The sequence below is a fragment of the Caulobacter sp. DWP3-1-3b2 genome (assembly GCF_049896325.1).
Classification (GTDB): Bacteria; Pseudomonadota; Alphaproteobacteria; order Caulobacterales; family Caulobacteraceae; genus Caulobacter.
The window spans coordinates 113,040-228,382 of record NZ_JAFCUB010000002.1 but is presented as its reverse complement, the minus strand read 5'-3'; the positions used below and the strand labels follow the sequence as shown (position 1 = coordinate 228,382).

Sequence of the window (115,343 nt, the reverse complement as noted above, 5' to 3'; positions counted from 1 at the left end):
GGACATGGTCGAGCAGGGTCCAGCCCAGACCCTTGCTCTTCAGGTCCGAGCGCACCGAAAGGACGACCTCGGCGCGCTCCGGATCGGCTCCGGTGGCGAGCATCGCCATAGCGATCACCGTCTGCCCGTCCTCAGCAAAGGCCAGGAAGGTGATCGTGCGGCAATAGTCCACCTGGGTCATCATCGCCAGGCGGCCATCATCGGCGGCGCACAGGCTGCTGAGGAACCGGAGCGCAGGTCCTCGGGCGTCAGATCGGCGAAGAACGTGGCGATCGCCGGCTCGTCGTCGGGGCGAACCGGGCGAACGTGGAGGGCCAGGCCAGAGCGGGTCTTCAGATCGGCTGCCCAGTCAATGGCGCCGGCGCGATGACCATGCGTGTGCCTTGGCTGGCGTGCGCCGTTATGACGATCCGGGCGTCGAGCGCCAGGACGCCTTGGGCGTCGACCAGCAGGGGGTTGATGTCGAGCTCCAGGATATCGGGCAGGTCGACGGCGATCGCCGACAGCGCCTCCAGCACGGCGATCAAGCCCGACACATCGGCGGGCAGCTCATCGCGATAGCCCGCCAGGAGCCGCGATATACGGGTCCGGTCGATCATGGCGCGCGCCAGGGCGTCATCGAGTGGCGGCAGGCCGAGCGCCTTGTCGTTCAGGACCTCGACGGCCTTGCCGCCAGCCCCGACCATGATCACGGGGCCGAAGGTGGCGTCGTCGGCGATCCCGACGATCATCTCGTGGCTTCCCGCGCGGACGACCATGGTTTCGACGGCGAAGCCCTTGATGTCGAACTCCGGATGCTCCCAGCCGATCCGCTCCGCCATGGCCCGTGCCGCCGCGACGGCCTCGTCGGCGTCGGCGAGGTCTAGAACCACGCCGCCGACGTCCGACTTGTGACTGATCCGTGGGGAGATGATCTTGACGGCGTAGGGCGCTTTGAGCCCTTCACAGGCCTGGCCGACATCGTCGGCGGTGGCGGCGAACCGGGTCGGGACCACGGGAACCCCGTAGGCTGCGAGCAGCGCCTTGGCCTCGACCTCGCTGAGCAGGGTGCGGCCTTCGACACGCGCCGAGGCGATCAACGCCTGGGCCGCAGTCTGGTCGCCGACCCCCTCGACACGACCGGTCGCAGCGTCCGTCAAGCTCGCGCGGGCGCGTTGCGCGGCGACGAGGTAGCCGAACCCGCGGATCGCGGCGTCCGGCGTGTCGGACAGCGGGATCCTGGCCGCCGCGAAGATCGGGCCGACGGCCTCTCGATTGGTGTCGCCTAACCAGCAGGCCAGGATCGGCTTGAGCGATCGGCGCGCCGGCGCCTGCGTAAGGCCGGCGATCAGGTCCCTGGCGATTTCGTCAGGGGAGGAGAGGGCGGTCGGGCAGTTGATCACCAGGACCGCATCGACCCCGGCGTCCTCAAGCACGATATCGAGCGCCGCGCGATAGCGGCCGGCATGGGCGTCGCCCATTACATCAATCGGATGGCCATGCGACCAGCCTTCGGGAAGCGCGAGGTCGAGTTTTGAAAGCGTCTCCGGAGACAGATCGGCCAGTCTCGCGCCGGTGGAGGTCATGGCGTCGAGCGCCAGGATGCCCGCCCCACCGCCGTTGGTGACGATCGCCAGGCGGGAACCGGGAATCGCCGATCGCGACGACAGGGCCGTGGCGGCGTCGAGCAGGCCGCTCAGCGTCTCGACCATGACGATGCCCGCGCGCTCGAACGCGACGGCATGGACGTCGTAAGCCCCGGCCAAGGCGCCGGTATGGGAAAGCGCCGCCTTGCCGGCGGCCGCGGTTCGTCCTGCCTTCAAGGCGATCACCGGCTTGATTCGCGTCGCCGCTCGCGCCGCCGACATGAACTTGGCGGTGTTGGTCACGCCCTCGACGTACATCAGGATGGCGTCGGTGTGCGGGTCGGCGGCGAACAGGTCGATGAGGTCGCCCAGGTCCGCCTCGGCCATGTCTCCCACCGAAACGATCCCCGAAAAGCCGATATCCCGCGTCGAGGCCCAATCGACGATGCCGCTGATCAGGGCCCCGCTCTGGGAGATCAAGGCTAGGCGTCCGGGCGCGGCCGCGCCGCGCGCGAAGGAGGCGTTGAGCCGCGCCGGCGGAACCAGGAGGCCCAGGCCGTTTGGGCCGATGATCCGCAAGCCCGACGGCTTGGCCGCCGCCAGCATCGCTGCGCGCAATCCATTGGCGTGAGTGATTCCCGAAGAAATCACGACCGCCACCTTCACGCCCCGCGCGCCAAGTTGAGCGATGACCTCAGGCACGGCAGGTCCTGGCGTGATCACCACGGCCAGATCGGGAACCGAGGCAAGACCCGCGATACTGGCCGACCACAGGGCGCCGGCAACTTTCACCCGACGTGGATTGACGATGTGAACGGCGCCGGCAAAGCCCCCCGCCATCAAGTTGGAGACCACAACCTGTCCCACCCCGCCTGGACGGTCCGACCCGCCGACAACGACCACGGAGTCCGGTGACAGCAGCTTGGAAAGGTTGTGCAGGGACATGGCGACCTCGGGCGGCGCACGCGGCGCGTGAAAGCCCAGGGACTTGGCTCAGGCGAGCGCGGTCCGGCTATCCGTAGAGTCCCTCAATCGACCGGCGAGGCCGGTTGTCGTTTGCGCCACGCTCACCAGACGGGCATGGTTGATATCTGGTGCGCGGTCCGGGGCGTCCTGTCCGCGTCGCGCTCCAGCGATGCCTGGCGGAGGGCCCATGCCAGACATCCGTCGCAGAACCCAGATCCTTGCGCAGGGCTACGGCGCCACGTTCGTTACGGTCCTGCTCGCGGCTCTGGTCGGTTGGGTTTTGCAAACCTGGTTCGGGCTTCGCTCGTCCTACCTCCTGTTCATGGTTCCGGTCGTCGCCGCCGCGGCGTTGGGCGGGGTCGGCGCCGGTGTATGCGCCGCTGTCCTGGGGTTGCTTGCGAGCTTGCTCATCAGTGGCGGCCTGTCGCCGCAAGGAGAAAGGTTGATCGAACCGATCAGCTTCGTGATCGCCGCCAGTGGCGTGATCTTTATCGGAAGCCGGATCGGGGGCTTCCGGCGGCGTGCCATCGCCAGCGAGCTGGGCGCCGAACACCGCGCCCAGGAAGCCGCCCGCGTGGCTCGCGAGCTCAATTTGCTAATCGACGGCGCAACGGAATACGCGATCTACATGCTCGATCCGCAAGGTCGCGTGATGATCTGGAACGCGGGCGCCGAGCGTCTAAAGGGGTGGGAGGAGGGCGAGGCCTTGGGCCTCGATCTGTCGACCTTTTATCCGGAGGACGCCCGGCAGGCCGGAAAGCCTCAAGCCGATCTGGCGCGCGCTCGGGCGCAAGGTAAGTTCGAGGAGGAAGATTGGCGGCTGCGCAAGGATGGGTCGGAGTTCCTGGCTCATGTCTCGATCACCGCGCTACTTGACGAGACCGGAGTCCTCCAGGGGTTCGCCAAAGTCCTGCGTGATATCACCGACCAGCGGGCCAGCGAGCAATCCTTGAGCGCGGGCGCCAACCATCTACGGTCCATCCTCGCGACCGTCCCGGACGCCATGATCGTCATCGACCAGAGTGGATCCATCCTGTCGTTCAGCGCCGCAGCGGAGCGTCTGTTTGGCAGTCCGGAAGCGCAGATGCTGGGCCTTAACATCCGATGTCTCATGCCGCAGCCGGATCGCGAGCGACATGACGGCTACCTTGAACGCTACGTCACGACCGGCGAGCGGCGTATCATCGGTATCGGTCGGGTGGTGGTCGGCATGCGGCGGGACGGATCCACCTTTCCCATGGAGTTGTCGGTCGGTGAGGCGGTCGGGGACGGGCAGAGGGTGTTCACCGGCTTCATCCGCGACCTCACCGAAAAACAGCGTACCCAAGCCCGACTAGAAGAGTTGCAGGCCGAACTCATCCATGTCGCCCGGGTCAGCGGCATGGGAGCCATGGCCTCGACCCTGGCCCACGAACTCAACCAGCCGATCACCGCCGTGACCAACTATGTCGAGGCGGTGCGTGATCTGCTCGCCACGCCTGATCTGAACGATATGCCGATGATCCGCGAAGCTTTGGCCGATGCCGCCGGCCAAGCCCTCCGGGCTGGCCACATCGTGAGACGTCTGCGTGATTTCGTCGCGAGAGGCGAGGTCGACAAGACTGCGGAAAATGTCGAGGCCCTGGTGCGTGAAGCCGCAGCCTTGGGCCTGATGGGCGCGCGAGAGAGTGACGTGGCCTTGGAGTTTTCCCTCGATCCGGCGATTGGCGCCGTCCTGGTGGATAAGGTGCAGATCCAGCAGGTACTGATCAATCTGGCGCGCAACGCCGCGGAAGCGATGGCGGATCGTCCCGATCGGCGACTGTGGCTGTGTAGTCGCCCGGACGGTGAGAACCTGGTGCGGATCACCGTCGCTGATAATGGACCTGGCGTCGCGCCGGCTGTCGCCGACGGACTGTTCACCGCCTTTGTCAGTACCAAGAGCGATGGCATGGGCCTGGGGCTGTCGATCTGTCGCACCATCGTCGAGGCCAATGGCGGCCGCATCTGGTTCGAGGCGCGTCCTGGCGGCGGCGCGCAGTTTCACTTCACGCTGGTCAGAGCAGAGCTGGAGCCTGGCGATGGCCGATAGGCGAATGATCCACATCGTCGATGACGACGAGGCAATCCGGCGCTCGGCCGGTTTCATGCTCAAGACATCGGGCTATGCGGTGACGACCTTCGCGTCGGGTGTCGCCTTCCTGAGCGCCGCCAAGACCGTCGAGCCGGGGTGCGTGCTTCTGGACGTCCGCATGCCGGACCTGGACGGCCTGGAGGTGCAACGCCAGTTGGCCGAACGGGGTGTCTCGATGCCGATCGTCGTGCTCACCGGCCATGGCGACGTGTCCATTGCCGTGCGGGCGATCAAGGCCGGCGCGGTCGACTTCATCGAAAAGCCGTTCGAGAAGATCGTCTTGTTGAGCGCCATCGTGGCGGCGTTCGAGCGGCTCGACGACGCCAACGGACGCTCGGCCCGCGCCACCGACGCCGCAGTGGCCATCGCGGCCTTGACGGGGCGCGAGCAGGACGTCCTCGGAGGCCTGGCTCAGGGCCTGCCCAACAAGACCATCGCCTTCGATCTTGGCATCTCGCCCAGGACGGTCGAGGTGCATCGCGCCAATCTGATGACCAAGCTGCAGGTCAACAGTCTGTCCGAAGCCCTGCGGATCGCTTTCGCAGCGGGGCTTCAGGATGGGCAGCCTAGGACCAATACGTAACGACGGCCCGGTAATGCCGTGCGACATGGTGCCCAAGCGTCACCTTTGTCAGGCCGCGTCCGACAGGCCCTAAAATGAACCGCGATTTGATCCCGTCCGAGCAAAGTCGCCCCCAGGTGTTGCTGGTCGAGGATGACCACGGGGTTCGACGCTCTCTTCAATTGCTCTTGCGCGGCCGGGGCCTGGATGTCCGCGCCTACGCCTCAGGGGCGGCGCTGCTCGCCGACCCTCGTGCGCTATCGGCCGCCTGTCTGGTGGCCGACTACAAGATGCCGGAGCTGAGCGGGTTCGACGTTCTGAGGGGACTGCTTGATCTGGGTTGGACGGGCCAGGCGCTGCTGATCACCGGTTTTCATACCGCCGAACTCGTGGCGCGCGCTCACCAGGCGGGGTTCAGCGGTGTGGTCGAAAAGCCGCTGGTGGACAGCGTTCTGGTCGAGGCCGTGGAGCGACTGACCCGGGTCCCCCTCGATCCGGCGACCTAAGTAATAGTCCCAAATGCGCTCGCCGCGCCGGGTCGATATCCAAGGTGTGGATACACGCCGACCGGCTCTTGCTTGGTCCTGCGCCTTTGGAGATACGCCATGGACAAGACCATGAAGGCCGCCTCCGTGCGGTCGTTCGGCCAGCCGCTGGTCATCGAGGAGGTGAAGATCCCCAATCCCGGCCGTGGCCAGGTCCTGGTGAAGATCGCCGCCTGCGGGGTTTGTCACACCGACCTTCACGCGGCGCATGGCGATTGGCCGATCAAGCCGTCTCCGCCATTCATCCCCGGTCACGAAGGGGTGGGAACCGTGGTGGCGGTCGGCGAGGGCGTCGAGCACGTTAAGGAAGGCGACAGGGTCGGCGTGCCCTGGCTGTTCTCGGCTTGCGGCCACTGCGTCCATTGCCTGGGTGGCTGGGAAACGCTCTGCGAGGCCCAGCAGAACACCGGATATTCGGTGAATGGCGCATTCGCCGAATATGTCGTCGCCGACGCCGACTATCTGGGTCACTTGCCCGACAACATCAGCTTTCTTGAGATCGCGCCGATCCTCTGCGCCGGCGTCACCGTATACAAGGGCCTAAAGGTCACCGACGCCAAGCCGGGCGACTGGGTGGCGATCTCCGGGATCGGCGGCCTGGGCCACATGGCGGTCCAGTACGCCAAGGCCATGGGCTTCAAGGTCGCGGCCGTCGATATCGACGACGACAAGCTGAACCTGGCCAAGAGCCTGGGCGCGTCTGTCACCGTCAACGCCCGCAACACCGATCCGGGTCCGTTCCTGCAAAAGGAGATCGGCGGCGCCCAAGGCGTCCTGGTCACGGCGGTGTCGCCCACGGCGTTCGCCCAGGCGATGGGTATGGTCCGGCGCGGCGGAACGGTGGCGCTGAACGGCCTGCCCCCCGGCGATTTTCCCCTGTCGATCTTCGACACCGTGCTGCGCGGGATTACCGTCCGCGGCTCGATCGTCGGCACCCGCCTGGACCTCCAGGAGGCGCTGGCCTTCGCCGCCGACGGCCGGGTGAAGGCCATCGTTCACGCCGAGGGGCTTTCGAACATCAACAGCATCTTTGATCGTATGAGCCGTGGCGAGATCGAGGGCCGGGTGGTGCTCGATTTCCAGGATAACGCCTGATGAAGACGTTCAATGTCGCGACGCTGGCCACCGGCGTTCTGCTGGCCAGTCTGGTCGGAGCCTGCACGTTGGCCGGGGCCCAACCTCAACGGCCGCCGACCGGGATGTCTGGCGGCCAACGGATCGCGGAACGTAACTGCGGCGGCTGTCACGCGGTGGCGGCGGGCGACAGCAAGCTCGCCGATGCGCCGCCGTTCCGCACGCTGCATGATCGCTATCCGCCTGGCGGCCTCGACGTGATCCTGCAAGAGGGCATGTTGCGTCCCAGCCGCATGCCCGAGGAAGGCTCACCGCCGTCTCACCCGCGCATGCCGATGGCCGATCTCGACGATGACGAGGTCGCTCAGCTCAAAGCCTATCTGAGAAACCTCGATCCGCGCCCGCTGGCCATCCAACCGCCAAGCCGCTGAAGCTCGACGCCGGGCCAAGGCTTGCTGCACCGCTCAAGCAACTGAAGCTAGGTGGAGCGCATTGGAGATTTCATGAATTCGCACCCGATCCCTTCGCCCTCGACCGCCGTCAAGGATCCGGTTTGTGGCATGAGCGTCGATCCGGAAACCGCGCGCCACCATGTCGAGGCCCAGGGAGCAACGGTCTATTTCTGTTCAGCCGGGTGCCTGGGCAAGTTTGTCGCCGATCCAGGAGCCTACCAAGCCAAGCCCGAGCCCCCTCGGGCCACCGCATCCGGCGGGGCGCTCTACACCTGCCCGATGCACCCGCAAATCCGCCAGGTCGGTCCCGGCGTCTGTCCAATCTGCGGCATGGCTCTGGAGCCCGTGACGGTGACGGTCGACAGCGGCCCCAACCCCGAACTGGCCGACATGACCCGACGCTTCTGGGTTGGCCTGGCGCTCGCCCTGCCGGTCTTTGTCCTGGAGATGGGCGCTCACGTGATGGGCCATGGCCGATGGGTTCCGGCTCAGATCTCCAGCTGGATCCAGTTCGCCCTCTCGACCCCGGTGGTGCTGTGGGCCGGCTGGCCGTTCTTCACGCGCGGCTGGACATCGTTGGTGACGCGCAAGTTCAACATGTTCACCCTGATCGCCATGGGCGTGGGCGTGGCCTATGGCTACAGCCTGTTTGGCCTGTTCGCGCCCGGACTGTTCCCGCCCGCCATCCGCGACGCCATGGGCGGCGTGCCGGTCTATTTCGAAGCCGCTGCGGTGATCACCGTCCTGGTGCTGTTGGGCCAAGTGCTGGAATTGCGGGCCCGCGAGCGGACGTCGGGCGCGATCAAGGCCTTGCTGGACCTCGCGCCCAAGACCGCTCGGCGGATCAAGGCCGACGGATCGGACGAAGAGGTGACGCTGGACCTGGTGGCTGTGGGCGATCGTCTGCGCGTGCGCCCCGGCGAGAAGGTCCCCGTGGATGGAGAATTGACCGAAGGCCGGGTGTCGATTGACGAGTCGCTGGTCACCGGCGAGTCCATGCCTGTCACCAAGGAAGCGGGAGCCAAGGTGATCGCCGGCTCGATCAACAAGACCGGGTCCTTCGTCATGCGGGCCGAAAAGGTCGGTGCCGAGACCCTGCTGTCGCGCATCGTCCAGATGGTGGCGGAGGCTCAACGCAGCCGCGCTCCAATCCAGCGCATGGCCGACCAGGTCTCGGCATTGTTCGTGCCGGCGGTGATCGGCGCGGCGCTTCTCGCCGCCGTCGTCTGGGCGCTCGTCGGACCCGAGCCGCGTCTGGCCTATGCGCTCGTGGCGGCGGTGTCGGTGATGATCATTGCCTGCCCCTGCGCGCTGGGACTGGCGACGCCGATGTCGATCATGGTCGGGGTCGGCCGCGGCGCCCAGGTCGGCGTCCTGATCAAGAATGCCGAGGCGCTGGAGCGCTTCGAGAAGATCGACACCCTGGTGATCGACAAGACCGGCACCTTGACCGAGGGGCGACCGGCGGTGACGGCGATCAAGCCGGCCGCCGGCTTCGACGAGGTCGAATTGCTGCGCCTCGCCGCCAGTCTGGAGCGCGGCAGCGAGCACCCCCTGGCCGACGCCGTTCTGCGGGCCGCCAAGGATCGCCAGCTGACCCTTTCCGAAGCCTCGGAATTTGACTCGCCCGTCGGCAAGGGGGTCGTCGGTGTGGTCGATGGCAAGCATGTGACCCTGGGCGGCGCCCGCTTGATGGCCGAACAGGGCGTGGATCTTTCGTCGCTGGAGGCCATGGCCGACGCCTTGCGCAAGGATGGCGCGACGACGATCTTCGCGACGATCGACGGCAAGCTGGCCGGTGTCCTGGGGATCGCCGATCCGATCAAGGCCACGACGGCCGAGGCCATCCGCGCCTTGAAGGCCGACGGTGTGCGGTTGGTGATGATGACGGGCGACAACCGCACGACCGCCCTGGCCGTGGCCGCCAAGCTGGGCATCGACGAGGTCGAGGCCGAGGTGCTGCCGGAAGACAAGGCCAAGGTCGTGCAGAAGCTGCGCGCGCAGGGTCGGTCGGTCGCCATGGCGGGCGATGGCGTCAATGACGCGCCCGCCCTGGCCGCCGCCGAGGTGGGCATCGCCATGGGCGCAGGCGCCGACGTCGCTATCGAGAGCGCTGGGGTGACCCTGCTGCAGGGCGACCTGCAGGGCATCGTCCGGGCCCGGCGGCTATCGCGGGCCGTGATGCGCAATATTCGCCAGAACCTGATCTTCGCCTTCGCTTACAATGTCGCTGGCATTCCGATCGCGGCGGGCGTTCTCTATCCGACCCTCGGATGGCTGCTCTCGCCGGCCGTCGCCGCCCTGGCCATGGCCTTGTCTTCGGTCAGCGTAATCGGCAACGCCCTGCGACTCCGCACAGTGAAGCTCTGGGCATAGCGGGGTTGGGGGCTAATCGTCTCTCGGAGTTGCCGCCGTTGCTTTGGCTACAAGACACTTGGGTCGACGTCAGCCATGGGGCTTAATCGGCTCAGCGCCCCGCGCCACCGGAAGAGCAAGCACGGCCGTGAGCGTCAAAAGGGCTATTAATGCCCACGCTTCGTTGATTGCGCGGACCAGCGCGAGTTGTTGCACCATTGGCGCCAGGATCGCCACGGTGTCCGCGTCGGCGGGTCCTGGTCCGCGGGCGAGGAACAGGTCCAGGGGTATGCCTACGGCCTTTGCGGTTTCGACGTCGCCGGCCTCCAGCCGTCCGGCGATTGCCCGGCCGAGGATCGGCGCTCGGCTGTAGATCACCGTGTCGATCAGCGCCAAGCCAATCGCGCCGCCGAGGTTGCGCATCAGGTTGAAGAGACCACTGGCGTCCGGAACCCGCGACGCTTCCAAGTGCCCCAGAGCCAGACGGGTGGGCGGCAGCAGGCAGAACATGATCGCCACGCCGCGCAACACCTGCGGCCAGAGCATCTGCGAAAAATCGGTGTCGGCGGTCTGGAAAGCGCTGAGGCCAAGGCCAACGGCGAAGAGAAGAAACCCCGCGCCTGATAGCAGCCGCGCATCGACGCGGCGTTCCAGCGCCACGGCGATCGGCGCGGTGATTAGTTGGGCCATGCCCGTCACCAACATGATCTTGCCGATTTCGAAGGCGTCATGGCCGCGCACGAAGGCCAGGAAGACAGGCATAAGATAGACCGAACCGAACAGCCCAATACCCAGGACAAAGCTCAAGAGGCAGCCGATGGCGAAGTTGCGATCCTTGAAGGTCCGCAGGCCCACGATGGGATGACCCGCCCTGAGGGTGCGCCGCGTGAAGAACCCAGACGCCACCAGGCTGAAGGTCAGGAGGCTCACCACCAGCGGCGAAATCCACCCACGCTGCGGCGCCGCCTTGAGCGCCAGCTCCAAGGCCGCCAAGGCCAGCGCCATCAGCACAAGTGACAGGATGTCCAGGCGCCGGGCCTCCCCCGCCACCGGTCGTTCCACCGGCAGCAGCCAGGCAGCCAGCAAGGCGCAGATCAATCCCGGCCCGACATTGACGAGAAAGAGCCACCGCCACGAAAAGGTGTCGGTGACCCAGCCACCGACGATCGGGCCAATCGTGGGAGCCAGGACGGCCAATACGCCGGCGATGGTCGTGGCCACGGCCTGCCGGCGTTCAGGAAAGAGCAGAAATACCGCCGAGAACACCGCCGGGATCAGCGTGCCACCTGAAAATCCCTGTAGCACCCGCCAGGCGACGAGAGGCACGAAGCCAGTACTCATGGCGCAGCCCAGAGAGGCCAAACTGAACACGCCGATGGCAAGGACGAAAAGCCAGCGCATGGTCAGCAGGCGCGTCAGGAACCCGGTCAGTGGAATCGCGATCACTTCGGCGATCAGATAGGCCGTCTGGATCCAACTCATCTGGTCGGGCGCGATCGCCAGGGCCTGCTGAATGGTCGGCATCGAGGTAGCGACGATCTGGATGTCCAGGATCGCCATGAACATGCCGAGGCACATGATGGCGAAGCCGGCCCAGACCCTGGCCGGCACGCGGTCGTGTTTGAAGATATGGGGCAAGGCGAGCGTCCCGCAGCCGTGCCGGCCCCCCGGCGAGGCCGTGACGCGACGCTTGGCAAATGCGTTGGCGATGGATGACGTTCCGTCGTCCGGCGGCCAATACCACATGGGCGGAACCTTGAGCGCCGTCGACTGGTTAAGCTGATGACCACAAACCGACCGCGCGTCCGCCGCCGCGAGCGCCTGGTCGGAGTTGCATCATGCCAGCCCCCGTCGCCTTGCTGTCGCTGTCGACCGCGTCGCCGCCCCATCAGATGCCGCAGGTCCAGGTGGCCGAGGTCGCCCGGAGGCTTTTCGAAGGAAAATTTCCGCAGTTTGACCGGATGGCCAAGGTGTTTGAGACCGCCGGGATCAGCACGCGCCAGTCGATCTTGCCGATTGAATGGTACCTGCAACCGCGTTCCTGGCCAGAGCGGACTGCGGCCTATCTGCACGGCGCCGTCGAACTCTTCGTCGAGGCAGCTCAGACCGCGCTCGATGAGGCCAGATTGAAGGGGGCCGATGTCGACATCATCGTCACCGTCTCCTCGACGGGCATCGCCACGCCAAGCCTTGAAGCCCGCGCCATGGCGCGCGTCGGTTTTCGGCCCGACGCGGCGCGCGTTCCGGTGTTCGGCTTGGGATGCGCGGGCGGGGCCACCGGCCTGGCGCTGGCGAGCCGCCTGGCCAAGGCCACGCCGGGGGCAGTCGTGCTCCTGGTGATCGTCGAGCTTTGCACCTTGGCCTTCCGGCTCGAGGACCTGTCCAAGGCCGACATCGTGGCCACGGCGCTGTTTGGCGATGGCGCGGCCGCCGCTGTCCTGCGCTGTGACGAAGGCGGCTTTGCTCATGTGGAGGGCATGGCCGAGCACACTTGGCCGGGTACCCTGGACATCATGGGCTGGCGCGTCGATCCCCAGGGGCTGGGCGTGATCTTCGCCCGCGCCATCCCGCCGTTTGCCCGCGCCAATCTGCGGCCGGCCATGATTGAAATGCTCGCAAGCCAGAGACTGGGTCTGGAAGACGTCGATCGTTTCATTTGCCACCCGGGCGGCATGAAGGTGATCGACGCTATGGAGATGGCCCTGTCGATGGAGCAGGGATGCCTGGATCACGAACGTGCGGTGCTTCGCGACCACGGCAACATGTCGGCTCCGACGGTCCTCTATGTTCTTGATCAAGCGCGCCGCGCCGGCCTCCCGGGCAGGTCGGTCGTGACCGCCTTGGGCCCGGGCTTCACATCAAGCACCGTCACCTTGAGATCTGCGGCATGACGCTGTCGATCATCGTTCTCGGCCTGGTGACAGTCCAAAGACTGGGCGAACTCGTGCTCGCCAATCATAACACCCGCCGTTTGCTGGCCCGAGGCGCGGTGGAGACGGGGGCAGAGCACTATCCGCTCATCGTCATCCTGCATGCGGCATGGCTGGCAGGACTGTGGCTGCTGGCCTGGAACCGGCCGACCAACCTATTGTTGCTGGCGATCTTCATCGCGCTGCAATTGGCGCGGGTCTGGGTGATCGCGACCTTGGGCGATCGCTGGACGACGCGGATCATCACCTTGCCCGGGGCGGATCTCGTGCGAAGGGGGCCATACCGCTTCGTGTCTCATCCAAACTACGTGGTGGTCGCAGCCGAGATCGCCGTCCTGCCCCTGACTTTCGGCTTGCTCGGCTTCGCCGTCCTGTTCTCGTTTTTGAACGCCGCTGTCCTGTGGATACGCATTCGCAGCGAGGGTCGCGCGCTCGCGTCGGCGACCCAGGACCGGCCGCGCTCATAGCCGCGCGCAGGTGGCGCGAAGATCTGAGTGTCCTAGCCGCCGTGCTTGCGGACATAGGCCTCGAGATCGGCCTTGGCCTTGGTATTCTCGTCCACCGTGGCTTGGGCCAGCCTGCGGGCTTCGGGATCATCGCCGGTCTTCAGCACGCTTTGGCTCATGTCGATGGCGCCTTGGTGGTGAGCGATCATCACCTTGGCCCAAAGGACATCGATGTCGGGCGCGCGTGCCGACATCATGCCGCGGCTCATGCGCATGCCGTCCGATTTCAGCGCTTCAGCGCCGGCCTTGTCGCGGGGTGATTTCATCTGTGGTTGAGCGCCAGGGGTTGCGTGGCTGCTCATGGATTGGGCCATGGCCCAGTCGCAGCTCGCACTCAGCAAGGCCGCCGTCCCTAAAACGCCTAAGATCGCTCGCATTTTTTTTAAAACCCTGAAACCCAAGGACTGGCCTGCCGGAAGCGGCATTGTCGTCGTTGGTAAGAATTTAGAGCGCCAAGCCGATATTTGTTGCTTCGGCGGAGGGATTATCTCGACCTCGTCCAAGCCGGCGCTTCGACACGGGAGCAGCCGGTCAATTGCGGCGCCCCATAGGGCGCGCGCAAAATCCGGCCCAGACATTCCTATGGCAAGCCCTGGTCCGAGGTGTTGCTGATCTCCAGTCCCTGGAACGCCATAGCGCCGATGGCCGCCATCAGACGATCTGGCGTCAAATCCTCTATTTCGGGCACCCATTTGGCCAGCCAGATCAGCATGCCAAGCATCAGATTGACCACCAGCTGCGCCTCGCAGCGCATGATCGAGCCGTCCTCCATGCCATCGGTCAGGAAGCGCTCCAGGTGGCCTTTCAGGAGATCACCCCACTGGGTGATCTCGCGACTCTGATCGTCGTCGAGATAGGAAAACTCCCCATAATAGAGCTGGGGGCCGTTGCGCGCCGAGTCGCACAAAAGGACGTTGAAAAAGAAGCGCAGTTTTGCCGCGCCCGACCCGCTGGTCTGATCAGCTGAGGCCAGCAGCGCGGCAAACCGTTCCAGGGATTGGCGATGGCAGGCGAAAACCAAAGCCTGCTTGTTGGGAAAATAATAATAAAGCGCGCCTTCGCCTAGATCGAGCGTCGCGGCGATCTCCGCCATCGTGGTGTTGGCGTAGCCCTTAACATTGATGATTTCGATCGCGGCTCGAAGGATCGCGTCGCGCTTCTTGGCCGACTTGCGGCTGTTGGCCAGAGTCCGGGGCTGATCGCGGGCAGCGGGCTTCAAGGCGCTGAGCTTGTTCACGGAAGGCTATCCATCGGCCTTGGTTTAGCGGCCCAGCGAGGCCTGATGCAAGCAAACTTAAATTTTGAGCTTGTGTTGAATTATTGAGGTCTGCTTTAAATTAAGCCTGGATCGAAGGGCGTAGCATAACGCCACGGTCCGGGAGGAAACCCACGGACGCCCGCCACTCGTCGCGCCGTCGTCCGCGCAAAAGCCGATCAAGGCTGCAATCGAGGGAGGACTACCGTGAAGAAGCTTCAGTTTCTGGGCGTTTCATTGGCCGCGCTGATGGCCGCCAATACGGCGTGGGCTCAAGCTCCGGCGCCCGCTGCGCAAGCTGCGCCGCCCGCCCCGTCTGCATCAACGGTTGAGGAGATCATCGTCACAGCGACCAAGCGCGAGCAGACCTTGCAGGACGTGCCAATCTCGGTGGCCGTGACCGGTCAGCAGACCATTGAGCGGGCCCAGGTGCGCGACCTGATTGACCTGCAGTCGGTCGTACCTTCGCTGAAGGTTTCTCAGCTCAACGCCGTAAGTCAGACCAACTTCATCATTCGCGGTTTTGGCAACGGCAACGGTAATGACGGCATCGAAAGCTCGGTCGGGGTTTTCATCGACGGCGTCTATCGCTCCCGCTCGGGCTCGGCCCTGGACGACCTGCCTGAGGTCGCGCGCATCGAGGTGCTGCGTGGCCCGCAATCGACGCTGTTTGGCAAGAACGTCTCGGCCGGCGCGATCAGCATCGTGACGAAGCAGCCTTCGTTCGACTTCGGAGGCAAGGCCGAGGTCAGCCTCGGCAATTACAGCCTTCGCCAGTTCAAGGGCACGATCACCGGGCCTATCGCCAAGGATCTGGCCCTGCGCGTTTCGGGCAGCGTCAACAAGCGCGATGGCTACTCGCATAATCTGACCACAGACAACGACGTCAACAATCGCGATCGCTGGTCATTGCGCGGCGATCTCTTGTGGGAGCCCACAGACCAAACCTCGGTGCGGATCATCGCCGACTACAACAAGATCCACGAGGTCTGTTGCGCGGTGTCGTCGATCTATAACGGTCCCGCCACCCAATTCGTCGGCGCGCCCGCACCGTTCGGCCTTGGCAAACCGGTTGGCGATCCCTCGAAGGTCTTTTCCCGCGATATCATCTTCAACACCGATCCGGACAATCGCCTGACCGGCAAAGGGATTTCGGGGCAGGTCGATCAGGATCTAGGCTTCGCCGCCCTGACCTCGATCACCGCTTATCGCAAACAGACCACCCAATCAGTACAAGACGTCGACTTCACCGGCGCTGATTTGGCCAACAAGGCAGACGGCAACGACATCAAGACCTTCACCCAGGAACTACGCCTGGCGTCCAAGGGCGACGGGCCGTTCAGCTGGCTGATCGGCGGGTTCTACCAACACGAAAAACTCCAAACCGGCCGGACGATCAACTATGGGCGCGACATTCGCGCCTATGGCGATGGTCTAAGCGGCCAGGCGCCCGCGAGCCTGATCGGCGCCCTGCCGCCGGCCCTGCGGCCGGCCCTGACCGGCCGTTCGAACCTCTACGCCCTGGAGTTCCTGCAAAGCCTGGTCACCCCTTCCATCGTGCCCGGCAAGACCTATTTCCAGGCCGGCCAAGGCGTCGACGATGACTATGCGATGAAGCAGACCTCGTACTCGATCTTCGGCCAAGCTGACTACAAGGTCACCGACAAGCTGACGATCACCGGCGGGTTGGCCTATCTGAACGACGACAAGCAGGCCACCTCGGGTGTGGTGCTGCGCGATCCGTTCTCGGCCCTCAATCTGAACGCCGTGCCGCAGTTCATCGCCCTGGGCCTGCCAGGTAATATCTACGCGCCCCTGGGCGGCCTGCAGTTCTACTACGGCAACACCCCCAACCACGGGCCGGTCAACTTCCCCAACGCCGCAGAGTCCGGCCAGTTGAAGGGCGACAAGGTCACCTACGCGGTTCGCGCCGCCTACGACTTTGGCTGGATCAACGCCTATCTCAGCTATTCCACGGGCTGGAAGGCGGGGGCGTTCAACCTGTCGTCCGACAGCCGACCACCGAACGCCAATGGCGTCGGCCGCACGGCGGCTCCCGAGAATGTCAGCGTTTACGAGGCGGGGCTGAAGGCCAAGTTCCAAGGCGGCTACCTCAACCTCGCGGTCTTCGACCAGTCGATCAAGGGCTTCCAGTCCAACGCCTATACCGGGATCGGCTACAGCCTGGTCAATGCCGGCGAGGAGTCGGTCAAGGGCTTCGAGGTCGATAGCGCCTGGCGGCCGACCAGTTGGCTGGCCCTGACCGGCTCGGTCACCTATCTCGACCCCACCTATGACAGTTTCACGGGCGCAGCTTGCGTCAACTATGACACCACCCGTTGTCCGGTGAACCCGGCGACGGGCCTGCGGCCCAACTTCCGCGACCTGACCGGCGATCGGCCGGCCGGCATCGCCAACTGGAGCTATTCGACCTCCGCGACGCTTTCGCACGACTTGGGCCGAGGCTTCAGCGGCTACCTGCGGGCCGAATATGACCACACCAGCAAGACCCAGCTGACGGAGACCACGCCGCCCAACCTATCGACCTGGGGCCAGAACCTCGTCAACGCCAGCCTGGGCGTGGTTCACGCCGACAGCCAGGTGGAAGTCATGCTCTGGGCGCGCAACCTGACCAAGGACGACAGTCTGATCGCGACGTTCCCGACGGTCGCCCAGGACGGCAGCTACAGCGGCTATCCCAATGCCCCACGCACCTATGGCGTGACGGTGCGCAAGACGTTCTGACCTACCTCGGAACGCACCTGCCGCCCGGCTCATCCTTCCCGAGCTGGGCGGCTATTTTTCCCATTCCTCGACGGAACCAAGATGTCTGAGCCCGACGAAACGCCCCAAGCCAACGCGCCGGATATGGCCGCCCTGCGAGAGCGCTATCGCCAGGAAAAAGATCGGCGGGCCAGTGCGGGCGACCGCCGCTACCTAGACCTCAGCAGCGACCTTCCGCACCTGTTGGCCGACCCCTACGCCGCGCCTGTTGCGCGCGACCCCGTCGATGACTCGGTCGATGTGCTGGTGGTCGGCGGCGGCTTCGGCGGCCTGCTTTCGGCCGCGCGCTTGAAAGAGGCGGGCGTCGCCTCGGTGCGGATTGTCGAGGTCGCCTCCGATGTCGGCGGGACCTGGTACTGGAACCGCTATCCCGGCGCGGCGTGCGATATCGAGTCCTACATCTACTTCCCGCTCTTGGAAGAGACCGGCTACATGCCCGCCGAGCGCTACTCCAAGGCGCCGGAAATCCGGGCCCATACACAGCGCATCGCCAAGCATTTCGGTCTCTACGACAATGCTCTGTTCTCTACCCAGGTCACGGCCCTGGACTGGGACGACCAGGCCGCGCACTGGGTCGTCGCCACCGATCGCGGCGACACGATCCGCGCCCGCTTCGTGGTCCTGGCCACCGGTCCCCTCAACAAGCCCAAGCTGGCGGCGATCCCCGGCGTCGAGACCTTCAAGGGCCACAGCTTCCACACCAGCCGCTGGGACTATGACTACACCGGCGGCAGCTCGACGACGCCGCTCGACAAGCTAGGCGACAAGCGCGTGGGGGTGATCGGCACCGGCGCGACGGCGATCCAGTGCGTGCCGCCCTTGGCCGCCAGCGCGCAACACCTCTACGTCTTCCAGCGCACGCCCTCGTCGGTCGATGCGCGCAACAACAGCCCAACCGATCCGGCTTGGGCCGCGAGCCTTCAGCCGGGCTGGCAACAGGCGCGGATGGAAAACTTCACGGCCCAGATGGCCGGTCACCTGGCCGACGAGGACATGGTCGCCGACGGCTGGACCGTCCTGGCCCGGGCAATCAAGAAAATGTTCGCGGAAGACCAGGGCGCCGACTTTGGCCAGCTGCTCGAGCGCGCCGACATGGAAAAGATGGTTCAGGTGCGCGCGCGTATCGAAGACCTGGTCGAGGATCCGGCCACCGCCGAGGCCCTGAAGCCGTGGTTCAGCCTGTTCTGCAAGCGGCCCTGTTTTCACGACGGCTATCTGGGCGTCTTCAACCAACCCAACGTCACCCTGGTCGACACCGCCGGACGCGGGGTCGAGAAGATCACCGAGACGGGCGTGGTCGTGGACGGCCAGGAATATCCGCTCGACTGCCTGGTGTTCGCCACCGGCTTCGAGGTTGGCGGCGATTTCGCCAAGCGCTCGGGTTTTGATCTGCGCGGCGTGGATGGCCAGTCCCTGTCGGACAAGTGGGCGCAGGGGCCGGCCACCTATCACGGCATGCACAGCCGCGGCTTTCCCAACTGCTTCATCATCAGCCAGGCCCAGTCGGGCATGTCGCCCAATTTCCCGCACATGCTCAGCGAGCAGGCCAAGCACCTGGCCCACATCATCGGCCATTGCGTCCAGACAGGCGTCGCCACCGTCGAGGCTTCGGCCCAGGCGCAGGACGACTGGGTCGATCAGATCGTTCAGACCAGCGCCGACCGCATCAGGAAGCTCGAGACCTGCACGCCCGGCTATTACAACAACGAAGGTCGCCCTTCGATGGAAACCGCCCGCGCTCTTCCGCACGGCGCGGGCCCGGTGATGTTCATCGACATGTTGCGCCAATGGCGTGAGAGCGGCGATTTCGCCGGCCTGGAATTCGACGGCGCCCCCGTGCGCGCCAAGGAAAGTGTCTGACCATGACCGAGCAAAGCGGCCGCAAGGCCATCTTCATCACCGGCGCGGCCTCAGGGATGGGCCGCGAAACCGCGCTGCTGTTCGCACGCCAGGGGTGGTTTGTCGGCGCCTATGACGTCAATGCCGAAGGGCTCGTCTCCCTGGAGGCGGAAATCGGCTCCGGCAACGGTCTGTGCTCGACCCTTGATGTCACCGATCCCGAGGCCTTCGCCACGGCGATGACACGGTTTGGCGAGGCCACGGGCGGGCGCCTGGACCTGATGTTCAACAATGCCGGCATCGCCGTGGCGGGCCTCTTTGACGAGGTCGCCTGGGAGGACATCGTCAAGGTCGTGCAGGTCAATCTGCTGGGGGTGATGATCGGCGTGCGCGCCGCCATTGGCCTGCTGAAGGTGACGCCCGGTTCGCTGTGCCTGACCACCTCCTCGTCATCGGCGATCTTCGGCACGGCCGGTATCGCCACCTATTCGGCCACCAAGCACGCCGTGCGCGGCCTGACCGAGGCGCTGTCCATCGAATTCATGCGCCACGGCGTTCGCGCCGCCGATCTCCTGCCGGGCCTGATCGACACTCCGATCCTGTCGGACACGATCAAGGCGATGGCCCCGCCCGACGGGATGTGGCGACTGACGCCGCCCTCCGACGTCGCCCAGACCGTCTGGTCCGCCTACCACGGCGACAAGCTGCACTGGTATGTGCCCGAAGAGCTCAAGGCCTTCGACATACAGGCCACCGCCGAGCCAGAGGTGGTGCGCCAGGAGCGCGCGGCCCTGGCGGCTTTCCGCGAGTAGAGAAAGGCAAACCGAATGTCGATCCTCGAAGCCTCCACGCCGATTCTGTCGCCTTTCGAGGGACAAGACCAGGCCATCGGCGACCTCCACGTCGCTTTCGACGCCCAGCCGGGTCTTCGCGGCCGATCGCTATCCGTCCCTGCAGGAGCGCAAGCGCCGCATCGAAGCGCTCATCGGCATGATGCTGGCGCATCGCGAGGCCATCAGCGGGCTTCCGATCGCGGCTTTATCCGCAGGCGGACGGGGAGGCGGGACTGACAGTATAGCGCGCACCTGTCTCTACCGCCATCAGCCGCACGCAAGGCGGCGGTGCATCTCGGCGATCAGAGCGAGAACACGCCAAAACATGCCCTTAGTTATGACGGCGATCTGAGGTTCGAATCGTGATCGTCGCACCTACGCTATGTTGCGCCTGGGTATCCCAGATCTGCCCCGGAACCGCCGAAGCTACGCCAGGAGCTGCCCACTACGCTGCGACACGGAGACTTGCTGGCCGTCAGAACTGGGACGTTTTCATCGTCTGAGAAGGGGCGAAAAAGTGGACTTGGCGCCGGTGCAAACCGACAAGCCCATCGACAAATCGCAAGATGCACTCTGGCAATGATCTGAGCGTGGACGAGCGGAGAGAGAAAGAAACGTAGACTCTTTTTCGATACACGGCGAACACTCCAATAGTCATCTGGACGGGAGGCCCGGCATGCCGACCTTAGAACCTGAAGTTAAAACGGTGGCTGTGACGATCGTCTCGGCAAGGTCACGTTAGTGCAACTTGAGCTACACAGCGGCGTTTCGCAAACGTGAAAGAGCACGCGGGCTACGACATGGATGCCGTCATCATAACCGGCGATCTCGATCGCCGGCCGTCCAGGGTGTCCGACTTCCAAGCTGAAAATCAGGCGCTCAACTCGCTCGCCGAAGCGATGAACAACAGCCCCGACACGGTGTTTCAACACCTGGTCGAGGTGGCGATGGAACTGACAGGTTCCGATTCCGCAGGGATCAGCCTGCTGGAGCCTGGTGGCGAGAACGGCGCCTTTCGCTGGGTCGCGACAGCCGGAGCCTGGTCGCCTTATCGTGACAAAACGATGCCGCGTGAGGCCAGCCCGTGTGGTGAAGTCATTGCGCGGGAAGCGGTCCTGCTGATGAAGAACCCCGCACGATTGTTCCCGGCGTTGCTACAGGCAGAACCCGGCATCAGTGAGGGGCTGTTCGCTCCGTTTTACATTAGCGGGGTTCCGGTCGGCACGGTATGGACAATTAAGCATAGCCCCAACAATCATTTTGAGGCTGAAGACGCTCGCATCATCAAGAGCCTGGCTCGTTTCGCCTCGGCCGCACATCAGACAGTGCAGGCTCTTCAGTTGGCAAAGTCCTCCGAGCAGCGGGCCGAGTTGCGTTTCCAGCAGCTAGTCACGCTGGCGGAAGTCAGCAGCGAGTTCTTTGGCACGTGCGACATGGAGTTCATGCCGATCTACGGCAACGCTGCGGCAATGCGAATGGTCGGACTAACCGATCTGGAACAGGTTCAGAGAACGCCGCTGCAGGAGTTTTTCTTTCCCGAAGATCTGGCCTTCATCACTGAAGAGTTCTTGCCGCGCGTGGTGCGTGAAGGTCAAGCCAAGGTCGAGATTCGTTTTCGCCATTTCGTCACAGGTGAGCCAGTCTGGGTCGATTACAGCCTTGTCGTCCTAAAGGACGAGACGGGGCGAGCGACTGGCTTGGGTACTGTCACTCACGACCTTACCGAACGCAAACGAGCCGAGGTCGCGCTTCGGGTCAGCGAGGCGCGGTTTCGTGCGCTTGCAACGGTCGGATCATCCTCAATCTATCGGATGAGTCCGGACTGGCGCGAGATGCGCCATCTCGACGGCGCCGCCTTTCTTGCTGACAGCGACGAGCCGACTGCCGACTGGGTTGATACCTACATTCCGTCCGATGAGCGTCCGCGCGTCCGCGAAGCGATTCATCGGGCGATCGGCGCCAAGGATGTCTTTGAGCTGGAGCACCGCGTGCTGCGCGCGGACGGTACGGTTGGTTGGACGTTTTCGCGCGCTATCCCGCTTTTCGACGACGTTGGGGAGATTTCCGAATGGTTCGGGGCGGCGACTGACGTAACCGCGCGCGTTAAGGCGGATCAGAGCTTCACACGGTTGTTCCGTGCATCACCAGCACCGTTCCTGGTCGTCAAGCCCGACGCGCCGCGCTTCACCATCGCCGAAGTCAACGACGCCTACCTGTCCGCTACCATGCGGACGCGCGACGAGGTGGTCGGGCGTGGGATCTTCGAGGCCTACCCCGATAATCCGTCCGACGAGACGACTGGAAGCGTGAGCACCTTGCGGGCCTCGCTTGAACATGTGCTCGCTTCACGGCAGCCAAACACACTGCCTGGCCTGAAGTACGACGTCGCGCGGTCAGATGGCACATTCGAGGAACGCTGGTGGAGCCCAGTCAACTCAGTGGTGCTCGATGACGACGGCGAGGTGGAGGCCCTTATCCACAATGCCAACGACGTGACCGAGGAGCGCCGGGCCGCAGTCCTGTTGCGCGAAAGCGAGGTGCGGCAGACGTTTCTGCTCCAGCTGAGCGACGCTCTTCGTCCGCTTTCCGACGCGGCTGAAATTCTCGCTACCACAACTCATCTGCTGGGCAAGCACATAGGCGCGGACCGAGTGATGTATGCTGAGGTCGATGGCGAACTCGGCGCGGAGACAGGGACCATACGCGGCCAATATGTCCGGCCATCGAGTGGGGGGACGCCGTCAGCCGCGCCCTTTCCGGAGCGCTTCGCATTCTGTCCATTTGGCACGCATACAATGGCCGCACGCCATCGTGGCGAAACGCTGGTCATTGCAAACATCGACACCAACCCTGGCTTCGCCGATTTGGAGCGAACGGCCTGGGCCGTCGCCGACGTGCGGGCCGCCGTAGTCGCGGCCTTGGCCAAGGGCGGCCGACTGGTGGCCGAATTTGGCGTGCACGCCACGGCGCCTCGCGATTGGACCAAGGCGGAGGTTTCGCTCGTTGAAGAAGTCGCCGAGCGTAGCTGGGCAGCGGTCGAGCGCGCCCGCGCCGAAGCAGCGCTGCGAGACAGCGAGGCCCGCTTCCGCGAGTTCAGCGAAGCTTCTACCAATATCCTCTGGATTCGGAATGCGGCGACGATGCGGATGGAGTTCGCTAGTCCGGCGTTCGATAGGATTTATGGAATTGCGGGTCCCGATCGGGGCGGCGACCCCGGTTTGCGGGCCTGGGCTCGGCTGATCGAGCCGAAAAGTCGCAAGACCGCGCTGGCTAACTTTCGGCGGGTTCGCGCCGGCGAGCGGATCGAGGCGGAGCTTCAAGCCAGACGGGCCACGGACGGCTCGCTGCGCTGGGTCCGTAACACCGACTTCCCGATGTTTGATGCGGCAGGGCGCGTAACGCGGATCGCGGGACTGGGTGAAGATATCACTGACCTGAAGGCGGCGGAACATGCGCTGGCAGACGCCGAAGCGCGCCAACGCACGTTGATGGAAGGCATTCCGCAACTTGTCTGGCGGTCACGCGACGAGGGGCTCTGGACCTGGGCAAGCCCGCAGTGGCTCGAATTTACGGGGCAGGGGCAGGAGGAGAGCCACGGAATGGGTTGGCTCGACACCGTTCACGTAGATGATCGCGCGGCGACCACGCTCGCCTGGGAACAGGCTCGGTCGCACGGGAGGCTGGACGTGGAATACCGCGTGCGGCGAGCGGCCGATGGGGCGTGGGTATGGCACCATACCCGCTCTGCCCCGGTGCTCGACGCCGAGGGACGGATCTTGGAATGGCTTGGCACTTGCACCGACGTTCAAGACTTGCGCGAGTTGCAGGAGCGACAAAAAGTGCTGGTCGGCGAGCTCCAGCACCGCACCCGCAACCTCATCGGGATCGTCAGATCGATTGCGGAAAAGACTGTGCGGGAGAGTGCCGACCTGGCGGATTTCCGCGCCCGGTTCACGGACCGGCTCGACAGCCTCGCGCGAGTACAAGGCTTGCTCTCACGCCTGAACGAGCATGATCGGGTCTCCTTCGACGAGCTGATCGAGGCCGAACTCTCAGCTATGGATGCGGCTGGAGAGCGGGTGACGCTGGTGGGGCCGGTAGGCGTTCGTCTGCGCTCCTCGACAGTTCAGACCTTGGCCATGGCTCTTCACGAGCTGGCTACCAATGCGGTCAAATACGGCGCCCTCGGCCAGGCCTCGGCTGGAGCGCGCTTGGCCATCACCTGGTCCTTGGAGCCCATCGGACCCAAGGACCAGCCGTGGCTTCACGTTGATTGGCGAGAGAGCGGTGTCCAGATGGCGTCGGATGGAGCGCCGCCGCGAGGCGGGGGCCATGGGAGGGAGCTGATCGAGCGCGCCTTGCCCTATCAACTCGGCGCGAAGACCAGCTACTCGCTTGGACCGGATGGCGTGCATTGCACGATCTCGATGCCGGTCTCGGCAGACGAACCGGTGGGAATGCAAGTATGACTGAGCGGACACTGAGGGACTGCCACATACTTGTTGTTGAAGACGAGTATCTGCTCGCCGACGAACTCGCCACAAACTTGAGCGATGCCGGCGCCGTGGTGATTGGACCGGTTGCGACGGTTGAGGACGCCTTGGCGTTGATTGACGCCGAACCGCGCATCGATGGCGCCGTTCTTGACGCGAACCTACAGGGTGCGTTGAGTTTTCCCGTGGCTGACCGGCTGCTTGAGCGCGGCGTGCCTTTTGTCTTCACCACAGGCTATAACAGGTCCATGATTCCGAGCCCCTACAGAGAAATCGTCCGATGTGACAAGCCCGTCGATTTAGCTCAGGTAGCGCGCGTCATCGGAAAGGTGATCCACTCGGAGGCCAAGTAATGGCCGCTTGAACGAGGCTGAGTGGCGTCGCGTGAAACCGACCAGATCAGCGCGCTTCACAGATCATCTGGGCAACGTCATTGCATTGACGGCAGTGCTGACCGATTGTTAGGTATGGCAAAACGTCGATCATCTTCACCTATCCAGGCTGCGGTTCCTCCGCCGTCAGCCGCTAAGGTGCAGTCGGGCGGCGGCGCAATCGATAGCGGCCCCGCTCGGGTAGATCATCTGATCGTAGGCATCGGCGCGTCAGCGGGCGGACTTGATGCTTTCCGGGCATTTTTCGCGCAAATGCCAGCCGATAGCGGCATGGCCTTTGTCTTGGTCCAGCACCTGGACCCGGACTACAAGAGCGCCTTGGCCGAAATCATTGGCGAATGCACCGCGATGCCCGTGGTGCAGGCCTCCGACGGAACGGTCGCCGCCCCGAACACCGTCGCGGTCATTCCTCAAAACGCTATCCTGAAGATCGAGGCTGGTGTCTTGCGGGTCGCCCTCCCGGAAAGCCCGACGGCGCGACGGTCCTCCGTCGACACCTTTCTCGTGTCGCTGGCCGACGATCAGGGTGAAAACGCCGTCGGAATCATCCTCTCGGGCTACGGGAGCGACGGGACGATTGGGATCGCGGCGATCAAGGAAGGGGGGGGGCTGACCTTAAGCGAAGCGGCGTTCGACCACCGCGCAAAGTTTGGGATGCCGCAGAGCGCCACCGCCGGCGGCTTTGTTGACTACGTCCTCCAACCCGAGGAGATGCCTGCACGCCTGTTGGAGCACCGAGACTTCAAATCCCGAGAGGCGATCCATGGCCTCAATGAAACCGCCGAGCCCGGCCGGGTCAACCACCTGATGACCATTTGCGCGGTGCTCAACAGCCGCCTGGGTCGCGATTTTGGGCAATACAAATCCAGCACGCTGATGCGTCGCGTTCGCCGGCGAATGCAGGTGCTCCATATCGAAGACCCGGCCGAATATATCGCCCAGCTACGCAGTCTGCCGAATGAACCCGAGCTGCTGTTCCGCGAGATCTTGATCGGCGTAACCCGCTTTTTCCGCGACCCAGCCATGTTTGATGCCTTGGCAGCGACAGTCTTGCCGGACTTGATCGCCAACGGCGGTGCTGAAGAACCGATCCGGGTATGGGTCGCTGGCTGTGCGACGGGCGAGGAGGCCTATTCTCTCGCTATCCTGTTCCGAGAAGCGTTGGCCCGTGCGGAGTCGCCACGAAAGGTAACGATTTTCGCCACCGATATAGATGATCGCGCCGTCACGGTTGCCCGGGCAGGCCTCTACAGCGATGCAATCGAGGCAGATACCACAGTCATCCGACTCGAGCAGAATTTTTGTAGAGAAGGCCAACGCTATCGCGTCGCGAAACACATTAGAGAAATGTGCGTTTTCTCAACACATGACTTAGTTAAAGACCCGCCGTTTTCGAGGCTCGACATGGTTACTTGTCGAAATTTGCTAATCTACTTTGAGTCTCCGCTACAGCAGCGCGTCATTGCAACCTTTCATTATGGACTTAAAGCCAATGGCCTCCTTTGGCTCGGCCCTTCAGAGACGATCGCCGCGAGTGGGCGTCTGTTTAAGGCGTTCGACAAGCGCAGCAAAATCTTCAGGCGTCTCGACGTCGCCCCCGAAATCCCGCGCCCCAAACCAAGTAGCCGAATGAGCCCAGCTTCTCCTTCTCAGCGAACCGCTGAGCCCGACAACATCGACGCTCAAGCAACGCGGATGATCGCGCAATACGCGCCCGCCTATATCGTTTTCGATGGCCAGCACGAGATCCAGCGGTTCTCGGGACCGGTCGAAAAGTTCATGCAGCCAACAACCGGCGGCGCCAGCCTGAATCTCTTCCGGATGCTGCACGCTCAGTTGCGGTCACCCGTACGCAGCCTCATTCGCAAGGCGCTCGAGCAGCAGCGTCCGGCCCAGGAATACGTCACCTTCCAGGTGGCCGGCCAGCCGCACACCATCAATCTGATCGCTGAACCGATGGCGGAGCCGGCCGGGGGGCAGCGATGTTTCCTGCTGGCGTTCCAAGAGCTGACGTCGGCAGCGCCACAAGCTGATTCCGCAAAGCCTGATCAGCCCGTCGCGGCTGCGGATCCGGAGCATAGCGAACTGATCACGGCACGCGAAAAGCTGCAGACCATCACTGAGGAACTGGAGACGGCGAACGAGGAATTGCAGAGTTCCAATGAAGAGTTCCAATCCGTCAATGAAGAATTGCATTCGACGGTTGAGGAGTTGGAGACTTCGAAGGAGGAGTTGTCGTCGATCAATGAAGAGCTCCAGACCGTAAACGCCGAGTTGAATAACCGCGCGGACAGCTTGGTGCGATCCAACAGCGATCTCGCCAACCTGTTCGATAGTACTTCGATCGCGACGCTCTTCCTCGACAATGAATCACATATTCGGAGGTTCACCCCGGCGATCACCGAGATTTTCAATGTCCGGGAAGGGGACGAAGGTCGCCTCATCAGCGATTTCTCATCCCGCCTGGCCGGCTCCGCCCTGACCCAAGACATCGTCACGGTGCTGCGTGATCTGGGCTCGATCGAACGCGAAGCGGAGTCTGAGGACGGCGCCGCGACCTATCTGGTTCGCGTGAAGCCATATCGTGACCTGAACAATGTCATCGATGGCGTCGTCATCACGCTCATCGATATTTCCGACCGCAAGAAGCTGGAGCGGGACCGGGCTCACCTTGCCGCCATTGTCGCGTCCTCTGAGGACGCCATCATCAGCCATGATCTCGAGGGGACGATCAGAAGCTGGAACGCTGGCGCGGAGAAGATCTACGGCTATACGGCGAGTGAGATGATTGGGCAGCCGATGTCGACCTTGCTGGACGACGTGCAGATCGACGAATGGCCGACCAATCTGGCCCGCCTACGGCAGGGCGAGCCCATTACCGACATCGACATCAGCCGGGTCACCAAGGGCGACCGGGTCATCTACGTATCACTGAACATCTCACCGATGCGCGACGCGCAAGGCGTTATCATTGGAGCCTCGGCCGTGGCGCGGGACATCGCCATGCGAAAGATGGCGGAAGAGCGCGCTGAGATGCTGATGGAGGAACTCGATCATCGTGTGAAAAACATTTTGGCCGTTGTCTCGTCAGTGGTCACTCAAACGCTCAAGGCAGGGGGCACTGCGGAGGCTGCGGGAGCCGAGATTGAAGGTCGGATCCAGGCAATCTCGCGCGCTCACGGCCTCTTGACCGAACTTGGCGGCGTGGAGGGGTCGCTGCGCGGGCTCGTGGCGACGGAGTTACAGCCTTACCAGCACCGCTCGAACGTCACGATGTCGGGCGAAGATGTTGTGCTTTTATCGAGGGCAAACCTAAGCGTGGCGTTGGCGATCCACGAACTGGCGACAAATTCGGCCAAATACGGAGCCCTTTCGACCGAGGAGGGGCGCCTTAACGTCACCTGGCGCGTTGTTCGAGTTGATGGGAAATCAGAGCTCGAAATCATGTGGCTAGAAACCGGCGGCCCGCCCGTTACTCCCCCCACGCGCCGGGGCTTCGGAACCAAGCTCATCGAGCTTAGCTTGGTTCGAGGACTGAAGGCCAAGGTGGATCGGGAGTTCCTTGCAACCGGGGTCCGGTGCCAAATCTCGGTGCCGTTTACCGAGGAGATCGGTCGCGTCCTTTCCGCAGCGGGTTCTGAGACGCCATCTCGATGACTGGTGGTTTAGCCAGATTGCGTGTGCTCGTGGTCGAGGATGAGCCTCTGATCGGGATGGACATAGAGGACGCCGTTGCAGGACTTGGTCATGAAGTCGTCGGTCCGATAGCCGAGCTCGATGAAGCCTTGAACGTAGCCACCATCGCGACGCTCGGTTGCGCAATTCTCGACATCAATATCATCGGCGGCCATTCCTATCCCGTCGTTGACATACTTCTAAAGCGTGGCTTGCCAGTCTTGCTGCTGAGCAGCTACCGCGCCGAGACGCTGCCGGTGCGACTGCACCAAGAGTCGCGCCTTCCCAAGCCCTTCACGAGCACGCAACTGGTCGAAGAAATACGAGATCTGTGCGCCAGGGCCGTAGACTCGAGTCGTTAGAGGCCCGGGCCCCTTTGCTAGGAGGGGGACGACGATCAAACTAGCGGCGTTGGCGCGGGGCTCGCTGAGGTAGGCATCCGCTTTCGGCAACTTGCATAGGTGGCTAGGTTATGGCGAAGGACTTCCCGGTCGTTTGTGTCGGCGGCTCAGCTGGCGGTCTAGAGGCCTATATCCGGCTACTGAAAAATCTGCCGAGCGACCTGGGTGTGGCGGTCGTCATCGTCAATCACATCCGAACCGTTGCCACCAGGCTGCACCAAATTCTTCCGAACTCCACGCGCATGCCCGTGGAGTTGATTTCAGACAGGCTGGTCGTCCGCCCCAACTGCGTGTTCATCATCCCAGAAGATCGTGATCTGCACGTCCTGAACGGGGAGTTTCGACTAAAGCCAATCTCGAAACCAAGGGGTTGGCCCGACGTCATTACGGTCTTTCTGCGCTCGCTGACGGAGAACTGGTCCGGCCAGCTGATCGCGGTGATTGTCTCGGGCTATGACGGAGACGGGGCAGCCGCATTGTGCGGGATAAAGGGCGTCGGCGGGATCACGATCGCTCAGAAACTCGACACTGCCGGTCAGCCCGACATGCCGCAAAGCGCCATCGACAGTGGCTGTATTGATTTCGTTCTTTCCCCGGAGGAAATCGCACATGAAATTCGGCGGATTGCGGACGGGGACCCGGTTATCCGCTGACGCCTCCATCCTGGGCGACGGGCGACGGGCGCCGTGGCGACGCCGATGTTCGGGTCGCCGCCGGGGATGCGCTAGAGCATTTCACGGCCTGACTGGGTCAGGCCGTGAGCTCCAACCTTCTGTTTTGACGCATTTTTCTTGACGCGAACCGGAACCACTTCGCTCGAAAAATGCTCTAGTGGCGGTGATGGACTGGGCGATGAGGAAGGTGCTGTCCTGGCGGCTGTCCAACAGCATGGACGCCGAGTTCTGCATCCAGGCCCTGGAGCAGGCCATGGCCCGTTACAGGCCGCCAGAGATCTTCAACACCGACCAGGGCAGCCCGTTTACCTCGCCCCGCTTCGTCGACGTGCTGAAGGACGCCGGCGTGCGGGCCTCCATGGACGGCCGCGGCCGCTGGATAGACAATGTCTTCATCGAGCGGCTCTGGCGATCGCTGAAATACGAGTGCGTCTACATCCATGCCTTCAAGACCGGATCGGAGCTGCGGGCCGGCCTGACCAAGTGGATCGGCTACTACAACACCAACCGGCCCCACTCGGCCCTTGCCGGGGCCACCCCCGATGAGGCCTATGGGCAAATCCAGGCGCCGCCCTGTCCGGGGCTCGCCCCGGATAGGGCCAACCTCGAGCACAAACTGGCGGCGTGATCTGAACCTGAACCAACCTTAGCCAAGCCGCCAAACCGTGCGGAGAACCGGCGCCACCTCAGACCCTTCCGGCTTCAACCCGAAGCCCGCTGTTTGTCTAGGGCAGCACTATAATTAGTAGTCCGCGTTTTAATGGTGCAAGGTGAAGACTGACCTGTCCCGAGGCGGCCGTAGTATGTCAACGAAGTCAGCTGGACGCTCAATGCCCTCACCTCGATCGCGAGCAAGGTTTTCTCTGAATAGCGCCGCGTTCGAGCATGTTCCTGAATGAACCGAACTACTCCGAAGCTGCGTATCTACGCTGAGCGTCTCATCGCCTATGAGATGGGCCAAAATGCGTATTCTCAATCAAAACCCACTGCGGGCTTTGTCGTCATAGAGACGTTGAATCCACATTTTGGCGCACTCATGGGCGCCGCAGGGTTTCGCGCGCTCATTTCGCGCGCCCTCGTGCTGGCTAGCGCGGAAGTTGCTTGGCTGAGTGATCTGAATGTCAAAGCGGATTGCTCTTTCGAAGGGCTGAACCAAGTTGAAGCCCAAGCGAACCCAGAAGAAATCGCTACTGGCGGGCTTGTTCTGCTTGCCCGGCTGCTAGGGTTGCTAGTAACTCTCATTGGCGAAAATTTAACACTGCAGTTGTTGAACAACGTCAACGGCTTTCAGTTGGTCCCGGAAGACTAAGATGGCAAAGAAACCTAACCCCGCAGCTACCCGCAAACTGACGGACAACGCCGCGAGCCAACCGGCAAAGGTCGCGATCCGTAAACTGCCGACCGGCGTTCGCGGCCTCGACGACATCATGGGCGGCGGCGTTCCGGAATTTTCGTTCAACGTCATCGCCGGCCTGCCCGGCTGCGGCAAGACCACGATGGCCCATCAGATCGTTTTCGCCAACGCGACGGCGGAAAAACCCGCGCTCTTCTTCACCGTCCTCGGTGAGCCCGCCATAAAAATGTTGCGCTACCAACAGCAGTTTTCATTCTTCGACGGATCCAAGTTGGGAAAGGCCGTCCGCTTCATCAATCTCAGCGACCTGGTGTTGAATCAGAACCTGGATGCGGTCCTTGCTGAAATTATTAAGCAGGTCACAGCGACCAATCCGGGCGTCGTGGTGGTGGACTCCTTTCGCACCGTGATGCGCAAACCACAGGCCGCCGCCGGTGAAATGGAGATGCAATCGTTCATTCAGCAGCTCACTCAGTTTCTAACCAGTTGGGAAGCCACGACGTTTTTGGTCGGCGAATTTGGGCAGGAAGAGACCCAAGGCAATCCGCTGTTCACCATCGCTGACGGCCTCTTCTGGCTTTCGCAGAAGGTGGAAAGAAATTCCGTGGTGCGAAAACTGCAAATCCTGAAAGTGCGCGGGTCCGGTTCGGTGCCGGGACTGCACACCGTCCGCATCAACGACGACGGGTTGCAAGCCTTCTCGCGCACGCTGGGATTCATCCCCAAAACGGGGAAGCCGGCCAAGCCCCGGCGGCTTTCAATGGGCATTCCCGATTTGGACAAGATGATGGGCGGCGGCGTTCTCGAAGGCGACAGCCTGCTCATCGCGGGGCCGTCGGGAACGGGCAAGACGGCGCTGGCCACCCAATTCATCGCCGCGGGGCTGCGCAATGGCGAGCCGGGGATCATGGCGATCTTCGAAGAACGACCGAAAGGCTATGCCGATCGCGCCGACGGCTTTGGTTTGAATTTGAAGACGCCGCTGGAGAAGGGAAAGCTGGAAATCATCTACCTTCGTCCGCTCGACCTTTCGGTGGATGAAACCATGCAAGAGATTCTCGACGCCGTCGAAAGGGTCGGCGCGAAACGTCTGGTGATCGATTCTTTGGTCAGTCTCGAGATGGCGCTGGCGCCCGGTTTCCGCGAGGACTTTCGCGAGTCGCTGTACCGGCTGATCGTGGCGTTGACGGGAGCCGGGGTCACGATTCTCAGCACCGTCGAAATCGAGGATACGTTCACCGGGTTTTCCTTCAGCCATTACACGATCTCGTTCCTGACCGATGACATCATCAGGATGCGCTATGTGGAAATCGACGGCCAGCTACGGAAGGTCATGGTCGTGATCAAGATGCGCGGCGGCAATCACAGCAAAGACATCCGCGAGTATGTCATCACCGACAAGGGCGTGGTCGTCATCCAGCCGCGATCCACCGACTATGACGGACTGACCACCGGAATTCCCACGCGAACCGGCCCGAGCCCGGCGCAAAAAGCAGAGCCCCCTCCGGAGCCGAAGGCTGGGGCGAAGCCGAAGGCGAAGGCGAGGATTGTGAAATAGAAGCCTGGCAGCAAATAGACTTGAGGTCCGGTCTCTGGCAGGCCATCCGGGCCGCGCTTACCCTCGACAGGAGGGGGGTAGCCAAGCCTAGCCGCCCGTTCGATTTTCCGGCGCTGCCTCACGGTTGTGGTATACACGTTGGGAGACGAGCCTCTCGTCGGGCCGATGACCCAAATGACTGAAGCCACGCAGTTCCATAAAAATACGATCGCGATGAACGAGGCGCTGATCCTCAGTTCGTTGCGCCAGCAAGAATTCGTCGACACAGCAGACGCATTGAACGTTAGACTGCAACTCGAAATCACTGAGCGAAAGCTAGCGGAGGCAACGCTAAGCGCGAGCGAGGCGAGATTTCGGATGCTCTTCGAGTTCATCGACGAGGGCTTCTGCACACTCGAAAAGCTCGTTACCCGCGCCGGCGCGCCCAGCGACTTCCGCTACCTCTCCGCCAATGCCGGTTTTGAGAAACAAACTGGTGTCGGCGGCGTCGTCGGCAAGACCATTCGGGAAGCGTTTCCTGACGAGCCCCAGGAGTGGTTCGACACCTACGACGCCGTCATGGCGACGGGAGAGCCGATTCGTTTCGAGCGCGAGCTGGCGTCGCAAGGGCGGACACTGGAGTTGTTCGCTTTTCGCTTCTTGGATGGGGCCGTCCTGAAAATCGGTGTGATCTTCCTCGATGTGAGCCTGCGCAAACATCATGAGGAGCAGCAGGATCTGCTCCTCAAAGAGATGGATCACCGGGTCAAAAACCTGTTCGCCATCGTTGGGGGAATGGTGGCGTTGAGCGCCAAGTCGGCGACCACGCCCAAGGAACTGGCCGAGACAATTCAAGGCCGGCTCGGCGCGCTCGCCAGCGCCCACCAGTTGATCAGACCGCGGCTTGCGGCGGCCCCGGCCGAAAAGCGGGAAACCACCTTGGGCGAATTGGTCCGGCACGTGCTCTCGCCCTACGTCGATCCGGCGGGGACGGGCGAAGGCGCGCGCACCGAAATCGACGGGCCGGAGATCGCGATCGGCGCGGAGGCCGCCACGAACGTCGCGCTCGTCGTGCATGAGTTGGCGACGAACGCAGCCAAGTACGGCGCCCTCTCGGTCCCCGGCGGGCGTGTCCGCATTTCGTGGGCGGTGGCCGAGGGCCGCCTCGCTCTCTCGTGGCAAGAGAAGGACGGACCCGTGATCGAGGCCCCGCCCGACCGAGAGGGCTTCGGCAGCGTGTTGGCCCGCAGAAGCGTCAACGGGGGGCTCCGCGGGGACCTGATTTTCCACTGGAATCCCGATGGGTTGGTGGCCCTTCTTTCAGCAGAAACGGAACGTTTGGCACTTTGAGCGCTTACCCGTATGCGACGTTTTCCAACTTCGCGTCGCGGCGCCTTAATTGCTCAACCACTATCAGTCCTCGTGGCCGAGGATCAGCCGCCCATTGCCTTGGACATGACGCTCGTCGTGGAGGGCGCCGGCGGCAGAGTTCTCGGTCATGGCCCGGACTGCCATGTCCCGATCGGTGAACATTCCCACCAATCGGTCGTTCTCACCGACCGGCAAGAGACCGGCGTCGTTCTCCTTCATGGTCCGCGCCGCGTCCCCGATGGTGTCGTCCAGCGCGCAGACGCGCACATCGGTGCTCATGCATTCGCTGACGTTCATGTCGATTGTCCTTCGCTGACCAGAACTGCCTGATGAAGCAACCGTTCAGACACTTGAGAGACGACAACATGGATCAGTACACGTTTCGATAGAGCGGAGGTCGAGGCGGACCTGTGCCTTGCCTTGGCTCGGTGGCCTCGCGAAAGCCACCAGGAGGACGTCATGAACAGGCACTTGCCTCGGGCCGCGCGCCCAACACGCTGCCGGCCGGCATCGGCGGGCAGCGGCCGCTTGAGGGACGCGACCATCGCTGGTGAGGCCCCGGACATTCTGAAGGGCGAAAACACGGTGGAGGGCGGTGTCGAGAACAACGCCGGTCTCGTCGGCGGCGTCGATTCTGAACAGCGCCGCCGAAGCAAGTCCCTGAGGGTTCCGCCATGTTGGATCTGACCCATGCCCGCGAGTTGATGGTCGATCGCCAGATTCGGCGTCGCGGGGTGAATGACGACTACGTGCTGGCGGCGATGAGCGAGGTCCCACGCGAGATCTTTGTGCCTGAAGGCCTGCAGGAGTTCGCCTATGAAGACTCGCCGCTGCCGATCGAAGCCGGACAGACCATCTCCCAGCCCTATATTGTCGGGCTGATGGTTCAGGCCGCCGCGATCCGTCCAGGCGACCGGGTGCTCGAGATCGGCGCCGGGTCAGGCTATGCGGCAGCGGTGATGAGCCGAATCGCCGACCAGGTCTTCGCCGTCGAACGCCACGACGCCCTCACAGAACTCGCCCGAGAGCGCCTGCAGCGTCTGGGTTATGACAACGTCGAACTGCGCACCGGCGACGGCACGCGTGGCTGGCCCGAGGCGGGACCGTTCGACGCGATTCTGGCGGCAGCCGGCGGTCCGGCGATCCCTCAGGCGCTGAAGGACCAACTCGACCTGGGCGGGCGTCTGGTCATGCCGGTAGGCGAGAGCCAGGCCGAGCAGCGCCTGGTCAAGATCACCCGGGTCAGCGCCAGCCATTTTGAGGAGGACGACCTGGGCGGGGTCCGCTTCGTTCCGCTGATCGGCGAGCATGGCTGGCCGGAGGCTAAGAATGAGCCCCGCCGGGACGCCGAGCCACGCAGCTTCCGCAAGGTTGAGCCGGAGCCTTCAATCTCGGCGCTGATCCGCGCGGCCGCCGAGCCGCTGCCAGACCTCGACGACCCTGCCTTCGGCTCGCTGTTTGACCGTTTCTCCGAGGCGCGCGTGGTGCTGCTCGGCGAGGCCAGCCACGGCACCTCGGAATTCTACCGCGCCCGCGCCGCCATTACCCGCCGGTTGGTCGAGCATCACGGCTTTACGATCGTCGCGGTCGAAGCGGACTGGCCGGATGCGGCCAGCCTGGATCGCTACGTCCGCCAGCGCCCGTCGCCGACGCATGCGCAGCCGCCATTCCGGCGCTTTCCGACCTGGATGTGGCGCAACACCGATGTCGAGGCCTTCATCGAGTGGATGCGCGGCTGGAACGAGGGGCGGCCGGCTGAAGCGCGCACGGGCTTCTACGGCCTCGACCTGTACAATCTGTCCGGCTCGATCCAGGCCGTGCTGGATTACCTAGACCGGGTCGATCCCGAGGCGGCCAAGGTCGCGCGCGAACGATATGGCTGCCTGACGCCCTGGGCCACGGAGCCGCAGGGCTATGGTCGCATGGCTTTGACCGCCGGCTACTCGCGGTGCGAACAGGACGTGGTCAGGACCCTGACGGAGATGCTGGAGCGACGCCTCGAGTATACAGCCCAAGACGGCGACAGCTTCCTCGACGCCAGCGCCAACGCGCGGCTGGTCAAGAACGCGGAGGCCTACTATCGCGAAATGTATTACGGCGCCGCTGCGAGCTGGAACCGGCGCGACACTCATATGTTCGAAACGCTTTGCGCCATCCTCGACGCCAAGGGACCGGACGCCAAGGCGGTGGTCTGGGCCCACAACTCGCATATCGGCGATGCGTCCAAGACCGAAATGGGCTTGGTCCGGGAAGAGCTCAACATCGGCCAGCTGTGCCGCGAGCGCTTTGGCCGCGACGCCGCCCTGATCGGCCTTGGAACGCATGCCGGCACGGTCGCCTGCGCCAGCGACTGGGGCGAGCCGATGGAGGTCAAGCCCATCAACCCTTCACGACCCGACAGCTACGAGCGCCTGGCCCACGACAGCGGGGTCAGACGCTTCCTCCTCGACTTGCGCGAGGGTGTGCATGAACCGCTGCGACAGCTTCTGCTCGCTCCCAAGCTGGAACGCTTCATCGGCGTTATCTACCGGCCGGAAACCGAGCGCTGGAGCCACTATTCGGGCTGTTCCCTGCCGCAGCAGTTCGACGCCTGGGTCTGGTTCGACGAGACTACTGCTGTCACGCCCCTGCCCACGCGCCAGTTGGAAGGCGAGGACGAAACCTGGCCGTTTGGTCTCTGATCAACCCGACCTTCTGATCTGACGAGGAAGAGAGGCCTGCTGTGTCTCAACGGCAGGGCTCCCCTCAGCAACGGCTCCCGCCTGACGACGACACGGGGGGTGTACGGCCTGACGCAGTCAGGTCGGGAAATGCTATAGACGCAGGCAAGGCGACGGCAGATGTAGTGACGCTCGCGGACCATGGCACGGGCGCCGTCCACGCCGAAGGGCCGGACAATATCAACAGCATCTTCGACCGCATGGCGCGCGGCGAGATCGAAGGCCGGTTGGCGCTGGACTGGTCGCCATCTTGGTCCTGGGCATGGCGGCCCAAGCTTCGCCAAACCCAAGCCGCTGCGGTCTTCGCAGACGTTTTGGCGCCAGGCGATCGCCCAGTGCGATTGCGGGATCTGCCATGCCGTGGACGCCCGGCCCAGCCCGCTGGCCGATGCGCCGCCGTTCGCGACCTTGTATCGGCGCTGCCCGCCAGGCGGTCTTGACCAGATCCTGACCGAAGGCATGCTGGCGCCCAGCCGCAACCCGGGGAGGGCTCTGCCGAACGCCATCCGCGCTTGCCGACGGTCGAACTGGGTGACGAGGAAGTTGCTCAGTTGAAGGCCTCTCTCCGGAGCCTTGATCCTCGGCCTGGGACCAAGCTGGGGAAGGCGGCGCATTGAGAAGCCGTCTCGCGGAGCGCCGACAGCGCCTGCGGCGGCCAAGTTTTTTTTCCGCGATTGAGCAAGATCAAGTTCATCGGCGCGGCGCGGCGAGATCATCGGACAACGAACAGGAGGTTCGCGTCATGACCGTTCTTCAACTGGCCTTCGTCATCTTGAATATCGCCGCATTCGCGACCGTCGTCCTGACCTTGAGCGCGGTGTCGGTGCAGGCCGCCGTCGGCGAAGGGACGGTCATGCGCAGGTCAACAAGGCCCTGGGACGGGAGAACCGAACGATGACCCGCCGGCCTTCCTTCAAGCTTCAAGCCGCTTTGGTCGCGGGTCTTGTCGTTCTGGCCGTGGCGTCGGCGGCCGGCTGCCAACTGCGGCAGTTTCGTCAGCCCCATCACGAGCCAGCCATTCGGCCGCTGAGCGTTCGCTAGCCCTAGGACGTCCAAGGAGCCTTCCCGATGCCTATCCTTGCGGACATGCCCATCGACGCCCCTCGGATCATGGGGCGCGACGGGTGAAGCGACGATCGGCGCGGCGGTTATGCCTTGACCCGCGCTGGATCTTTCCAACCGTCGCGCTGGCCGCTCCGCTGGCGAGCGGCGCCTCGGCGTCGCTGTTACAGTTTCGCCCTGCTCGCCTGAGGCGGCTTGACTAGCGGCTTCGGCGCCCTGCTGGCGCATCCGCGATGCGCCGAACGGCCAGAGCCTCACCCTGGTCGTGCTGGTCGTGGCTGGGGCCCAGGCCTTGGCGCTGCTGGCCCTCGCCAGCCTCGCGACGACCGCAGGATGGCGCGCGCGAATACGGGCGCTGCTTTCGCTTTGCGGGCCCTTGGCCTTGGTGATCCTGGCCGTCAACGCCATGCCCGACTGGCGCAGCCTCGGGGCCGCCTTGGCGGTGGCGCTCGATCGGAGCGTCGCGCACCAAGATAGGGAACCAGGGGGAAATCGGAGAGTTCAGTGGAGGTGCCGCTTGCCCTGAGCGATCCCGCTTGTGGCGCTTAACTCGCTTATGGCCTCGTTTTATGGCCTGGTTTCAAGGAACGCATCCAGGCAGCCTCCAACAGGGTCGGATTGCCAATGAACCGTCTTCTGCTCGTGCCCCTGGCCTCCGTTAGCATGACCGCCGCCGCCGCGAACGCTGCATCTCCGGCCTCGACGCTGAAGGGCCACGAACTCGCAGCCCAGGCCAAAATCACGCTCGTAGCCATGGCAAGGAGCTCGAGGTCGGGGTCGATGCCACGACCGGAAACGCGCCTGAGAACGGTTCCGAGACATTGGTCAAGGAAGCCCAGGAAGCCGTTGGGAAGGTCACCGCAGAAGTATTAAAAGCATCTCGGCGCATCGCCAGCATCGGCTTTTGGCGAGCGGGCATCTGGCTATTTCTGGCGCGAACCCGCCGCCAGGGCCATCGATCCGATGGCCACTCTCCACCGAGCATGGGCGGGTGCAGTGAGAGTAGCTTAGATTTCTGACCATCAGCTTTGGGTTGGGCTGAAGCGGTTCCCCGCGCCGCTCCGGCTCAGCATTCAGTAGATGTCAGGCCAAGCGCTTGATGTCGCTCAAGGCAGGGTGGGAGCCAGGGGTAGAAGAGTGAATGAAGCAGGAGCGACCGCCCTGACCTATGCCAGCATTCTCGCCATCCTGACCAGCGGCCCCGACGATGCCGTCGTCCTATCCGCTGGCGCGCAGTTTGTCCGCGGACAAGGCGGCGAAGTGAGGGCCATGCTGGCCCTGCCCGCGGTCTCCAGCCTGATGTTCTCGGTTGGAATGTCCGGCGGCTATGTCAGCCAGGAGATCGTCGCTCTCATCCAGCAGGCCAATGACGACGCTCGTCGCAAGACCGAGGCGTTGGTCTGCGAGACGTCCAAGCGCGAGGGCCTTACACTCGACGCAGCCGACGGTCGCATTGTCTTACTACCGGAGCGGTCGATGGCCGAGTCGGACATGCTGGGCGAGACTCCGCTCTGCGATCTCATCATCGTCGGCCAATCGACGTTCAAGAGCCTAGGGCTCTGGAGCGGCCTGGTTTCTGGGGCGTTGATGCAGGCCAGGCTGCCATTCTACATCGCGCGCCGGGTGGCGCCCGAACATGGCGTCGCCGCGATCGCCTGGGATGGAAGCCAAGGAGCCGGTCGCGCGGTGCGTGCTGCTCTGCCGCTGCTGACCGCCGCATCGAAGGTAGTCCTCCTGCAGGATGCCGACCACATCAGCGCCACCGATCGTCTCGCCGCAGACCTGACAAGTCTGGGGGCCTACCTCAAGCTCCACGGCGTCAAAAACATCCTTGCCGTTAGCCAGTCTGGGCTGAGCCGTGGCGGCGGCCTGGGCGCAGCCGCGCGGCAAGCCCGCGCTGATGTGCTCATCGCCGGCGCGTTCAGCCATGCGCGCGCCATGGAGGCCCTTTTCGGCGGCGCCACCGACGACATGCTGCTGCAGCCCGCAGGCGATTTCAACCTGCTGCTGGTCCACTAGCCAGGTCACCCCTAGGCGCGTCTTTGCCCCGCCGAGCGATGCAGCGCTGCTTGAGAGCATCCGCCGATGAGGGCGCGCAGGTTTTTCATGGGTCAAAGTTTCTTACTTCCCACGAACCTGGAAGTTTGCCTCCTGCTCCGGTTATACTTGGACGAAAATGGGTGTGCTTCTCACCATGGATCTGACGCCTCTTAGCGTCCCAACGCTGCGCATTGGCGCGCTCGTCAATACGTCGAGCGGTGGCTACGCACCCGGTTTCGAAAACGAGTTGGAAGCCGTGCTGAAGGAGATGGGCTGCCGGGTAGCCAAGATCTGGTGTGTCCGGGGCGAGGCCGTGGACGCCGCATTGCAGGAGGCCCGGTCTCTTCAGCTCGCCGTCCTAATCGTGTTGGGAGGCGATGGCACGCACCGCGCCGCCGCCGAGGCGTTTCCGATTGGTGGCCCTTACCTGGTCCCACTTCCCGGCGGGACGATGAACAGACTACCCAAGGCCCTCTATGGCGCTCTCAGTTGGCAAGACGCGCTGGGCGCAACACTAGCGGCGCCTACCGTGCAATCGATTGGCGGCGGACGCATAGGGGAGAAGCCGTTTTTTGTTTCCGCCATCATCGGCAATATCTCCCTGTTCGCCGAAGCTCGCGAGGCCCTTCGGGATGGCGATATCGGCGAGGCTGTTCGCGAAGGCCTTGAGGCGATTGGCAAGAGTTTCGAGGGATCCCTGCACTACGATTTCGAAGGCCAATCCGGCCAGGCGCAGGTCGTGTATGTTGGATGTCCGCTAAAGCCGATGGGCCTAAAACCCGATATCGTGGCCTTCCGCGTTGCAGTGATCACGCGCGATGGGGCTCTCGACGCCCTAATGCTGGCGCTACGAAAAGTTATTCCGGGGGCGGCAGCAGATCAAATGATCCGGAGCGCCAATGTCCGGCACGTGGAAGTACGATCGGACGAGCCCATGTCGGCGGTTCTCGACGGCGAAACCGTCGATCTAGGCAAAGTCGCCATCGTGGACTTGGTGCAGGCGGCTTTCAACGCCCTAGTCCCCCGTACACTGCCGGATCCTGCACAACTCAAGCGGGGGCGCTCCCTAGGTTGAGAATGTAGGCGATGACGTCTTCGCGATGACGCCACCGTCGGTCAGGCTCCAGACCGCCCACGATCACGTGGAATCGGTGCCCACCATTGCCTGGTACGGCTGCCCACGATCACTGGAATGCGCACGTGTCCGTAGCGGCTGGTCGTGCAGCCATTCCACGAAGAGAGCCGCAACGCCGGCCAGTCGAGGTCATCTTGTAGGCGCCCACCATGATTTCGATCAAGCCCATCATCGATCGGTATCGACAGCCAGATCGGGTCTCGACGCTTGGTGGTCACGACGCTAATCCGGCGCCTCCATGGTCTGTGCCGCTTCACGTAAGGAACCCGGAACGACACGAACCGGCGATCGCCACGGACCGAGCCGCATCTTCGGAGTCATCCTGGCCCTAATGCCTGTCGACGTGAATCAAAGCGGCTCGCGCAGCACGACGCTTACTTGCGCTGGGATTACCCGCAGCAGCCTTTGCCAAGGTCGCGCGTTGCTAAACCACCAGCCAATAGAGGTCCTGCGCGATGATCACCTTCAACGTCGTCAAAGAGAGGCACGGATGGGCCATTCGGCTGGGTGAGGGCATGTCGACGCCATTTTGGTCAAGGGATTTGGCCGTTCGAGAGGCGAACTGCATCGCCGATGCGATCGGCCGTCACGGCGAGCGTACTGAGGTGGTCGTCGAACCCTCCGATCACCATGAGCGGGCGCGGGGTTGAGTTAGCCCGCCCACAAAGAGCGCAACGCCGCAGTTGCTGGGTAGGACTGTGGCGCACCAATGACTCCCCGCCCGGTAGAGGGCCTGCAACATCATGCGTTACGAGACAAATGCTCCCTCGCGCGAGCGCCGACTGCGCCACGGGTCGGATTTGATCGCTCCGCTCCACGGCTTGCTCGCAAGCGCTCGACAGAGACCCCCCTGGGACGACGGAGCCCCCATCCGCGCCGAACTTTTCAGCGTCGATCGGCTTGAGGAGCACGCGAGAAGCCTGGCGTCCGCGCAGGCCGTGACGCCTCGCGAGGTGAAGGGCGCTTCGCTCGCGAAGCGGCTCGCCGACAACGAGGTTGTGCTCCTGTCAGCCTACCGTGACGTCTCTGACGCAATCGACGCGGGCGCAGCCATCACGCCCGCAGCCGAATGGTTGATCGACAATTTCCATGTCGTCGAAAAGCAGATTCGTGAAGTCCGGGGCGATCTGCCGCCGGGCTATTATCGGCAGCTGCCCAAACTTGCAGGGGGGCCCTTGGCGGGGTACCCGCGGGTCTTCGGGGTGGCCTGGGCGTTCGTGGCCCATACCGACAGTCTCTTCGATCCCGAAATCCTGCGTCGCTACCTCCGCGCCTACCAAGAAGTTCAGCCGCTGACCATCGGCGAGCTTTGGGCCGTCGCCATCACGCTCCGGATCGTTCTTGTCGAAAACCTCAGACGGATCGCCAAGCGAGTCATGGACAGCCGCGCCGGTCGCCGGAGCGCCGACATACTGGCTGACCGACTACTGGGTGCCAGGGGCCGTGAACCTGAACCGGCCGCGGCTGTCCTTCAGTCGCATCCCAAAATGACCTTCCCCGACGCCTTTCTGGTGCAACTAGTCCAGCGGCTCCGCGATCAGGATCCTAGCATCTCACCGGCGTTAGACTGGCTCGAAGAACAACTTCGACGAGCGGGAACGACCGCTGACGCCGTCGTCCGCGATGAGCACCAGAGGCAAGTGTCCGGCAGTGTCACAGTGCGAAACATCATCACCAGCATGCGTCTGATCTCTGACGTGGATTGGACGGAGCTGTTCGAGCGCGTCAGCCTGGTCGATGAAGTGTTTGAGGCCGGAAGCCCCTTTGGGGACATGGATTTCCCGACACGAAATCTCTACCGCAGCGCCGTCGAGCACCTCGCACGCAGCTCCGATCTCACCGAACTTGAAGTCGCGCATCGGGCCGTGGCGGCTGCGTCACGAGCGCTAAAGACCGACCAAGATGCGAGCGACGCTCGGATGGCCGACCCAGGCTACTATCTGATCGCTGGAGGTCGGGCCGGGTTCGAAGCGGCGATCGGCTTTCGACCGCCTGCCCAAGCCTGGCCGGGACAGTTCTATCGCACGTTGGGGATCGGAGGCTATGTCGCCGCGGGCGCCGCGGTCGCAGCCAGTCTCTTGGCCATTCCTCTAGCCATCGCGGCCGCAAGCGGCCTCGGCGCGACCTCGCTACTTGTGCTTGGGGTTCTGGGACTGATCCCGGCGGTGGACGTCGCCGTCGCCATCGTGAACCACGTGGTGACGCAAGGATTTCGGGCCACCCTGCTGCCAGCGATGGCGTTACGTGGCGGGATCAGCGCGGATCTCCGCACGCTGGTGGCAGTGCCCACTCTCCTGACTTCGCTCTCGGAGGTCGGGGAATTGGTCGCCCGCCTGGAGGTTCACTACCTGGCGAGCCCCCCGGGGGACCTCCACTTTGCGCTGCTGTCGGACTGGTCCGACGCGACGAGCGAGCACGTAGGGGGCGACGAAGAACTATTGGCCGCAGCCAAGGAAGGCATCGACCGTCTGAATCGACGGTACGGGCCAGCTGCGGGCGGAGAGCGCTTCCTGCTGCTGCACCGGCGGCGGGTCTGGAATAAGGGCGAAGGACGCTGGATCGGTTGGGAGCGTAAGCGCGGAAAACTTTGTGAACTCAATAGGCTTCTTCGCGGTGCTTCGAACACGACATTTCTCTCGCCGCCTGTTGTGCCATCAAGTGTCCGTTTCGTCATCACCCTCGACTCAGACACACGCCTCCCGCGCGAGACCGTCGGTCGACTCATCGGCAAGATGGCCCATCCTCTCAATCGACCGCGCTTCGACGCTGAGCTAGGCCGGGTCGTCGAGGGCTACGCCGTGCTGCAGCCGCGGGTGACGCCGGCGCTTCCGGTCGGGCGCGAGGGCTCGCTGTTCCTTCGTATCTTCTCCGGCGCTTCCGGCATTGATCCTTACGCGGCCGCCGTGTCCGACGTGTACCAAGACCTGTTCGGCGAAGGGTCTTACACGGGTAAGGGCATCTACGATGTAGACGCCTTCGAGGCGGCGCTTGCAGGCCGTGTCCCCGAATCCAGCCTCCTCAGCCACGACTTGTTCGAGGGGATTTTCGCCCGCGCTGGACTCGCCTCGGACGTGGAAGTCGTGGAGGAGTTTCCCGCCCGTTATGAGGTCGCCGCCCAGCGTCACCATCGCTGGGTCCGGGGGGACTGGCAACTTCTGCCATGGATCGTTGGGCGCGGGCCGAAGGGGGCCTCCCATCGGCCGCGACGCGGCGTTCCCGCTATCGGGCGCTGGAAGATGCTCGACAATGTCCGACGTTCGCTCTCTGCGCCCTCGATCGTCATCGCGCTTATCGCCGGTTGGGCCCTTCCCATCCACGCCGCCGCGACCTGGACGATCTTCATCCTGTCGACGATGGCCCTGCCGCCCCTAATCCCGGTGATAATCGGGCTCGTCCCGCGTCGGCCCGGCGTGGCGCTTCGCAGCAATCTCCGCGCCCTGGACGCGGAGATTCGTGTCGCGCTTATCCAGGTCGGCCTGATGATCGTCTTTCTCGCGGACCAAGCCTGGCTGATGGGAGACGCCATCGCCCGCACCCTGATCCGCCTCGCGCTGACCCGCCGCCACCTGCTCGAATGGGTACCGGCGGCCCAGGCGGCGTCGGGTTCTAGCTTGGGGGTGCGCGGCTCCTACAAGCGGATGGGCGGCGCGGTGCTAACCGGCGCCGCAGCCATCAGCGTGGCGTGGATTTGGGGCCACGGCACTTGGCCCCTGGCCTTGGCGTTTGCGCTCGCCTGGTTCGCCTCCCCGGCGGTGGCGTTTTGGGCGAGCCTCTCGCCTCGGGTATTGGGCCGGCGTCCGTTGGCCGAGGCGGACGCCCGGTCCTTGCGATTGATCGCCAGACGGACATGGCGCTTCTTCGAGGACTTCGTCACGCCCGCCGAAAATGCCTTGCCGCCAGACAACTTCCAGGAATCGCCGGAGCCTGTGGTGGCCCACAGGACCTCACCAACCAATATCGGCCTTTACCTGTTGTCGGTCGCTAGCGCGCGGGACTTCGCCTGGATCGGAACCGTCGAGGCCGTAGATCGGCTGGAAGCGACCCTGGCCACCATGGCTCGCATGGCTAAGCATCGCGGTCACCTGTACAATTGGTATGATACGCGTGACTTGCGTCCGCTCGATCCGCAGTACGTATCCTCGGTCGATAGCGGCAATCTGGCCGGACATCTGATCGCTTTGGCCAACGCCTGCGGTCAATGGCGAGGGGACACGTTACCAGAACAGCGGCGGTTCCAAGGTGTCGCCGACGCTCTAGACTTGGTCCGGGACGAGGCACGTCGATTGCGCGATCTGCGCGATCTGCGCAAATCGCAAGACGTGTCGTTGCGGAGGCTAGGCGAAGAGATCGAACGTCTCGCGGGCGGTCTGCTTGAAGCAACCGCGCTCGGCGGCACGGTTGAAGGGCGTGTTGAGAAATTCTCGGAGCAGGCTGCGATCCTGGGGGACGCGGTTCGTGAAATTGTCCTTGAAGAACACGACGACGCTGGCGCGGATCTGCAGTTCTGGGCGGACGCCGTAGGCGCCTGCATTGAAAGTCATGGGCGTGATCGCCGGGCGCCTTTGGCCGCTCCGCTTGTAGCAAGACTTCAGGCGCTTGAAGATGCCGCGCGGTCGATGGCGATGGCGATGGAATTTGGCTTTCTGATCGACCCCGACCGCCTTCTGCTATCGATTGGGTATCTGCCGTCCGAGGGCGCGCTAGATCCGAGCTGTTACGACCTCCTTGCTTCTGAGGCTCGGCTGGCAAGCTTCATGGCGATCGCTAAGGGCGACGCGCCCGCCCGCCACTGGTTTCGCCTGGGCCGCGCTGTGACGCCGGTGGCCAATGGCGCGGCGCTGATCTCGTGGTCCGGATCGATGTTCGAGTACCTGATGCCGTCCATCGTCATGAGGGCGCCGGCGGACAGCCTTGTCGAACAGACCAATCGGCTCGTCGTCCGCCGTCAGATTGACTACGCGGCGACACGGGGGACCCCGTGGGGCGTATCGGAATCTGCCTACAATGCGCGCGACCTCGACTTAACCTATCAGTATTCCAACTTCGGCGTGCCTGGCCTCGGCCTAAAACGCGGGCTCGCCGACAACGCCGTCGTTGCGCCTTACGCCACCGCCCTTGCTTGCATGATCGATCCTCAGGCGGCAGCGCGCAACTTCGAGCGCCTCGAAGCTCTCGGCGCGCGCGGTCGCTATGGATTCGTCGAAGCGCTGGACTTTACCCCGGCCCGGATCCCGGACGGCGGGACTGTCGCCTTAGTGAGCGCTTTCATGGCGCACCACCAGGGTATGACGATCACTGCGATCGCCGATACCCTGCTGGATGGCTTGATGCGCAGCCGCTTCCACGCAGAGCGCATGGTGCAGGCGACGGAGCTCCTTCTGCAGGAGCGGGCGCCTCGCGAGGTTACCGCGACGCCGCCGTTGGTTTCCGAGACCACCTCTGAAGCGAAGGTCCGCGAGATTGAAGGGCCTGCTGCTTGGCGCAACACCAGCCCGCATAGCGCCACCCCCGCCACGCAGTTGCTGTCAAACGGCCGCTACGCGGTCATGCTGACGGCCGCGGGATCTGGCTACAGCGCCTGGGGGGATCTAATGGTGACCCGCTGGCGAGAGGACGCCACCAGCGATGACTGGGGCTCGTACGTCTTTCTGAAAGACGTCGCCAACGGGGACGTCTGGACGGCGGCGTACCAGTCGATCGGGAGCGAGCCGGAGGCTTACGAGGTCACGTTCAACGAGGATCGGGCCGAGTTTGCCCGCCGAGACGGGGCATTCGCGACCAATCTCCAGGTGCTTGTCTCTGCGGAAGACGACGCAGAGGTGCGCCGGGTGACGATCTCAAACCTCAGCGATAGCGCCCGCGAAGTCGAGGTCACATCCTACGCCGAACTGGTTCTGGCGCCCCAGGCCTCTGACGTGGCGCACCCGGCCTTCTCCAAGCTGTTCATCGAGACCGAGCACCTCGCCGGATTGGGCGCCATTCTCGCTACGCGGCGGCAGCGGTCGCCGACGGAGCCTCAGGTCTGGGCAGCGCACTTGGCGGTTGTCGATGGCGAGGCCGTGGGCAAACGTGAGTTTGAGACAGACCGAGCGCGATTCCTCGGTCGTGGCGGCAGCATTCGTGCGCCCGGCGCTATCATGAGCGGCCGGCCGCTTTCAGGCGCCACCGGCGCGGTGCTCGATCCAATCTTCGCACTGCGCCGGCGTGTACGGATCGCGCCCGGGGCGACAGCTCGCATTGATTTCTGGACGATGGTCGCCTCGTCCCGCGAAGCGGCGCTAGATCTGGTCGACAAGCACCATGACGTGGGCGCGTTCCAGCGCACGGCGGTTCTGGCCTGGACCCAGGCCCAAGTGCAATTACACCACCTTGGCATCAATCGAAACGAAGCGGGCCAGTACCAGCGTCTTGCCGGTCACATGCTCTACGCCGCGCCGATGCTGCGTCCGCCATCTCAGACCATCGGCAGCGGGAGTGGCGGTCAGCCGGGTCTGTGGTCTCTGGGGATTTCCGGCGACTTGCCGATCATTTTAGTCCGGATCGATGACGTCCATCAGCTGGGTCTCGTGAAGGAGGCGCTTCAGGCCGTCGAGTATTGGCGGATGAAGCAACTCGCGGTCGATCTAGTGATCCTCAACGAGCGCGCTTCATCCTATGTACAAGAACTGCAGATCGCGCTTGAGACCTTGGTGAGGGCGAGCCAGTCCCGGCCACAGATCGGCGACAAGCGGCCACCTGGGCACACCTTCATGCTTCGGTCGGACCTTGTTCCGCCCGAGGCCCGAGCCCTCCTTGGGTCGGTCGCGCGGGTCGTACTGGTAGGCGACCGCGGGCGGCTGGTCGATCAACTCGAGCGAGCTTCAGACGCCGGGCTTGCGCGACGCGTCCCTCCACGGCGTCCTCTCGCCACCTCCCAGCTTCAAGTGTCGCGTCCGGCGCCGGGAGTGGAATTTTTCAACGGACTTGGTGGCTTCGCCGAAGACGGCCGAGAATATGTGACGATCCTGGGGCCAGGCCAGTCAACGCCCGCCCCCTGGATCAACGTAATCGCCAATCCAGGCTTCGGCTTCCAGGTGTCGGCGGAGGGTGGCGGCTACGCCTGGTCGGTGAACAGCCGCGAACATCAGCTAACGCCCTGGTCGAATGACCCGGTGACCGACCGACCTGGTCAGGCCTTCTATCTGAGAGACGAGGATAGCGGAGATCTGTGGAGCCCCACAGCGCTGCCGATCAGGGATGAAGCGGCGACCTATGTTGCGCGGCATGGCTGGGGGTATAGCCGGTTTGAGCATACCTCTCACGGGATCGCCGCCGAGCTGCTGGAGTACGTGCCGCTCGCCGACCCGCTGAAAATCTCCCGGCTGAAACTGCGCAACCTCACTGGCCGCGCAAGGCGCCTCTCGGTGACAGCGTATGTCGAGTGGGTGCTCGGACCCTCACGGGCGGCAGCGGCGGCATTCGTAACGACGCGGGTCGATGCTGAAAGCGGTGCGATACTTGCGAACAATCCGTGGAACCCGGCGTTTGGCGAACGGGTCGCCTTCGCCGATCTTGCGGGACGCCAGACGGCCTGGACGGGTGACCGGCGAGAGTTTATCGGCCGAAATGGGACGCTGGCTTGGCCTGCGGTCCTGGCCAACGGCACGTTGCTTTCGGGGCGGGTCGGCTCCGGCCTCGACCCCTGTGCCGCTCTACAGACCACGGTCGAGATTGCGCCGAACGGAGTCGTCGAGATCGATTTCTTCCTCGGCGACGCTCTGGACGAGACCGAGGCGCGGTCACTGATCGCCCGCTACCGCGAGACCGATCTGGACACGGTGCTCTCCGACGTCCGGGTCTTCTGGAACGATATCGTCGGCACGGTTCAGGTGAAGACCCCCGACCGGTCGATGGACATCATGCTCAATGGCTGGCTGACCTATCAGACCCTTGCCTGCCGGGTCTGGGCCCGGTCGGGGTTCTACCAGGCCAGCGGGGCCTACGGGTTCCGCGACCAGTTGCAGGACTGCATGGCCCTCGCCACGGTGCGGCCATCGATGACCCGTGAGCACCTGCTGAGAGCCGCGAGCCGGCAGTTCGGGGAGGGCGATGTCCAACACTGGTGGTTGCCTCATTCCGGCCAAGGCGTGCGGACGCGGATCTCGGACGATCGGGCCTGGCTCGCCTATGCAGCGGCGCACTACATCAAGGTGACTGGTGACGCCGCCATACTGGATGAAGTGCGACCCTTCCTGACCGGTCCGATGCTTGAGCCGGGCGAGGGCGACAGCTTCTTCCTGCCGACCGTAAGTGATGAACTCGGCAGCCTCTACGAACATTGCGCTCGCGCCCTGGACGCCAGTCTGGCGGTCGGCCGCCACGGACTGCCGCTGATCGGCGGCGGCGATTGGAACGACGGCATGAACCGCGTCGGGGAGGGCGGAAAGGGTGAGAGCGTCTGGCTCGGCTGGCTATTGTACGCCGCGCTGGGCGACTTCGCAGACGTCGCTATGACCCGCGGTGACAAGGCGCGAGTCGCGAAGTGGCGGGCGCACACCAAGGCGCTGAGCGACGCCCTTGAACGCGAGGCCTGGGATGGCCACTGGTATCGGCGAGGCTGGTTCGACGATGGCTCCCCGCTCGGCTCGGCGACCAGCGAGGAGTGCCGCATCGACTCCATCGCCCAGTCGTGGGCGGTCCTGTCCGGCGCTGCGCGGCCGGACCGCGCGGCCCAGGCGATGGAAGCCGTTGATCGCGAATTGATTCTGCCAAACGACAGACTGGCCTTGCTGTTCACGCCGCCGTTCGATCATTCGGCGCCCGACCCCGGCTATATCAAGGGCTATCCGCCGGGCCTGCGCGAGAACGGCGGGCAGTACACCCACGCCGCCCTATGGTCCGTGATGGCTTTCGCGGGCCTGGGGGAGGGCGACAAGGCCGCCGCCCTCTTCGGGCTGCTTAACCCGATCAACCACGCTCGTACACGCACCGACATGCATCGCTATAAGGTCGAGCCCTATGTGGTCGCGGCCGATGTCTACGCCGCACCAGGCCACGTGGGGCGGGGCGGCTGGACTTGGTACACGGGCTCGGCCGGCTGGATGCAGCGCGCTGGCGTCGAGAGCATCCTTGGGCTTCGGATTGAAGGCGGCTTGCTACGGCTCGACCCCTGTATCCCAGGGTCCTGGCCTGGCTTCAATATGACATTACGTCATGGTGCGTCACACTACGAAATCACGGTCGAAAACCCGCAGGGCGTGCAGCGGGGGGTCGCGGTCGCCGAATTCGATGGCGTGGCGATCGCGGCGAGGCCGGTGTCAGTCCCCCTGGATGACGACGGCGCCGTTCATCGCCTCGTCGTCCGGCTCGGGTGATCGATCAGGGCTGCAAGGCGAGACCGTGGACCTCATCAATCCGATGGCGGCCCGGGGCCCTGAGTGGTGACGGGCAGGCCAATTCGATCCGCATCAGAGGCCGCAGGTGCGGGACGCGGGAGCCAAAGGAGATAGAAGCTGATGTTAGGCGATGTCGATCCAGGGCTCACCTCATATGTGGACGACCCCCTCCTCGCAAGTTGATAGGCAGTCGTTTGGATTAGATCTGTAGGGTCCCGGAATGAGGTGGCGCGGGTTGATCTTGAAGATTGACGGGCCTTTCGTCCAGGCCTCGCAGATCACTTGGTAGGGTGTTCGCCATCGCAGGACTTCAGGTGCTTGGCGAAGTTGTAGGCGGTGACGAAGACCACGACATGGACCTTGAGGCTTTCCAGGTCGTCGTAGTGGTAAATCTTCACCGTGGCGTCCTTGATGGTGCGGTTTATCCGCTCGGCTTGGACGTTGGTCCACGGATAGTAGGGCTTGGTCAGCCTATGCTCGATACCGGTTTCGATGCAGACGCGGCCGAAGATGTGACCGCCGGCGGAGCTGTGGCCTTGGCTATCGCGATATGTGGGCAGGTCGGCGAAGGCCATGCCGTCGTCGGTAAGCACGATATGGATCTTGTAGGGGAAGGCCTCCACGAGGTTCCTGAGGAAGGCTGAGCCTGCCATCTTGCCGGCTTTGTCGTGGAACTCGACGTAGGTGAACTTCGAGACCCGGTCGATGGCCAGGAACATGATCAGCTTGCCGTCGGCATGGCGCAGCTCGCAGCTGTCGATGTGGACATAGCCGATCTCGTAGGTCTTGAACCGCTTGCGCTTGTCCTTGGTCTCTTCGACCGGCAGCCGGGAGATGCAGTGGCGCTGCAGGCAGCGGTGCAGAGCGCTGGGGCTGAGGTTGGGAATGGTGTCCCTCAGGCAGCCGAGCACGTCGTCCAGCGGCAGCAGCGTCTTCTGCCGGAAGGCCACCACGATGGCTTCCTCGGCCGGCGTCAGAACCGGCTTTTGGCAACCTTCGGCCCCATAGGCGCATCGGCCGTCGTCGTGCGCTGGCGCCACTTGCGTACCGTCTTGGGGTTCACGCCGTAGCGGGCGGCAAGGGTCCGGCTACTCTCTTGCGACGCTTGGAACTCGGCTCGAACACGCGGTGTCGTGCGGGCGCCGCCGTGAAGAACGCTTGCCATAGGCCATCCTCCTCCTGACGAGACAGGACCGATGATGCACCATCAGATTCCGGGACTACACACCTATTACCAGCTTCCCCGATTGCCTGATTCAGGATTCAGCGTTGGGGATGGTTCCCAAGGCTGCTGTGGTCCGGTTGCGTCCGGAAGATCGTATTGTTCTGGAGGCTCGGGTTCGGGCCCCGACGTCGCAGCAGCGTGACGTGCTTCGGGCACGGATAGTGTCGCTGGCTGACGAAGGGCGCTCGACGCGTTCGATCGCCAAGGCGGTGGCGGTGATGCCGCGCACGGTGAGCCTTTGGCGCGGTCGCTGTGCGCGTGAGGGGCTTGCGGGACTGGCGGAAAGGCCGCGCCCCGGGCCGCTGGCCAAGTACGACGACCATACCGGACGGCGGGTTCTGGCGGTTTTGGATCGGCCGCCGCCGGCGGGGTTCGCCCGCTGGACGGGGCCGCTGATCGCCGCCGCGTTGGGGGATGTGCATGCCCAGCACGTCTGGCAGGTGCTGCGCGCACAAAAGCTCGACCTGGCGGCCAGCAAGTCCTGGTGCGGGAGCCGCGATCCGGATTTCGTGGCCAAGGCCGCAGACGTGGTCGGGCTCCACATGGCGCCGCCCGAAAATGCGGTGGTGATCTGTGTTGACGACAAGCCGTCGATTCAGGCCCTGAAATTGCCCAACGGCCGGGCGCTCAGCGGCCATAGCCACGACGACAAGCGCCACGGCACAGTGAGGTGGCGCCGGTTCTCCGCACGGTTTGGCGGCTTGGCCAAGGTTGGTTCGGGTTCAGATCACGCCGCCAGTTTGGGCTCGAGGTTGGCCCTATCCGGGGCGAGCCCCGGATAGGGCGGCGCCTGGATTTGGCCACAGGCCTCGTCGGGGGTGGCCCCGGCAAGAGCCGAGTGGGGCCGGTTGGTGTTGTCGTAGCCGATCCACTTGGTCAGGCCGGCCCGCGTCTCCGATCCGGTCTCGAAGGCGTGGATGTAGGCGCACTCATATTTGAGGCTGCGCCAGAGCCGCTCGATGAAGACATTGTCCATCCAGCGGCCGCGGCCGTCCATGGAGACCCGCACGCCGGCGTCCTTCAGCACGTCGACGAAGCGGGGCGAGGTAAACGGGCTGCCCTGGTCGGTGTGGAAGATCTCTGGCGGCCCAGGTACAGGAAGCCCCGCCGCATCGGGATGTACGTAATGTCGGCGCACCAGACCTGATTGGGCTTGTCGATGGTCAGCCCGCGCAGCAGGTACTTGCAGGCCCGGTGCTCCGGGTGCGGGATCGTCGTACGCGGCTTCTGATAGATCGGCGACAGGCCCATCCTGGCCATCAGCCTGCGCACCCGCATCCGGCCGACCCTGTAGCCTTGGCGGCGGAGATGGCGGGCCATCTGGCGCGAGCCGTACCAGGGCGTCTCCAGGAACGCCTCGTCGATCAGCCGCATCAGCGCCAGGTTCAGCGGGGTCTCGCCCGGCGGCTGGTAGTAGAAGGCCGAGCGGCTGATCGACACCAGGGCGCACTGGCGCTGGATCGAGATCTTCGGGTCGTTGGGGTCGATCATCGATCGCCTCCCCTCGGTCGCCTCGGCCTTGCCCGACAACACCCCGGAAAGCCCCTCGATGGCCTGTTTGCGCCACGCCGCGATCATCGTCTGATGGACGCCGTGCTTCGCCGCCAACTGCGACAGGGTCAGCTCCCCCTTCAACGCCTCCAGCGCCACCTTGGCCTTCAAATCAGCCGCGTACCGCTTCCGCTTCCCAGTCATAAAGTCCGCCCTTCATCGAGGTCGAACCTACCTTGGCCAACTGTCCGAATTTCCGGCGCCGCCTCATTGGTCAACAGCGACCACGCCGAGGCCGGCGATTATGTGGCGATCACGGTGACCGACACGGGCCTCGGCGTGCCGCCCGACGTGCTGCAGAAGGTTTTCGACCCCTTCTACACGACCAAGCCTCTGGGGGAGGGCTCCGGCCTGGGGCTGTCGATGATCTATGGCTTCATCCAGCAGTCCAGGGGCCACGTTGTCATTGACAGCAAAGAGGGATGGGCCACCACCATCCAGCTTTTCCTTCCACGTCATCAAGGTCCCGTGGAGCCGACGGCTCCGATCGACGAGGCCTTCGCACCGGCCGGCGCCGGCGAAATCGTTCTCGTTATCGAGGATAGCGCCGCTGTGCGCCTGCTGGTGATGCAGGTGCTGGAGGAGCTTGGCTATCGGGGCATCGAGACCGCGGATGGTCGCCAGGCTGTGCCTATCCGTGAACCCTCGATGCATATCGACCTGTTGATCAGCGACGTGGGCCTGCCGGGCCTGAACGGGCGACAGCTGGCCGAGATCGCCCGCGAGAGCCGGCTGCAACTTCCGATCCTGTTCATGACGGGCTACGCCAGGCAGGCCGCCGACCAGGCGGCTTTCCTCGACGGCGGCATGGAGATCATCAGCAAGCCGTTCGCCATCGAACAGCTCGGTCGTCGCATCGGTGAAATCCTGCGGCGCAACATCTCCTGAGGTCCACGACCGGATCCCGATGCGGCGAATCCCAAGTGGGAAATTGGCGCCTCAGCCGAACGATAAATTCAGGAACCTTGTCGGGTTGAAAAGTCTTTCTCTCCCACCTCTGGGAGATCCAAGACATGCTGAAATCAATGACGGGCCTTGCGCTGGCCGCGACACTGCTGGCCGCCTGCGGCCAGAAAAACGCCGACCATGAAAAGGTCGAGGGTCCCGCCGTCTCCACGGCTGAAGCGCCGACCAACGCCGCTGTCGACACGGCGCCGACGACCGGTGAAACAGGTCCCACGCCGGGCGCCAGCTCCTACACCGCCGACCAGGCGCGGGCCGCGATTGAGAAGGCTGGATACACCGAACTTGGTCCGTTGAACCAGAACGCCAACGGCGTCTGGCAGGGCAACGCGACCAAGGACGGCAAGCAGGTCAGCGTTTCGATCGACTACAAGGGCGCGATCACCACGCTCTAGCTCTGACTAACCGCACCACAATCCATAAAAACCATAAAAATCTCGGGAAAAAGCCATGAGCAAGACGATTACCCGGCTGTTCGACAGCCATACCCAAGCCATTGACGCGGTTTCCGACCTGGAAGCCCGCGGCATTGATCACGACAAGATCAGCCTGGTCTCCAACAACACCGATAAATGGCACGACGGCCACGCGCACGCCGGCGGGGCGCCTGGCGCTGACGGTCCGCTTGGCGATCGTAATGGCGACGGCGAGAACGATGTCGCCGACGGTGCTGGCAAGGGCGCGGCCACGGGCGGCGTCATCGGCGGCGGCGCGGGCCTGCTGGCCGGTCTTGGCATGCTGGCCATTCCGGGCCTGGGTCCAGTCGTGGCTGCGGGCTGGTTGGCGGCCACCGCCGTCGGCGCCGTGGTCGGCGCCATGGCTGGCGGCGCGACCGGCGGCCTGCTGGGCGCGCTGAAGGAAGCGGGTCACAGCGACGAAGAGGCCAATGTCTATGCGGAGGGCGTGCGCCGCGGCGGCGCCTTGGTCAGCGTCAAGGCGCACGACGACGAGATCGCGACCGTCGAGACCATCCTCAATGAGCGCCGTGGTGTCGACGCAACTAGCCGTGGTGGAGCCTATCGCGACACGGGCTGGACCGGCTTTGACTCGGCCGCAACACCTTATAGCGCCGACCAGATCGGTCGGGAGCGCACCTTGTACGGCGAAGATCGGGCTTTCAACTCGAATGATGAAGTCGCCGTCACGGACGACGAGTTGAGCCGCAGCGATCGTCCGGCCGCGCCGCCGACCACACGGTCCTACTGATCAGGCGCCGCATCCCCGGTTCGCCGGGGGTGCGGTCGTATCAGACCCAGAGGCCGTAACGAATCGTGATGCGACTTTATGCTGCACTGCAGCATTGTCTTGCTGGGCTCGTTAGCGGCCCGGGCGGACATACCGATGCAAGGCCTTGGCGAAACCACCGCGATGCTGGCGCGCCTGCGCCGTTCGATGCCCGGTTTGCTGAATCCTGCCGTTACCTCGCCGGACGGAATGGTGGACACTGAGACCTTCGGTGAGAACCCCGGTGCGCTACGCATGCTATCCTACTCGCCACCCGGCCTACCCCCGGGCGCGCCCTTGGTGGTCGTGCTCCATGGCTGCACCCAGAACGGTCAGGGTTACGCGCGCGACGCTGGCTGGATCACCTTAGCCGATCGCCTGGGCTTTTCCGTGCTGGCCCCCGAACAGCGGGCCGCCAACAATCCCAATCGTTGCTTCAACTGGTTTGAGCCAGGAGACACTCGGCGCGGCCAGGGCGAGGCCGCCTCGATCGCCGCCATGGTGACTACCGCGCTGGCGGCGTGCGAAGGCGATCCTCGCCAAGTGTTCGTCACCGGCCTGTCAGCGGGCGGAGCGATGAGCGCGGTGATGCTCTCCGCATACCCCGAGATGTTCGCGGGCGCGGCGATCATCGCCGGATTGCCCTATGGCGTGGCGCGCGGCGTTCCCGACGCGCTGCGGGTGATGGGCCAGGGAGACGGGCGCTCGGGCGCGGCCCTGGGCGGTCTGGTGGCCCGCAAGACAGGGGCGACCCTCAGGCTGTCGATCTGGCACGGCGACGCTGACTATACCGTCAATCGGGCCAATGCCGAAAATCTTGCCGATCAGTGGACAGCGGCGACGGCGCTGGACGGCGGGTCGGCGACGATCGAGCGACTGAAGGGCAGGACCCGTTCGGTCTGGCGGGGCGAGACTGGCGGTTCGGTGGTCGAACTCAACATCGTCCACGGCCTGGGTCACGGTACGCCGCTCGCGACCAAGGAAGCGGACGGGATTGGCCGTCCGGCGCCCTACATGCTGGAGGCGGGCATCTCTTCGACGCAGGAGATCGCGCGATTCTGGGGCTTGGGCGCCGGTGTGGCGCGTCGGGCTGAGGCGGGGCAATCCCCCGTGCGGCCGGAAGAGCAAGACGCCGCCGCCGAGGAGGCTCCCGTGCAGAAGTTGGGCCAGGACGCCGGTCCCGCGCGACCTTCGGGTGTGGCGGCGCAGGTGCTGGACGCGGTATCGGCCCACGTGCCAGCCGATGTGCGCGCGGTCATTGCCAAGGCGTTGCGCGCCGCCGGACTCATGACCTGATCGGCTGCGGCGCAGCAGGTCGAGTGCGCTATGAGCGACGCAGTCCAGCCGGCCATCTCTCTCTCTGCGGTGATCAACCCGCCGCGTCCACGGCGCAGGGTCGCGCCGACCGCAAGGAACTCGCGTTCGTCGCGGTCGAGCGCACGCGCATGCCCATGGTGATTGCCGACGCGCGAAATGGCGACCATCCAATCGTCCTGGCCAACCAGGCGTTTCTGGACCTGACGGGCTAAGGGCCTGATGAGGTGGTCGGGCGCAATTGCCGATTTTTACAAAGGTGGGAAACCTCGAAAGGGGCCATTGCCGAGATTCGCGCGGCTGTTGGCGAGGGCCAGGAGTGCGACGTCGAGATTCTCAACGATCGCAAGGACGGATCGGCGTTCTGGAACCAGTTGCATCTGAGCCCGGTCCGCGATGAAACTGGACAGTTGCTGTACATTTTCGCCACCCAGCGCGATGTCACCGAGTCTCGCAAGATCCGCAGTCTGGAGGCCGCCGAGCACCGGCTGCTTCGGGAAGTCGATCACCGGGCAATGAACGCTCTGGCCATTGTTGAAGGCATCGTCCGGCTGACCCGAGCCGATAATCCGTCTCAGTATGCCGCCGCTATCCAGATCCGAGTGCAACCCCTCGCCAGGGCCCACGCGCTCTTGGGGCCAGAAGGTTGGCGCGATCTTCAAGTCGACGTGCTGCTGCGTGCATTGGTCGAGATGCAAGGTGGCCGGCGTATCACGTTGCAGCGGCCGCCGATCGAGGTCGGCGCGGCGCTGGTTCAGCCCTTGGCGATTGTTCTGCATGAAATGATCGCCAATGGGGCCCAGCATGGGGCTCTGTCGGCGCCGAATGGCGAGGTTCGCCTGGGGTGGTCGCAAGGTGGCGGTGGGGGTCTCGTCCTGACCTGAACGGAAATGGGCGGACCGCCACCGGCGGCCGCGCGCCCACGCGGGTTCGGCGCGACAATGATTTCGGCGATCATCGAGCGGCAACTGCGAGGCCAGGCGCTGCTGGAATGGCGGCCAGAAGGCCTGTCGGCGCGATTTGACCTTCTGCGGCGCAACCACGCGCGGGGCTTCACGCTTTCGGCGGCGAACGAGGACGGCGCGTCGCGAGGCTGAACACGACGGCTGTGTTTTGCTGGGACTCCGTGTCGGCAGGCCTCCAGCGAGCCAAGGTCGAGCTGAATCCTGATCATCGGTCGGTGGCTGTAGAGATGCGGCCCGCGATAGGTGGACACCTCTGACGCGCATGTCAGGCGGCTTTGGCGCTGATCAAATGATGATCTCGGACGGGCGCTTGCGCCGCGCAGATGTCGCGGATCACCAGAGCCGCAGCCAAGACCTTGGATCGGACGACGCCACTCGTGCGCCTCCGGCCTTGCGCATCCAAGGTCTCCCAGCGCCAGCCGTCGGCCCGCAGACGGATTGAAAACCGCACCATGCTTGATTGGTCGTTCATAGTTCCCGCCCTGCCGGAGAAGGATGCAAAAACGGCAGGTGGTCAGCGTGGTTGCCTAGGGCGGGTTGTCGACACATCGCCTGTGGCCCACGGCTCTGGCCATCGGTCGCGGCGCTGCGCCGCCGATCGTCGCAAGTGAGCGGAATTGGCGAGTCGCAGTTCCCGTGTTTCAAGACCTGCCACAGCGATCTGCGTTTTCGCTTAACGGTCCCACACGGGAGCCAAGCCCGTGCGGCCTGTAATTATGCGAAATGGAAAGACGAAACGGCCGGAACAAAATTTTTCCCTGGGCCTTATTGCTGGCGACCGGCGCGAAGGCGCGCCATTCTTTAGGGAGGCAAACATGTCTATTCTCGCATGGATCGTTCTTGGCCTTGTCGCCGGGTTCATCGCCAGCAAGATCGTGAATCGTTCGGGCGGAAGCCTAGTCCTCGACTTGGTTCTGGGCATCATCGGCGCCGTCGTCGGCGGCTTTCTGTTCAATCAGTTCGGTAGCGCCGGCGTTTCTGGCCTCAACCTCTACAGCCTGCTCGTCGCCACGATTGGCGCGGTGGTCGTTCTGGTGATCTACCACATGCTTTCGGGCCGCCGCGCGCTCTAGCACCGAGGTTCATCACGAACGCGAAAGCCCCCTGGCGACAGGGGGCTTTTTGCGTTTGGTCCCCCGCCGAAGGTCCATCAAATGAGGGTCACTGGACCCGAAAATTGGGCTTCGCGCAATGGGCAAAGGCGTTCCGTGGGCTAGCACGGAACAGCCTGACGCACTGGGATTGGGATTGCAGGCGAGCATTTCCATTGAAGGGGGTGTCCTGGCCCGCCTGCGACTGAACTTCACCATCGAGACGCAATCCTGATCGCCGTGCGATCTTCCGCCTGCCGAAGCTGGGCGCCCTTCAATCTTCTTGAGGCTCTGCAGAGTTCGGTGGGTATGGACGACCGACATGCCAGGGGCGTTCGCGGTGTCCGACTGCGGGGCGGGGAAGGGACAGCGGCCGCGCACATAGCTCGGGATTGGAACGGGCCAGGGGTAAAGAGCCTATCGGCGTCCCATGCGCCTTGGTTCGGCGCATGGGACGAAACGACGGTTCAGGAGACCTAGAACACCTTGCGAACCATGGGCTCGCGCGCCCAGATTCGCCCCGCCTGGGCCGCTGCGATGAAGTCGGCTACGGCCGCCTTGGGCAGGTTGATCAAACCGGCGTCGGCGTCCGGATTGGCCTCGGAGAGGCCGCCCTTGACGAACAGCGGCGCGGCTGACGGCAGGTAGGCGATCACCTTCAGATGGCCGAAAGCGTCACGCACGAAATTTACCGCCGTGGCCTCTAGCGCCAGAGCCGCCCCGCCTTCATCCGACGGCAGCAGGACCACGGCGTCGAACAGCATCGAGGGACCACCATCAACCCGGAAGTCGGCGGCAACGAGTTCGCCGCTCGCCGTCACCACGCCGGAGATCGTCGGTGCGACGATGGCCAGCTTCGCGCCAGCGGCCGCCACCGCTTGGCGGACTTCAGCCAGAATGGCGTCGTCCACGCCGTCGGTCACCAGGCAGCCGACCTTTCGACCGATCAAACCCGGCGCGGCCTTGGCCAGGATACTGAGGGCCGGGGAGAGCTCCATCTCGCTAGCGGGGATGGGCGCAGGCGCCGGCGTGATTTCGCCACGCAGGCCAAGACCGGTCGCGACGCGCAATGCCAGTGTTTCGTCGATATTGACCAGGCGCGACAGCATGGCTTCACGAACCGAGGCCAGATCGCATTTGCTCAGCTCGAAGATCAAGGCGGCGACGATATGGTTCCGTTCCGGCTCGGTCTGGCTGAAGAAGAACATCCGAGCCTGGGTGTAGTGGTCGGCGAAAGCGTCTGGACGCACACGCAACTGCTCGCCCGTCTCGAGCGCGGGGAAGGTCTTGTAGCCCGTCGCCTGGGATTCCCGCGCCACGTCCGCACCCATGTTGGAGGGCTCGTAGTTCACCTGACCCTTGGGGACGTTCATCTGCATGTGGCCGTCGCGCTGCAGATTGTGGAACGGACACTTGGGCTGGTTGATCGGGATCTGGTGGAAATTGGGTGAGCCCAGGCGCTTGAGCTGGGTGTCCTGGTAGGAGAACAGCCGGCCTTGCAGCAGCGGATCGTTGGTGAAGTCGATGCCGGGCACAACGTGCGAGGCGCAATAGGCGACCTGCTCGGTCTCCGCGAAGAAGTTGTCGGGGTTACGGTCAAGCACCATGCGACCGACGACGCGTAGCGGAATGACTTCCTCGGGAATGAGCTTGGTGGGGTCCAGGACGTCGAACGGGAGGGCGTCGGCCTGTTCCTGGGTGAAGGTCTGCAGGCAGAACTGCCATTCGGGGAAGTCGCCGGTGTCGATGGCCTCCCACAGGTCGCGGCGGTGGAAGTCGGGATCGGCGCCGTTGATCTTCACCGCTTCATCCCAGACGACGGACTGGGCATTGAGCTTGGGCCGCCAGTGGAACTTGACGAAGGTCGAGGCGCCGGCGGCGTTGACCAGCCGGAAGGTGTGAACACCGAAGCCCTCCATCATCCGGTAGGAGCGCGGGATGGTCCGATCCGACATGATCCACATGATCATGTGCATGCTCTCGGGCGTCAGGGAGATGTAGTCCCAGAAGGTGTCATGGGCCGTTTGGGCCTGCGGGAATTCCCGGTCGGGATCCTGCTTGGCTGCATGGATCAGGTCGGGAAACTTGATGGCGTCCTGGATAAAGAACACCGGGATATTGTTGCCGACGAGGTCGAAATTGCCCTGTTGAGTGTAAAACTTCACGGCAAAGCCGCGCACATCGCGGGCCAGGTCGGGCGAGCCCTTGTTTCCGGCCACCGTTGAGAACCGGGTGAACACCGGGGTTCGCTCGCCGGGCCGCTGCAGGAAGTCTGCGGACGTGATGTCGGACAGGTCCTCGAGACATTCGAAAAAGCCGTGAGCCGCCGAGCCGCGGGCATGGACAACGCGCTCGGGAATCCGCTCGTGGTCGAAGTGCATGATCTTTTCGCGCAGGATGAAGTCCTGCAGCAGCACCGGTCCGCGCGGGCCGACCTTCAGCGAATTCTGATTGTCGCTGATCGGCACGCCCTGATTGGTGGTCAACTGGCTGGCCGGGTCGCCGGCCTGCTGGTGCAGTTCGCCGCCCGGCGCGACCAGGGTTTCTCCGACGGAGCCATTTCGGTCCTGGGCGCCGTTCACGGAAGATTTCGCAGTGGTGTTGGAGGGGCACTTGGCCATGATGGGGTGTCCTTCGAGCCGCGTGGGCTCGCCGTGGAGGGAGGGGGGGGGCTGTCAGACGGGAACGGGGGGAACGGCCAGCAAAGCCATCAGCTCTGCCTTACGCGCGACGAGCTTGGCGCCCAGAGCGTCCAGGTCGATCGTGGTCTGGCGGACTTCGGGAAAGAGCTCCTCCTCCTCCTCCTTGACGTGGTGGCGGACCTGCTCGCCCAGCACCTTGACCTTGGCGTCGTAGAGGGGCTGTCCTGGCGCGCCGGCCTTGATCTGAGCGGTGAGGGTCTTGGCCCCCATGTGCTCGACGATGGCCTCATCGATCAGGTCGTTGTCGCCAGTCTCTTCGCGGGCTGTTGGGTAGAAGAGCTCTTCCTCGATCTGGGCGTGAACCTTGAGCGCCAGGCAGATCTTGTCGGCCAGCGCCTTCTTGGCCGTGTCGTCGGTGAGGGTCTCGTATTGGTCGAAATAGTCGTCCACGTCGCGGTGGTCGGCGATGAGCGGCGAAAGGGCGTCGGGTCGGCTGGTCTTGGGTGCGGCAGCGGCCTTGGTCGCCGCGCGTGTCGAAGTCTTCCTGGCTTTGGTCTTAGCCGTGCTGGCCATGAGAGGAATTCCAAACGGGGATGAAGCCTGATCAACCGACCCCGTGGCCCCTCGTTCCAGTCATCGCGGGCAGCAACGTTTTTCCGAGCGGCTTGCAGGACTCACCAGCGAGGAGGGTTTGCGCGTGCGCGCCACCGAAATGGCCGGCAACACCCAATTTCATGGCTGTCGACCAGTTTGGCTTGATTGAGGATCACGCCGGCCAGATCGGTCGGCCGGTCGTCCCATCGGTCTCAGCGGGCTCGGAGCTCATTTATCAAATGATACATTGGCGGCGCGCTGTGGAGACTGCTCGATATCGTCGTCAATGAACTGGCCGTCGTTGCGAGGACGCCCCACAATCCGCGCCACGGCCAGGTCCGTGGTTACATTGCCCAAGGTTCGGAAGATGTCGGGGACAGTCTCGACCGCCAGCAAGACCGGCAGGGCGTCGAGGGGCACGCCCATCGCCAGACAGACCGGGCCGATGGTCGCGAAGAATGAGACCTGAGCGGGCAGGCCGACGGCCGCAAGGCTCACCGCCGCGGCGACGAGAACGCCTATGCCCAGATTGGCTGGCGACAGACCGACGCCGTGAAGATGGGCCAGATAGATGGCCACGGCGATATTGGCCGCCGCGCTCGCGGCCCGGAAAATTGACACCGAAAGCGGCAAAACGACCTCTGCGGCCCCGGGTGAGGTTCGCAGAGCACGGGTCGCGGTGATCATCGCGGGCAGGCAGGCGAGCGAGGACTGCGTGCCCAGGGCCACGACCTGAACGGGCAGGGCCGCCTTGGCGAAGGTCATGGGAGAAATTCGCCCCACCAACGCCGCCAGGACATACGCCGCAAGGGTGATCGCCAGGCAGGCGGCGACCACGATCAGGACGTAATGAGCCAACGCGCCGGCCGCCCCCAGCCCCATCTTGGCCCCAACCCCGAAGCCGAGCGCCATCACGCCAAGCGGGCCGGCCAGCAGCACCCAGCGAACGATGACCAACATGGTCGCCACGACCGCCTCGAAGAAGGTCGTCAGCGATGTCCGCAGGTGGGTTTCGATCCGGCTCGCCGCGAACCCGAAGAAGAGGGCGAAGACGACCAAGGGGGCCATGCTCATCTCGGCTGCGGCCTTGACCGGGTTCGCGGGGATCACGCCCTTGAACCATGCCCCAGCTTCGGCCACGACGGGCGGAGCTGAGCCGGCCACTTGCAGGGCGCCGTTGCCCGCGGGGATCGGCGCCCAGGTCAGCGCCAGGGTCGTAAGCACCGCGCTCAGCGCGCAAGCCGCGACCAGCAAGACCACAAACCAGACCATCGCCCGGGCCGCGACGCCGCCCGCCGCGGCGCTGGACGTCGCCGAGCCGACCCCCGTGACAAGCAGGCTAAACACCAGGGGAACGACCGTCATCGTCAAGGCGTCGAGCCACAGCTGGCCCATGGGCGCGGCGATGGCCGAGAGCAGATCGAGCATCCCCGAAGAACGCCCGCTGAGCGCCGCGCCAGCCAGGAGCCCGACGACAAGCCCCAGGAGGATTCGCGTGGACAATGTGTTCCAACGTCTGGTGGTCAAACCTGGTCGCGGCGGGCTCATCGTCTGGCTCCTGTTGAGCAACGCAAACGACGATGAGGGACAATCGCTCCGCCGTGACGGCCGACTCGCGCTCGCGGAACAAGGCGCGAAGACAGGGGTTTGAGGAGGGCTTCGCGATCAAGCGGGCGTCAAACCAGCGGGAACCGGTGATGGACGAGCAAATGACGGGCGTGGCCAACCAGGGCCTGGGACGCCTTCAAGACGGGATTGGCGGCCTGACCGGCAACGACGAGCTCCAGGCCAAGGGCAAGCTCAAGGAAGCTGTTGGCTCGGTGCAGCAGGCGTTCGGCGAGGCCAAGAGCAGCGTCCAGGATGCGTTCGAAGACACGCTGGAAGGCGTGCGGGGCCAAGTTCACGAACAGCTCAATGCGGTTGAGACCTATGTGGTCTCCAAGCCGCTGCCTGCGGTGGCCATCGCCGGCGCCATCGGCATCGTCCTGGGGCTTCTCCTGCGCGGCCGCAGCAAGACCATCTATCTTCGCGACGCGCGCTGATATTTCGCAGCCAGCGATGATGAAGACGCCCTCGGAACGCGGTTCCGAGGGCGTTTTTCTAAGGGGCGACCACCAGCAGCAGGCGGTCGACGGTCTCGCGTCGCTCTGCGTCGCTGTCGGTCGGCGACGTAACCACGATCTTGCCGTCGTCCAGAGAGAACCCGGCCGCCACGCGCGAGAGACGTTTCGCGGCGGCCTGGGCGGCGGGGGCCGTCAGGGTCAAGGCCACGCCCTTGGGGACGGCTCGGACCTGACGCACACCCGTGGCACGGGCGATGGCCTGTAGACGCGCCCGAGATAGCAGCGTCGTGCCCTGGGTTGGGATCGTGCCGAGCGCGGGACGACGACGAAGCTCTGGCCTCGCCGCTTCTCGCGAAGCAGGGCGACATCATTTGATGTGGAGCCCCAGACCCTGTCGATTGTCGCGCCCAAGCGCTCGCCGCGCCATACTTCAGGCGTTTGCGCCTAAGCGCCTTGTCGCATTTCAGACATGGGAAGCCTCTAACTTCGCGGCAGGAACACCTGTCCGCGCGAGAGGTTGGAGCCGGGCAGGAGGAACTTCCCCATGTGCGATAAGACCATTGCCCGCGTCTTGGAAAGCGATGCGCCTCTGACCGCCACCGTCCACCAGCGCGACATCGCCCACGAGGTCGCCAAGGAACACGGCTGGAACAACGCCGCCCTGGTCGGCCGTACGGTGACGATCAATCGGCCGCGCGCTGAGCTCTACGCCTTCTGGCGCGATTTCCGGAACCTGGCCCTGTTCATGGAGAACGTCGAGAGCGTCACGCCAAGCGACGGTGAGCGCTCGCACTGGGTCGTCAAGGCGCCGGCCGGCAAGGCGGTGGAGTGGGACTCGATCCTGACCGAAGAGGTCGAGAACGAGGTCCTGGCCTGGGAATCGGCCGAGGGGGCCGACATCAAGAACGCTGGCCGGATCGAGTTTTGCGACGGCCCGCCCGGACGAGGGACCGAGGTCACCGCGACCATCGTCTACGAACCCCCGGCGGCGACCTTGGAAAGCTGATCGCGAAGCTCTTCCAGAAAGGGCCGAAAATGCAGGCCCGCCGCGAGCTTCGCCGCTTCAAGCAGTTGATGGAGACCGGCGAGATCTCGACCACCAAATCCCCGGACGCCGCGCCGCAAGGCTGACCCAAACCTCACATTGATGGAGACGCCCACGTCGCCTGAGCTTTGGCCCTGTCGCCGAACCTGGGCTACCGCAAACGCGGAACAAGTGCTCTGATCCGCAGTTGCTTTGGCGACGGCGTCCTCTGGCGCGAACGCTTCGCTGACCTCAGAACTCTGTTGAAGGAAATTGAGCCAGGACCGACGTCGCCCTGAAGCCCGGCACGCAGGACATCGTGGCCGACGAGGTGTTTCCACATGCGCAGGAGACGCTTTGGAAGGCACTCACGACAGGTGACCTGATTGCCCGCTGGCTGATGGAGCCCACCGGCGTGGCGTGGATTGGAAAGTTTCGGAGTTCGTTCTGATCCACAGCCTGGTCGGCCAAACCCGGCACATTCCCCTGGGGCGACGGAAGCTTGCCTGATGCCCCAAAGGACATCGCTCTTCGGACTGAACCGATCGCCAGCTGGCGAATTGTCTAGCCGTATCCCCCTCTTGATTTGCACTGTCCCGGAGCTTCGCGCTCCGGGACTTTTTCGTTCAGACGACCAGGCGCTGGCCCGGTCCCCTGGCGAGTAGCGCCGCGACATGGCTCAACGCCTCGCGCAGCACAGATTGCTTGGCCGGGCCGCCCAGCGAGATGCGCAGGCCGTTGGCGTGGTCTGGCGTAGTGGCGAAGGCCTCGGCGGCGACCAGCGACAGGCTTTGGGCGGCCCCTTGGGCATGCACCCGTCCCGCATGCCAGCCCGGGGGCAGGTCGAGCCACACATGAATAGACTCCGCCGCGCCCCTCGCGGTCGGCAGGATTTCGCCGGCTAGGGCCCGCCGCGCGCGAGCCTCGAGACGGACCGCCGAAAGGACGCGCTCGGCGGCGCCGTCGCGGATCCAGCGCACGGCCACCGCCGTGGTCAAGGGCGAGCCCATCAAGGCCGTGGCGCGCAGGCGCGATGTGATCCGCTCGGCCATCCCGCTGGACGGCGCGACCACGAACGCCGTCCGTAAACCCGGAGACAGCGTCTTGGACAATGTCGCCACATGGAAGGCCAGATCCGGCGCAAGCGTGGTCAGGGCCGGAAGCGGAGCGTCGAACAGGCGGCTATAAGGATCGTCCTCGATCAGCCAGACGCGGTGTGCGCTGGCGATCGCGGCGACCTCGCGGCGTCGGGCCAGGCCCATCGTCGTGGCGACCGGGTTCTGGGTCGTCGGCACCACATAGATCGCCGCAGGCCGCTGCTCGCCGCAAAGTCTGTCCAGCGCCTCGGGCACGAAGCCCTGGTCATCGACCGAACAGGCCAGCAAGCGAAGGTCCAAGGTCTCGGCCAGGGCGAGCAGGCCGGGATAGGTCAGCGGCTCGACGACCAGACTCTGGCCGCGGCCGGCGATCGTCAGCAGGAGAGCGGTGAGGGCGGCCTGGGCGCCGGGGCAGACCATGATGCGGTCCAGGGCGATCTCGCCCATGACGGGGGCGAGCCAGGCCGCGCCGGCCGCGCGCTGACCCGGCGTGCCGGGTCCAGCGTGATAGGCCATCAGGGTGGCGAAGTCGGTGCGATCCAGGATGGCGGCGGTGGTCTCCTTCAACAGCGCGGCCAGCGACAGGCCGGTCGGCGGCGGCGGAAGGTTCATGCTCAGATCCACTACCCCCGCGTCATCGTCGCCGACCCGGCGGCGCACGAAGGTGCCGCGTCCGACAGCCCCCTCCACCAGGCCCTTGGCCCGGGCCGCGCCATAGGCGCGGGTTACCGTCGTGAAGTCGATGCCGAGTTGAGCGGCGACGGCGCGCTGTGGGGGAAGTTGGTCGCCTGGTTGCAACTCTCCCCCCCGGATCGCGGTTTCAAGAGCCTGGACCAGCGCCAGATAGATCGGCAGGCCGCCGCGTGGCTCGATACGCCCTAGCCAGCCGGTGATGGGAAGGTCGCGGGTCACGGTTGTGTATCCATGACGAAATACATACATTCTAATCATAATGTATGCAATCCGCTTCACTTTGTATGTAAGGCCCGGCGATGACTCCCGTCCTCAATTCTCCATCGAGCCTGAAGGCGGGTTTGCTCTGCCGGTGTCCGCGCTGCGGTGAAGGGCGGCTCTACAGCGGGTTCCTGACGCTGGCTAAGGCCTGCGATCGCTGCGGCCAGGACTTCGCCTTCGCAGAACCCGCCGACGGCCCGGCCTTCTTCGTCATGACCGGCGTCGGCATATTGGTGATAGCCGTCTGGGCCTGGAGCGTCGTGGCTTTCCAGCCGCCGATCTGGGTTCAGTTCGCGACGGTTTTCCCCGCGCTGCTGGTGGGTTGCCTGGGCACGCTACGGCCGGTGAAGGCCTGGCTGGTCGCCGAGCAATATATTCACAAGGCCAGCGAGGGCGGCGCTTCGAGTGTCCAGAGCCGACCGGAGTAACGGGGAGCGCCGCCTGGTTTCAAGATCACCAGTTGAACAGTGCGCCGTCTTCGAGGCGGTTCACCGGCAGGCTGGCGGGGCGGTAAGGTGCTGGGCGGCCAAGGCCTCGTCGATATCGACGCCATGGCCCGGCGCTTCGCCAGGGTGAAGTTCGCCATCCTTGAAGGAGTAGGCGGGGAATGAGCCCGCCCTTTTTCCGTTTTGCCCGATGGCGCGCGAACTCTACTTTGGCCAGAACAAGAATCTGACCGCGCACGGAGCAATCAGGCGTGACGACCACGATCTACGGGATCAAGGCCTGCGACACGATGAAGAAGGCGCGCGACTGGCTGGACGGTCACGGCGTGGCCTACGGATTCCACGACTACAAGGCCGCCGGTGTCGATCCCGCCAGCCTGGAGGTCTGGGCCAAGGCCGTGGGCTGGGAGGCCCTGCTCAACCGCGCCGGCACGACCTTCCGCAAGCTGCCCGAGGCCGACAAGCAGGACCTGGACGAGACCAGGGCCATCGCCCTGATGTTGGCCCAACCGTCGATGATCAAGCGTCCGGTGCTCGACTTTCGGGGCCGACTCCTGGTTGGGTTCAGGCCCGATCAATACCAGGAGGCGATGGGCTGATGGACGCCCGCATCGATCTCGTCATCTTCGACTTCGACGGCACCCTGGCCGACAGCACCGCGTGGGCGATGCGCGCGGTGCGGCCGCTGGCCGAGCGGTTCAAGTTCAAGGCCGTGACCGAAGACGAGATCGCCATGCTGCGAGGCCGCTCCAGCCGCGAGATCATCGCCTATCTGGGCCTGCCGCTCTGGAAGGTTCCGCTGGTCGCCGCCCAAGGCAAGAAGATGATGGCGGCCGAGGCCCATTCCATACCGCTGTTCTCCGGCACCGGCGACTTGCTGCGCGGCCTGTCGGCGGCGGGGCGGAGGCTGGCGATCGTCAGCTCCAATTCCGAGGCGACCATTCGTTCTATCCTCGGGCCCGACCTGGCCGTCCTGGTCAATCACTTTGGCTGCGGCGCGGCGATCTTCGGCAAGGCCGCCAAGTTCAGGTCCGTGGTCAAGGCCTCGGGCGTCGCCAAGGACCGCGTGCTATGCATCGGCGACGAGACTCGCGACATCGAGGCGGCCCGCGAGGCGGGTCTGGCCTGCGGAGCCGTGGAATGGGGCTACGCCACCCGGCGGGCCCTGGCCGACCACGCACCGACCATGATGTTTTCGGCCATGGATGAAATTATTTCCAAGGTCGCCGCATCCAATCAGGGCCTCGGCGCCGACTAGAGCATTTTTCGAGCGAAGTGGTTCCGGTTCGCGTGAAGAAAAATGCGTCAAAACAAAAGATTAGAGCTCACGGCCTGACGCAGTCAGGACGGGAAAATGCTCTAGCCTTCAGAACGTGGTGCGGAGGGTCGCACCGATTTGGAGATGCGGCGGGCGGCCAGATGCTGGTGCGTCGCTAGCTTACGAAAGTTTCATGTGGCTGGGCGCCTCCAAACGCCATGGCTGAGGTCTCTTCCCTACAGAGGTCGGAAGCGTCACGCTCCCGCCAACAGAAACAGGGGAATGAATCATGGATGCGGGTGTTCTGGTTCCAGTCGGCTTCTTCGCGATGATTGCCGCCATTGCGATCGTCCCGAACTGGCTGCGGATGCGCGAGCGTCAGGAAATGCAGGCGACGGTTCGCGCCGCGATCGAGAAGGGGCAGCCCTTGCCGCCCGAACTGATCGAGGCCCTGTCGAAAGACGTCAGGGTTCGCAAGAGCTCCTCGGCCCAACGCGATCTGCGGATCGGCGTCATCCTGATCGCGGTGGCCGGGGGTATCGCTCTGACGGGCGTCGCGCTGGGCGGCATCAACGACAACGCCATGTTCGGCACCGTGAGCGGGGCCGCCGTGCCCGGCATGGTCGGCTTGGCCTTCATCCTTCTCAGCTTCTTCAACCCCAACAAGCGTCCTCCGGAAGTTTGACGGCGAACGCGGGGAAGAGGGGACAGATCTGATGGGCATCGGGCGCCCACCCACCGGCCACGATATCGAGCTGGCCGCCTTGGCGGCGGCGGGAGATCGGATGGCCTTCGGCGAGCTGGTGCGTCGCCACGGCTCGGCCGTGCGGGGCCTGCTGCGCCGGCTGGGCGCGGACTCCGCCACGGCTGACGACATCGCCCAGGACGCTTTCCTGGTCGGGTTCGAGCAGATCGCCGACTATCGCGGCGAGGGGTCCTTTGGCGGGTGGATCAAGAAGACCGCCGCCCGGCTCTATCTGCGCCGGGTCAAGCGGGACTCGCGGTTCGTGCTGACCGAGACCGCCGAGGACTCCGCGCCGATCGCGTTGGACGGCCCCGGGGCGACGGCCGACCGTATGGATCTGGACGAGGCGCTCAAGATCCTGTCGCACGCCGAGCGCCTGTGCGTATCCCTCTGCTACGGAGCCGATTGGTCGCACACCGAGGCCGCAGAGCTCTTGAATATCCCCCTGGGGACGGTCAAATCCCATGTCAAACGTGGTCTGGATAAACTCAGGACCCGAATGGCGCCGCCATCGGGACGCGTCTCGAACGACTCCGCGAGGAGGGAAAACCTTGGCTGACCTCGATTTCGAAACCCAACTTTCGCGGCTCTATGGCCAGCCGCCCGTGTTCCGCGATTCCGAACAGTTCACCCAGCGCGTCACCGACAAGCTGGATCGTGGCTGGGCCCTGCGCCGCGCGGTGATCGGCGCGACTGGCGTTGTCGCCGGTTTGGCGGTGGCCGTGCAGTTGATCGGTAGCCGTTTCGCCGAGGAGTTCTCAAACGTCTCGCGCGACGGCGCTCAGCAGCTCGACCTGGGCCTGGGCAAGGTGGTGGCCCGCTACGACCAGTTCTTCTCGATGGGCAGCACCGAGGCCATCTGGCTGGCGGCGGTGCTGGCGGCCCTGGCGCTGGCCTTCGTGGTGACCCGGCTGGTAGACGAGGTTTAAACCCGCCTTTTTCATCGATCATGTTGCGGTGCGGAACGATCTGGCGGAAAACGGCGCACGCTTTTTCCAGGAGGGCTCACCTTGTCCGCTCATCGTGAAGAAAAGATCCGTCGCCTGGCGGCCCCTGACATCACCGCCCGCAAGGGGGGCGAGCCTCTGGTTTGCCTGACGGCCTACACCGCGCCGGTGGCCGCTGCCTTGGACGACGCCTGCGACGTGCTGCTGGTGGGCGACTCGCTGGGCATGGTGGTGCACGGCCTGCCCAACACCGTTGGCGTCACCATGGAAATGATGATCCTGCACGGCCAGGCGGTGATGCGTGGCTCACGCAAGGCGATGGTGGTCGTCGACATGCCCTTCGGCTCGTACGAGGGCCCGCCCGAAGAGGCCTATGCCAACGCCGTGCGGCTGATGAAGGAAACCGGCTGCCAGGCGGTGAAGGTCGAGAGTGGCCCTACGGTGCCCGAGACCATCGCCTATCTGGTGCGGCGCGGGATCCCGGTCATGGGCCATGTCGGCCTGCGCCCGCAGGCGGTGCTGGTCGATGGCGGCTTCAAGGCCAAGGGCAAGGACGAGGCCGGCCGGGCCGTCGTGCTCGAAGAGGCTCGCGCCACCGCCGAAGCCGGGGCCTTCGCCGTGGTCGTCGAGGGCGTCGCCGAAAACCTGGCTCGCGAGATCACCGCCGCCATCGCCCCACCGACCATCGGCATCGGGGCCTCGGCGGGGTGCGACGGCCAGATCCTGGTCACCGACGACATGCTGGGCCTGTTCGACTGGACGCCGAAGTTCGTGCGGCGCTACGCCGACCTGAAGAACCAGATCCAGCAGGCCGCCGCCGACTACGCGCGCGACGTCAAGGCCCGCACCTTCCCGGGCGAGGCCGAGACTTACTACGCCAAGAAGGGCTAGGGCCGCTTGTCTCGTTGAGGCCGCTCCGCCCCGTTGCGGCTGACCCAGACACGCTATAGGTTCGCCGCCTCGGCGAGCCCGTTCGCCTTTGGTTTTCATCTATGGCGTCAATCTCGGAGCAATCCGGCGTTGCCGCCACCGGGCGCAGTTCTCGCCCCTATCGGAGCCTCGTTCGTGGTCGATGTGTTTGACGAGGTCGAAGAGCAACTGCGCTCCGACCGCTACAAGTCCCTCGCGCTGAAGTCGCTGCCTTGGCTGGGCGTGCTGGCGGCCGTGGCGATTCTCGCCGTCGGCGCCTGGTGGGGCTGGACCCATTATCAGGAGGGCCAGATCGCCAAGGCTTCAGAAGCCTACCAGGCGGCGTTGGAGAGCGAGCAAAAGATCGGCCCGGTCAAGGCGTTCCCGGCCTTCGAGGCGATCTCCAAGACCGGCCCGGCCGTTTACAAGACCCTGGCCCTGATCGAGATGGGCGGGGCGCGCCTTGAAGAGAACAAGACCCCCGAAGCGGTGGTCTATTTCGACCAGGCGGCCAAGCTTGCGCCCAATCCCATCCTGGCCGACCTGGCCGGCCTCAATTCCGCCTTGGCGCTCCTCGACACGGCTTCCTACAAGGATGTCGAGGCGAGGCTGACCCCGTTGATGGGCGAGAAGAGTCCCTATCGCGTTCAGGCGAAGGAAGCGCTGGCGTTCGCCAAGCTGCAGGCTGGTGATCTGGCCGGCGCACGGGCTGACTTCAGCGTGCTTTCCAACTCGCTGGACAACCCGTCGGACGAGGTCCGCCAGCGCGCCCAGGGCGCGATCGCGATGATCGATTCCGGTTCGGCCAAGAATCTCGCCGCCGTCGTCAAGGCCGCCAAGGCCTTGCCGCCGTCGGCCCTGCAGGCGCCGCCCGCCGGCCTTCCCGCCGCCCTCAATTCCGCCCAATGAGCCGCCGCACCATGACTTCAAAGCGTTCCCTGCTTCTCGCCGCGCTGCTGACGACTGCGGTGTCGGTCGCCGGCTGCTCGACGATCTCCAAGATCAATCCGTTCGACAAGAAGGAGGCCAACAAGACCCTGGCCACCCAAGGTCAACGGATTTCGGTCATCGCCTTCGACCAGAAGGTCGAGCCGGCCGAAGCGCTGAAGGGCTCCGATTTCTTCCTGCCCGAAGCAAAGGTGCAGGCCGACTGGCCCCTGCCGGGCGGCAACGCCGAGCAGTCGGTCGAACACGTGGCCGCCGCGGCCAATTTCGACATTGCCTGGCGCAAGGGTTTTGGCCAGAAGGCCAACAGGAAATTCCACGTCACCGCGCCGCCCGTGGCCGCCGACGGCAAGATCTTCGTGATGGACGGCGAGGCCACCGTCGTGGCCATGGACGCCCGCAGCGGCGCGACCGTCTGGCGCAAGGACCTACGTCCCGCCAAGGCGCCGGGCAAGAAGCGCGGCATGTTCGGCTTCGGCGGCTCGGGCGATCGCACCGGCTTTGGCGGCGGCGTCGCCTATGCCGGCGGGAAGCTCTACGTCTCGTCCGGCTTCCGCTTCGTGGCCCAACTGGACGCCGCGAGCGGCGCCGAGGGCTGGCGCCAGGAAACCAGCACTCCCGTCCACTCGGCGCCGACCGTCTCTGACGGCCGGGTGTTCGTTACCTCGACCGACAACGAGCTCCTGACCTTCAATGCCGCCGACGGCGCGCCGGGCTGGACCTATCAAGCCCTGATCGAACCGGCGCGGATCCTGTCCGCCTCGAGCCCGGCGGTCAGCGGCGACACCGTCGTGGCTGGCTTCGCCTCGGGCGAACTGGTGGCCCTGCGCACGACCAACGGCAACGACCTGTGGAGCGAGGCGCTCAGCCGCGCCAGCCGCACCAACGCCCTGTCGGAAATCCGCGACATCGCCGGTCGTCCGGTGATCTTCAAGGGCGACGTCTTCGCCGTCAGCCATTCGGGCGTCTTCGCCGCCACCGACCTTCGCACCGGCCAAGCCCGCTGGACCCTACCCGTAACCGCCATTACCACCCCTTGGGCGGCCGGCGACGTGGTCTTCGTGGTCGACAAGGCCGGACAGGTGATCTGCGTGTCGCGGGAAGCCGGTCAAGTCTATTGGATCCGCGACCTCAACAACACCGACAAGCTGTCCAAGCGGCAAAAGAAGAAGCGCGCCAAGCATCCGCTACTGTGGTCGACGCCGATCCTCGCGTCGGGCCGCCTGATCACCGTGTCGAGCGAGGGCGAGGCCGTGGCGTTGAACCCCAAGACCGGCGAGACGCTGAAGACCCTGAAGATCGGCCAATCGGTGCTGCTGGGTCCGATCGCCATGGGCGACGCCGTCTATCTGGCGACCGACGAAGCCAATCTGATCGCTATCCGCTAGACGTTTCGGGCGTCGCCCGAAGCCACAATTCAAGCTGCGCGAACCCGGGCTGGTGCTTACCAGTCCGGGTTTGTCGCTTTTGTCCCCGAAATCGACTAATCACACTCCATGCCTTTGAAACTCGCCATCGTCGGCCGCCCCAATGTGGGCAAGTCGACCCTGTTCAACCGTCTGGCCGGCCGCAAGCTGGCCCTGGTCGATGACCAGCCCGGCGTCACCCGCGACCGCCGGTTCGCCCACGGACGCCTCGGCGACCTGGACCTCGAGCTGATCGACACCGCCGGCTTCGAGGATGTCACCGACGAGAGCCTGGAGGCGCGGATGCGCGCCCAGACCGAGCTGGCGATCGACGAGGCCGACGTCTCTCTGCTGGTGTTCGACGCCCGCGAGGGCCTGACGCCGCTGGACAAGACCTTCGCCGAGATCCTGCGCAAGCGGAACAAGCCGGTGCTGGTCGCGGCCAACAAGTCCGAGGGCAAGGCCGGCGACCACGGCGCGGCCGAGGCCAACAGCCTGGGCCTGGGCGAGCCGATCCAGATCTCGGGCGAGCATGGCGAAGGCATGGCCGAGCTCTATGCCGCCCTGATCGCCATCGCCCCCGAGGAACTGCAGGGCGAGCACGAGGAACTGGGCGACGACAAGCCGATCAAGATCGCCATCGTCGGCCGTCCCAACGCCGGCAAGTCGACCCTCATCAACCGCCTGATCGGCGAGCAGCGGCTGTTGACCGGCCCCGAGGCCGGGATCACCCGTGACTCCATCTCGGTGGATTGGGACTGGGGCGGCCGCAAGGTCCGTCTCGTCGACACCGCCGGCCTGCGCAAGAAGGCCAAGGTCAACGAGAAGCTGGAAAAGCTCTCGACCGGCGACACCATCCGCTCGATCACCTTCGCCGAGGTCGTCCTGCTGATCATGGACGCCACCCACCCCTTCGAGACCCAGGACCTGCAGATCGCCGACCTGGCCGAGCGGGAAGGGCGCTGCGTCGTCTTCGTGCTGGCCAAGTGGGATCTGGTCGAGGACCAGGCCGCCACTCTGAAGGGCTTCGTCGAACACGCCGAACGCATGCTGCCACAGCTGCGCGGCACGCCGGTGGTGGCCCTGTCGGGCGAGACCGGCAAGGGCGTCGAAAAGCTGATGCCGGCCGTGCTGAAGAGCCACAAGGATTGGTCGACCAAGGTCAAGACCCGCGACCTCAACGACTGGCTGCAGATGGCCATGCAGCGTCACCCGCCGCCCAGCGTCGGCGGCAAGCGGATCAAGCCGAAATACATGGCCCAGATCAAGGCGCGCCCGCCCACCTTTGTGCTGTTCTCCAGCCGCGCCGACCAGATGCCCGAACAGTATCGGCGCTATCTGATCAACAGCCTGCGCGAAAGCTTCGACCTGCCCGGCGTGCCGCTGCGCATCACCATCAAGTCAGGGGCCAATCCCTACGCCGAGGGCGAGGCCAAGGGCCACTCCGGCAAGGGCAAGCGCGAGTTCGAACGCAAAGAGCGCGAGGCCGAACGCATCAAGGCGTCGCGCAACACCGTCAAGAAGTCGGTCCGCCTGGCCGAGGCTGCGGCGGCCGCGGCCGGCGTCGAGTTCGAGCCTGGCCATCAGGAGGCCACCCCGACCAAAGCGGCCGTCCGGATCGCCAGGAAGGCTGGCCCCACCGTGACCAGAACCGCCAAGCCAATCGTTCCGACCAAGGCCGCGCCTGCGGTCGAGCCCGGCAAGGCGGCGGTCAAGTCGGTCAAGAAGCTGGGCCCCAAGGCCCAAAAGAAGTCCGAGACCCCGAGCTACAAGGTTGGCTTCAAGGCGGCTGGCGGCAAGGCGGCGGGTCCGCGCCGTCCGGTGGCCGGTTCGCGCACTGTGCGGGGCAACAAGGCGCCGCCCAAGGGGCGCTAAAATCGTTTCTCGATCGCCGATCGCGATCGACTTCAGGTGGCGCTTCCCCTGACAGCTTGGCTATAGTTGCCGTGTCAGGGGGAGTGGTTACATGTTTCTTGCCGCCGCAGGGTTCGCCGCCGCGCTGAACCAGGCCGACGCCGTCGCTGGCGCGGCGCCGATCGCCGAGCTTTCCAGCCGTATCTGCAGCGCGCCGACGCCGCCGCAAACCATCCGGCCCACCTTGCCGCCTATTCCGAAACTGCCGTCCTGCGTTAATGAGGCCAAGGGCACGCACACCTGTCGGAAAGGCGAACTCGATCGCTACAATGCCAGCATGAAGGTCCGAAACCGCGCGATGGACGAATTCATCGGCGCGGTGAACGGCTATACGGGCCTGCTCAACCAGTACACCCTGGCGGCCAACGAATACGCCCGGTGCGAGATCAGCGAGATCCGCAAGGCCGATGAATAGAGGCGATCACGAAGCGCGTCAGCAACCTCTCAGACGATTGTGCATCGCCGTCGCGGCGATCGACGCCTCGCCCTGGGCCGTGGTGATCTGGTTTAGGCCGCGCACCATATCTCCAGCCGCGTAAAGGCCGGGGATCGAGGTTTGCTGGTGTTCATCGACTACCAGCCGTCCCGACTCGTCGTGGTGGGCGCCGATCGCCAAGGCCAGGCCCGTACGCGGCGTGATACCCAAGGCGGTGTAGAGGGCGTCGAACTCCAGACGAACGCTGTCGGAGAAGCAGAGGGCGCGTGGGCGGTCGATCTGCAGTTCGACGCTCTCGATCGGGGTTTCGACGATCGTGATGTCCGCGCGCGCCAACCGATCACGCTCGTCCGCCGTCAGGGCGTCAGGCGCGCCCGCATGGATCAGGGTAAGTTGGTCGGCATAGGTTTGAAGGAACAAGGCCTCCCGCGCGCCCAAGCCGTCGCCGCCGATCACGCCCACGCGCTTGCCGATCACTTCGAAGCCGTCGCAGATGGGGCAGGTGCGCAGCAAGGTTTGGCGCACGGCGCGTTCGACGCCAGGCAGGGCCGGCTCGTTGTCCTCGACGCCGCATGCCAGCAGGACGGTGGGCGACAGCACGGTTTCGCCGTCAATCGACAGGCTGAAGCCTTCGCCGGTCGATGAGAGGGCGTCCACGGTCCCCGACCGGATCTGCGCCCCGTAACGCACAGCATGCCGGCGTTGCAACTCCAGCAAATCCAGGCCGGAAACGCCTTCGGGAAAGCCCGGATGATTGTGGGTCTCGGGGATCCAGGCGGCCCGGCTGTCGCCGCCATCGATGACCAGGACCTGGCGGCGGAACCGAGCCATGTAGAGCGCTGCGGTCAGGCCAGCCGGACCCGCCCCGACGATCACGGCGTCATATGAGGTCTGGCTCATGGGTGGGCGACGGACAGCGAAGGGCAATTCGTCATTGCGAGTCTCCAGCGCCCATAGACGCGCAAGCCCCTCCTGAGGTTGCGTGAAGGGTCTCGCAAAGTGCGCCTTATCCGATGCTGGCCGATTCCTGACCGCGCGCCTTGAACACCACGACGCCCCTGGGCGGCTCCCGGTCGGCGCGAGCCAGCTCGACGATCAGCGGCGCGAGGGTGTCGGGGGCCGGCACGCTAAGTGGATCCTCGCCGGGGAAGGCGCCGGCCCGCATGCGGGTGCGCATGGCGCCCGGATCGACGCAGAGGGCGCGGACCGTGGTGTTCTCCATTTCGTCGTTGTAGCAGCCGACAATGGCCTCAAGTCCGGCCTTGGACGCCGCGTAGCCGCCCCAGAAGGCGCGGTGGCTCTTGGCGACGCTGCTGGTGATGAAGATCGCGCGGCCGGCGTCGGCGCGGCGCAACAAGGGGTCCATGGCCCGGATCAGCCGCCAGTTGGCGGTCAGGTTGGTGGCCATGATCATGTCCCAGCCCTTGGGGTCCAGATGGCCCACGGGCGTCAGGGCGCCCAGCACCCCGGCGGCGCCGACCAGGATGTCCAGCTTGCCGAAGCGCGCTTGAAGGGCCGCGGCCAGCTGGTCCAGGCCATCGGCCTCGCGCAGGTCCAGCGGGACTAGCGTGGCGTGTTCGCCGGTGGCGGCGAAGATCGTGTCGTCCAGGGCTTCCAACGCGCCCTGGGTGCGGCCCAGGGCGATGACATGGGCGCCGGCCTTGGCCAGGCCGACGGCGATGGCTTCGCCGATGCCGCGCGTGGCGCCGGTGACGAGGGCGATGCGGCCGGCCAGCGGCGTTGCGGAGTCGGACTTCATGAGCGGGTTCTAGTGGCTAAGGCGACGGATTGGAACCGCTGTCAGGCCTCGTCCGCCGGTCGCGCGCCATAGTGCTGGGCGATGACCGAGCAGGCCATCAGCTGGATCTGGTGGAAGATCATCAGCGGCAGCACCAGTATACCGGCCGTGGCGCCGGGAAACAGGATGCCGGCCATCGGAACGCCACTGGCCAGGCTTTTCTTGGAGCCGCAAAACACGATGGCCACTTCGTCAGCCTTGGAAAAGCCCAGGGCCCTGGCGCCGAACACCGTGGCGGCCATGACGATGGCCAGAAGCACCGCGCAGACGGCCAGCAGCAGAAACAGCTCTGGGATCGACACGATTTTCCAGATGCCGCCAACCACCGCCGCGCTGAAGGCCGAATAGACGACCAGCAGGATCGAACCGCGATCCACCTTGCCGACGATGGCCTTGTGCCGTTCGATCCACGGGCCCACCCACGGTCGCAGCAGTTGGCCGATCACGAACGGCAACAGCAGTTGCACGACGATCGATACGATGGAGTCCAGCCCGCCGCCGGTGTCCCCGTGGGCATGGATCAGCAAGGCCACCAGCACCGGCGTCAGGAATATGCCCAACAGGTTCGAGGCCGAGGCGGCGCAGACGGCGGCGGCCACATTGCCCCGGCCGATCGAGGTGAAGGCGATCGACGACTGCACGGTCGAGGGCAGGCAGCACAGGAATAGCATGCCGGTCGACAGGGTGGGGGACAGCACGCCCGACCTGGCGATCAACAGGCCCAGAAGCGGGAACAGCACGAAGGTGAAGGCCAGGATCAGCAGGTGCAGCCGCCAGTGGGTCATGCCCGCCACCACAGCCTCGCGCGACAGCTTGGCGCCGTGCAGGAAGAACAGCAGGGCGATGGCGATCTTGACGATCCAGCCGAGGATCACGGCCAATTCGCCGCGCACCGGAATGATCGAGGCCAGGATCACCATGCTGACCAGCAGCAGGATGTAGGGGTCGATCTTCAGCTTGGCGAGGAGGTCTTTGAACAAGCGCAGCATCCTAGCGGCGACGCCCCGCGTCCTTCGAGGCCGCTGCGCGGCGCCTCAGGATGAGGCATTCAAGATTTGGCTCAACGTTCCTCGTCCTGAGGTGCGAGCCATCGGCGAGCCTTGAAGGACGCAGGGCCTAGGCGCTGACCAGAAGCGACAACTGACGATCAACCTGGTCGTTGCGGCCCTCGGCGATCTCGCGGTCGGTCAGGCGCGTGGGATAGTCGCCGGTGAAATAGTGGTCGGTGAACTGCGGGCGGGCGGGGTCACGAGGACCGGCCTCCAGCGCTTGATAAAGGCCATCGACCGACAGGAAGCCGAGGCTGTCCACTTCCAGGAACCGGGCCATCTCTTCCAGCGACTTGTTGGCCGCCAGCAGTTGGTCGCGCTCGGGCATGTCGATGCCATAGAAGTCAGGCCACTTGATCGGCGGGCTGGCCGAGCGGAGGTGGACCTCCTTTGCGCCGGCCTCGCGGACCATGCGGACGATCTTCAGCGAGGTCGTGCCGCGCACGATCGAGTCGTCGATCAGGATCACGCGCTTGCCTTCCAGCACGGCGCGGTTGGGGCTGTGCTTCATGCGCACGCCCAGTTCGCGCACGCCCTGGGTGGGCTGGATGAAGGTGCGGCCCACATAGTGGTTGCGGATGATGCCCAAGTCGAATGGCAATCCGCTCTGCTGGGCGTAGCCGATGGCGGCGGGCACGCCGCTGTCGGGCACCGGCACCACGACGTCGGCCTCGATGCCGGTCTCGATGGCCAGGCGCTGGCCCATGCGCTTGCGCACGTCATAGACCGAGCGACCGTTGACCACGCTGTCGGGGCGGGCGAAATAGACATATTCGAACACGCAGGGGCGAGCTGGCAGGCTGTTGAACGGCTTGGTCGACTTCACCCCGGTCTCGGAGATGACCACCATCTCGCCGTGCTCGACGTCGCGCACGAAACGGGCGCCGATCATGTCGAGGGCGCAGGTCTCGGAGGCCAGAACCGGCTTGCCGTCGAGATCGCCCAGGACCAGCGGGCGGATGCCCAGCGGGTCGCGCACGCCGATCATCTTCTTGTTGGTGATGGCGACCAGAGCATAACCGCCCTCGATCTGGGCGACGGCGTCGATGAAGCGATCCACGATGCGAGCCTTCCGCGAGCGGGCGATCAGGTGGAGGATCACCTCGCTATCGCTGGTCGACTGGAAGATGGCGCCTTCCTGCACCAGCCGCTCGCGCAGGGTCAGGAAGTTGGTCAGGTTGCCGTTGTGGGCGATGGCCACGCCGCCGGTCTCGAGATCGGCGAACATTGGCTGGACATTGCGGATGCCGCTGCCGCCGGCCGTGGAATAGCGGGTATGGCCGATGGCCATACTTCCTGGCAGACGCTCCACCAGGTCATTGCCAGTAAAGGCGTCGCCCACATGGCCCATATGCCGTTCGGTGTGGAAGCGCTGGCCGTCGAAGGCGGCGATGCCGCAGGCTTCCTGGCCGCGATGCTGCAGGGCGTGCAGTCCCAGGGCGGTGATGGCGGCGGCGTCGCGAACGCCATAGACGCCAAAAACCCCGCATTCGAGACGCAGGGTGTCGTCTTCCGGGTCACGCCAAGGGGCGGAGGAAAAGCGGTCGGTCGACTGGCCGAAAGACGTCATCGCGATTTCTCCACCAGCTCGTCGACGGAGCGACGCTGGGTTCTATCATAGCCTGGTTCGCCCGGCTTGGGTTCGGACGGTTTGTCGCTGGCGCCATCATGGACGGCGTCCTCGATGGCGGGCGCCAGTTTTCCGGCAAGGCCGGCGCCCTTGGGGGCAAAGACCTTCAGCACCTTGGCGCTGGCCGTAGATAGGGGGTAGAGCGCCGATTTCGAGACCCAGGCGGGAATGCGGTCGGGCGGGGTGGCCATGTTGAACACCAGATTGAACACCCCCAGCACCACCAGGCCCCGGATCAGGCCGAACGCCATGCCCATCAGCCGGTCCAGCGTTCCCAGCGCGCCGTCGGCATGCAGCGTCCGGCTGATCGAGGCGCCCAGTAGCCGCAGCAGGATGAAGGCGATGACGAAGGTGACCAGGATGGCGGCCGCCGTGGCCGCCCAGTCGGGGTCCATCAGGCCACGAAACAGCGGTCCGGTGATCCGCAGCCCCAGCAGGGCGACCAGGGCGGCGATAATGAACGACAGGGCCGAGGTCAGCTCGCGGGAGGCGCCGCGCGCGAAGCCCACGATGGCCGAGACCAGCAGGATCAGGCCGAAGATGATGTCGAAAGGCGTCACGTCAGCTGGCCCCAGATTTCGTCGCCGATCCGCCGCACCGCGTCGGCCAGTCGCGACACGCCGGCCACCGGCAGGGCGCCGCCGCCTTCGGGCAGGCCCGACAACGGACCCAGGGCTCGACCAAAGCCGAGTTTCGCGGCTTCTTTCAAACGCGTCTCCATACGGCTCACGGGCCGCACCTCACCGGAAAGACTGACCTCGCCGAACACGACGCAGTCCTGCGGCAGGGCGATGTCCAGGGCCGAGGAGGCCAGGGCCGCCGCCGCCGCCAGGTCCGCCGCGGGCTCGGTGATCCGCAAGCCCCCGGCGACGTTCAGATAGACGTCCTTGTTGCCAAAACCAAGGCCGCATCGGCTTTCTAGCACGGCCAGCACCATGGCCAGGCGCCCGGAATCCCATCCGACCACCGCGCGTCGCGGTGTTCCGTACGCGGAGGGCGCGACCAGGGCCTGGAACTCCACCAACACGGGTCGCGAGCCCTCGATGCCGGCGAATACCGCCGCCCCCGCCGCCCGCTCGCCGCCCTCGTTGAGGAACAGGGCCGAGGGGTTTTTGACCTCGCGCAGGCCCGAATCGCCCATCTCGAACACGCCGATCTCGTCGGTGGCCCCGAACCGGTTCTTGGCCCCGCGCAGGATGCGGAACGGATAGCCGCGCTCGCCCTCGAAGCTGAGCACCGCGTCGACCAGATGCTCGACCACGCGCGGCCCGGCGATCTGGCCGTCCTTGGTGACGTGGCCGACCAGCAGGATGGCCACGCCCTTCTTCTTGGCCAGGCGCACCAGTTCCTGGGCGCAGGCCCGCACCTGGGTCACCGTGCCGGGACCGGCCTCGTGGGCGTCGCTCCACATGGTCTGGATCGAGTCGATGACCACCAGGTCGAAATTGTCGCGCTTCAGTCCGTCGAGGATGTCACGCAGGCTGCTCTCGGCGGCGAGCTTCACATCGGCATGGGCCAGGCCCATGCGCTCGGCGCGGCCCCGGATCTGGGCCACGGCCTCTTCGCCGGAGATATAGGCGCAGGACGCGCCGCGCATCGAGGCCTTGGCCACCACCTCCAGCAACAGGGTGGACTTCCCCACTCCGGGGTCGCCGCCGATCAGGATGGCCGAGCCCGGCACCACGCCGCCGCCGCACACCCTGTCGAATTCGTCGACCCCGGTGATGATGCGGGGTGGGGCGGGGGTGTCGCTTTCCAGGCCGGTGAACTGCAAACCGCGCGCGCGGCTGGCCTTGGTGACCGACAAGGCCCCTGGGGCGCGAGCGCCGGTTTCCTCAACCAGGGTGTTCCAGCCCTGACAGGCCGAGCATTGCCCCGACCACTTGGTCGTGACCGCGCCGCAGGACTGGCAGGCATAGACGGCGCCGTCTCGGGCCATGGGGTCTCCTGATTCGCGCGTGACTGGAGACTACAGGGTGCCGGGGCGATGCGCCAAAGCCGGACGTGGCATTCTGCGCCGGTGTCACGGACCAATGTTCTCAGCGACGCAAGGCCGATGGCGCATAGGGCTCACCCTCCCCAAAACTCTCTTCATCCCGGCGAAGGCCGGGATCCAAGCCGAATCTGGCGGTTTCGTTCTGAATCAACGGTTGGCGCAGCTTGGGTCCCGGCCTTCGCCGGGATGAGGGGATGAGGGGGGTGTTGGAGCGAAAGCTTCAACCGCCCTTCACGACCCGCCGCGCCCTCGGCGCGATGCGGGTGAGCAGCTCGTAGGCCGTGGTGCCCGCCGCCGCCGCCGCGTCGTCGATGAGCCGTTCGGGGCCGATGATCTGCATCATCGCACCCGGCCTTGCCGCGTCGCAATCGGTGATGTCGACGGCGATCAGGTCCATGGAGACCCGGCCCAGCATCGGCCGCAGGGCGCCGTCGAACCACATCGCCCCGCGCGGATGGGCGGCGCGGGGCACGCCGTCGGCGTAGCCGGCCGCCAGTATGGCGACGCGGGTGGTCTCGGTGGCGGTGAAGGCCGCGCCATAGCCGATGCTCTCGCCGCGCGGCACGACCCGCGCCTGCAGGATCGGCGCTTCCAGGGTGGCCACGGCCTTGATCCGGGCGTCGGGCAGGTCGCGCGGGCCGCCGCCATAGAGGCTGATCCCGGGACGCGCCTGATCGAACTGGTAGTCGCCGCCCAGGAAGATCCCGCCGGAATTGGCCAAGCTGCGACGGGCGTTGGGGAATAGGGCCGCCGCCTCGGTGAAGCGGGATAGCTGCCGGGCGTTCAAAGCATGGTCCGGCTCGCTGGCGCAGGCCAGGTGGCTGATTACCAGGGTGAGGTTGACGTGCTTGAGGCGGTCCATGGCCCCGGTCAGCACGACGGCCTCCTCCGGACGCAGGCCCAGGCGGTTCATGCCGGTGTCGATGTGCAGGGCGGCGTCCAGCACTCGGCCGCGCGCATGGCTATTCCAAGCCTCGATCTGCGGCAGGCTGTTGAGCACCGGCGTCAGGCGCGCGGCCTCGATGGCCGGGGCCGCGCCGGGCGTCACGCCGTCGAGCAGGTAGATCGTGGCGTCCCGATCACCCAAACTCGCGCGCAAGGCTAGGCCCTCCGACAGCCGGGCGACATAGAAGCTCCGCGCGCCTTCGTCCCACAGCCGGCCCGCCACCAAGGCCGCGCCCAGTCCGTAGCCGTCGGCCTTGACCGCCGGCGCGATCTCGGCCCCGCCCGCCGCGGCCTTGAGCACGGCGTGGTTGGACGCCAGGGCGTCGAGGTCGAGGGTTAGCAGGCTGGTTTCGGTCACGGGGCAGGGCGTAACCGAGGCCGCCGTCCAAGGCCAGTGGAGATCGCGTTCAGTGATGCAGCAGAAACTGTGTCGCCAGGTTCTCCACACCGCTGGCCAGGATCTGCACGCCGATGCACAGCAATAGAAAGGCGACCAGACGCGACATCACCCGAGCACCAGAGACGCCAAGCAGGGCCATGACCCGATCCGAGGCGCGATACAGCAGCCAGATCGACAAGGCGATCGCCACGGCCGCCAGGCTCGCGCCCAGGAAAAATGGCACCACGGTGTGTCCGCCGGCCGGCCTCTGGGAAGACAGGGCGATGGCCACGGCGATCGAGCCTGGTCCGGTGGTGAACGGCATGGTCAGGGGGAAGAAGGCGATGTCCTCGGCGCGTTGCTGGGCCGGCGCGGCGTCGCCGCTCTTGCGGTCCTCGTAGTCTTCTGGATCCATCAACAGGCCCCACGCGCGGATCGCCACGACCAGCCCGCCAGCCACCCGCAGAGCGCCCAGGCTGACACCGAAGAAGTTGAGGATATAGCCGCCCAGTAGCAGCGAGCCGAGCAGGATGGTCAGGGCGTAGACCGCGATCTTAGCGGCCAGGGCGTGGCGCTCGGCCGGCGTGCGATGGCTGAGCACCTGGTGGAAGATCAACGAGGCGCCGACCGGATTGACGATCGAGAACAGCGCCGGGAAGGCCAGCAGGAAGGCGCCTGCCACGGTGTCCAGGGGCAGGGGGTGGAAGTCCATCGATCAGCCTCGCGATGTGAACGGCGCGACCCTGACCCGTGTTTGTCCGTCAGGTCAAACGTCGGCGCGCCCCTATTCCTCGCTGCCGCTGCGGTGCTGGTGGAAATAGTGGTCGCGGGCCAGATTGCCAAAGCGGGTGGTGTCGCTGTTGAACGACAGGCGCACGGTCCCGATCGGGCCGTGCCGCTGCTTGGCGATGATCACCTCGGCCAAGCCCTGCAGGCGGTCCATGTCCTCCTGCCATTGCAGGTGCTCGGGCGTGCCTTCGCGGGGCTCTGCGCGGCCGACATAATAGCTCTCGCGATAGACGAACCAGACCATGTCGGCGTCCTGCTCGATCGAGCCCGATTCCCGAAGGTCGGAGAGCTGGGGCCGCTTGTCCTCACGGTTCTCGACCTGGCGAGATAGCTGCGACAAGGCGATCACCGGGCAGGCAAGTTCCTTGGCCAAGGCTTTGAGACCCATGGTGATCTGGCTGACTTCCTGAACCCGGTTGGCGTTGGCGCCCAGGTCCGAGCCGGTGACCAGCTGCAGGTAATCGACCACCACCAGGTCCAGGCCCACCTGGCGTTTCAGGCGACGGGCCCTAGCGGTCAGCTTGGCGATCGAGATGCCGCCGGTGGCGTCGATATAGAGCGGCGCCTCCTGCAGCTCGATGGCCGCGTCGCGCACCCGGCCAAACTCCGAGGCGTCGATCTCGCCCTTGCGCAGCCGGTCGCCCGACACGCCCGAGGCGTCGGCCAGCATCCGCAACGCCAGCTGCTCGGCGCTCATTTCCAGCGAGAAGAAGGCGACGACGCCGCCGCTGACCGTCTTCTTGCTGCCGTCTGGCTGGGGTTCCCAGGCATATTTGCGGGCGATGTTGAAGGCGATGTTGGTGGCCAGCGCCGTCTTGCCCATCGAAGGGCGGCCAGCCAGCACCACGAGGTCGGAGGGGTGCAGACCGCCGATCTTCTGGTCCAGGTCGATCAGGTCACAAGCCAGGCCCGACATGCCGCCGTCGCGGCTGTAGGCCTCGGCGGTCATCTCGACCGCGCCGCGCAGGGCGTCGCCGAAGCTGACGAAACCGGAGCTGGCCACGCCGCTTTCGGCCAGGGTGTAGAGCTGCTGCTCGGCCGCCTCGATCTGGTCACGGGCCGGAAGCTGCACCTCACCATGGCCGTGGGCGGTCGTCGAGATCGTCCCGCCGATGCGGATCAGGTCGCGGCGCAGGGCCAGGTCGAACACCGCCCGCGCATAGTCGCCGACATTGGCGGCGGGGGGCGCGCGATCGACGAGGTCGGCCAGATAGCGCAGGCCGCCCAGTTCCTCGAAGGCCGGGTCCTTCTTGAACTCGTCGGCCAGCAGGATCGGCTCGGCCAGCTGGCCCTTGCGAATGTGGGTCTCGATCGCGCCGAACAGCCGGGCGTGGAAGGGCTCGTAGAAGTGACGGCCCTGCAGGCTGTCGGTCAGGCGCTCATAGGCGGCGTTGTCGTACAGCAGCACGCCCAGCAGCGCCTGCTCGGCCTCCAGATTGTGCGGCGCGACAGCGACGATGATCTCGCCCATCGGAGAGAACGGGCGGAGGTCTAGAGCGGGGACGAGCGACATGGGCACAGGTTAACGCGGAGCCTTCCCTCGCACACGGTCCGCATGGCCGACGGCGACAGATGAACGGGGATGTTTTGTGTATGTTCTGCGCCCGGCTTACGACAGACCCGGACGCATGAGAAAGGCGCGGAGATCGCTCTCCGCGCCTTATGGATTGACCCTAGGTCAGCCTACCAGCTGTAGCTGAGGCGGCCATAGACCAGTCGCCCGTTGAAGCCATAGGGCGAGAAGTTGCTGTAGGGCCCCGCACCGCTGGTGTTGAGATTGGGCGGCACCTGGTTGGTGTAGGAGTCGAACAGATTGTCGGCGCCCACCGAGGCCGTCAACCCGATCGGGAAGGTGTAACGGGCTTCGGCGTCGATGACGCCGCTCTTGCCGGTATGCCAGTCGGTGCTGCCGTCATTGGCGGTGCCGGGGGCCAGCACGTCGCCATAGAAGGTCGAGCGCAGGGTCGCTCCCCACTGGTTCTTGCTCCAGTCGCCCTGCAGGGTGACCTTCTGGCGCGGCGTGCCCTTTTCGAAGCGCAGGGTGGCTTGGCGGGCGAACAGCGATTGCGGCTTGGCCAGAGTGGTGGTGACCGGCGTCTTGTCGACGCTGAAGTCGTTGAGATTGCCCGCCAGGGTCAGGTCGAACGTGCCGGCCTGTTCGTCATTGATCCGGTAACGCGCCACCACGTCGATCCCCTGGGTCGAGGTGTCGACGCCGTTGATGAAGATCCGGGCTGCGGTCGTGCCATAGCGCGCGAGCAGGGCGCCGATCTGGGCGGCGTTGGGGTTGGACGCGCTGGCAGCGTTCGAGAACAGTTCCGACAGCACGATGCGGTCACGCACGTCGATCTTGTAGCTGTCGATCGTCAGCTCGAAGGCGCCCTTGCGATAGACCGCGCCGAGCGAATAGTTGGTCGATTTCTCGGCCTCAAGCGGCTTGCCGCCCAGCGCCAGGCCCACCGGGCTGACCGACGGATAGGTGCCGGATTCGAACGGCACCAACACCGTGCCGCCGCCGCCCGGCAGAGCCTGGGCCACATAGGTGATCGAGGTGGCGGTGTAGTACTGCTGCTGCAGGCTCGGGGCGCGGAAGCCGGTCGAGACCCCGCCGCGCAGCGCGAAGGCGGGGGTAAAGTCATAGCGCGCCGTGAACTTGCCCGTCGTGCTCGAGCCGAAGTCCGAATAGTCTTCGTAGCGGCCCGCGACGCCGACGGTCAGCTTGTCGGCGACCTTGCCTTCCAGGTCGATATAGACCCCGACCTCGTGGCGATCGACATCGACAGCGTTGCTCGGCGCGAAGCCGGTGAAGCCGCGCGAGCCGAAGGCCAGAGTCGGCGAGACCGTACCGCGGGCATAGGAAGCGACCTCGCCTGCATTGATCTGGAAGCCTTCGCGGCGGGCTTCCAGACCAAAGGCGACGTTCAGCGGAGCGGCCAGGCCCACCTCGACCTCGCGGCTGGCGTCCAGGCCGAAGGTCAACTGGTCATAGGTCAGGCCGCCGGCCTTGAAGCTGTGCGGCGAGGTCGGGCCATAGGACGGGTTGATCGTGTTCTCGACACCAAAGTCGATGTCGTTGCGGCCATAGACCAGGTTGGTGTCGATCTTGAAGCTGCCCAGTTCGCCGCGCAGGCCGCCGGCTGCCGTGACGTCCTCGGTGTCGGTGGTCACCAGCGGCAGGTAGCCGCTCGGATAGACCGACGGGATGTTCTGGCTGGCGTCGGTGGGCAGGCGGAAGCTGGCGGCGGAGTTGGCGTCGCGCTGCTGATAACCATACCAGCCATAGGCTTCCCAGCCGGCCGCCAGGGGCTTGGCGGCGTTCAGATAGACCGAGACGTCCTCGGTCTTCGGATCGCCGGTGCGGCCGGTGACGCGGGCGGGACTGACGCGCGGGTCGAAATCGGCGCGATTGGTCGGGTCGAGGTCGCGGTACTGGGCCGAGACGGTCAGGAAGCCGTCGCTGCCCAGCTTGAAGCCCTGCCAGCCAGACACGGTGGCCGAGGCGCCGTCGGTGATGTCGCGCTTGCCGCCGTAGAACCCATTCAGCTGGGTCACGTACTCGCCGTAGGTCACGGTTAGGCCGCCGCCGTGATCGGCCTCGCGCAGGCGCAGATTGACGACGCCGGCGATGGCGTCCGAACCGTATTGGGCCGAGGCGCCGTCGCGCAGCACCTCGATGCGGTCGATGGCGCTAGTGGGGATGGCGTTCAGATCGACGGCGGCCGAGCCGCGCCCGACCGAGCCGTTGACATTGATCAGGGCCGAGGTGTGACGGCGCGCGCCGTTGACCAGCACCAGGGTCTGGTCGGGACCCATGCCGCGCAGCACCACGGGACGGATGGCGTCGGTGCCGTCGGTGTTGGACGGTCGCGGGAAGGTGATTGAAGGCACGGTGGCGGCCAGGGCGGTGGCGATGTCGGTGGCGCCGCGCTGTTGCAGGGCCTTGGCGGTGACCACATCGACGGGCGCCAAGGTGTCGAGGCGCGAACGGCCAGTGGTGCGGGTGCCGGTGACGACCACCTCTTCGACTGCGGTCTGTTCATCCGGGTTCGGCGCCGTGGATTGGGCGTGGGCGACGCCGGCGAAAGCGGCCACGGACGTGGCGGTCAACAGGAAGCTCTTGAAACGCATGACAGTATTCCCCTCTGGAAGCTCCGGGGGCGTCTCGCGCCTTTTTTCCCGAGGCGGAGAGTTCAGTCTCCCCTGGCTAGAGGATGGGTATCGCGGCGTTCGCCTACAAGCTGAGCATTTCTATGTAATTGCACAGAAAAAAACGGCGCGGATTGCTCCGCGCCGTTTTTCAGGTTTCTCAAGGCGCTACGAGCCGATCAGGACTCGTAGTGGTCGCCTTCGAACGAACCGGCGCCACCGGCGGCCATGTCCGAAGCGGCTTCGGCCTCAGCGGCGCGATCCTCTTCGAACTGGGCGGCGACGACGTTTTCGCCGCGCGCTTGGCGATCGGCTTCATCCTGGCTGCGCGCGATGTTGAGGGTAACCGTGATGGTCACCTCGGCGTGCAGCTTCACCTTCACTTCGTGAAGACCCAGGTTCTTGATCGGCTTGTCGAGGACGATCATCGAGCGATCGATCTTGCCGCCGCCGCCCTTGATGGCGTCGGCGACGTCGCGACCCGCGACCGAACCGTACAGCTGGCCGCTTTCGCCGGCTTGACGGATCATCACATAGGTCGTGCCGTCCAGACCTTCGCCGGCCTTGCCGGCGTTTTCGCGGTTCTTGACGTTGCGAGCTTCGATTTCAGCGCGCTGAACCTCGAAGTTCTTCAGGTTGGCCGAGTTGGCGCGCAGCGCCTTGGAACGCGGCAGCAGGAAGTTACGGGCGAAGCCGTCCTTCACCGTGACCACGTCGCCGAGGACGCCAGTGCCTTCGACGCGTTCGAGCAGGATAACTTTCATCGTGGTGTCTCCCTTACTTCACGACGTAGGGGAGCAGAGCCAGGAAGCGGGCGCGCTTGATGGCCTTGGCCAGTTCGCGTTGCTTCTTGGCCGACACCGCGGTGATGCGCGACGGCACGATCTTGCCGCGTTCGGAAACGTAACGCTGCAGCAGCTTCACGTCCTTGTAGTCGATCTTCGGCGCGTTGGCGCCCGAGAACGGGCAGACCTTGCGGCGGCGGAAGAACGGGCGGCGGGCGCCGGCGCCGGCGGCCGGAGCGGCGGCTTCGGGAGCGGTTGTATCGGTCATGATCTCTCTTCTCCCTTACGCGGCCGGCGCGAATTCGTCGCGCGGGCGCTCAGTGCGCTCGCCACGTTCGCGGTCGCGACGGGCCAGAACCGGCGACAGTTCCAGGTCCAGCTCTTCGACGCGGATGGTCATGAAGCGCAGCACGTCTTCATTGATCAGCAGCTGACGTTCCATCTCCTTGACGGCCGCAGCCGGAGCGTCGATGGCGAGCAGGGAATAGTGGCCCTTGCGGTTCTTCTTGATGCGATAGGTGAGGTTACGCAGGCCCCAGTATTCGATCTTGGCGATGTGACCGCCATTTTCTTCCAGGAGGGCCTTGAGTTGCTCATTCAGAGCTTCGGCCTGTTGCGGCGAGATATCCTGCCGCGCGATGACCACGTGTTCGTAGAACGACATGTTTTCCTTCTTCCGGCTTGGACAGCGGCGTGAGCGACGGCGGAAGTCCGTCGATCACGATGGATCCTGCATGCCGAGCGGGAAATCCCGACCCATAGGGCTGCGTGCAAGACCGCCATCCGTGAGAGGGCGCGCTATTACAGGAAAGCCGGCGGATAGGCAAGGAAGCCGTTGGTCGCCCGGTTTAAAGGCCGTCGTGGCAATATCATACAAATGTGCAGCCTGGCCCCTTCGGTCTGGTGCTAGCGCGTGGTATCGGGCGAACATGGGGTTTCGACCGTCTTCCTTGATCATGGCCGTCTCGGTCGCCCTGGCCGCCGCCGCGCCGGCTGTGGCGGGCGACGTGGTGAAAAAGCCCGACCTGTCGGTCTGGGGCAGTGACGGCCACTTCCGAGGCTATTCGGCCGCCTTGCCGCTGGATCTGTCAACCGACGCCGAGAGCGCTCGGGTGACCGCCAAGGTGGCCGGCGCGATCGATGACCCGACCTACAATCTCGACCTCAATCTCAGCCAGAAGCCCGACGAGCACGGCCAGGCCAATCGGTCGCTCTCGGCCGGCGCTTCGTGGAACGCGCGCGAAGCGGCGATCCGCTCGTCTCTGGCGCGATCGTTCGGCTTCGGCATTCTGCCCAAGACCAACTATGTGCGGCTGTCGATGGACATGAACGCCACCCAGCCGGTGTATCTACGGGGCCGCACGCCGGTGACCCGGGCCAGTCTTCGCTCCGAACTGACCCTGGATGGCCGGCCGGTGGCCTCCATCGCCGTGGGCGGCGGCACGATGGGCGAGGAGGGCTTCGACGTCAGCCTGACCCGGCCTTTCGACATCCCCGCCGAGTTCACCGTCAGCCTGCGCGCCGCCGACGAGCGGGTCCAGGACGGCCGGGTGATGGTCAAGCTGGTCCGGACGACCTGGTAGGGTCCGGTATCGAGCGCGCCGGACCGAAGTCCGACGCTCCCAATGCTACTTCTTGGTCGCCTTGTAGGCCTTAACGGCATCCATGGTCTGGGTGACGTGGCCGGCGAAATTGCCGTCGCTATAGGCCATCAGGATCTTGCCGTTCGGCGCGATGACGTAGGAGGTCCGGTTTGACAGGCCGCCCGGCATCGGCACGCCGACCGCCTTCAAGCCCACGTCGTAGGACTTGATCAGGCCGTTGGGGGCGGCGGCCACCGCGAACTTGTCGCGGCAGTGTTCCTTGGAAAAGTCCTTGATGCGGTCGACGGCGCCGGCCGTGACACCGATCACCGTGGCGCCCAGCTTTTCGAATTCCGGCGTCGCCTCGGCGAACTCATGGGCCTCGGCCGTGCAGCCCGAGGTGTAGGCGGCGGGGAAGAAATAGAGGACCACGGGGCCCTTCTTCAGCGCCTTGGACAGGGTGAACTTGAAATCCTTGCCGGCCAGGGCGGCGGGGGCGGTGAAGTCGGGCGCCTTGTCGCCGACCTTGAGGGCGGCCAGGGCGGGCGAGGCGGCGACCAAGGCGCCGCAGAGGGCGAGGCTGGCGAACAGGCGTTGCATGCTTTGGGCTCCAGAGACCTTAGACCACCCGAGCTACGGGTCGGACGGCAATTTGGACGCCCTGCAACGGAAAGCAAGAGAAGTCGGCGACCGCTGTCTCGCTTGCCCGTCGGCGGGCTTTCCCCTAACCCTCCGCGCCTGCAGTCTATAAAAGAGAGGCGCGAGCTTCCATGAGCATCGCTTTCATCTTCCCCGGCCAGGGCAGCCAGACGGTCGGCATGGGCGCCGACCTGGCCCAGGCCTTCGCCTCCGCCCGCGAGGTCTTCCAGGAGGTCGACGACGCCCTGGGCCAGAAGCTGTTCAAGCTGATGGTCGAGGGGCCCGAGACCGACCTGACCCTGACCGAGAACGCCCAGCCCGCCCTGATGGCGGTCAGCCTGGCGGTCGTCCGCGTGCTGGAGAAGGAATTTGGCGTCGGCGTCGATCGCGCCGCCTTCGTGGCCGGTCACAGCCTGGGCGAATACAGCGCCCTGGCCGCCGCCGGCGCGATCACCCTGTCCGATACGGCCCGCCTGCTGAAGCTGCGCGGCCAGGCCATGCAGCGCGCCGTGCCGGTGGGCGAGGGGGCCATGGCCTCCTTGATCGGTCCCAAGACCGACCTGGCCCTGGCGGAAGCCGCCGCGGCGGCCGGCTCTGAAGTCGGCGTCTGCGTCGTGGCCAATGACAACAACAACGGCAATGTGGTGATCTCCGGCGAGAAGGCCGCCGTGGACAAGGCCATTGAGAAGGCCAAGGAACTGGGCGCGCGGGCCATTCCGCTGAACGTCTCGGCGCCGTTCCACTGCCCGTTGATGCGGCCCGCCGCCGACGAGATGGAGGAGGCCCTGGCCAACACCCTGATCGTCGCGCCCCGTGCGCCGCTGGTGGCCAATGTCACCGCCTCGCCGGTCCATGATCCCGATGTCATCCGCCGTCTGCTGGTCGAGCAGATCACGGGCCGGGTACGCTGGCGCGAGAGCATGACCTGGCTAGCGGGCGAGGGCGGCGTCACCCGTTTCGCCGAGGCCGGGGCCGGCAAGGTGTTGTCGGGCATGGCCAAGCGGATCGCTCCGGATGCGCAAGCCGTTCCCCTGAACAGCCCGGCCGACCTCGAAGCCTTCGCAAAGTCGCTCTAGACCAGGAAATCAGATCATGTTCGATCTCACGGGCAAGACCGCCCTTGTCACCGGCGCCACGGGCGGGATCGGCGGCGCCATCGCCAAGGCTCTGCATGAGCAGGGCGCCCATGTCGTTCTGTCTGGCACCCGCGAATCAGCTTTGTCGGAGCTGGCCGCCCAGTTCGGCGAGCGCGTGTCGTTCGTCGCCGCGAATCTGTCGGACGCCGCCGCCGTCGATGGCCTGGTCGCCAAGGCCGAGGAGGCCGCCGGCGCGCCGCTCGACATCCTGATCGCCAACGCCGGGATCACCCGCGACGGCCTCCTGGTGCGGATGAAGGACGAGGACTGGGACACCGTGATCAAGGTGAATCTGGAAGGCTATTTCCGCCTGTCACGCGCCGCCGCCAAGGGCATGATGAAGCGCCGCGCGGGCCGGATCATCGGCATCACCTCGATCGTCGGCGTCACCGGCAATCCCGGCCAGACCAACTACGCCGCCTCCAAGGCCGGCATGATCGGCTTCTCCAAGGCTCTGGCTCAGGAACTGGCCAGCCGAGGCGTCACGGTCAATTGCGTGGCCCCCGGCTTTATCGCCAGCCCGATGACCGACGCCCTCAACGACGCCCAGAAGATGAGCATTCTGTCGACGATTCCGGCCGGTCGTCTGGGCGAGGGGAGCGATATCGCGGCGGCGTGCGTTTATCTCGCCAGTGACCAGGGCGGCTATGTCACGGGTCAGACCTTGCACGTCAACGGCGGCATGGCCATGATCTGACCAAGTCGTCTTTCCGGGGTTTCACGCCTTTCCGCTTTGAAAGGCCGAGGCCCTGATTTCTAAAGAGTACAGCCGCTAGTCACCCGAAAAAGAACGTGATAGGCGGTGGCCCGACAATTCCCGTGGGGGGTTAGGTTCGCCGAAACCGCCTGCGGAACTGCAAGATTTAAAACGAGGGACTAACAGAATGTCCGACATTCTCGAGCGCGTGCGCAAGATCGTCATCGAGCACCTGGATGCCGACCCGGAAAAGGTCACCGAGAAGGCCAGCTTCATCGACGACTTGGGCGCCGACAGCCTCGACAACGTCGAGCTGGTGATGGCTTTCGAAGAAGAATTCGACATCGAAATTCCGGATGACGCCGCCGAGCACATCCAGACCGTCGGTGACGCCGTGAAGTTCATCACGGAAAAGACCGGCGCCTAAGGCGTCGGGTTCGCAAGGCTCGCGAACAGGACTATTAACCGCCGCGTCGCACGGGCTCTTGCCATCGTGCGCGCGGCGGTTTTCGTATGTGGCCGAGATTCGCGAGCCGGGGGGCGCTGGATTTGTCCGAAATCCCCATATGTCCGCGATGCGAAGGTTGGGAGTGATCCATGCGTAGAGTCGTCGTCACCGGGCTTGGCCTTCTGACCCCTCTGGGTCAGGGCGTCGATGTGACCTGGAAGAACATCCTGGCCGGCAAGTCTGGCGCCAACAGGATCTCGGCCTTTGATCCGACCGAATACGCCTGCCAGGTGGCCTGCGAGGTCCCGCGCGTCGATGGCCGCGGCGGCGGCGGCCCGGATGTCGAGGGGGCCTTCAATCCCGACCTGACGATGAGCCCGCGCGATCAGAAGCGCGTCGACGACTTCATCCTGTACGGGATCGCTGCGGCGGACGAGGCCGTGAAGGACTCCGGCTGGGTCCCGGAAACCGACGAGGACAAGTACCGCACCGGCGTGATCATGGGCTCCGGCATTGGCGGCCTGTCGACCATCGCCGACACCGCCCTGGAACTGGAAGCCAAGGGCCCGCGCCGGATCAGCCCGTTCTTCATCTCCTCGGCCCTGATCAACCTGATCTCGGGCCAGGTCTCGATCCGTTATGGCTTCAAGGGTCCCAACCACTCGGTGGTCACGGCCTGCGCCACGGGCGCCCACGCCATCGGGGACGCCTGCCGCCTGATAAAGTATGGCGACGCCGACGTGATGGTGGCTGGCGGCGCCGAGGCGGCCGTCTGCAAGGTCGGCATGGCCGGCTTCATCGCCTGCCGCGCCGTTTCCACCGGTTTCAATGACACCCCTGAGAAGGCCTCGCGTCCCTACGACAAGGATCGCGACGGCTTCGTGATGGGCGAGGGCGCTGGCGCCCTGGTGCTTGAAGAATACGAACACGCCAAGGCGCGGGGCGCCAAGATCTATGCCGAGGTCATCGGCTATGGCCTGTCGGGCGACGCCTATCATATCACCGCCCCGGCCGAGGACGGCGACGGCGGCTTCCGCGCCCTGTCGGCGGCGGTCAAGGACGCGGGCCTGCAGCCTTCGGACATCGACTATATCAACGCCCACGGCACCTCCACCATGGCCGACGGCATCGAGGCCGGCGCGGTCGAGCGGTTCCTGGGCGATCACGCCAAGAACGTGGTGATGTCGTCGACCAAGTCGATGACCGGCCACCTGCTGGGCGCGGCCGGCGCCATCGAGGGGATCTTTTCGATCCTGGCCATCCGCGACCAGATCGCGCCGCCGACCATCAACCTGGATAACCCGAACGTGACGGTCGCGATGAACCTGGCGCCCAACAAGGCCGTGCCGATGAAGATCGAGGTGGCGGTGTCCAACAGCTTCGGCTTTGGCGGCACCAACGCCTCCGTCGTGTTCCGCAAAGTCTCGTGAGCCGCAAGCCCGCACCGCTCCGCAAGGCCCCCGCGCCGCGCAAGGCCCCCAAGAAGACCGGGGCGCGCCGGCGCGAGACCGCCTCAATCGGCCGCCGACTGATCGCCATGGGCGTGGGCGGGCTGACCATACTGGGCGTCGTCGCCATGCTGGCCGTGTTGGGTGGCATGTGGGTCTACCAAGGCCCCGGCCCCGCCGCCAAGTCGGGTGAGGCGACCAATGTCGTCCTGCGGCGCGGCGCCAGCCTGCCAGAGATCGCCTCGACCCTTGAACAGGCGGGCGTGATCCGCTCGTCCTCGCTGTTCCTGACCGCCGCCCAGACCACGGGCGCGGCGCGACGCCTGAAGGCCGGTGAATACGAATTTCCGACCCACGCCTCGCTGCGCCAGGTGCTGGCCAAGATCCGCGACGGCAAGATCGTCCGCCACCACGTGACCGTCGCTGAGGGCCTGACCTCCGACATGGTGGTCGACATCCTGATGCGCGCCCCGGAACTGACAGGCACCGTGCCTACCCCGCCGGAGGGCTCGATCCTGCCCGAGACCTACCAAGTCGTGCGCGGCGAGGACCGGGCGGCGGTGCTGCAGCGGATGATGGACGACCGCGACGCCTTGCTCGACAAGCTGTGGGCCGACCGCCAGCCGGGCCTGCCCTTCGCGACCAAGGACCAGGCCGTGACCATGGCCTCGATCGTCGAAAAGGAAACCGGCCTGGCCAGCGAGCGCCCGCACGTGGCGGCGGTGTTCATCAACCGCCTGCGCCAGGGCGTCCGCCTGGGTAGCGACCCGACGATCATCTATGGCCTGACCCGCGGACGGCCGCTGGGCCGGGGCATCCTGCTGTCTGAACTGCAACGCCAGACTCCCTACAACACCTATCTAATCGACGGCCTGCCGCCGACCCCGATCGCCAATCCGGGCAAGGCCGCCCTGGCCGCCGTGCTCAATCCGATGAACAGCGACGACCTCTACTTCGTCGCCGACGGCACGGGCGGGCACGTGTTCGCCTCGACCTATGAGGAACACGAGCGCAATGTCGCCAAATGGCGCCAGGTGGAGCGGTCGAAAGCGGCCGCCACACCCCAGAAGACGCCGCTGAGCGGAGGCTAGGATGGCGCTATCGGGCATGACCGGCTTCGCCCGTGTCGAGGGCGCGCACGGGGCCTGGTCGTGGGCGGTGGAGGCGCGCAGCGTCAACGGCCGCAATCTGGAGACCCGGTTTCGGGGCCCCCCGGGCTTCGAGAGCCTCGACAAGGCCGCCCGCGACGGCGCCCAGGCCCGGTTTCAGCGCGGCCAACTGACCGTGAACCTGCAGGCCAAGCGCGCCGAGACCGCTGGGACCACCCAGGTCAATGTCGAGGTGCTGGAGCGGTATCTGAAGGCCGGCGGTCCCTATGTCGCCACCGGCATGGTCGGCAAGCCGTCACTGGACGGATTGTTGGCGTTGCGCGGGGTCATTGACGCTCGCGAAGAGGAAGACGCCGCCGAGGACCGCGCCATGGTCGAGGCCGCCATGGCCGCATCGATCGGCCAGGCCCTGGACGGCCTGAAGGCCGCGCGGCTGGAGGAGGGCGCCGCCCTGACCCCGATCCTGGCCGGCGCCGTCGATCGCATCGACAACCTGACCAGCCTGGCAGATCAGGAGGCCGCCGGCCAACCGGCGGTGCTCAAGGAGCGCTACGCCCGGCGCCTGACCGACCTGATCGGCGAATCGGCCTCCGAAGAGCGCATCATCCAGGAGGCCGCCGCCATGGCGGTCAAGGCTGATGTCCGCGAGGAGCTCGACCGCCTGGCCAGCCACGTGGTCGCCGCCCGCGCCCTGATGAACGGCGAGGCCGCCGCCGGCCGCCGCCTGGACTTCCTCAGCCAGGAATTCATGCGCGAGGCCAACACCCTGTGCAGCAAGTCGGCGCTGACGGCGCTGACCACGCATGGTCTCGATCTGAAGGCGACGATCGAGCAATTCCGAGAACAGGTCCAGAATGTCGAATAACCCGCACGGACGCACGCGCGGCCTGCTGCTGATGGTCGTGGCCCCCTCGGGGGTCGGCAAGACCTCGCTGACCCGCCGCCTGGTCGCCGACCACAACGACCTTCACCTGTCGATCAGCGCCACCACCCGCGACGCGCGGCCGGGCGAGCACGACGGGCGCGACTATCACTTCGTCACCCAGGGTGCGTTCCAGGTGATGATCCAGGACGACGCCTTCCTGGAATGGGCCGAGGTTTACGGCAACCACTATGGCAGCCCGCGCGGCCCGATCATGGACGCCTTGGAGCGCGGCGAGAGCGTGTTGTTCGACATCGACTTCCAGGGCGCGATGAAGGTCCACGCCCAACTGCCGGACGACTCGGTGCTGATCTATGTGTTGCCGCCATCCCTGGCCGAGATGAGCCGCCGCCTGCACGCCCGCAGCCAGGACAGCGAAGAGGTGATCGCCAAGCGTCTGGCGCGCGCCAAGGACGAGGTCGCCGACTGGCAGCGCTTCGATTATGTAATCCTCAACGAGGACTTCGACCGCGCCTATTCCGACCTCGCCCACATCTACCACGCCGAACGCCAGAAGCGCGTTCGCAACCCGTGGATCGGCGGGCTGGTGGCCGACCTGTTGAAGGAAGAGATTTAGGCGCGCTTGACGAAGGGCGCTGTTGGCAGGATGTTCTCGCCGTGGCCGACGGTTCGATCACCCTGACTTTGGACGAAGCGCTGGGCGAGAAGCTTGAGCGGCGCGCGGCGGCTGTCGGCATGAGCCGGCAGGAGTTCGCTCAGCAAGCCTTGGAACGCTCGCTGTTCGGCTATGATGACTACACCTGGATCGGCGGTGATCCTCGAGACAGGCCCATAGACGAACCCGAAGTCAATCTTGCGGACTGCAAGCCTTGGGACGAGGTCAAGCGCGACCTCATGGCCAGGCTCGAAGCGCGGCTTGCCGCCAAGGCATGAAGCTGTTGATCGAGCCGCATGCGCAACGCGAGTTTGACAACCACATCGATTGGCTCGCGGAATGTTCGCCATCCGCCATCCGCCATCCGCCATCCGCCATCCGCCGGGCTGCTCTACAGCTTTTTGACGCGATCGATCGTCTGCTCGATTTTCCGGAAAGCGCACCGGATATCGGTCGCGGACAGCGTGAGGCCGTAATGCGCTTTGGGCGGGACGGCTTTGTGCTCCGCTATCGAATATCTGGCCAAGCCGTCATTATTCAACGAATCTACCACGGGCTGCAGCAGCGCGATTAAATCCGTATCAGCCCGCCATCACCGCCCGCGCCAAGGCCTGAAATCCCTCGACCGGGATGGTCTCCGCCCGCGCATCGGGATTGATCCCGGCTTTCTCGCACAGCGCCGCGCCGCCCAGGCCCTTGAGGCTGGAGCGCAGCATCTTGCGGCGTTGGCCGAAGGCGGCGGCGGTGACCTTCTCGAGGGCAGCGACCATGGCCTTGTCCGGCGCGGGCGTCAGCGGGACCAGCCTCACCACGGCCGAGGCCACCTTGGGCGGCGGGGTGAAGGCGCGGGCCGGCAGGTCCATGATGACCTTGGCGGTGCAGACGGTCTGGGAGACCACGGCCAGGCGGCCATAGGCGTCGTCGTCGACGGCGGCGGCGATGCGGTCGGCGACTTCCTTCTGGAACATCAGGGTCATCGACAGCGGGCGAAACGGGCCGGTCAGCCAGTTGATCAGCAGCGGCGTGCCAACATTATAGGGCAGGTTGCTGACCACATGGGCCGAACCGCCGGCGATGACGGCCATGTCGACCTTCAGGGCGTCTCCCTGGACGATCTCCAGCCGGCCGTCGGCGGCGACGGCTAGGTCTTCCAGAAGCGGGATGAAGCGCTTGTCCATTTCCACCGCGATCACCCGCGCGCCGGTTTCCAGCAAGGCGCGCGTCAGGCCGCCCGGACCGGGACCGACCTCGATCACCGTGTCGCCTTCGCCCACCCCGGCCAGGCGGGCGATCTTGCGGGTGATGTTGAGGTCCAGCAGGAAGTGCTGGCCAAAGCTCTTGTTGGCCAACAGGTCATGCTCGGCGAGGACCTCGCGGAGCGGCGGCAGATCGGCGAGGGACATGGTCTTGGGAACTCAGGCGGCGGCGCGGCGGGCGGCGATCTCGGCGGCCAGGCGAATGGCGGCGATCAGGCTGTCGGCCCGGGCCAGGCCCCGACCGGCGATGTCGAAACCCGTACCATGGTCGGGCGAGGTGCGCACGATCGGCAGGCCCAGGGTGATGTTCACGCCGGCCCAGAAGTCGAGCATCTTGACCGGGATCAGGGCCTGGTCGTGATACATGCACAACACCGCGTCGTAGGTCGCGCGGGCCTCGGCGTGGAACAGGCTGTCGGCCGGGGCCGGTCCTCTGACGTCGATGCCCAGTTCGCGCAGCACGCGGACCGCCGGTTCGATGACCGCGGCCTCCTCGCCGCCCAAGGCGCCGCCTTCGCCCGCGTGAGGGTTCAGGGCCGCGACGGCCAGGCGCGGCGCCTGGATACCGAAATCCTTGCGCAAGGCCGCGACGGTGACCACGGCGGCGTTGACGATCAACTCGACGGTCAGCGCGGCGGGCACCGCGGACAAGGGCTTGTGGATGGTCACCAGGGTGGCGCGCAGGTCGCGGGCGGCCAGCATCATGATCGGCCCGTGCGGCGGCTTCTGCTCGCCGACATGGGTCAACTCGGCGAGGAATTCAGTGTGGCCCGGAAAGGCGAAGCCGGCGTCATAGAGCGGCGCCTTGGCGATCGGCGCGGTCACCAGGCCCGTTACCGCGCCCGACAGGGCCAAGCCGGCGCCGGTCTCGATCCAGCGGATGACCTGGGCGGCATGGGCGCTGGAGGGCTTGCCCGAGACCACGGGCGCCTGGAGCGGAATGTCGAGGACGGGAAGGGCCTGGGCGAACACCCGGACCGCCTCGGCGGGTCCGGTCACCGCACGGACCTTGACCCCGCCGCCGGCCGAGGCCAGCAGTTGAGCATCACCCACCACCATAAACGGCGGTCCATCCTGGCGCAGCGCCGCCCAGGCCTTGGCGATGATTTCCGGGCCGATGCCGGCCGGATCGCCTGCGCTCAGGGCGAGGGCGGCCGTCTTCACCGGGTCTCGATGGTGGCCTGATTGCGCAGGTCGCGCAGATAACGTTTGGAGATCAGCGCAAGCTGCTGACCGCGCAGACGATTTTCGATCTGATCGTGGGTCGGGGCCTGGGCGCCCGACTGGCGCTTGCCGCACACCGCGATCAGGTGCAGGCCGGCGTCGGTGCGGATCGGATCGGACAGTTGGCCAACCTTGAGCGTGGTGGCGGCCTGCTGGAAGGCGGGGGCCAGGTCGGCGATCTCGGCTTCGCCCAGGTCGCCGGCCACGACGCCCTCGACCTTGCCGGCCGTGGCTTCCAGGGTCTGGCAATTGGCGATCTGCGGCTTCAAGGCCATCAGGGTCCGGTTGGCGGCGTCGATCTGGTCCTGGGTGGCGTCCTTGGCCAGCGGAACGGCGATCTGCTTGAGATCGACCAGGGCCGCCTTCGCGCCCGAGCGCTTCTCACGCAGATAAATGATGTAGACGCCATCGCGCACCGGGATCGGGGCCGACATCTGACCGGGACGCAGCTGCTCGAGCGCGGCGTCGACCTCGGGCGGCATCTCGCCCGGGCTGATCCAGCCAGCGTCGCCGCCATTGGCCGCGGTCGGCGAGGCCGAGAACTGGCGGGCTACGGCCGGGAAAGGCGCGCCCTGCTGCATCTGGGTGACCAGTTGCTTGGCGCCGTTCTGCGCCGTCTCCATGCCGCCGACCCGGACGGCGTCGATGAACACTTCACTGACCTGATATTGTGGCTTGCTGGCGGCCTCGGCCTGACGGCGCTCGAAGGCCTTGATCTGGCCGTCGCCGATCCGCAGGCGCGAGCCGTAGCGACCGCTGATCCAGGCCTGCCAGCTGCTGTCAGCGCGGATCTGGGCTTTCCAGGTCTCCACGCCGACGCCCTGAGCCGCCAACTGCTGGGCCAGTTGGGCCCCGGTCATGTTGTTGCCCTTGGCGATGTCCTCGATCTGCTCGTCGACTTCCTTGTCGGTCGATATGATCGTGATCTTCTGCGCCTTCTCGACCCGATGCAGTTCCTGCATCTGGACGTGTTCGTCGATCAGGGAGCGCAAGGCTTCCTGCTCGAGCTGGGGCAGATTCTCCTGGGTCGGCTGCAGGCCCGAGGTCACCATCAGCAGACGCATGCGCTGCATCAGGTCGTAGCTGGAGACGATGTCGTCATTGACGACCGCCGCCACGCTCTCCGACAGCGGATTGACGGGCGGCGCCGGCGCGGCTTGAGGCGCAGGAGCCTGGACTGCGGGCACGGCGTCTTGCGCCAGGGCCGGCAGGCCGAGGCTCGCCACGGTCAAGGCGAGGATGGAAGCGGTGCAGACCGCCAGTTTCGTCACGCTACGCGCAGACCGCATCGGTATTGTCGTTCCTCTAGACGCGTCCAAAGGAAGGCGCGCGTTTTACCGCGCGTCCCCCGACGCGATGACGTTTAATTGGCTTTACCTTGTGTCGCCCAATGTGGCGAGCGTTAGGCGCAGCATGACGGATTCATCCGACTTCAGGCGCAGGCCCGTGGCCGTCTGAGTGTAGCGATCTTCGTTCTGATAGATCACATCGATACGGATGCAATCGTCTTTGTAGTAGACGCCCAGGTCGCGGCGGGTCCAAGACCACTGGCTTTCAGACTCGGGCTGACCAAAAGCGCGTGCGTCCTGATAAGACAGACGGCCCAGGGCTGTCACGCCCCAGTTCTTCCAAACTGTATAGTCAATATTGAAGTCCAGGTTCTCTTGGCGCAGGCCCGAGGTATCCCTGTTGTCACGCAAATAGCGGAGTGACGTGTAGCCACGCGCCGATGATGCGTCGATGCCGCCCTCGATGCGGTTGAGCTTTCCGGTGTCGTTGTCGAAGCGCGCGCGGCTGAAGGCCGTCACGCCCCGGATCGGCGTTATGCTGCCCGCGACGATCCAATCGGAGGCCTTCTGATCGAGCCCGGCGCGGGTAGGCAGCAGGGGATCGACCTTCGTCCGCAGGCTGCGACCGATCAGCAGATTGCCGCTGCGGCCATCGGCGAGATCAACCGTGGCCCGGCCGCCAATGTTCATCCGCTTGCCGCCTTCATAGAGGTCGAAACCCGGCGACTTGTTGACGTCGAACAGGTTGGTCTCGTCGAGCTCGAAGTTGGTGCTGTCCTCGTTGAAATAGATCGGCGCACCCAAGGCGTCGCGAGCAACCACGATGGGAACCCGTGAGCTGTTGGATCCCGCAGCGAACTGAACCAGGGGTTCGAGGACGATGCTGCCGCCGCCTTTCAGGCTGCGGTACAACGGGAGACTCAGATCCAGGCCCGCCACGCCAAGGGCGCGGCGATAGTTGATGCTTGAAATGTCGCCGGCGACAAGCGCCGCGCTCGGCAGAAAGACGTCGCTGACCCGGTAGGCGTCGCCTCGCGCCTGGGCGAACGGCTGGATGCGCACGCCGGGGCCCGTCACAATGCTGGCCCGCCAGTCGCCTTGGAAAGAGCCGCGGATGCTATCTACGCCGTCTTGGCCTTTATAATCATTGCCGGGGGCGATGAAATTATAGGGCGGTTCGCCAAATTGCGACTCCGAGCGGGTCAGGGCCACGCCCGAGCCCTGCACCCGCAGGCGCCCGCCCAGGACGTGTGATTCAGGCTCCCAACGCCCCTCGATCAAGGGCCCGATCGTCGGGAAGGCTCCGCTGTTCTCGAACTTGTTGCCCAGACCTGTCGAAGGGTCCAGACCTCCCACGCGGAGGCCCTGCATCGAGATCACCGATGCGGAGAAATAGGACCGCTTGTCCTGGCGCTTCGTATAAAGTTGCGACATCAGGCGATGGTCGTCGCCGGTGAACATGCCGCGCTGCTGGTAGACGTCGTTGACGTCGTAATCGTCGAAGATCAGCGGATCTGACGCCCGTTCGGCCGTGAAACCCCACTTCCACTTTTCGTCGACGTCGAACTGGCCCTTGGCCAGGATGTAGCTTTTGGCGGTCGCTTCGCCGAAGCGGTGGCCGTGATTGTCGAAGTCCTTTTCGTAGGTCCCACCGGCCCGAACCTCGACCGCGCCGGAATAGAAGCGCTTGCGATAATTCAGGTTCACGAAAGGGTTGATTTTCCCATTGATCTGAGGACTTACGATCAGATCCTGAGACGGCGACAGCACCAGGAGATAGGGCTGGGTATACGAAACGCCGCGCCGCTTGGAGACCCCGATCTTGGGCGTCAGAAAGCCCGAGCTACGCTCGGTCTGAGGATCGGGATGCCAGAACACCGGCAGGTACATGAGCGGTGCGCCAAACACCCGGATGGTCGCGCCATGATAATAGACCAGATGGCGGTTCTTATCCTGCACAACCTTGTCGGCCTCTATGCTCCAGGTAGGCTTCGGCTTGGCCGCGCATATCTCGCACGGGGTATAGATCGCCTTGTTGAGCTCGGTGATCTGCTCATTGCGACGAATGGCGGTGTCGGCGGCGATCTTGATGTTCTTGTCCAGGCGAGCCGAGAAGCCTTGGGCGAAGCCGGCCTTCAGTTCCTTGTCCATCGTCATGTCGTCGGCGAACTGGGCCGTGCCGTCGGCATTGATCAGAGTGACGTGGCCGTGGGCGGTCACCACCTCGGACTTGGTGTCGTAGACCACCTCGTCGGCGCGCAGCGTGCGGCCCTGGTAGCGCGCCTCGACGTCGCCCTTGGCGATCATCTTCTGATTGACGTCGTCGCGGATCAGGAGGTCGGACTCCAGATAGTAGCCGCCGTCCCCCAGGCCGTCGTCAACGGCTGGCGACGGCGCGGGCGCGGCGGGAATCGTGGCGAACGATTGCTGCGCGAACGCCGCGCCGGACAGCACCAGCCATGCGGCGCCAGCCAGCAGGACCGCGCGGCCCTTCTCGTTCGCCCCCCAGCGAAGCTCCATCATCAACGACCTCGATCCCGGCGACACAGACTCAACCATCCTCGGTATAGCAAAGCAGCGTCAAACCCGCCAAAAACGCGACCAAGGGCGGCGTCCAGGCGGCCATGGCGGGCGTCAACACAGCCGCCTTGCCCAAAGCGCCGCATAACTCGTTAAAGAAGAAGAAACCAAACCCCAAGGTCACGCCAGCGCCGGCCAGGCCCGCGAGACCACCCAGCCGCATCAACCGCAGCGAAAACGCGGCCGCCAGCACCGACATCGCCACGAACAGCAGCGGCGTGGCCAGCACCTGATGCAGGCGCAGGCGCAGCGAGACCGACGAGAAGCCGGCCGCATCGGTGCGCCTGATGGTCTCGGGCAGGCGCCATATGGCGATCGCCTGGGGGTTGTTGAACCGCTCGGAGGCCGAGCGGTCGTCGAGGTTCGACGGCACGGTCTGGCTGTCGGAACGGATAGCCCCCGTACCCGGCGCGGCCTCGCGCACGCCCGTCAGCTGCCAAAAACCGGGCTCGAGCTTGGCCTCTGCCGCTTCCATGCGCCGCGAGAACTGCAGACTGCCATTGGGCGCGATCTTGTAGATGAAGAACGACACGCCGCGCAGGCGCACGGCGCCGTCTGCGGCTTGGTCGCGGGCCCTGGCGCGTATGACGATCTGGGTCTTGTCGTCGCCCTGACGCAGCCACAGCCCCTTGGGCGCTGACTTCAGGTAGTTTTCCATCATCGCGTTGCGCGAGGTTTCGAATTGCGCGCTCATCGCCGAGGTCAGCGGATTGAGCAGGGTGACGGTCAGCAGGCCCATCACGAAGGCGGCGACGGCGGCGGGCATGATGAACCGCCAGGCCGAGACCCCCGCCGCGCGCATGGCGATCAACTCGCTGCGCCGGTTCAGGCCGACGAAGGCCGACAGCGTGCCAAACAGGAAGATGAACGGCGTCAACACCAGGATCGTCGCCGGGGCCTGCAGAACCGTCAGGAAAAGAAGCTGGACAAAACTGACATCGGCCCGGCTGCCGACGTTCTTGGAGATATCGACGAAGGCGATCAGCATCACCAGCGTGCCGACCACCGCCAGCGCGCCGGCCAGGGCGCCCAGGGTCTTTTTGAGCACATAGCGCTCGATGATCCCGACGCCGATCATCGCGCCCCCAAGGGTGTCATGAGGTCATGATGGCCGATGGCGATATAGCGATTGACCTTTTGGCGGAAAATTTGGGCCAATCCCCACCAGATGGCGCCCAGCGGCACGGCGTATTGCAGCAGATTGAGCCAGACGTCGTTGTCGCAGGCGGCCTTGACGCCAAAGCCCAGGATCTGGACCACGGCCGCCGCAGCGCCGACTGCGGCGATCCGCTTGCCATAGCCCATCCGGCTGAACGGGCCGCCGATCACCGCCGCCAGGGCCATGGACATCATGGCGAGGTTGTAGAGCGGGCTGGCCAGCCGCCAGTGGCCTTCCGACAGCAGCTTCACGCGGTTGTGCTGTTCCCACTCCTGGGTCAGGTCGGGGAAGAACAGCTCGTGCGGATAGCGGTCGCCGATCTTGTAGTGCAGCAGCTCGTCGCTCTGGAACAGCGCGCTGAGGTCAAAGGTGTATTCGTCCCAGGACAGGTATTGCAGCACGCCGGCGCTGGAGAATTCCTGATTGGAGCCCTTGCGGAGGATCAGCACCGGCAAGCCCTTGCGCTGGACGATCACGCCTTCGCGGGCCGTGTAGGTGATCGCGCCGCCGTTGGCCTTTTCCTGGTGGATGAACAGGTTGTGGATGACCTCGTCGCGGTCGATCGTCTGGGCGTAGACAGTCAAGCCGGGACCGGGCTCGGTGAACTCGCCCGGACGGACCAAGGTCGAGGCGAGATCGGACTTGATGTCGAAGAAGGTCTCGCGAATCGCCCGTGAGCTCCAGGGCGCGACCCACAGGCTCATGCCCAGCGAGATCAGGGTGGCCACTACGGCCAGGCGGACGGCCGGCGAAATCACCCGCCAGCGACTCATGCCGCCCGCGAAGCAGACGACGATTTCCTGCTCGGTGTGCAGCCGGTTCAGCGCCACCAGGGTGGCCACGAACAGCGCGATCGGCAGGATCATGCCCAGCAGCTGGGGCAGGGCCAGGGCGATGATCTTGAAGAACACCATCGCCGTCTGGCGCTGTTCGATCAGCACGTCGAATTCCGCCAGGCTGCGGGCCAGCAAGGCGAGCGCGATCAAGGCCAACGTCGCCAGTAGCGTCGGACCGAGGAACTGGCGGAAAAGATAGCGTTCGATCAGGCGCATCGACGACGGATAACGGGGAAAGCGGAGTCGCGCGGCGAACCCCCGGAAGGGCTTCCTTCTACACGGCGTGTTCGCATGCGCACAACCGCTCAAGTCAGGCCGCAAAGTGGCCATCCCCAACATTGGGGGGAGAGCCTCGCCGCCGACCTCGTCGATTGGTCCTTTTCTTCGTGTCTGGTTTGCGCCAATCCAACGGGTGGAAGGTCCTCCAAGGGCTCCACAGGTTTGCAGGAGCGCGTCATGCGTATCGAGTTCGTCCCCGCCGACACCCTGGCCGGCGCCAACGCCGCCCTCGCGGTCCTGGCCTATGAGGCCGCCGCCCTGTCGCCCGAGGCCAAGGCCGTCAACGAGGCCAGCGGCGGCGCCCTGGCGCGCGCCGTGGCCGGCGGCCGGTTCACCGGCGCCAAGGGCCAGAGCCTCGACCTCGTCGCGCCCGCCGGCCTGGAGGCCGCGCGCGTTGTGTTGATCGGCGTCGACGGCGACGGCGCGGTCGAGCCGGAGACGATCGAACTCGCCGCCGCCCATGCCTTCAAGGCCGTGGCGACCTCGGGAGTCACTGAACTGGTCTTGAAGCTGGGCAACGACGCCGAGACCGCCGCCCGCGCCGCCTTCGGCGTCAAGCTGGCGGCCTACCGGTTCGACAGATACCGCACCACCGAGAAGGCCGAGAAGAAGCCCTCGGTGACCGTGGTCAAGATCGCCGCCGCCGACCCCGCCAAGGCCCAGAAGGCCTTCGTTGCTCTGGAAGCCGTGGCCGACGGCATACTGTTCGCGCGCGACTTGGTGTCCGAGCCGGCCAATATCCTGCATCCCGAGGAATTCGCGGCCCGCGTCAAGGGTCTCGAGCGACTGGGCCTGGAGGTCGAGATCCTCGGCGAGGCGCAGATGGCCGAGCTGGGCATGGGATCCTTGCTCGGCGTCGGCCAGGGCAGCGTCCGCGAGAGCCAGCTGGCGGTGATCAAGTGGTACGGCGCGGCCGACAAGTCGGCCCAGCCCATCGCCTTCGTCGGCAAGGGCGTCTGTTTCGACACCGGCGGCATCTCGATCAAGGGCGCCGAGGGCATGGAGGACATGAAGTGGGACATGGGCGGCGCCGCTGCGGTGTCCGGCCTCATGCACGCCTTGGCCGGCCGCAAGGCCAGGGTCAACGCCATTGGCATACTGGGCCTGGTCGAGAACATGCCCGACGGCAACGCCCAGCGTCCTGGCGATGTGGTCACCTCGATGAGCGGCCAGACGATCGAGGTCATTAATACCGACGCCGAGGGCCGCCTCGTGCTGGCCGACGCGCTCTGGTACTGCCAGGAGCGCTTCAAGCCAAAGTTCATGATCGACCTGGCCACCCTGACCGGGGCGATCATCATTTCTCTGGGTCATGACTTGGGCGGTTTGTTCAGCAATAACGACGGCTTGTCGGAAAAACTTCTGGCCGCCGGCAAGGCCGAGCGCGAGCCGCTGTGGCGCATGCCGATGCCCGCCGCCTATGAGAAGCAGATCGAGAGCCCGATCGCCGACCTGAAGAACATCGGGGGTCGCCCGGCCGGTTCCATAACCGCGGCCCTGTTCCTGCAGAAGTTCGTCAACGGTGTGCCGTGGGCGCATCTGGACATCGCCTCGGTGGCCTGGCGCAAGCCCTCGACCGATCCGACCGTGCCGGACGGCGCCGTCGGCTTCGGCGTTCGGCTGCTGAACCGGCTGGTCGCGGACGCCTACGAGGCCTAGCCCCTTGACCGCCGCGCCCTGCGACATCTGGTTCTACCACCTGGAGCGCACCGCGACGGAGCAGGTGCTGCCCGAGCTGCTGGAAAAGACCCTGGGGCGCGGCTGGCGGGCGCTGGTGCGCGGTGGCGATCCGGCGCGGTTGCGGGCGCTGGACGCTCACCTGTGGACCTTCAGGGACGACAGCTTCCTGCCCCACGGGCTGGACGACGAGCCGATGGCCGACCGCCAGCCGGTGCTGCTGACCGACAAGCTCGACAACCCGAACGGTGGTCAGGCGTTGTTCCTGCTCGACGGCGCCGAGCCAGGCGATCTGACGGGGTTCGAGCGGTGTATCCTGCTATTCGACGGCCGCGACGAGGAAGCCCTGCGTTTGGCGCGGGGTCGATGGAAAGCTTTCAAGGGCGCGGGCCACCCCGTGTCCTACTGGCGCCAAGGCGCCGAACGGGGATGGGAGAAACAGGCATGAAGCGTTTCCTGCTGGCGGGCGCCGTCTTGGTGCTGGCCTCGTGCTCCAGCGCGCCCGAACCTGCGCCGATGCCGCCGCCGTCTACGCCGACCGCCCCGCCGGCCATCGCCTTGCCCGCGGGCCCGACGGCCGAGAAGGACCAGTGCGGCGTCAAGGAGGCCCAGGCCTTCGTTGGCAAGAACCGCACGTCGCTGCCCGCGCCGGTCGATCCCTCGCGCTGGCGCGTGGCCTGCACCACCTGCCCAGTGACCATGGACTACCGCGCCGACCGGCTGAACATCCTGTTCAATCCCGACACCGGCGTGGTGCAGCAGGTGAAGTGCGGCTAGAGCATTTCCCGACCTGACTGCGTCAGGCCGTGAGCTCTAATCTTTTGTTTTGACGCATTTTTCTTCACGCGAACCGGGACCACTTCGCTCGAAAAATGCTCTAGGCCGCGCCGTCTAGTGATGATGGGCGGCGGCGACGTCCAATTCCCGCAACCGCCGCCGCCAACGGGGGTCGCGCTCTTCCGTCAAGCCGAAAATCTGCAGGAACCCGACCACCGCCATCGGCGGTGGCGGAGCGCGGGGCGCGGCTAGCACGGCCAGCGGCGCGGGCGGCGCCGTGGCCTGAACCATCAGCGGCGCCACCATCCAGCGCTCTGACCAGGCCATGACTTCAACGCCGGGATGAGCGCGCAGGTGAGGACAGTGCTCCAGCGAGCGCTTGACGCAGGCGTCGTGCAGCGGGGCAATCGAGCCGGCGTCGATCATGATCTGATCGTTGGGCAGGGCGGCCGGCAAGGCCCCGTCCAGACCCTTGGCGCGCAGCAGGCCGGCAGGGACCCGCTTGGCGATCTGGGTCCAGCGGTCGCCGGACGCCGTGGGCTGGCCACACATCGGGCACAGCATCTTGGCGACCGTCTCGCGCTGGCGGCGAAAGTGGTTCATCGAATATTGCGGTCGGCCCAGGCCGGGCCGCTCGGCCTGGCAAATGGCCAGGCGGCCGCCGATGCTGGGGCAGGGGCGAACGCCCAGGTCTTCCTCGTCGCTCCAACTGGTCACCCAAGGCACATCGACCCCGACCTTCAACCTGGATTCTTGAGCGGGCATGGAGCGTCTCGTCACGAACGGTCCAGCCATTATCGACCAGGTTCGGTGCGGACGTAAGCCCTTGACGCGCTAACGGGTTCCGACGCCCGGGAACAAGGCCGGCTCGCCATCGAACACGCCCAGATAACCCAGCTCGCCCAGCAGCGGCGTGACCGTGTCGGCATAGTCGCCAGAGGGCTGCGAGGCGTGGAGGGGCAGGGTCGCAGGGCGGCCGGTTTGATCCTGCAGGCGATAAACGGTCCACTGCTTGCCCTTGGGCGCCGGGGCGCCGGCGCTCAGATAGCGGTGCTCCCAACCCACCAGGGCTGGCTTGCGACCGATCTCGACATCGAACGGCCGGTCCCTGAACGCCAGGTCCATGTCCAGCCGCATGGCCTCGGCCAGCCGCTGATCCAGCCATTCGCCGAACGCCAGAAGCACCGACGCGGCCGACAGGCCTTCGGGGTTGGCGACGATGTGGTTACGGGAGGCGGGTCCTGAGCTCATGGGAACAGGGGTAGCGGCATCCTGTCACAGAAGGCCTAAAGGACGTGGTTTAACGGTGTTTACCACATTGAGTTGAACCCTCTCCCCTCTGGGAGAGGGTTTCTTTCTTCTATCGCCCTAGGCCTGCGCCTCGGCCAGTTCTTCGGCCAGGCCCATCCAGGTCGCCTCGGCGTCCGTCAGCTTGGTCTTCGCCGCATCCAGCCGCTTGGTGAGCTCGGCGACCTTGGCCGGGTTCTTGTAGAGTTGTGGGTCGGCCAGTTGCGCCTCGAGCTCGCCGAGCTGGCGCGTGGTACGGGTGACGACCTGTTCGGCGGCTTCAATCTTGCGCTTCAGCGGTTCGATGGCGACGGTCTTCTTGGCGGGCGTCGCGGCGGCGGCGGGCGCAGCCTTGGCCTCCTCGCGGGCCACTTGGCTGGGCTTCACCGACTGCTTGGCGCGGTCGAGCACGAACTTGGCGTATTCGTCCATGTCGCCGTCGAAGGGCTTCACGGTGCCATCGGCGGCCAGCCACAGGCGGTCGGCGACCAGCTCCATCAAGGATCGGTCGTGGGTGATCAGGATCACCGCGCCCTCGTAGTCGTTCAAGGCGTCCAGCAGGGCGCGGCGGCTGTCGATGTCCAGGTGGTTGGTCGGTTCATCGAGGATCAGCATGTGCGGCGCGTCCATCGCCACCATGTTGAGGAGCAGCCGGGCCCGCTCGCCGCCCGACAGGTTGGCCACCGTGGTCTCCTGCTTCTCGAAGCCGAGGCCAAACTGGGCCAGTTTCGAGCGGCGCGAGCTTTCCGAGGCGTCCGGCAACGCCCGGCGGATGATCTCCAGCGGGGTGTCGTCGGGGTCCATCGCCTCGATCTGGTGCTGGTGGAACCAGCCGACCTTCATCTTGCGGTCGCGGTGCAGCTCGCCCGACTGAATCTTCAGCGCCCCGGCGATCATCTTGGCGAAGGTCGACTTGCCCGCGCCATTGACGCCCAGCAGGCCGATCCTGTCGTCCAGATCCATGCGCAGGTTGAGGTTCTTGAGGATCGGACGCTCGGCCTCGTAGCCGACATAGGCATGTTCCAGCCGGATCAGCGGCGGGGCCAGAGGGCGGGGCGGCGAGGGCAGGGTGAAGGGCGCGACGCGCTCCTCGATCGTGGTGGCCACCGGCTGCATCTTGGCCAGGCGCTTCATGCGAGACTGCGCCTGGGCAGCCTTGGAGGCCTTGGCTTTGAAGCGGTCGACGAAGGCTTGCAGGTGGGCGCGCTCGGCATCCTGCTTGGCCTTGGCCGACAACTGCAGACGAGCCTTCTCGGCGCGGCGTTCCTCGAAGTCGTCGTAGCCGCCGGTGTAGAGCTCCAGCTTGCCGCCGGCCAGGTGCAGCATGTGGGTGCAGCTGTTGTTGAGCAGCTCGCGGTCGTGGCTGACGATCAGGGCGGTATGCGGGTACTTCTGGAGCCTGGCTTCAAGCCAGAGGGCGCCTTCCAGGTCGAGATAGTTGGTCGGCTCATCCAGCAGCAGCATGTCGGGCTCGGCGAACAGCGCCGCGGCCAGGGCCACGCGCATGCGCCAGCCGCCGGAGAACTCGGCCATCGGCCGGGCCAGGTCTTCTTGGGAAAAGCCCAGGCCTACCAGGATTTCCGAAGCCTTGGCGGGCGCGGCGTCGGCGTCGATCTCAATCAACCGGGCCCAGATCTCGCCCATGTCCTCGGGTTCGGCGGTGTCCAGGCTGGTCAACAGCTTGTGGCGCTCCTCGTCGGCCTCCAGCACGGTCTCCAGCAGGGTAAAGGGGGTGGCCGGGTGCTCCTGGTCGACCGAGCCGATCCGCGCGCTCTTGGGCAGGCTGATCTCGTCCTCGCTGGCCTGCAGCTGGCCGAGGATCAGCTTGAACAGCGTGGACTTGCCCACGCCGTTGCGCCCGATCAGGCCAACCTTGGCGCCGGGGGGCAGACTCACGCTGGCGTGGTCGAAGAACTTCCGACCCCAGGCGATGAAGGTCAGGTCTTTGATCTGGAGCATATGATTTGAAGGTACGCGGCGGGTTGGCGGGGAGGGAGCGCCCGGCTATAAGCCCGCAACCTCCCAATCCACAAACTTTCTGTGTGAGATAATTCGGACCATGACCGAACGCACCTTCTCGATCATCAAGCCTGACGCCACGCGTCGCAACCTGACGGGCAAGATCAACGCCGTCATCGAAGAGGCCGGTCTGCGCATCGTGGCCCAGCGCCGCGTCAAGCTGACCGACGCTCAAGCCAAGACGTTTTATGAAGTCCACGCCGAGCGCCCGTTCTACGGCGAACTGGTCGAGCAGATGACCGCCGAGCCGGTCGTCGTCCAGGTGCTGGAAGGCGAAAACGCCGTCCTGAAGTACCGCGAAGTGATGGGCGCCACCAACCCGGACAATGCCGACGAAGGCACGATCCGCAAGCTGTTCGCCCTGTCGATCGGCGAGAACTCGGTCCACGGTTCGGACAGCCAGGAGAACGCGGCGATCGAGATTGCCCAGTTCTTCAAGGACGAAGACATCGTCGGCTAAGGCTTTCAGCCTCGGCGAGGTTCGCCGGTCCAAGCGATACTGGAAAGCGGCGCGGCCTATGGTCGCGCCGCTTTTCGTATGCGCGCACACACGCGGTCGCGTATAAAAGTCGCCTCTCGCTCTCCCGCGCCGTTTGGGGAGCGTGAAGGCGGAGAGTAGACACGTGAGTGAAAACAGCGAGCAGATGGATCATCTGCTCAACACGCCCGATCTCGCCAACGTGCTGGAGAGTGACGGCTTCCGGCAATTTCTGGATCAGGCGCCGATCGCGATCGCCGTCTCCGAATTGCACCCTGTCGAACGCATCGTCTATGCGAATCTGGAGTTCGAGCGGCTGAGTAGCCACTTGAGCGCGGACCTTGAAGGCAAGTCCTGGGGCGCCTTGCTGGGGCGCTCGGCGAAATCGGACGACGACGACGCGCTCGGTAGAGCTGTGGTCGAGGATCAGGACTATATCGGCGTCTTTTCGTTCACCCACGGCGATGGCGGGCAGGCCGTCGACGCCTGGTCGAACATCATCCTGGACGACTCCGGTGCCCCGGTGTTTCGCATGCTGGCGCTGGTGGCCGCCACCGGCCGCGATTCCATCGAACAGCGCATACTCGACAAGGATGTCTTGCTGCGCGAACTGCAGCATCGGGTAGCCAATAATCTGCAAATGATCACGGCGCTGATCCGCATCGAGGCGCGCAATGCGCCCGAGGACGCCCAGGACGAGCGCTTCAGCCGGCTCGCGGGCCGCGTCGAAGCGTTGGGCCTGCTCTACCGCGCCCTGTCAGAGGAAGGTTTGGCGGAGACCGTCGATCTGGGGGTGTATCTCAGCGAGATCGCCTCGGCGGTGATGCGGGCGCACGCGGTCGAAGGCATCCATCTGGACCTCCAGGTCGACACCTGGCCAGTCTCGATCAACGTCGCGATGCCGACGGGCCTCGTTGTCAATGAACTGCTGACCAACGCGCTGAAGCACGCTTTCAAGAACCGCGACGGCGGCACGATCAGCTTGCACAGTCTCGTGGACCACGAAGGATGCAGGGTGGTGGTCTCCGACGACGGCGATGGCCTGGAGCCGGGCTATGTCTGGCCTCGGCCTGGCAAGCTCAGCAACATGATCGTTCAGTCCTTGCGCCAGAACGCGAACGCTCGGGTCGAGGTTGACGCCGCGCCCAACGGCGGCATGCGCGTCACCATGGTGTTCAGCCGAGCCGACGCCTTGCCAGCGATGGCCACCGCGACGGCTTCCGCCAGCCCGTCCCGATCACGGGACTAGACGCCGGCAAGATCCCGGCAGAAGGCCGCCAGGACCGCCACATAGAGCCGATGCTCCTGCTCCAGCACCCGGTCGCTGAGGCTATGCTCGGTGTCGCCCGGCAGGATCGACACGCGGGCCTGGCCCAGGACGGGACCCTCGTCGACGCCGGCGGTGACCAGATGGACCGTGCAGCCGGCCTCGACCTCGCCGGCCTGAAGGGCGCGGCCGTGCGTGTCCAGGCCGGGATATTTCGGCAGCAGGGAGGGGTGGATGTTGAGCATCCGGCCTTCCCAGGCGTTCACGAGGAACGGGGTCAGGATGCGCATGTAGCCGGCCAGGGCCACGACCTGGATTCCGCGCGCGCGCAAGACGGCGTTGATGGCGCGTTCGTGCGCCTCGCGATCCTTGGCAAACTCGCGCTGGCCGATGGCGACCGCCTCGACGCCGGCCGCCTGGGCCGTGGCCAGTCCGCCAGCCTCGGGCTTGTTGGACACCACCAGGACGATCTCGAACGGACAGGCGGGGTCCTGGGCGGCGCGGACCAGGGCCTCCATGTTGGACCCTCGGCCGGAGATCAGGACGGCGACCTTGGTTTTCGTCATCAGTGTGTCCCAATCCTTCTCCCCTTGCGGGAGAAGGAAGCTAGGCTTGAACAAGCTGCCCGCAGACAAACGCGTCCTCGTCCGCGTTGAGCAACGCCGCCAGCACCGGCTCGGCGTCGGACGCGGCGACGATCAGGATGAAGCCCACCCCGCAGTTGAAGGTCCGGCGCAGCTCGTGGTCTGAAATGCCGCCCTCGCGCTGCAGCCAGTCGAAGACCGGCGGCAGGGGCCAGGCGCTCCAGTCGAACAGCGGGACCAGGCCCTCGGCGATACAGCGCGGCGGGTTCTCGATCAGGCCGCCGCCGGTGATGTGGGCGCCGCCCTTGACGCGGCCCGACTGCAGCAGGGGCAGGATCGACTTCACATAGATGCGGGTCGGGGCCATCAGGGCCTCGGCCAGGGTCTTGCCCTCCCCGCCAGGAACGGGGAACGGGCAGGGCGCGTCCCAGGCCAGGCCCGAGCGCTCGACCACCCGGCGCACCAGGCTGTAGCCGTTGGAGTGCGGGCCCGACGAGCCGATGCCGATGATCAGGTCGCCGGCCCGTTGCTTGTCCAGCTTGGGCAACACGTCGTCGCGATCGACCGCCCCCACCGAGAAGCCGGCCAGGTCATATTCGCCGTCGCTGTACATGCCCGGCATCTCCGCCGTTTCGCCGCCCACCAAGGCCGCGCCGGCCAGCTTGCAGCCCTCGGCGATGCCGGCCACCACGCTCTTGGCGACCTCGAGGTCCAGCTTGCCGGTGGCGTAGTAGTCGAGGAACAGCAGAGGCTCGGCGCCCTGGGCCAGCAGGTCGTTGACGCACATGGCCACCAG

At 65.2% G+C, this 115,343-nt stretch carries 98 protein-coding genes and 6 pseudogenes (2 of these 104 cut by a window edge); 63 read left to right on the top strand and 41 right to left on the bottom strand.

Annotated features, from left to right (window positions below; genetic code table 11):
* Both ACP7AG_RS02455 and ACP7AG_RS02450 read right to left on the bottom strand, forming a co-directional pair.
* Positions 1–103 (bottom strand): annotated as a pseudogene (locus tag ACP7AG_RS02455) (hypothetical protein); its annotated part reaches 35 nt to the left of the window's first position; the annotation flags it as partial.
* Positions 104–332: 229 nt separating this feature from the next.
* On the bottom strand, positions 333–2,510 hold the full coding sequence (locus ACP7AG_RS02450; protein ID WP_426029670.1) for an acetate--CoA ligase family protein: 2,178 nt from the start codon (positions 2,508–2,510) through the stop codon (positions 333–335).
* Positions 2,511–2,718: 208 nt separating this feature from the next.
* On the opposite strand from ACP7AG_RS02450, the gene ACP7AG_RS02445 reads away from it, so the two are divergent.
* The 6 genes from ACP7AG_RS02445 (at position 2,719) to ACP7AG_RS02420 (ending at position 9,653) form a co-directional block, all read left to right on the top strand.
* The gene (locus tag ACP7AG_RS02445) at positions 2,719–4,602 is read left to right on the top strand and encodes a PAS domain-containing sensor histidine kinase (RefSeq protein ID WP_426029669.1); all 1,884 of its coding nucleotides are present in this window, start codon (positions 2,719–2,721) and stop codon (positions 4,600–4,602) included.
* Positions 4,592–5,227, top strand: a complete 636-nt coding sequence (locus ACP7AG_RS02440; protein WP_426029668.1) for a response regulator transcription factor — start codon at positions 4,592–4,594, stop codon at positions 5,225–5,227. Before ACP7AG_RS02445 ends, ACP7AG_RS02440 begins: the two co-directional genes overlap by 11 nt.
* A 74-nt stretch (positions 5,228–5,301) precedes the next feature.
* On the top strand, positions 5,302–5,712 hold the full coding sequence (locus ACP7AG_RS02435) for a response regulator (protein ID WP_426011332.1): 411 nt from the start codon (positions 5,302–5,304) through the stop codon (positions 5,710–5,712).
* 99 nt (positions 5,713–5,811) lie between these two features.
* Positions 5,812–6,846 carry an alcohol dehydrogenase AdhP gene (adhP, locus tag ACP7AG_RS02430; protein ID WP_426029667.1) on the top strand — a complete coding sequence of 345 codons (1,035 nt, stop codon included), beginning with the start codon at positions 5,812–5,814 and terminating at the stop codon, positions 6,844–6,846.
* The gene (locus ACP7AG_RS02425) at positions 6,846–7,256 is read left to right on the top strand and encodes a c-type cytochrome (protein WP_426011334.1); all 411 of its coding nucleotides are present in this window, start codon (positions 6,846–6,848) and stop codon (positions 7,254–7,256) included. Before adhP ends, ACP7AG_RS02425 begins: the two co-directional genes overlap by 1 nt.
* Positions 7,257–7,328: 72 nt before the next feature.
* A complete protein-coding gene (locus ACP7AG_RS02420) occupies positions 7,329–9,653 on the top strand; it encodes a heavy metal translocating P-type ATPase (protein ID WP_426029666.1) in 2,325 nt (774 codons plus the stop codon).
* 69 nt (positions 9,654–9,722) lie between these two features.
* Here ACP7AG_RS02420 and ACP7AG_RS02415 read toward each other — a convergent pair whose 3' ends face one another.
* Positions 9,723–11,270, bottom strand: coding sequence for a DHA2 family efflux MFS transporter permease subunit (locus ACP7AG_RS02415; RefSeq protein WP_426029665.1), 1,548 nt, complete (start codon positions 11,268–11,270; stop codon positions 9,723–9,725).
* Positions 11,271–11,470: 200 nt separating this feature from the next.
* On the opposite strand from ACP7AG_RS02415, the gene ACP7AG_RS02410 reads away from it, so the two are divergent.
* Both ACP7AG_RS02410 and ACP7AG_RS02405 read left to right on the top strand, forming a co-directional pair.
* Positions 11,471–12,523: a type III polyketide synthase gene (locus ACP7AG_RS02410; RefSeq protein ID WP_426011337.1), complete on the top strand. Its 1,053-nt coding sequence runs from the start codon at positions 11,471–11,473 to the stop codon at positions 12,521–12,523.
* Entirely contained in the window at positions 12,520–13,029 is a 510-nt protein-coding gene (locus ACP7AG_RS02405) for an isoprenylcysteine carboxyl methyltransferase family protein (RefSeq protein WP_426011338.1), read from the top strand. Before ACP7AG_RS02410 ends, ACP7AG_RS02405 begins: the two co-directional genes overlap by 4 nt.
* 32 nt (positions 13,030–13,061) lie before the next feature.
* On the opposite strand, the gene ACP7AG_RS02400 is transcribed toward ACP7AG_RS02405, so the two are convergent.
* Together ACP7AG_RS02400 and ACP7AG_RS02395 are read right to left on the bottom strand one after the other, a co-directional pair.
* Positions 13,062–13,334: a DUF305 domain-containing protein gene (locus ACP7AG_RS02400; RefSeq protein ID WP_426029664.1), complete on the bottom strand. Its 273-nt coding sequence runs from the start codon at positions 13,332–13,334 to the stop codon at positions 13,062–13,064.
* Positions 13,335–13,648: 314 nt separating this feature from the next.
* Entirely contained in the window at positions 13,649–14,305 is a 657-nt protein-coding gene (locus ACP7AG_RS02395; protein WP_426029663.1) for a TetR/AcrR family transcriptional regulator, read from the bottom strand.
* A gap of 225 nt (positions 14,306–14,530) precedes the next feature.
* On the opposite strand from ACP7AG_RS02395, the gene ACP7AG_RS02390 reads away from it, so the two are divergent.
* The 12 genes and pseudogenes from ACP7AG_RS02390 to ACP7AG_RS02335 all read left to right on the top strand — a co-directional run bounded on the left by ACP7AG_RS02390 (position 14,531) and on the right by ACP7AG_RS02335 (position 33,655).
* Positions 14,531–17,068, top strand: coding sequence for a TonB-dependent receptor (locus ACP7AG_RS02390; protein WP_426029662.1), 2,538 nt, complete (start codon positions 14,531–14,533; stop codon positions 17,066–17,068).
* An 81-nt stretch (positions 17,069–17,149) separates the two neighbouring features.
* Positions 17,150–18,967: a flavin-containing monooxygenase gene (locus ACP7AG_RS02385; RefSeq protein ID WP_426029661.1), complete on the top strand. Its 1,818-nt coding sequence runs from the start codon at positions 17,150–17,152 to the stop codon at positions 18,965–18,967.
* A gap of 2 nt (positions 18,968–18,969) precedes the next feature.
* Positions 18,970–19,758: an SDR family oxidoreductase gene (locus ACP7AG_RS02380; protein ID WP_426029660.1), complete on the top strand. Its 789-nt coding sequence runs from the start codon at positions 18,970–18,972 to the stop codon at positions 19,756–19,758.
* A gap of 821 nt (positions 19,759–20,579) precedes the next feature.
* A complete protein-coding gene (locus ACP7AG_RS02375; protein ID WP_426029659.1) occupies positions 20,580–24,248 on the top strand; it encodes a PAS domain-containing protein in 3,669 nt (1,222 codons plus the stop codon).
* Positions 24,245–24,625, top strand: coding sequence for a response regulator (locus ACP7AG_RS02370; RefSeq protein ID WP_426011345.1), 381 nt, complete (start codon positions 24,245–24,247; stop codon positions 24,623–24,625). Before ACP7AG_RS02375 ends, ACP7AG_RS02370 begins: the two co-directional genes overlap by 4 nt.
* Before the next feature lie 21 nt (positions 24,626–24,646).
* Positions 24,647–28,321, top strand: coding sequence for a CheR family methyltransferase (locus tag ACP7AG_RS02365; RefSeq protein WP_426029658.1), 3,675 nt, complete (start codon positions 24,647–24,649; stop codon positions 28,319–28,321).
* Complete coding sequence (locus tag ACP7AG_RS02360) at positions 28,318–28,701, top strand: response regulator (protein WP_426029657.1); 384 nt, start codon at positions 28,318–28,320, stop codon at positions 28,699–28,701. Before ACP7AG_RS02365 ends, ACP7AG_RS02360 begins: the two co-directional genes overlap by 4 nt.
* 110 nt (positions 28,702–28,811) lie before the next feature.
* Positions 28,812–29,393, top strand: a complete 582-nt coding sequence (locus tag ACP7AG_RS02355) for a chemotaxis protein CheB (protein ID WP_426029656.1) — start codon at positions 28,812–28,814, stop codon at positions 29,391–29,393.
* Between the two features lie 175 nt (positions 29,394–29,568).
* Positions 29,569–30,042: pseudogene (locus ACP7AG_RS02350) on the top strand (transposase); the annotation flags it as partial.
* 267 nt (positions 30,043–30,309) lie between these two features.
* Complete coding sequence (locus ACP7AG_RS02345) at positions 30,310–30,723, top strand: hypothetical protein (RefSeq protein ID WP_426029655.1); 414 nt, start codon at positions 30,310–30,312, stop codon at positions 30,721–30,723.
* Position 30,724: 1 nt separating this feature from the next.
* Complete coding sequence (locus ACP7AG_RS02340; RefSeq protein WP_426011350.1) at positions 30,725–32,326, top strand: RAD55 family ATPase; 1,602 nt, start codon at positions 30,725–30,727, stop codon at positions 32,324–32,326.
* A gap of 174 nt (positions 32,327–32,500) precedes the next feature.
* Entirely contained in the window at positions 32,501–33,655 is a 1,155-nt protein-coding gene (locus ACP7AG_RS02335; RefSeq protein WP_426011351.1) for a sensor histidine kinase, read from the top strand.
* Between the two features lie 63 nt (positions 33,656–33,718).
* Here ACP7AG_RS02335 and ACP7AG_RS02330 read toward each other — a convergent pair whose 3' ends face one another.
* Complete coding sequence (locus ACP7AG_RS02330) at positions 33,719–33,973, bottom strand: CBS domain-containing protein (RefSeq protein ID WP_426011352.1); 255 nt, start codon at positions 33,971–33,973, stop codon at positions 33,719–33,721.
* A 377-nt stretch (positions 33,974–34,350) separates the two neighbouring features.
* Here ACP7AG_RS02330 and ACP7AG_RS02325 point away from each other — a divergent pair, with 377 nt between their 5' ends.
* Positions 34,351–36,357 carry a protein-L-isoaspartate(D-aspartate) O-methyltransferase gene (locus ACP7AG_RS02325; RefSeq protein ID WP_426029654.1) on the top strand — a complete coding sequence of 669 codons (2,007 nt, stop codon included), beginning with the start codon at positions 34,351–34,353 and terminating at the stop codon, positions 36,355–36,357.
* 792 nt (positions 36,358–37,149) lie between these two features.
* On the opposite strand, the gene ACP7AG_RS02320 is transcribed toward ACP7AG_RS02325, so the two are convergent.
* The gene (locus tag ACP7AG_RS02320; protein WP_426029653.1) at positions 37,150–37,401 is read right to left on the bottom strand and encodes a hypothetical protein; all 252 of its coding nucleotides are present in this window, start codon (positions 37,399–37,401) and stop codon (positions 37,150–37,152) included.
* Between the two features lie 1,194 nt (positions 37,402–38,595).
* Here ACP7AG_RS02320 and ACP7AG_RS02315 point away from each other — a divergent pair.
* The 4 genes from ACP7AG_RS02315 (at position 38,596) to ACP7AG_RS02300 (ending at position 49,986) form a co-directional block, all read left to right on the top strand.
* The gene (locus ACP7AG_RS02315; RefSeq protein WP_426029652.1) at positions 38,596–39,477 is read left to right on the top strand and encodes a hypothetical protein; all 882 of its coding nucleotides are present in this window, start codon (positions 38,596–38,598) and stop codon (positions 39,475–39,477) included.
* A 163-nt stretch (positions 39,478–39,640) separates the two neighbouring features.
* On the top strand, positions 39,641–40,573 hold the full coding sequence (locus tag ACP7AG_RS02310) for a diacylglycerol/lipid kinase family protein (protein ID WP_426029651.1): 933 nt from the start codon (positions 39,641–39,643) through the stop codon (positions 40,571–40,573).
* A 515-nt stretch (positions 40,574–41,088) separates the two neighbouring features.
* Positions 41,089–41,283 carry a hypothetical protein gene (locus ACP7AG_RS02305; protein ID WP_426011358.1) on the top strand — a complete coding sequence of 65 codons (195 nt, stop codon included), beginning with the start codon at positions 41,089–41,091 and terminating at the stop codon, positions 41,281–41,283.
* A 93-nt stretch (positions 41,284–41,376) separates the two neighbouring features.
* Positions 41,377–49,986: a GH36-type glycosyl hydrolase domain-containing protein gene (locus tag ACP7AG_RS02300; protein ID WP_426029650.1), complete on the top strand. Its 8,610-nt coding sequence runs from the start codon at positions 41,377–41,379 to the stop codon at positions 49,984–49,986.
* A 171-nt stretch (positions 49,987–50,157) separates the two neighbouring features.
* On the opposite strand, the pseudogene ACP7AG_RS02295 reads toward ACP7AG_RS02300, so the two are convergent.
* A pseudogene (locus ACP7AG_RS02295) lies at positions 50,158–51,172 on the bottom strand (IS481 family transposase).
* Positions 51,173–51,282: 110 nt separating this feature from the next.
* Between ACP7AG_RS02295 and ACP7AG_RS02290 the strand changes: the two are divergent.
* Positions 51,283–51,897: pseudogene (locus ACP7AG_RS02290) on the top strand (helix-turn-helix domain-containing protein); the annotation flags it as partial.
* 62 nt (positions 51,898–51,959) lie between these two features.
* Here ACP7AG_RS02290 and ACP7AG_RS02285 read toward each other — a convergent pair.
* Positions 51,960–52,927, bottom strand: a pseudogene (locus ACP7AG_RS02285) (integrase core domain-containing protein).
* A gap of 66 nt (positions 52,928–52,993) precedes the next feature.
* Here ACP7AG_RS02285 and ACP7AG_RS02280 point away from each other — a divergent pair.
* From ACP7AG_RS02280 to ACP7AG_RS02250, 7 genes are all read left to right on the top strand, one after another.
* A complete protein-coding gene (locus ACP7AG_RS02280) occupies positions 52,994–53,671 on the top strand; it encodes a response regulator (RefSeq protein ID WP_426029649.1) in 678 nt (225 codons plus the stop codon).
* A 125-nt stretch (positions 53,672–53,796) separates the two neighbouring features.
* Positions 53,797–54,141 carry a hypothetical protein gene (locus ACP7AG_RS02275; protein ID WP_426029648.1) on the top strand — a complete coding sequence of 115 codons (345 nt, stop codon included), beginning with the start codon at positions 53,797–53,799 and terminating at the stop codon, positions 54,139–54,141.
* Between the two features lie 55 nt (positions 54,142–54,196).
* Entirely contained in the window at positions 54,197–54,952 is a 756-nt protein-coding gene (locus tag ACP7AG_RS02270; protein ID WP_426029647.1) for a hypothetical protein, read from the top strand.
* A 135-nt stretch (positions 54,953–55,087) separates the two neighbouring features.
* On the top strand, positions 55,088–56,266 hold the full coding sequence (locus ACP7AG_RS02265) for an extracellular catalytic domain type 1 short-chain-length polyhydroxyalkanoate depolymerase (protein ID WP_426029646.1): 1,179 nt from the start codon (positions 55,088–55,090) through the stop codon (positions 56,264–56,266).
* A 23-nt stretch (positions 56,267–56,289) separates the two neighbouring features.
* Positions 56,290–56,499 carry a hypothetical protein gene (locus ACP7AG_RS02260; RefSeq protein WP_426011364.1) on the top strand — a complete coding sequence of 70 codons (210 nt, stop codon included), beginning with the start codon at positions 56,290–56,292 and terminating at the stop codon, positions 56,497–56,499.
* A 12-nt stretch (positions 56,500–56,511) separates the two neighbouring features.
* Positions 56,512–57,168 (top strand): PAS domain-containing protein, encoded by a 657-nt coding sequence (locus ACP7AG_RS02255; protein WP_426029645.1) that lies wholly within the window; start codon positions 56,512–56,514, stop codon positions 57,166–57,168.
* A 57-nt stretch (positions 57,169–57,225) separates the two neighbouring features.
* Positions 57,226–57,381, top strand: coding sequence for a hypothetical protein (locus tag ACP7AG_RS02250; RefSeq protein ID WP_426029644.1), 156 nt, complete (start codon positions 57,226–57,228; stop codon positions 57,379–57,381).
* A gap of 133 nt (positions 57,382–57,514) precedes the next feature.
* Here ACP7AG_RS02250 and ACP7AG_RS02245 read toward each other — a convergent pair whose 3' ends face one another.
* On the bottom strand, positions 57,515–57,721 hold the full coding sequence (locus tag ACP7AG_RS02245) for a hypothetical protein (protein WP_426029643.1): 207 nt from the start codon (positions 57,719–57,721) through the stop codon (positions 57,515–57,517).
* A 343-nt stretch (positions 57,722–58,064) separates the two neighbouring features.
* On the opposite strand from ACP7AG_RS02245, the gene ACP7AG_RS02240 reads away from it, so the two are divergent.
* The gene (locus tag ACP7AG_RS02240; protein WP_426011367.1) at positions 58,065–58,322 is read left to right on the top strand and encodes a GlsB/YeaQ/YmgE family stress response membrane protein; all 258 of its coding nucleotides are present in this window, start codon (positions 58,065–58,067) and stop codon (positions 58,320–58,322) included.
* 494 nt (positions 58,323–58,816) lie between these two features.
* Here the strand turns inward: ACP7AG_RS02240 and ACP7AG_RS02235 are convergent, their stop codons facing one another.
* From ACP7AG_RS02235 to ACP7AG_RS02225, 3 genes are all read right to left on the bottom strand, one after another.
* Positions 58,817–60,961: a catalase gene (locus ACP7AG_RS02235; RefSeq protein WP_426029642.1), complete on the bottom strand. Its 2,145-nt coding sequence runs from the start codon at positions 60,959–60,961 to the stop codon at positions 58,817–58,819.
* Positions 60,962–61,015: 54 nt separating this feature from the next.
* A complete protein-coding gene (locus ACP7AG_RS02230; RefSeq protein ID WP_426029641.1) occupies positions 61,016–61,555 on the bottom strand; it encodes a hemerythrin domain-containing protein in 540 nt (179 codons plus the stop codon).
* Positions 61,556–61,804: 249 nt separating this feature from the next.
* A complete protein-coding gene (locus ACP7AG_RS02225) occupies positions 61,805–63,124 on the bottom strand; it encodes a dicarboxylate/amino acid:cation symporter (RefSeq protein ID WP_426029640.1) in 1,320 nt (439 codons plus the stop codon).
* Here ACP7AG_RS02225 and ACP7AG_RS02220 point away from each other — a divergent pair.
* Both ACP7AG_RS02220 and ACP7AG_RS02215 read left to right on the top strand, forming a co-directional pair.
* Positions 63,072–63,227 carry a hypothetical protein gene (locus ACP7AG_RS02220; protein ID WP_426029689.1) on the top strand — a complete coding sequence of 52 codons (156 nt, stop codon included), beginning with the start codon at positions 63,072–63,074 and terminating at the stop codon, positions 63,225–63,227. The two genes, ACP7AG_RS02225 and ACP7AG_RS02220, sit on opposite strands and share 53 nt — an antisense overlap.
* Before the next feature lie 46 nt (positions 63,228–63,273).
* Positions 63,274–63,618, top strand: coding sequence for a CsbD family protein (locus ACP7AG_RS02215; protein ID WP_426011371.1), 345 nt, complete (start codon positions 63,274–63,276; stop codon positions 63,616–63,618).
* Between the two features lie 58 nt (positions 63,619–63,676).
* Here the strand turns inward: ACP7AG_RS02215 and ACP7AG_RS02210 are convergent, their stop codons facing one another.
* Positions 63,677–63,841: a hypothetical protein gene (locus ACP7AG_RS02210; RefSeq protein WP_426029639.1), complete on the bottom strand. Its 165-nt coding sequence runs from the start codon at positions 63,839–63,841 to the stop codon at positions 63,677–63,679.
* 342 nt (positions 63,842–64,183) lie between these two features.
* On the opposite strand from ACP7AG_RS02210, the gene ACP7AG_RS02205 reads away from it, so the two are divergent.
* Complete coding sequence (locus tag ACP7AG_RS02205) at positions 64,184–64,645, top strand: SRPBCC family protein (RefSeq protein WP_426029638.1); 462 nt, start codon at positions 64,184–64,186, stop codon at positions 64,643–64,645.
* A 644-nt stretch (positions 64,646–65,289) separates the two neighbouring features.
* On the opposite strand, the gene ACP7AG_RS02200 is transcribed toward ACP7AG_RS02205, so the two are convergent.
* Positions 65,290–66,672: a PLP-dependent aminotransferase family protein gene (locus ACP7AG_RS02200; RefSeq protein ID WP_426029637.1), complete on the bottom strand. Its 1,383-nt coding sequence runs from the start codon at positions 66,670–66,672 to the stop codon at positions 65,290–65,292.
* Between the two features lie 80 nt (positions 66,673–66,752).
* Between ACP7AG_RS02200 and ACP7AG_RS02195 the strand changes: the two genes are divergently transcribed.
* A complete protein-coding gene (locus ACP7AG_RS02195; protein ID WP_426011374.1) occupies positions 66,753–67,142 on the top strand; it encodes a DUF983 domain-containing protein in 390 nt (129 codons plus the stop codon).
* 25 nt (positions 67,143–67,167) lie between these two features.
* Here the strand turns inward: ACP7AG_RS02195 and ACP7AG_RS02190 are convergent.
* Positions 67,168–67,322, bottom strand: a pseudogene (locus ACP7AG_RS02190) (bifunctional D-altronate/D-mannonate dehydratase); the annotation flags it as partial.
* Positions 67,323–67,411: 89 nt separating this feature from the next.
* Here ACP7AG_RS02190 and ACP7AG_RS02185 point away from each other — a divergent pair.
* From ACP7AG_RS02185 to ACP7AG_RS02140, 10 genes are all read left to right on the top strand, one after another.
* Positions 67,412–67,759, top strand: coding sequence for an ArsC family reductase (locus tag ACP7AG_RS02185; protein ID WP_426029636.1), 348 nt, complete (start codon positions 67,412–67,414; stop codon positions 67,757–67,759).
* Positions 67,759–68,418: an HAD hydrolase-like protein gene (locus ACP7AG_RS02180; RefSeq protein ID WP_426029635.1), complete on the top strand. Its 660-nt coding sequence runs from the start codon at positions 67,759–67,761 to the stop codon at positions 68,416–68,418. Before ACP7AG_RS02185 ends, ACP7AG_RS02180 begins: the two co-directional genes overlap by 1 nt.
* A gap of 289 nt (positions 68,419–68,707) precedes the next feature.
* Complete coding sequence (locus ACP7AG_RS02175; protein ID WP_426029634.1) at positions 68,708–69,103, top strand: DUF6249 domain-containing protein; 396 nt, start codon at positions 68,708–68,710, stop codon at positions 69,101–69,103.
* A 31-nt stretch (positions 69,104–69,134) separates the two neighbouring features.
* Complete coding sequence (locus ACP7AG_RS02170; RefSeq protein WP_426029633.1) at positions 69,135–69,722, top strand: RNA polymerase sigma factor; 588 nt, start codon at positions 69,135–69,137, stop codon at positions 69,720–69,722.
* Entirely contained in the window at positions 69,715–70,092 is a 378-nt protein-coding gene (locus ACP7AG_RS02165; RefSeq protein WP_426029632.1) for a hypothetical protein, read from the top strand. The genes ACP7AG_RS02170 and ACP7AG_RS02165 overlap by 8 nt, the downstream gene beginning before the upstream one ends.
* 81 nt (positions 70,093–70,173) lie before the next feature.
* On the top strand, positions 70,174–71,001 hold the full coding sequence (gene panB / locus ACP7AG_RS02160; RefSeq protein ID WP_426011380.1) for a 3-methyl-2-oxobutanoate hydroxymethyltransferase: 828 nt from the start codon (positions 70,174–70,176) through the stop codon (positions 70,999–71,001).
* Between the two features lie 174 nt (positions 71,002–71,175).
* Positions 71,176–71,928 (top strand): tetratricopeptide repeat protein, encoded by a 753-nt coding sequence (locus ACP7AG_RS02155; RefSeq protein WP_426029631.1) that lies wholly within the window; start codon positions 71,176–71,178, stop codon positions 71,926–71,928.
* A gap of 11 nt (positions 71,929–71,939) precedes the next feature.
* Positions 71,940–73,352, top strand: a complete 1,413-nt coding sequence (locus tag ACP7AG_RS02150) for a PQQ-binding-like beta-propeller repeat protein (protein WP_426029630.1) — start codon at positions 71,940–71,942, stop codon at positions 73,350–73,352.
* 108 nt (positions 73,353–73,460) lie between these two features.
* Positions 73,461–75,245, top strand: coding sequence for a ribosome biogenesis GTPase Der (gene der, locus ACP7AG_RS02145; protein ID WP_426011383.1), 1,785 nt, complete (start codon positions 73,461–73,463; stop codon positions 75,243–75,245).
* A gap of 91 nt (positions 75,246–75,336) precedes the next feature.
* Positions 75,337–75,699, top strand: coding sequence for a hypothetical protein (locus ACP7AG_RS02140; RefSeq protein ID WP_426029629.1), 363 nt, complete (start codon positions 75,337–75,339; stop codon positions 75,697–75,699).
* Between the two features lie 18 nt (positions 75,700–75,717).
* Here the strand turns inward: ACP7AG_RS02140 and ACP7AG_RS02135 are convergent, their stop codons facing one another.
* The 13 genes from ACP7AG_RS02135 to rpsF all read right to left on the bottom strand — a co-directional run bounded on the left by ACP7AG_RS02135 (position 75,718) and on the right by rpsF (position 89,901).
* Positions 75,718–76,620: an NAD(P)/FAD-dependent oxidoreductase gene (locus ACP7AG_RS02135; RefSeq protein WP_426029628.1), complete on the bottom strand. Its 903-nt coding sequence runs from the start codon at positions 76,618–76,620 to the stop codon at positions 75,718–75,720.
* 106 nt (positions 76,621–76,726) lie between these two features.
* Complete coding sequence (locus ACP7AG_RS02130; protein ID WP_426029627.1) at positions 76,727–77,479, bottom strand: SDR family NAD(P)-dependent oxidoreductase; 753 nt, start codon at positions 77,477–77,479, stop codon at positions 76,727–76,729.
* A gap of 41 nt (positions 77,480–77,520) precedes the next feature.
* Entirely contained in the window at positions 77,521–78,507 is a 987-nt protein-coding gene (locus ACP7AG_RS02125; protein ID WP_426029626.1) for a bile acid:sodium symporter family protein, read from the bottom strand.
* Positions 78,508–78,634: 127 nt separating this feature from the next.
* Positions 78,635–80,137, bottom strand: coding sequence for an amidophosphoribosyltransferase (gene purF / locus ACP7AG_RS02120; RefSeq protein ID WP_426011388.1), 1,503 nt, complete (start codon positions 80,135–80,137; stop codon positions 78,635–78,637).
* Entirely contained in the window at positions 80,134–80,757 is a 624-nt protein-coding gene (locus ACP7AG_RS02115; RefSeq protein WP_426011389.1) for a CvpA family protein, read from the bottom strand. Before ACP7AG_RS02115 ends, purF begins: the two co-directional genes overlap by 4 nt.
* Positions 80,754–82,136 carry a DNA repair protein RadA gene (radA, locus tag ACP7AG_RS02110; RefSeq protein ID WP_426011390.1) on the bottom strand — a complete coding sequence of 461 codons (1,383 nt, stop codon included), beginning with the start codon at positions 82,134–82,136 and terminating at the stop codon, positions 80,754–80,756. Before radA ends, ACP7AG_RS02115 begins: the two co-directional genes overlap by 4 nt.
* A 277-nt stretch (positions 82,137–82,413) precedes the next feature.
* Positions 82,414–83,496, bottom strand: coding sequence for an alanine racemase (gene alr, locus ACP7AG_RS02105; protein ID WP_426029625.1), 1,083 nt, complete (start codon positions 83,494–83,496; stop codon positions 82,414–82,416).
* A gap of 49 nt (positions 83,497–83,545) precedes the next feature.
* Positions 83,546–84,229: a MarC family protein gene (locus ACP7AG_RS02100; RefSeq protein ID WP_426029624.1), complete on the bottom strand. Its 684-nt coding sequence runs from the start codon at positions 84,227–84,229 to the stop codon at positions 83,546–83,548.
* A 72-nt stretch (positions 84,230–84,301) separates the two neighbouring features.
* Complete coding sequence (locus tag ACP7AG_RS02095; protein ID WP_426011394.1) at positions 84,302–85,825, bottom strand: replicative DNA helicase; 1,524 nt, start codon at positions 85,823–85,825, stop codon at positions 84,302–84,304.
* Between the two features lie 164 nt (positions 85,826–85,989).
* The gene (locus tag ACP7AG_RS02090; protein ID WP_426029623.1) at positions 85,990–88,434 is read right to left on the bottom strand and encodes a TonB-dependent receptor plug domain-containing protein; all 2,445 of its coding nucleotides are present in this window, start codon (positions 88,432–88,434) and stop codon (positions 85,990–85,992) included.
* A 197-nt stretch (positions 88,435–88,631) separates the two neighbouring features.
* Positions 88,632–89,216, bottom strand: a complete 585-nt coding sequence (rplI, locus tag ACP7AG_RS02085; protein WP_426011396.1) for a 50S ribosomal protein L9 — start codon at positions 89,214–89,216, stop codon at positions 88,632–88,634.
* A gap of 13 nt (positions 89,217–89,229) precedes the next feature.
* Positions 89,230–89,505, bottom strand: a complete 276-nt coding sequence (gene rpsR / locus ACP7AG_RS02080) for a 30S ribosomal protein S18 (protein ID WP_426011397.1) — start codon at positions 89,503–89,505, stop codon at positions 89,230–89,232.
* Between the two features lie 15 nt (positions 89,506–89,520).
* Complete coding sequence (rpsF, locus tag ACP7AG_RS02075; RefSeq protein WP_426011398.1) at positions 89,521–89,901, bottom strand: 30S ribosomal protein S6; 381 nt, start codon at positions 89,899–89,901, stop codon at positions 89,521–89,523.
* A 265-nt stretch (positions 89,902–90,166) separates the two neighbouring features.
* Between rpsF and ACP7AG_RS02070 the strand changes: the two genes are divergently transcribed.
* Positions 90,167–90,820: a hypothetical protein gene (locus ACP7AG_RS02070; RefSeq protein ID WP_426029622.1), complete on the top strand. Its 654-nt coding sequence runs from the start codon at positions 90,167–90,169 to the stop codon at positions 90,818–90,820.
* Between the two features lie 45 nt (positions 90,821–90,865).
* Here ACP7AG_RS02070 and ACP7AG_RS02065 read toward each other — a convergent pair whose 3' ends face one another.
* Positions 90,866–91,420: a peroxiredoxin gene (locus ACP7AG_RS02065; protein ID WP_426029621.1), complete on the bottom strand. Its 555-nt coding sequence runs from the start codon at positions 91,418–91,420 to the stop codon at positions 90,866–90,868.
* 170 nt (positions 91,421–91,590) lie between these two features.
* On the opposite strand from ACP7AG_RS02065, the gene fabD reads away from it, so the two are divergent.
* The 9 genes from fabD to ACP7AG_RS02020 all read left to right on the top strand — a co-directional run bounded on the left by fabD (position 91,591) and on the right by ACP7AG_RS02020 (position 98,409).
* Entirely contained in the window at positions 91,591–92,535 is a 945-nt protein-coding gene (gene fabD / locus ACP7AG_RS02060; protein ID WP_426029620.1) for an ACP S-malonyltransferase, read from the top strand.
* Positions 92,536–92,551: 16 nt separating this feature from the next.
* Positions 92,552–93,292 carry a 3-oxoacyl-[acyl-carrier-protein] reductase gene (gene fabG, locus ACP7AG_RS02055; RefSeq protein ID WP_426011402.1) on the top strand — a complete coding sequence of 247 codons (741 nt, stop codon included), beginning with the start codon at positions 92,552–92,554 and terminating at the stop codon, positions 93,290–93,292.
* 187 nt (positions 93,293–93,479) lie between these two features.
* On the top strand, positions 93,480–93,719 hold the full coding sequence (locus tag ACP7AG_RS02050; RefSeq protein ID WP_007672577.1) for an acyl carrier protein: 240 nt from the start codon (positions 93,480–93,482) through the stop codon (positions 93,717–93,719).
* Positions 93,720–93,889: 170 nt separating this feature from the next.
* Entirely contained in the window at positions 93,890–95,170 is a 1,281-nt protein-coding gene (fabF, locus tag ACP7AG_RS02045) for a beta-ketoacyl-ACP synthase II (protein WP_426029619.1), read from the top strand.
* A complete protein-coding gene (gene mltG / locus ACP7AG_RS02040; RefSeq protein ID WP_426029618.1) occupies positions 95,167–96,279 on the top strand; it encodes an endolytic transglycosylase MltG in 1,113 nt (370 codons plus the stop codon). Before fabF ends, mltG begins: the two co-directional genes overlap by 4 nt.
* A gap of 1 nt (position 96,280) precedes the next feature.
* Positions 96,281–97,162 (top strand): YicC/YloC family endoribonuclease, encoded by an 882-nt coding sequence (locus ACP7AG_RS02035; RefSeq protein ID WP_426029617.1) that lies wholly within the window; start codon positions 96,281–96,283, stop codon positions 97,160–97,162.
* Positions 97,152–97,796 carry a guanylate kinase gene (gmk, locus tag ACP7AG_RS02030; protein ID WP_426011406.1) on the top strand — a complete coding sequence of 215 codons (645 nt, stop codon included), beginning with the start codon at positions 97,152–97,154 and terminating at the stop codon, positions 97,794–97,796. Before ACP7AG_RS02035 ends, gmk begins: the two co-directional genes overlap by 11 nt.
* Before the next feature lie 41 nt (positions 97,797–97,837).
* Entirely contained in the window at positions 97,838–98,113 is a 276-nt protein-coding gene (locus ACP7AG_RS02025) for a hypothetical protein (RefSeq protein WP_426029616.1), read from the top strand.
* The gene (locus ACP7AG_RS02020; RefSeq protein WP_426029615.1) at positions 98,110–98,409 is read left to right on the top strand and encodes a type II toxin-antitoxin system RelE/ParE family toxin; all 300 of its coding nucleotides are present in this window, start codon (positions 98,110–98,112) and stop codon (positions 98,407–98,409) included. Before ACP7AG_RS02025 ends, ACP7AG_RS02020 begins: the two co-directional genes overlap by 4 nt.
* Positions 98,410–98,416: 7 nt before the next feature.
* Here the strand turns inward: ACP7AG_RS02020 and rsmA are convergent, their stop codons facing one another.
* From rsmA to lptF, 6 genes are all read right to left on the bottom strand, one after another.
* On the bottom strand, positions 98,417–99,238 hold the full coding sequence (rsmA, locus tag ACP7AG_RS02015; RefSeq protein ID WP_426029614.1) for a 16S rRNA (adenine(1518)-N(6)/adenine(1519)-N(6))-dimethyltransferase RsmA: 822 nt from the start codon (positions 99,236–99,238) through the stop codon (positions 98,417–98,419).
* 12 nt (positions 99,239–99,250) lie between these two features.
* Positions 99,251–100,255 (bottom strand): 4-hydroxythreonine-4-phosphate dehydrogenase PdxA, encoded by a 1,005-nt coding sequence (pdxA, locus tag ACP7AG_RS02010; RefSeq protein ID WP_426029613.1) that lies wholly within the window; start codon positions 100,253–100,255, stop codon positions 99,251–99,253.
* Positions 100,252–101,604, bottom strand: a complete 1,353-nt coding sequence (locus ACP7AG_RS02005) for a peptidylprolyl isomerase (RefSeq protein WP_426029612.1) — start codon at positions 101,602–101,604, stop codon at positions 100,252–100,254. Before ACP7AG_RS02005 ends, pdxA begins: the two co-directional genes overlap by 4 nt.
* Positions 101,605–101,688: 84 nt before the next feature.
* Positions 101,689–104,127: an LPS-assembly protein LptD gene (locus ACP7AG_RS02000; RefSeq protein ID WP_426029611.1), complete on the bottom strand. Its 2,439-nt coding sequence runs from the start codon at positions 104,125–104,127 to the stop codon at positions 101,689–101,691.
* Between the two features lie 28 nt (positions 104,128–104,155).
* Positions 104,156–105,262, bottom strand: a complete 1,107-nt coding sequence (lptG, locus tag ACP7AG_RS01995; RefSeq protein WP_426011413.1) for an LPS export ABC transporter permease LptG — start codon at positions 105,260–105,262, stop codon at positions 104,156–104,158.
* Positions 105,259–106,395, bottom strand: coding sequence for an LPS export ABC transporter permease LptF (lptF, locus tag ACP7AG_RS01990; RefSeq protein ID WP_426029610.1), 1,137 nt, complete (start codon positions 106,393–106,395; stop codon positions 105,259–105,261). Before lptF ends, lptG begins: the two co-directional genes overlap by 4 nt.
* Before the next feature lie 240 nt (positions 106,396–106,635).
* On the opposite strand from lptF, the gene ACP7AG_RS01985 reads away from it, so the two are divergent.
* From ACP7AG_RS01985 to ACP7AG_RS01975, 3 genes are read left to right on the top strand one after another with little or no spacing between them, the layout of a single operon-like run.
* Positions 106,636–108,117: a leucyl aminopeptidase gene (locus ACP7AG_RS01985; RefSeq protein ID WP_426029609.1), complete on the top strand. Its 1,482-nt coding sequence runs from the start codon at positions 106,636–106,638 to the stop codon at positions 108,115–108,117.
* Positions 108,118–108,121: 4 nt separating this feature from the next.
* Positions 108,122–108,583, top strand: coding sequence for a DNA polymerase III subunit chi (locus tag ACP7AG_RS01980; protein ID WP_426011416.1), 462 nt, complete (start codon positions 108,122–108,124; stop codon positions 108,581–108,583).
* Positions 108,580–108,912, top strand: coding sequence for a peptidase inhibitor I78 (locus ACP7AG_RS01975; RefSeq protein WP_426011417.1), 333 nt, complete (start codon positions 108,580–108,582; stop codon positions 108,910–108,912). Before ACP7AG_RS01980 ends, ACP7AG_RS01975 begins: the two co-directional genes overlap by 4 nt.
* A gap of 114 nt (positions 108,913–109,026) precedes the next feature.
* Here ACP7AG_RS01975 and ACP7AG_RS01970 read toward each other — a convergent pair whose 3' ends face one another.
* The 3 genes from ACP7AG_RS01970 to ACP7AG_RS01960 form a co-directional block, all read right to left on the bottom strand.
* Positions 109,027–109,677 carry a hypothetical protein gene (locus ACP7AG_RS01970; protein ID WP_426029608.1) on the bottom strand — a complete coding sequence of 217 codons (651 nt, stop codon included), beginning with the start codon at positions 109,675–109,677 and terminating at the stop codon, positions 109,027–109,029.
* A 69-nt stretch (positions 109,678–109,746) separates the two neighbouring features.
* Positions 109,747–110,163, bottom strand: coding sequence for a hypothetical protein (locus ACP7AG_RS01965; RefSeq protein WP_426011419.1), 417 nt, complete (start codon positions 110,161–110,163; stop codon positions 109,747–109,749).
* A gap of 117 nt (positions 110,164–110,280) precedes the next feature.
* Positions 110,281–112,158 (bottom strand): ABC-F family ATP-binding cassette domain-containing protein, encoded by a 1,878-nt coding sequence (locus ACP7AG_RS01960; RefSeq protein ID WP_426011420.1) that lies wholly within the window; start codon positions 112,156–112,158, stop codon positions 110,281–110,283.
* A gap of 100 nt (positions 112,159–112,258) precedes the next feature.
* Between ACP7AG_RS01960 and ndk the strand changes: the two genes are divergently transcribed.
* Both ndk and ACP7AG_RS01950 read left to right on the top strand, forming a co-directional pair.
* Complete coding sequence (gene ndk / locus ACP7AG_RS01955) at positions 112,259–112,678, top strand: nucleoside-diphosphate kinase (protein WP_426011421.1); 420 nt, start codon at positions 112,259–112,261, stop codon at positions 112,676–112,678.
* Positions 112,679–112,820: 142 nt separating this feature from the next.
* On the top strand, positions 112,821–113,945 hold the full coding sequence (locus ACP7AG_RS01950; RefSeq protein WP_426029607.1) for a sensor histidine kinase: 1,125 nt from the start codon (positions 112,821–112,823) through the stop codon (positions 113,943–113,945).
* Here ACP7AG_RS01950 and purN read toward each other — a convergent pair.
* Both purN and purM read right to left on the bottom strand, forming a co-directional pair.
* Positions 113,942–114,529 (bottom strand): phosphoribosylglycinamide formyltransferase, encoded by a 588-nt coding sequence (gene purN, locus ACP7AG_RS01945; protein ID WP_426029606.1) that lies wholly within the window; start codon positions 114,527–114,529, stop codon positions 113,942–113,944. The genes ACP7AG_RS01950 and purN overlap by 4 nt on opposite strands.
* A gap of 40 nt (positions 114,530–114,569) precedes the next feature.
* Positions 114,570–115,343 carry the 3' portion of a phosphoribosylformylglycinamidine cyclo-ligase gene (purM, locus tag ACP7AG_RS01940; protein WP_426029605.1) on the bottom strand. It continues 264 nt past the right edge of the window, so 774 of the gene's 1,038 nt are visible here — the last part of the coding sequence; the start codon falls outside the window, past its right edge; the stop codon is at positions 114,570–114,572.

Bases quoted from the DNA above. Each gene is read 5' to 3' on its own strand.
- ACP7AG_RS02450 (WP_426029670.1), bottom strand. From the start codon at position 2,510: ATGTCCCTGCACAACCTTTCCAAGCTGCTGTCACCGGACTCCGTGGTC.
- ACP7AG_RS02445 (WP_426029669.1), top strand. From the start codon at position 2,719: ATGCCAGACATCCGTCGCAGAACCCAGATCCTTGCGCAGGGCTACGGC.
- ACP7AG_RS02440 (WP_426029668.1), top strand. From the start codon at position 4,592: ATGGCCGATAGGCGAATGATCCACATCGTCGATGACGACGAGGCAATC.
- ACP7AG_RS02435 (WP_426011332.1), top strand. From the start codon at position 5,302: ATGAACCGCGATTTGATCCCGTCCGAGCAAAGTCGCCCCCAGGTGTTG.
- adhP (WP_426029667.1), top strand. From the start codon at position 5,812: ATGGACAAGACCATGAAGGCCGCCTCCGTGCGGTCGTTCGGCCAGCCG.
- ACP7AG_RS02425 (WP_426011334.1), top strand. From the start codon at position 6,846: ATGAAGACGTTCAATGTCGCGACGCTGGCCACCGGCGTTCTGCTGGCC.
- ACP7AG_RS02420 (WP_426029666.1), top strand. From the start codon at position 7,329: ATGAATTCGCACCCGATCCCTTCGCCCTCGACCGCCGTCAAGGATCCG.
- ACP7AG_RS02410 (WP_426011337.1), top strand. From the start codon at position 11,471: ATGCCAGCCCCCGTCGCCTTGCTGTCGCTGTCGACCGCGTCGCCGCCC.
- ACP7AG_RS02405 (WP_426011338.1), top strand. From the start codon at position 12,520: ATGACGCTGTCGATCATCGTTCTCGGCCTGGTGACAGTCCAAAGACTG.
- ACP7AG_RS02400 (WP_426029664.1), bottom strand. From the start codon at position 13,334: ATGAAATCACCCCGCGACAAGGCCGGCGCTGAAGCGCTGAAATCGGAC.
- ACP7AG_RS02385 (WP_426029661.1), top strand. From the start codon at position 17,150: ATGTCTGAGCCCGACGAAACGCCCCAAGCCAACGCGCCGGATATGGCC.
- ACP7AG_RS02380 (WP_426029660.1), top strand. From the start codon at position 18,970: ATGACCGAGCAAAGCGGCCGCAAGGCCATCTTCATCACCGGCGCGGCC.
- ACP7AG_RS02375 (WP_426029659.1), top strand. From the start codon at position 20,580: ATGGATGCCGTCATCATAACCGGCGATCTCGATCGCCGGCCGTCCAGG.
- ACP7AG_RS02370 (WP_426011345.1), top strand. From the start codon at position 24,245: ATGACTGAGCGGACACTGAGGGACTGCCACATACTTGTTGTTGAAGAC.
- ACP7AG_RS02360 (WP_426029657.1), top strand. From the start codon at position 28,318: ATGACTGGTGGTTTAGCCAGATTGCGTGTGCTCGTGGTCGAGGATGAG.
- ACP7AG_RS02355 (WP_426029656.1), top strand. From the start codon at position 28,812: ATGGCGAAGGACTTCCCGGTCGTTTGTGTCGGCGGCTCAGCTGGCGGT.
- ACP7AG_RS02345 (WP_426029655.1), top strand. From the start codon at position 30,310: ATGAACCGAACTACTCCGAAGCTGCGTATCTACGCTGAGCGTCTCATC.
- ACP7AG_RS02340 (WP_426011350.1), top strand. From the start codon at position 30,725: ATGGCAAAGAAACCTAACCCCGCAGCTACCCGCAAACTGACGGACAAC.
- ACP7AG_RS02335 (WP_426011351.1), top strand. From the start codon at position 32,501: ATGACTGAAGCCACGCAGTTCCATAAAAATACGATCGCGATGAACGAG.
- ACP7AG_RS02330 (WP_426011352.1), bottom strand. From the start codon at position 33,973: ATGAACGTCAGCGAATGCATGAGCACCGATGTGCGCGTCTGCGCGCTG.
- ACP7AG_RS02325 (WP_426029654.1), top strand. From the start codon at position 34,351: ATGTTGGATCTGACCCATGCCCGCGAGTTGATGGTCGATCGCCAGATT.
- ACP7AG_RS02320 (WP_426029653.1), bottom strand. From the start codon at position 37,401: ATGGGGCTGACGAAACTGCCGCAGTTGGCAGCCGGCCGCCGACGCCAC.
- ACP7AG_RS02305 (WP_426011358.1), top strand. From the start codon at position 41,089: ATGATCACCTTCAACGTCGTCAAAGAGAGGCACGGATGGGCCATTCGG.
- ACP7AG_RS02300 (WP_426029650.1), top strand. From the start codon at position 41,377: ATGCGTTACGAGACAAATGCTCCCTCGCGCGAGCGCCGACTGCGCCAC.
- ACP7AG_RS02275 (WP_426029648.1), top strand. From the start codon at position 53,797: ATGCTGAAATCAATGACGGGCCTTGCGCTGGCCGCGACACTGCTGGCC.
- ACP7AG_RS02270 (WP_426029647.1), top strand. From the start codon at position 54,197: ATGAGCAAGACGATTACCCGGCTGTTCGACAGCCATACCCAAGCCATT.
- ACP7AG_RS02265 (WP_426029646.1), top strand. From the start codon at position 55,088: ATGCAAGGCCTTGGCGAAACCACCGCGATGCTGGCGCGCCTGCGCCGT.
- ACP7AG_RS02250 (WP_426029644.1), top strand. From the start codon at position 57,226: ATGATTTCGGCGATCATCGAGCGGCAACTGCGAGGCCAGGCGCTGCTG.
- ACP7AG_RS02245 (WP_426029643.1), bottom strand. From the start codon at position 57,721: ATGAACGACCAATCAAGCATGGTGCGGTTTTCAATCCGTCTGCGGGCC.
- ACP7AG_RS02240 (WP_426011367.1), top strand. From the start codon at position 58,065: ATGTCTATTCTCGCATGGATCGTTCTTGGCCTTGTCGCCGGGTTCATC.
- ACP7AG_RS02235 (WP_426029642.1), bottom strand. From the start codon at position 60,961: ATGGCCAAGTGCCCCTCCAACACCACTGCGAAATCTTCCGTGAACGGC.
- ACP7AG_RS02230 (WP_426029641.1), bottom strand. From the start codon at position 61,555: ATGGCCAGCACGGCTAAGACCAAAGCCAGGAAGACTTCGACACGCGCG.
- ACP7AG_RS02225 (WP_426029640.1), bottom strand. From the start codon at position 63,124: ATGAGCCCGCCGCGACCAGGTTTGACCACCAGACGTTGGAACACATTG.
- ACP7AG_RS02215 (WP_426011371.1), top strand. From the start codon at position 63,274: ATGGACGAGCAAATGACGGGCGTGGCCAACCAGGGCCTGGGACGCCTT.
- ACP7AG_RS02205 (WP_426029638.1), top strand. From the start codon at position 64,184: ATGTGCGATAAGACCATTGCCCGCGTCTTGGAAAGCGATGCGCCTCTG.
- ACP7AG_RS02195 (WP_426011374.1), top strand. From the start codon at position 66,753: ATGACTCCCGTCCTCAATTCTCCATCGAGCCTGAAGGCGGGTTTGCTC.
- ACP7AG_RS02180 (WP_426029635.1), top strand. From the start codon at position 67,759: ATGGACGCCCGCATCGATCTCGTCATCTTCGACTTCGACGGCACCCTG.
- ACP7AG_RS02175 (WP_426029634.1), top strand. From the start codon at position 68,708: ATGGATGCGGGTGTTCTGGTTCCAGTCGGCTTCTTCGCGATGATTGCC.
- ACP7AG_RS02170 (WP_426029633.1), top strand. From the start codon at position 69,135: ATGGGCATCGGGCGCCCACCCACCGGCCACGATATCGAGCTGGCCGCC.
- ACP7AG_RS02150 (WP_426029630.1), top strand. From the start codon at position 71,940: ATGACTTCAAAGCGTTCCCTGCTTCTCGCCGCGCTGCTGACGACTGCG.
- der (WP_426011383.1), top strand. From the start codon at position 73,461: ATGCCTTTGAAACTCGCCATCGTCGGCCGCCCCAATGTGGGCAAGTCG.
- ACP7AG_RS02140 (WP_426029629.1), top strand. From the start codon at position 75,337: ATGTTTCTTGCCGCCGCAGGGTTCGCCGCCGCGCTGAACCAGGCCGAC.
- ACP7AG_RS02135 (WP_426029628.1), bottom strand. From the start codon at position 76,620: ATGAGCCAGACCTCATATGACGCCGTGATCGTCGGGGCGGGTCCGGCT.
- ACP7AG_RS02130 (WP_426029627.1), bottom strand. From the start codon at position 77,479: ATGAAGTCCGACTCCGCAACGCCGCTGGCCGGCCGCATCGCCCTCGTC.
- ACP7AG_RS02125 (WP_426029626.1), bottom strand. From the start codon at position 78,507: ATGCTGCGCTTGTTCAAAGACCTCCTCGCCAAGCTGAAGATCGACCCC.
- purF (WP_426011388.1), bottom strand. From the start codon at position 80,137: ATGACGTCTTTCGGCCAGTCGACCGACCGCTTTTCCTCCGCCCCTTGG.
- radA (WP_426011390.1), bottom strand. From the start codon at position 82,136: ATGGCCCGAGACGGCGCCGTCTATGCCTGCCAGTCCTGCGGCGCGGTC.
- ACP7AG_RS02100 (WP_426029624.1), bottom strand. From the start codon at position 84,229: ATGGACTTCCACCCCCTGCCCCTGGACACCGTGGCAGGCGCCTTCCTG.
- ACP7AG_RS02090 (WP_426029623.1), bottom strand. From the start codon at position 88,434: ATGCGTTTCAAGAGCTTCCTGTTGACCGCCACGTCCGTGGCCGCTTTC.
- rplI (WP_426011396.1), bottom strand. From the start codon at position 89,216: ATGAAAGTTATCCTGCTCGAACGCGTCGAAGGCACTGGCGTCCTCGGC.
- rpsR (WP_426011397.1), bottom strand. From the start codon at position 89,505: ATGACCGATACAACCGCTCCCGAAGCCGCCGCTCCGGCCGCCGGCGCC.
- rpsF (WP_426011398.1), bottom strand. From the start codon at position 89,901: ATGTCGTTCTACGAACACGTGGTCATCGCGCGGCAGGATATCTCGCCG.
- ACP7AG_RS02070 (WP_426029622.1), top strand. From the start codon at position 90,167: ATGGGGTTTCGACCGTCTTCCTTGATCATGGCCGTCTCGGTCGCCCTG.
- ACP7AG_RS02065 (WP_426029621.1), bottom strand. From the start codon at position 91,420: ATGCAACGCCTGTTCGCCAGCCTCGCCCTCTGCGGCGCCTTGGTCGCC.
- fabD (WP_426029620.1), top strand. From the start codon at position 91,591: ATGAGCATCGCTTTCATCTTCCCCGGCCAGGGCAGCCAGACGGTCGGC.
- fabG (WP_426011402.1), top strand. From the start codon at position 92,552: ATGTTCGATCTCACGGGCAAGACCGCCCTTGTCACCGGCGCCACGGGC.
- ACP7AG_RS02050 (WP_007672577.1), top strand. From the start codon at position 93,480: ATGTCCGACATTCTCGAGCGCGTGCGCAAGATCGTCATCGAGCACCTG.
- fabF (WP_426029619.1), top strand. From the start codon at position 93,890: ATGCGTAGAGTCGTCGTCACCGGGCTTGGCCTTCTGACCCCTCTGGGT.
- ACP7AG_RS02035 (WP_426029617.1), top strand. From the start codon at position 96,281: ATGGCGCTATCGGGCATGACCGGCTTCGCCCGTGTCGAGGGCGCGCAC.
- gmk (WP_426011406.1), top strand. From the start codon at position 97,152: ATGTCGAATAACCCGCACGGACGCACGCGCGGCCTGCTGCTGATGGTC.
- ACP7AG_RS02020 (WP_426029615.1), top strand. From the start codon at position 98,110: ATGAAGCTGTTGATCGAGCCGCATGCGCAACGCGAGTTTGACAACCAC.
- rsmA (WP_426029614.1), bottom strand. From the start codon at position 99,238: ATGTCCCTCGCCGATCTGCCGCCGCTCCGCGAGGTCCTCGCCGAGCAT.
- ACP7AG_RS02005 (WP_426029612.1), bottom strand. From the start codon at position 101,604: ATGCGGTCTGCGCGTAGCGTGACGAAACTGGCGGTCTGCACCGCTTCC.
- ACP7AG_RS02000 (WP_426029611.1), bottom strand. From the start codon at position 104,127: ATGATGGAGCTTCGCTGGGGGGCGAACGAGAAGGGCCGCGCGGTCCTG.
- lptG (WP_426011413.1), bottom strand. From the start codon at position 105,262: ATGATCGGCGTCGGGATCATCGAGCGCTATGTGCTCAAAAAGACCCTG.
- lptF (WP_426029610.1), bottom strand. From the start codon at position 106,395: ATGCGCCTGATCGAACGCTATCTTTTCCGCCAGTTCCTCGGTCCGACG.
- ACP7AG_RS01985 (WP_426029609.1), top strand. From the start codon at position 106,636: ATGCGTATCGAGTTCGTCCCCGCCGACACCCTGGCCGGCGCCAACGCC.
- ACP7AG_RS01975 (WP_426011417.1), top strand. From the start codon at position 108,580: ATGAAGCGTTTCCTGCTGGCGGGCGCCGTCTTGGTGCTGGCCTCGTGC.
- ACP7AG_RS01970 (WP_426029608.1), bottom strand. From the start codon at position 109,677: ATGCCCGCTCAAGAATCCAGGTTGAAGGTCGGGGTCGATGTGCCTTGG.
- ACP7AG_RS01965 (WP_426011419.1), bottom strand. From the start codon at position 110,163: ATGAGCTCAGGACCCGCCTCCCGTAACCACATCGTCGCCAACCCCGAA.
- ACP7AG_RS01960 (WP_426011420.1), bottom strand. From the start codon at position 112,158: ATGCTCCAGATCAAAGACCTGACCTTCATCGCCTGGGGTCGGAAGTTC.
- ndk (WP_426011421.1), top strand. From the start codon at position 112,259: ATGACCGAACGCACCTTCTCGATCATCAAGCCTGACGCCACGCGTCGC.
- purN (WP_426029606.1), bottom strand. From the start codon at position 114,529: ATGACGAAAACCAAGGTCGCCGTCCTGATCTCCGGCCGAGGGTCCAAC.